The sequence below is a fragment of the Pseudomonas sivasensis genome, from assembly GCF_052938085.1.
On sequence record NZ_CP176442.1, the window covers coordinates 2,842,671 to 2,954,635 of the forward strand.

The 111,965-nt window shown below is 59.8% G+C and carries 109 protein-coding genes, 1 tRNA gene and 1 pseudogene (2 of these 111 cut by a window edge); 40 read left to right on the forward strand and 71 right to left on the reverse strand.

The genetic code is table 11. From position 1 onward, the window contains the following. From ACKZ62_RS13080 to ACKZ62_RS13165, 18 genes are all read right to left on the reverse strand, one after another. Positions 1-676, reverse strand: partial view of a PIG-L deacetylase family protein gene (locus tag ACKZ62_RS13080; RefSeq protein ID WP_032885266.1) — the 5' portion only. Its footprint begins 86 nt before the window's first position; 676 of the gene's 762 nt are visible here — the first part of the coding sequence; the start codon lies at positions 674-676; its stop codon lies beyond the left edge, outside the window. 177 nt (positions 677-853) lie between these two features. Next, positions 854-1,513: a glycosyltransferase family 2 protein gene (locus ACKZ62_RS13085; protein ID WP_095184653.1), complete on the reverse strand. Its 660-nt coding sequence runs from the start codon at positions 1,511-1,513 to the stop codon at positions 854-856. Further along, positions 1,510-2,109 carry an SAM-dependent methyltransferase gene (locus tag ACKZ62_RS13090; RefSeq protein WP_099602614.1) on the reverse strand — a complete coding sequence of 200 codons (600 nt, stop codon included), beginning with the start codon at positions 2,107-2,109 and terminating at the stop codon, positions 1,510-1,512. The genes ACKZ62_RS13085 and ACKZ62_RS13090 overlap by 4 nt, the downstream gene beginning before the upstream one ends. Continuing rightward, positions 2,106-2,864: a PIG-L deacetylase family protein gene (locus tag ACKZ62_RS13095; RefSeq protein ID WP_032885263.1), complete on the reverse strand. Its 759-nt coding sequence runs from the start codon at positions 2,862-2,864 to the stop codon at positions 2,106-2,108. Before ACKZ62_RS13095 ends, ACKZ62_RS13090 begins: the two co-directional genes overlap by 4 nt. Beyond that, on the reverse strand, positions 2,861-3,859 hold the full coding sequence (locus ACKZ62_RS13100; RefSeq protein WP_122765221.1) for an acyl-CoA dehydrogenase family protein: 999 nt from the start codon (positions 3,857-3,859) through the stop codon (positions 2,861-2,863). The genes ACKZ62_RS13095 and ACKZ62_RS13100 overlap by 4 nt, the downstream gene beginning before the upstream one ends. A gap of 1 nt (position 3,860) precedes the next feature. Further along, the gene (glgX, locus tag ACKZ62_RS13105; RefSeq protein ID WP_032885261.1) at positions 3,861-6,020 is read right to left on the reverse strand and encodes a glycogen debranching protein GlgX; all 2,160 of its coding nucleotides are present in this window, start codon (positions 6,018-6,020) and stop codon (positions 3,861-3,863) included. A 122-nt stretch (positions 6,021-6,142) separates the two neighbouring features. Continuing rightward, a complete protein-coding gene (locus tag ACKZ62_RS13110; RefSeq protein WP_095184657.1) occupies positions 6,143-6,412 on the reverse strand; it encodes a DUF2934 domain-containing protein in 270 nt (89 codons plus the stop codon). A gap of 24 nt (positions 6,413-6,436) precedes the next feature. After that, positions 6,437-9,187 carry a malto-oligosyltrehalose synthase gene (locus ACKZ62_RS13115; protein WP_447096795.1) on the reverse strand — a complete coding sequence of 917 codons (2,751 nt, stop codon included), beginning with the start codon at positions 9,185-9,187 and terminating at the stop codon, positions 6,437-6,439. After that, on the reverse strand, positions 9,184-11,268 hold the full coding sequence (gene malQ / locus ACKZ62_RS13120) for a 4-alpha-glucanotransferase (RefSeq protein ID WP_032885256.1): 2,085 nt from the start codon (positions 11,266-11,268) through the stop codon (positions 9,184-9,186). Before malQ ends, ACKZ62_RS13115 begins: the two co-directional genes overlap by 4 nt. Then, positions 11,265-13,010, reverse strand: a complete 1,746-nt coding sequence (gene treZ, locus ACKZ62_RS13125; protein ID WP_447096796.1) for a malto-oligosyltrehalose trehalohydrolase — start codon at positions 13,008-13,010, stop codon at positions 11,265-11,267. The genes malQ and treZ overlap by 4 nt, the downstream gene beginning before the upstream one ends. A gap of 19 nt (positions 13,011-13,029) precedes the next feature. Further along, positions 13,030-14,586 (reverse strand): glycogen synthase GlgA, encoded by a 1,557-nt coding sequence (glgA, locus tag ACKZ62_RS13130; RefSeq protein WP_081797612.1) that lies wholly within the window; start codon positions 14,584-14,586, stop codon positions 13,030-13,032. A 1,590-nt stretch (positions 14,587-16,176) separates the two neighbouring features. Further along, positions 16,177-17,130, reverse strand: coding sequence for a D-2-hydroxyacid dehydrogenase family protein (locus tag ACKZ62_RS13135; RefSeq protein WP_447096797.1), 954 nt, complete (start codon positions 17,128-17,130; stop codon positions 16,177-16,179). 26 nt (positions 17,131-17,156) lie between these two features. Continuing rightward, positions 17,157-18,158 carry an alpha/beta fold hydrolase gene (locus ACKZ62_RS13140; RefSeq protein WP_122765217.1) on the reverse strand — a complete coding sequence of 334 codons (1,002 nt, stop codon included), beginning with the start codon at positions 18,156-18,158 and terminating at the stop codon, positions 17,157-17,159. A gap of 44 nt (positions 18,159-18,202) precedes the next feature. Next, positions 18,203-18,646 carry a YqaA family protein gene (locus ACKZ62_RS13145; protein WP_260366777.1) on the reverse strand — a complete coding sequence of 148 codons (444 nt, stop codon included), beginning with the start codon at positions 18,644-18,646 and terminating at the stop codon, positions 18,203-18,205. Positions 18,647-18,649: 3 nt separating this feature from the next. Continuing rightward, complete coding sequence (locus ACKZ62_RS13150; RefSeq protein WP_032885249.1) at positions 18,650-19,096, reverse strand: DUF411 domain-containing protein; 447 nt, start codon at positions 19,094-19,096, stop codon at positions 18,650-18,652. A gap of 81 nt (positions 19,097-19,177) precedes the next feature. Next, positions 19,178-19,636: an SRPBCC family protein gene (locus ACKZ62_RS13155; protein WP_032885248.1), complete on the reverse strand. Its 459-nt coding sequence runs from the start codon at positions 19,634-19,636 to the stop codon at positions 19,178-19,180. A gap of 90 nt (positions 19,637-19,726) precedes the next feature. After that, positions 19,727-21,721: a methyl-accepting chemotaxis protein gene (locus tag ACKZ62_RS13160; RefSeq protein WP_032885247.1), complete on the reverse strand. Its 1,995-nt coding sequence runs from the start codon at positions 21,719-21,721 to the stop codon at positions 19,727-19,729. 274 nt (positions 21,722-21,995) lie between these two features. Next, complete coding sequence (locus ACKZ62_RS13165; protein WP_447096798.1) at positions 21,996-25,367, reverse strand: membrane-targeted effector domain-containing toxin; 3,372 nt, start codon at positions 25,365-25,367, stop codon at positions 21,996-21,998. A 527-nt stretch (positions 25,368-25,894) separates the two neighbouring features. Between ACKZ62_RS13165 and ACKZ62_RS13170 the strand changes: the two genes are divergently transcribed. Further along, complete coding sequence (locus ACKZ62_RS13170) at positions 25,895-26,083, forward strand: hypothetical protein (RefSeq protein ID WP_032885243.1); 189 nt, start codon at positions 25,895-25,897, stop codon at positions 26,081-26,083. 30 nt (positions 26,084-26,113) lie between these two features. On the opposite strand, the gene ACKZ62_RS13175 is transcribed toward ACKZ62_RS13170, so the two are convergent. Then, entirely contained in the window at positions 26,114-26,494 is a 381-nt protein-coding gene (locus ACKZ62_RS13175) for a hypothetical protein (RefSeq protein ID WP_032885241.1), read from the reverse strand. 237 nt (positions 26,495-26,731) lie between these two features. On the opposite strand from ACKZ62_RS13175, the gene pvdQ reads away from it, so the two are divergent. The 5 genes and pseudogenes from pvdQ to ACKZ62_RS13200 all read left to right on the forward strand — a co-directional run. Beyond that, the gene (gene pvdQ, locus ACKZ62_RS13180) at positions 26,732-29,020 is read left to right on the forward strand and encodes a bifunctional acylase PvdQ (RefSeq protein WP_447096799.1); all 2,289 of its coding nucleotides are present in this window, start codon (positions 26,732-26,734) and stop codon (positions 29,018-29,020) included. Between the two features lie 212 nt (positions 29,021-29,232). After that, positions 29,233-29,306 (forward strand) — tRNA-Cys (locus tag ACKZ62_RS13185). A gap of 259 nt (positions 29,307-29,565) precedes the next feature. Beyond that, positions 29,566-30,234, forward strand: coding sequence for a hypothetical protein (locus ACKZ62_RS13190; protein ID WP_447096800.1), 669 nt, complete (start codon positions 29,566-29,568; stop codon positions 30,232-30,234). Between the two features lie 274 nt (positions 30,235-30,508). Continuing rightward, a complete protein-coding gene (locus ACKZ62_RS13195; RefSeq protein WP_447096801.1) occupies positions 30,509-31,702 on the forward strand; it encodes a hypothetical protein in 1,194 nt (397 codons plus the stop codon). Positions 31,703-31,848: 146 nt separating this feature from the next. Continuing rightward, positions 31,849-32,511: pseudogene (locus tag ACKZ62_RS13200) on the forward strand (DinB/UmuC family translesion DNA polymerase); the annotation flags it as partial. 52 nt (positions 32,512-32,563) lie between these two features. Here the strand turns inward: ACKZ62_RS13200 and ACKZ62_RS13205 are convergent. From ACKZ62_RS13205 to ACKZ62_RS13215, 3 genes are all read right to left on the reverse strand, one after another. After that, entirely contained in the window at positions 32,564-33,139 is a 576-nt protein-coding gene (locus ACKZ62_RS13205) for a DUF4238 domain-containing protein (RefSeq protein ID WP_447096802.1), read from the reverse strand. Between the two features lie 14 nt (positions 33,140-33,153). Then, a complete protein-coding gene (locus ACKZ62_RS13210) occupies positions 33,154-33,678 on the reverse strand; it encodes a DUF4238 domain-containing protein (RefSeq protein WP_447096803.1) in 525 nt (174 codons plus the stop codon). A gap of 249 nt (positions 33,679-33,927) precedes the next feature. Next, a complete protein-coding gene (locus tag ACKZ62_RS13215; RefSeq protein ID WP_447096804.1) occupies positions 33,928-34,971 on the reverse strand; it encodes a hypothetical protein in 1,044 nt (347 codons plus the stop codon). 391 nt (positions 34,972-35,362) lie between these two features. On the opposite strand from ACKZ62_RS13215, the gene ACKZ62_RS13220 reads away from it, so the two are divergent. Then, the gene (locus ACKZ62_RS13220; RefSeq protein ID WP_447096805.1) at positions 35,363-35,569 is read left to right on the forward strand and encodes a hypothetical protein; all 207 of its coding nucleotides are present in this window, start codon (positions 35,363-35,365) and stop codon (positions 35,567-35,569) included. A gap of 1 nt (position 35,570) precedes the next feature. Here ACKZ62_RS13220 and ACKZ62_RS13225 read toward each other — a convergent pair whose 3' ends face one another. Next, a complete protein-coding gene (locus ACKZ62_RS13225) occupies positions 35,571-35,816 on the reverse strand; it encodes a hypothetical protein (protein WP_032885235.1) in 246 nt (81 codons plus the stop codon). Next, complete coding sequence (locus tag ACKZ62_RS13230) at positions 35,817-36,353, reverse strand: GNAT family N-acetyltransferase (protein ID WP_122680931.1); 537 nt, start codon at positions 36,351-36,353, stop codon at positions 35,817-35,819. 153 nt (positions 36,354-36,506) lie between these two features. Between ACKZ62_RS13230 and ACKZ62_RS13235 the strand changes: the two genes are divergently transcribed. The 4 genes from ACKZ62_RS13235 (at position 36,507) to treS (ending at position 41,077) form a co-directional block, all read left to right on the forward strand. After that, positions 36,507-36,674: a hypothetical protein gene (locus ACKZ62_RS13235; RefSeq protein ID WP_447096806.1), complete on the forward strand. Its 168-nt coding sequence runs from the start codon at positions 36,507-36,509 to the stop codon at positions 36,672-36,674. A gap of 257 nt (positions 36,675-36,931) precedes the next feature. After that, a complete protein-coding gene (locus ACKZ62_RS13240) occupies positions 36,932-37,540 on the forward strand; it encodes a LysE family translocator (protein ID WP_095184677.1) in 609 nt (202 codons plus the stop codon). A gap of 342 nt (positions 37,541-37,882) precedes the next feature. Continuing rightward, the gene (locus tag ACKZ62_RS13245) at positions 37,883-38,863 is read left to right on the forward strand and encodes a transcriptional regulator SouR (RefSeq protein ID WP_050442807.1); all 981 of its coding nucleotides are present in this window, start codon (positions 37,883-37,885) and stop codon (positions 38,861-38,863) included. A gap of 150 nt (positions 38,864-39,013) precedes the next feature. Beyond that, complete coding sequence (gene treS / locus ACKZ62_RS13250) at positions 39,014-41,077, forward strand: maltose alpha-D-glucosyltransferase (RefSeq protein WP_122680932.1); 2,064 nt, start codon at positions 39,014-39,016, stop codon at positions 41,075-41,077. A 167-nt stretch (positions 41,078-41,244) separates the two neighbouring features. On the opposite strand, the gene ACKZ62_RS13255 is transcribed toward treS, so the two are convergent. After that, a complete protein-coding gene (locus tag ACKZ62_RS13255) occupies positions 41,245-41,940 on the reverse strand; it encodes a response regulator (protein WP_447096807.1) in 696 nt (231 codons plus the stop codon). Positions 41,941-41,943: 3 nt separating this feature from the next. Next, positions 41,944-43,329 carry a sensor histidine kinase efflux regulator BaeS gene (gene baeS / locus ACKZ62_RS13260; RefSeq protein WP_447096808.1) on the reverse strand — a complete coding sequence of 462 codons (1,386 nt, stop codon included), beginning with the start codon at positions 43,327-43,329 and terminating at the stop codon, positions 41,944-41,946. Positions 43,330-43,476: 147 nt separating this feature from the next. Between baeS and ACKZ62_RS13265 the strand changes: the two genes are divergently transcribed. The 3 genes from ACKZ62_RS13265 to ACKZ62_RS13275 are packed head-to-tail and all read left to right on the forward strand — an operon-like array spanning position 43,477 to position 49,144. Beyond that, the gene (locus ACKZ62_RS13265; RefSeq protein ID WP_447096809.1) at positions 43,477-44,646 is read left to right on the forward strand and encodes an efflux RND transporter periplasmic adaptor subunit; all 1,170 of its coding nucleotides are present in this window, start codon (positions 43,477-43,479) and stop codon (positions 44,644-44,646) included. Positions 44,647-44,648: 2 nt separating this feature from the next. Then, positions 44,649-47,762, forward strand: a complete 3,114-nt coding sequence (locus ACKZ62_RS13270; RefSeq protein ID WP_447096810.1) for an efflux RND transporter permease subunit — start codon at positions 44,649-44,651, stop codon at positions 47,760-47,762. Then, a complete protein-coding gene (locus ACKZ62_RS13275; protein WP_447096811.1) occupies positions 47,759-49,144 on the forward strand; it encodes an efflux transporter outer membrane subunit in 1,386 nt (461 codons plus the stop codon). Before ACKZ62_RS13270 ends, ACKZ62_RS13275 begins: the two co-directional genes overlap by 4 nt. A gap of 7 nt (positions 49,145-49,151) precedes the next feature. Here ACKZ62_RS13275 and ACKZ62_RS13280 read toward each other — a convergent pair whose 3' ends face one another. The 9 genes from ACKZ62_RS13280 to ACKZ62_RS13320 form a co-directional block, all read right to left on the reverse strand. Beyond that, positions 49,152-50,345 (reverse strand): dipeptidase, encoded by a 1,194-nt coding sequence (locus tag ACKZ62_RS13280; protein ID WP_447096812.1) that lies wholly within the window; start codon positions 50,343-50,345, stop codon positions 49,152-49,154. A gap of 2 nt (positions 50,346-50,347) precedes the next feature. Continuing rightward, positions 50,348-52,636, reverse strand: a complete 2,289-nt coding sequence (locus ACKZ62_RS13285; protein ID WP_447096813.1) for a TonB-dependent receptor — start codon at positions 52,634-52,636, stop codon at positions 50,348-50,350. Positions 52,637-52,657: 21 nt separating this feature from the next. Next, a complete protein-coding gene (locus ACKZ62_RS13290) occupies positions 52,658-53,692 on the reverse strand; it encodes an ABC transporter substrate-binding protein (protein ID WP_122680939.1) in 1,035 nt (344 codons plus the stop codon). Continuing rightward, positions 53,689-54,903: a cystathionine beta-lyase gene (metC, locus tag ACKZ62_RS13295; protein ID WP_447096814.1), complete on the reverse strand. Its 1,215-nt coding sequence runs from the start codon at positions 54,901-54,903 to the stop codon at positions 53,689-53,691. The genes ACKZ62_RS13290 and metC overlap by 4 nt, the downstream gene beginning before the upstream one ends. Next, complete coding sequence (locus ACKZ62_RS13300; RefSeq protein ID WP_095184688.1) at positions 54,900-55,577, reverse strand: amino acid ABC transporter permease; 678 nt, start codon at positions 55,575-55,577, stop codon at positions 54,900-54,902. Before ACKZ62_RS13300 ends, metC begins: the two co-directional genes overlap by 4 nt. Further along, positions 55,567-56,304 carry an amino acid ABC transporter permease gene (locus tag ACKZ62_RS13305; protein ID WP_206193890.1) on the reverse strand — a complete coding sequence of 246 codons (738 nt, stop codon included), beginning with the start codon at positions 56,302-56,304 and terminating at the stop codon, positions 55,567-55,569. Before ACKZ62_RS13305 ends, ACKZ62_RS13300 begins: the two co-directional genes overlap by 11 nt. After that, the gene (locus tag ACKZ62_RS13310) at positions 56,297-57,088 is read right to left on the reverse strand and encodes a transporter substrate-binding domain-containing protein (protein ID WP_143521224.1); all 792 of its coding nucleotides are present in this window, start codon (positions 57,086-57,088) and stop codon (positions 56,297-56,299) included. Before ACKZ62_RS13310 ends, ACKZ62_RS13305 begins: the two co-directional genes overlap by 8 nt. 326 nt (positions 57,089-57,414) lie before the next feature. Continuing rightward, positions 57,415-58,074, reverse strand: a complete 660-nt coding sequence (locus ACKZ62_RS13315; RefSeq protein ID WP_095184690.1) for a class II aldolase/adducin family protein — start codon at positions 58,072-58,074, stop codon at positions 57,415-57,417. A 19-nt stretch (positions 58,075-58,093) separates the two neighbouring features. Continuing rightward, on the reverse strand, positions 58,094-60,787 hold the full coding sequence (locus ACKZ62_RS13320; RefSeq protein WP_447096815.1) for a TonB-dependent receptor domain-containing protein: 2,694 nt from the start codon (positions 60,785-60,787) through the stop codon (positions 58,094-58,096). A gap of 277 nt (positions 60,788-61,064) precedes the next feature. Between ACKZ62_RS13320 and ACKZ62_RS13325 the strand changes: the two genes are divergently transcribed. From ACKZ62_RS13325 to ACKZ62_RS13350, 6 genes are all read left to right on the forward strand, one after another. Beyond that, on the forward strand, positions 61,065-62,102 hold the full coding sequence (locus ACKZ62_RS13325; protein WP_163033206.1) for a ScbA/BarX family gamma-butyrolactone biosynthesis protein: 1,038 nt from the start codon (positions 61,065-61,067) through the stop codon (positions 62,100-62,102). Then, a complete protein-coding gene (locus tag ACKZ62_RS13330) occupies positions 62,099-62,776 on the forward strand; it encodes an HAD family hydrolase (RefSeq protein ID WP_447096816.1) in 678 nt (225 codons plus the stop codon). The genes ACKZ62_RS13325 and ACKZ62_RS13330 overlap by 4 nt, the downstream gene beginning before the upstream one ends. Then, the gene (locus ACKZ62_RS13335) at positions 62,776-63,993 is read left to right on the forward strand and encodes a cytochrome P450 (RefSeq protein ID WP_095184694.1); all 1,218 of its coding nucleotides are present in this window, start codon (positions 62,776-62,778) and stop codon (positions 63,991-63,993) included. Before ACKZ62_RS13330 ends, ACKZ62_RS13335 begins: the two co-directional genes overlap by 1 nt. Positions 63,994-64,007: 14 nt before the next feature. Continuing rightward, positions 64,008-65,555: an MFS transporter gene (locus tag ACKZ62_RS13340; protein ID WP_447096817.1), complete on the forward strand. Its 1,548-nt coding sequence runs from the start codon at positions 64,008-64,010 to the stop codon at positions 65,553-65,555. A 228-nt stretch (positions 65,556-65,783) separates the two neighbouring features. Further along, positions 65,784-66,293 (forward strand): sigma-70 family RNA polymerase sigma factor, encoded by a 510-nt coding sequence (locus ACKZ62_RS13345; protein WP_032885202.1) that lies wholly within the window; start codon positions 65,784-65,786, stop codon positions 66,291-66,293. After that, positions 66,290-67,225, forward strand: a complete 936-nt coding sequence (locus tag ACKZ62_RS13350) for a FecR family protein (protein ID WP_447096818.1) — start codon at positions 66,290-66,292, stop codon at positions 67,223-67,225. The genes ACKZ62_RS13345 and ACKZ62_RS13350 overlap by 4 nt, the downstream gene beginning before the upstream one ends. Before the next feature lie 111 nt (positions 67,226-67,336). On the opposite strand, the gene ACKZ62_RS13355 is transcribed toward ACKZ62_RS13350, so the two are convergent. From ACKZ62_RS13355 to ACKZ62_RS13440, 18 genes are all read right to left on the reverse strand, one after another. After that, on the reverse strand, positions 67,337-72,544 hold the full coding sequence (locus ACKZ62_RS13355; RefSeq protein ID WP_447096819.1) for a putative Ig domain-containing protein: 5,208 nt from the start codon (positions 72,542-72,544) through the stop codon (positions 67,337-67,339). A gap of 98 nt (positions 72,545-72,642) precedes the next feature. Continuing rightward, the gene (locus ACKZ62_RS13360) at positions 72,643-73,131 is read right to left on the reverse strand and encodes a GNAT family N-acetyltransferase (RefSeq protein WP_447096820.1); all 489 of its coding nucleotides are present in this window, start codon (positions 73,129-73,131) and stop codon (positions 72,643-72,645) included. After that, positions 73,128-73,679, reverse strand: a complete 552-nt coding sequence (locus ACKZ62_RS13365) for a phage tail protein (RefSeq protein WP_181639559.1) — start codon at positions 73,677-73,679, stop codon at positions 73,128-73,130. Before ACKZ62_RS13365 ends, ACKZ62_RS13360 begins: the two co-directional genes overlap by 4 nt. 25 nt (positions 73,680-73,704) lie before the next feature. Next, positions 73,705-74,274, reverse strand: coding sequence for a phage tail protein (locus tag ACKZ62_RS13370; RefSeq protein WP_442116230.1), 570 nt, complete (start codon positions 74,272-74,274; stop codon positions 73,705-73,707). 36 nt (positions 74,275-74,310) lie between these two features. Beyond that, on the reverse strand, positions 74,311-74,859 hold the full coding sequence (locus tag ACKZ62_RS13375; protein WP_122765195.1) for a phage tail protein: 549 nt from the start codon (positions 74,857-74,859) through the stop codon (positions 74,311-74,313). A gap of 215 nt (positions 74,860-75,074) precedes the next feature. Beyond that, positions 75,075-76,226 carry an iron-containing alcohol dehydrogenase gene (locus ACKZ62_RS13380; protein WP_032885740.1) on the reverse strand — a complete coding sequence of 384 codons (1,152 nt, stop codon included), beginning with the start codon at positions 76,224-76,226 and terminating at the stop codon, positions 75,075-75,077. Between the two features lie 13 nt (positions 76,227-76,239). Next, a complete protein-coding gene (locus tag ACKZ62_RS13385; protein ID WP_095184698.1) occupies positions 76,240-76,842 on the reverse strand; it encodes an ANTAR domain-containing response regulator in 603 nt (200 codons plus the stop codon). Positions 76,843-76,858: 16 nt separating this feature from the next. Further along, a complete protein-coding gene (locus ACKZ62_RS13390) occupies positions 76,859-77,983 on the reverse strand; it encodes a transporter substrate-binding domain-containing protein (RefSeq protein WP_099602536.1) in 1,125 nt (374 codons plus the stop codon). Next, on the reverse strand, positions 77,980-79,494 hold the full coding sequence (locus ACKZ62_RS13395) for an amidase (RefSeq protein WP_447096821.1): 1,515 nt from the start codon (positions 79,492-79,494) through the stop codon (positions 77,980-77,982). The genes ACKZ62_RS13390 and ACKZ62_RS13395 overlap by 4 nt, the downstream gene beginning before the upstream one ends. Before the next feature lie 10 nt (positions 79,495-79,504). Continuing rightward, positions 79,505-80,209, reverse strand: coding sequence for an ABC transporter ATP-binding protein (locus ACKZ62_RS13400; RefSeq protein WP_447096822.1), 705 nt, complete (start codon positions 80,207-80,209; stop codon positions 79,505-79,507). Then, positions 80,202-80,924, reverse strand: coding sequence for an ATP-binding cassette domain-containing protein (locus ACKZ62_RS13405; protein ID WP_447096823.1), 723 nt, complete (start codon positions 80,922-80,924; stop codon positions 80,202-80,204). The genes ACKZ62_RS13400 and ACKZ62_RS13405 overlap by 8 nt, the downstream gene beginning before the upstream one ends. Beyond that, the gene (locus ACKZ62_RS13410) at positions 80,921-81,946 is read right to left on the reverse strand and encodes an ABC transporter permease subunit (RefSeq protein WP_122680950.1); all 1,026 of its coding nucleotides are present in this window, start codon (positions 81,944-81,946) and stop codon (positions 80,921-80,923) included. Before ACKZ62_RS13410 ends, ACKZ62_RS13405 begins: the two co-directional genes overlap by 4 nt. Beyond that, positions 81,946-82,815, reverse strand: a complete 870-nt coding sequence (locus tag ACKZ62_RS13415) for an ABC transporter permease subunit (protein ID WP_032885732.1) — start codon at positions 82,813-82,815, stop codon at positions 81,946-81,948. The genes ACKZ62_RS13410 and ACKZ62_RS13415 overlap by 1 nt, the downstream gene beginning before the upstream one ends. Before the next feature lie 10 nt (positions 82,816-82,825). After that, a complete protein-coding gene (locus ACKZ62_RS13420; RefSeq protein ID WP_032885731.1) occupies positions 82,826-84,064 on the reverse strand; it encodes an urea ABC transporter substrate-binding protein in 1,239 nt (412 codons plus the stop codon). Positions 84,065-84,589: 525 nt separating this feature from the next. Next, positions 84,590-85,762, reverse strand: a complete 1,173-nt coding sequence (locus ACKZ62_RS13425; RefSeq protein ID WP_447096824.1) for an acyltransferase family protein — start codon at positions 85,760-85,762, stop codon at positions 84,590-84,592. Between the two features lie 1,402 nt (positions 85,763-87,164). Beyond that, on the reverse strand, positions 87,165-88,199 hold the full coding sequence (locus ACKZ62_RS13430) for a tyrosine-type recombinase/integrase (RefSeq protein ID WP_447096825.1): 1,035 nt from the start codon (positions 88,197-88,199) through the stop codon (positions 87,165-87,167). Next, positions 88,200-88,415, reverse strand: coding sequence for a DUF4224 domain-containing protein (locus tag ACKZ62_RS13435; protein WP_447096826.1), 216 nt, complete (start codon positions 88,413-88,415; stop codon positions 88,200-88,202). It abuts the gene before it with no gap. Between the two features lie 86 nt (positions 88,416-88,501). Further along, complete coding sequence (locus ACKZ62_RS13440; protein WP_447096827.1) at positions 88,502-89,041, reverse strand: hypothetical protein; 540 nt, start codon at positions 89,039-89,041, stop codon at positions 88,502-88,504. 123 nt (positions 89,042-89,164) lie between these two features. Between ACKZ62_RS13440 and ACKZ62_RS13445 the strand changes: the two genes are divergently transcribed. Continuing rightward, positions 89,165-89,413: a hypothetical protein gene (locus ACKZ62_RS13445; RefSeq protein ID WP_278918260.1), complete on the forward strand. Its 249-nt coding sequence runs from the start codon at positions 89,165-89,167 to the stop codon at positions 89,411-89,413. A 35-nt stretch (positions 89,414-89,448) separates the two neighbouring features. On the opposite strand, the gene ACKZ62_RS13450 is transcribed toward ACKZ62_RS13445, so the two are convergent. From ACKZ62_RS13450 to ACKZ62_RS13465, 4 genes are all read right to left on the reverse strand, one after another. Beyond that, positions 89,449-89,760 (reverse strand): hypothetical protein, encoded by a 312-nt coding sequence (locus ACKZ62_RS13450; RefSeq protein WP_447096828.1) that lies wholly within the window; start codon positions 89,758-89,760, stop codon positions 89,449-89,451. Positions 89,761-89,809: 49 nt separating this feature from the next. Further along, positions 89,810-90,139, reverse strand: coding sequence for a hypothetical protein (locus tag ACKZ62_RS13455; RefSeq protein WP_447096829.1), 330 nt, complete (start codon positions 90,137-90,139; stop codon positions 89,810-89,812). A gap of 80 nt (positions 90,140-90,219) precedes the next feature. Beyond that, positions 90,220-90,555 (reverse strand): hypothetical protein, encoded by a 336-nt coding sequence (locus ACKZ62_RS13460; RefSeq protein WP_447096830.1) that lies wholly within the window; start codon positions 90,553-90,555, stop codon positions 90,220-90,222. Between the two features lie 10 nt (positions 90,556-90,565). Then, a complete protein-coding gene (locus tag ACKZ62_RS13465; RefSeq protein WP_447096831.1) occupies positions 90,566-91,141 on the reverse strand; it encodes a hypothetical protein in 576 nt (191 codons plus the stop codon). Positions 91,142-91,211: 70 nt separating this feature from the next. Here ACKZ62_RS13465 and ACKZ62_RS13470 point away from each other — a divergent pair, with 70 nt between their 5' ends. Next, a complete protein-coding gene (locus tag ACKZ62_RS13470) occupies positions 91,212-91,448 on the forward strand; it encodes a hypothetical protein (RefSeq protein WP_447096832.1) in 237 nt (78 codons plus the stop codon). Between the two features lie 10 nt (positions 91,449-91,458). Here ACKZ62_RS13470 and ACKZ62_RS13475 read toward each other — a convergent pair whose 3' ends face one another. Continuing rightward, positions 91,459-92,742, reverse strand: a complete 1,284-nt coding sequence (locus tag ACKZ62_RS13475; protein WP_447096833.1) for a DNA-methyltransferase — start codon at positions 92,740-92,742, stop codon at positions 91,459-91,461. Between the two features lie 78 nt (positions 92,743-92,820). Here ACKZ62_RS13475 and ACKZ62_RS13480 point away from each other — a divergent pair, with 78 nt between their 5' ends. Both ACKZ62_RS13480 and ACKZ62_RS13485 read left to right on the forward strand, forming a co-directional pair. Next, complete coding sequence (locus tag ACKZ62_RS13480; RefSeq protein WP_034097459.1) at positions 92,821-93,006, forward strand: hypothetical protein; 186 nt, start codon at positions 92,821-92,823, stop codon at positions 93,004-93,006. Between the two features lie 410 nt (positions 93,007-93,416). Then, a complete protein-coding gene (locus ACKZ62_RS13485; RefSeq protein ID WP_068936809.1) occupies positions 93,417-93,674 on the forward strand; it encodes a hypothetical protein in 258 nt (85 codons plus the stop codon). A 39-nt stretch (positions 93,675-93,713) separates the two neighbouring features. On the opposite strand, the gene yejK is transcribed toward ACKZ62_RS13485, so the two are convergent. Next, positions 93,714-94,721 (reverse strand): nucleoid-associated protein YejK, encoded by a 1,008-nt coding sequence (gene yejK, locus ACKZ62_RS13490; RefSeq protein WP_099602848.1) that lies wholly within the window; start codon positions 94,719-94,721, stop codon positions 93,714-93,716. Between the two features lie 118 nt (positions 94,722-94,839). On the opposite strand from yejK, the gene ACKZ62_RS13495 reads away from it, so the two are divergent. Continuing rightward, positions 94,840-95,274 (forward strand): hypothetical protein, encoded by a 435-nt coding sequence (locus ACKZ62_RS13495; RefSeq protein ID WP_099602849.1) that lies wholly within the window; start codon positions 94,840-94,842, stop codon positions 95,272-95,274. On the opposite strand, the gene ACKZ62_RS13500 is transcribed toward ACKZ62_RS13495, so the two are convergent. From ACKZ62_RS13500 to ACKZ62_RS13550, 11 genes are all read right to left on the reverse strand, one after another. Further along, a complete protein-coding gene (locus tag ACKZ62_RS13500; RefSeq protein ID WP_447096834.1) occupies positions 95,267-95,596 on the reverse strand; it encodes a hypothetical protein in 330 nt (109 codons plus the stop codon). The two genes, ACKZ62_RS13495 and ACKZ62_RS13500, sit on opposite strands and share 8 nt — an antisense overlap. Positions 95,597-95,665: 69 nt before the next feature. Then, a complete protein-coding gene (locus tag ACKZ62_RS13505; protein WP_447096835.1) occupies positions 95,666-96,256 on the reverse strand; it encodes a hypothetical protein in 591 nt (196 codons plus the stop codon). Then, the gene (locus ACKZ62_RS13510; protein ID WP_057712091.1) at positions 96,253-96,897 is read right to left on the reverse strand and encodes a lambda exonuclease family protein; all 645 of its coding nucleotides are present in this window, start codon (positions 96,895-96,897) and stop codon (positions 96,253-96,255) included. Before ACKZ62_RS13510 ends, ACKZ62_RS13505 begins: the two co-directional genes overlap by 4 nt. Further along, entirely contained in the window at positions 96,894-97,808 is a 915-nt protein-coding gene (locus ACKZ62_RS13515) for a hypothetical protein (protein ID WP_447096836.1), read from the reverse strand. Before ACKZ62_RS13515 ends, ACKZ62_RS13510 begins: the two co-directional genes overlap by 4 nt. A 7-nt stretch (positions 97,809-97,815) precedes the next feature. Continuing rightward, positions 97,816-99,015, reverse strand: a complete 1,200-nt coding sequence (locus tag ACKZ62_RS13520; RefSeq protein ID WP_447096837.1) for a coiled-coil domain-containing protein — start codon at positions 99,013-99,015, stop codon at positions 97,816-97,818. Between the two features lie 156 nt (positions 99,016-99,171). After that, positions 99,172-99,366, reverse strand: coding sequence for a hypothetical protein (locus ACKZ62_RS13525; protein ID WP_095184965.1), 195 nt, complete (start codon positions 99,364-99,366; stop codon positions 99,172-99,174). A gap of 569 nt (positions 99,367-99,935) precedes the next feature. Continuing rightward, complete coding sequence (locus ACKZ62_RS13530; RefSeq protein WP_447096838.1) at positions 99,936-100,373, reverse strand: hypothetical protein; 438 nt, start codon at positions 100,371-100,373, stop codon at positions 99,936-99,938. Between the two features lie 293 nt (positions 100,374-100,666). Further along, positions 100,667-101,110 (reverse strand): hypothetical protein, encoded by a 444-nt coding sequence (locus tag ACKZ62_RS13535; protein WP_447096839.1) that lies wholly within the window; start codon positions 101,108-101,110, stop codon positions 100,667-100,669. Between the two features lie 478 nt (positions 101,111-101,588). After that, a complete protein-coding gene (locus ACKZ62_RS13540; RefSeq protein WP_447096840.1) occupies positions 101,589-102,218 on the reverse strand; it encodes a hypothetical protein in 630 nt (209 codons plus the stop codon). A gap of 142 nt (positions 102,219-102,360) precedes the next feature. Further along, the gene (locus tag ACKZ62_RS13545) at positions 102,361-103,362 is read right to left on the reverse strand and encodes a hypothetical protein (protein WP_447096841.1); all 1,002 of its coding nucleotides are present in this window, start codon (positions 103,360-103,362) and stop codon (positions 102,361-102,363) included. Between the two features lie 59 nt (positions 103,363-103,421). Next, positions 103,422-104,357, reverse strand: coding sequence for an XRE family transcriptional regulator (locus tag ACKZ62_RS13550; protein ID WP_447096842.1), 936 nt, complete (start codon positions 104,355-104,357; stop codon positions 103,422-103,424). Here ACKZ62_RS13550 and ACKZ62_RS13555 point away from each other — a divergent pair. From ACKZ62_RS13555 to ACKZ62_RS13615, 13 genes are all read left to right on the forward strand, one after another. Further along, entirely contained in the window at positions 104,251-104,472 is a 222-nt protein-coding gene (locus ACKZ62_RS13555) for a transcriptional regulator (protein WP_021491160.1), read from the forward strand. The genes ACKZ62_RS13550 and ACKZ62_RS13555 overlap by 107 nt on opposite strands. Before the next feature lie 54 nt (positions 104,473-104,526). Beyond that, entirely contained in the window at positions 104,527-105,141 is a 615-nt protein-coding gene (locus ACKZ62_RS13560) for a DUF8585 domain-containing protein (protein WP_447096843.1), read from the forward strand. 176 nt (positions 105,142-105,317) lie between these two features. Then, the gene (locus tag ACKZ62_RS13565) at positions 105,318-106,295 is read left to right on the forward strand and encodes an SIR2 family protein (RefSeq protein ID WP_122753983.1); all 978 of its coding nucleotides are present in this window, start codon (positions 105,318-105,320) and stop codon (positions 106,293-106,295) included. Next, positions 106,282-107,079, forward strand: a complete 798-nt coding sequence (locus tag ACKZ62_RS13570; protein WP_122753982.1) for a hypothetical protein — start codon at positions 106,282-106,284, stop codon at positions 107,077-107,079. Before ACKZ62_RS13565 ends, ACKZ62_RS13570 begins: the two co-directional genes overlap by 14 nt. Beyond that, positions 107,076-107,591, forward strand: a complete 516-nt coding sequence (locus ACKZ62_RS13575; RefSeq protein WP_122681624.1) for a hypothetical protein — start codon at positions 107,076-107,078, stop codon at positions 107,589-107,591. Before ACKZ62_RS13570 ends, ACKZ62_RS13575 begins: the two co-directional genes overlap by 4 nt. After that, entirely contained in the window at positions 107,588-108,202 is a 615-nt protein-coding gene (locus ACKZ62_RS13580; RefSeq protein WP_447096844.1) for a recombination protein NinG, read from the forward strand. The genes ACKZ62_RS13575 and ACKZ62_RS13580 overlap by 4 nt, the downstream gene beginning before the upstream one ends. Beyond that, positions 108,199-108,876: a bacteriophage antitermination protein Q gene (locus tag ACKZ62_RS13585; protein ID WP_447096845.1), complete on the forward strand. Its 678-nt coding sequence runs from the start codon at positions 108,199-108,201 to the stop codon at positions 108,874-108,876. Before ACKZ62_RS13580 ends, ACKZ62_RS13585 begins: the two co-directional genes overlap by 4 nt. Positions 108,877-109,031: 155 nt before the next feature. Continuing rightward, positions 109,032-109,301, forward strand: coding sequence for a hypothetical protein (locus ACKZ62_RS13590; RefSeq protein WP_447096846.1), 270 nt, complete (start codon positions 109,032-109,034; stop codon positions 109,299-109,301). A gap of 163 nt (positions 109,302-109,464) precedes the next feature. After that, positions 109,465-109,803, forward strand: a complete 339-nt coding sequence (locus ACKZ62_RS13595) for a hypothetical protein (RefSeq protein WP_003175039.1) — start codon at positions 109,465-109,467, stop codon at positions 109,801-109,803. Then, a complete protein-coding gene (locus tag ACKZ62_RS13600) occupies positions 109,800-110,144 on the forward strand; it encodes a hypothetical protein (protein WP_447096847.1) in 345 nt (114 codons plus the stop codon). Before ACKZ62_RS13595 ends, ACKZ62_RS13600 begins: the two co-directional genes overlap by 4 nt. A 163-nt stretch (positions 110,145-110,307) precedes the next feature. Next, positions 110,308-110,517, forward strand: a complete 210-nt coding sequence (locus tag ACKZ62_RS13605; protein ID WP_269133011.1) for a hypothetical protein — start codon at positions 110,308-110,310, stop codon at positions 110,515-110,517. Continuing rightward, positions 110,514-110,705: a hypothetical protein gene (locus ACKZ62_RS13610; protein ID WP_447096848.1), complete on the forward strand. Its 192-nt coding sequence runs from the start codon at positions 110,514-110,516 to the stop codon at positions 110,703-110,705. Before ACKZ62_RS13605 ends, ACKZ62_RS13610 begins: the two co-directional genes overlap by 4 nt. Continuing rightward, positions 110,702-110,956 carry a hypothetical protein gene (locus ACKZ62_RS13615; protein WP_447096849.1) on the forward strand — a complete coding sequence of 85 codons (255 nt, stop codon included), beginning with the start codon at positions 110,702-110,704 and terminating at the stop codon, positions 110,954-110,956. The genes ACKZ62_RS13610 and ACKZ62_RS13615 overlap by 4 nt, the downstream gene beginning before the upstream one ends. A 31-nt stretch (positions 110,957-110,987) precedes the next feature. Here the strand turns inward: ACKZ62_RS13615 and ACKZ62_RS13620 are convergent, their stop codons facing one another. Then, positions 110,988-111,197, reverse strand: a complete 210-nt coding sequence (locus ACKZ62_RS13620) for a hypothetical protein (protein WP_447096850.1) — start codon at positions 111,195-111,197, stop codon at positions 110,988-110,990. 84 nt (positions 111,198-111,281) lie between these two features. On the opposite strand from ACKZ62_RS13620, the gene ACKZ62_RS13625 reads away from it, so the two are divergent. Then, the gene (locus ACKZ62_RS13625) at positions 111,282-111,881 is read left to right on the forward strand and encodes a hypothetical protein (RefSeq protein WP_099601572.1); all 600 of its coding nucleotides are present in this window, start codon (positions 111,282-111,284) and stop codon (positions 111,879-111,881) included. 1 nt (position 111,882) lies between these two features. Next, positions 111,883-111,965: the 5' end (the start) of a terminase gene (locus tag ACKZ62_RS13630; protein WP_447096851.1), read on the forward strand. The gene runs 1,405 nt beyond the window's last position; 83 of the gene's 1,488 nt are visible here — the first part of the coding sequence; the start codon lies at positions 111,883-111,885; its stop codon lies off the right edge, out of view.

Consider the following 111,965-nt stretch of genomic DNA (forward strand, 5'->3'; position numbering starts at 1 on the left):
CCACCAGTTGACTCGCATAGGCATGGACCGCGTGGAGTTTGCGCGCGACGCTCCATGTGTCCAGGCGCACCTTGCGCGCCCGTTGCCAGGGGATGATTGCACCCTCGCGCGCGGGCCAGTGCCAGGCCCAGATCGGCAGTTCATACAGCTGCGCACCGACGAGATTGCACGCCTTCGCACTGGCGCGGCCGACCGCTTCGTGGTCGGGGTTGCCGTCGTTGCGCCACGTGGTGAACACCACATCGCCCGCTTGCAAGTAGCGCGCGATGAATTGGCTCAGTTGCGGCTCACGGGCCGACAGGGCGTTGTCGCAAAACCCACCGCGAATCCATTTCAGGCTATGCATGGGCATGCCCAGGCGACGCAGCGCTTCGGCGCTTTCCTGGGGCCGCACGACGCTTAAGCGGCTGGCCGGCCACCGGTGTGAGCCAGGATGGCTGGCGCTGCCGTCGGTGATGGAGATCAGTTGCAGGGGATATTCAAGGGTGCTGAGCAGTTGCAGCATGCCGCCGCACGCCAACACTTCGTCGCCCGGATGGGGCGCGATGACCACCACCCGTGCACCGGCCGGGACCAGCGATGTCGCAGAGATAGGGGCGATTTGCGCCAGCTGCGGCGCAGTGTTCCAGATTTGCGCGGGGCCGCGACGGCCTTCACTGAGGGAGGCAGACTTCATGAGCGTTACATCCTTGTGGATTGGTGCTGGGTCGTGCCCCGTTGACGGGACGACTCTATTTATTCACCACAGACTCCGCCGTGATGGGTGCGTGGCCATTCAACCCTGAATGACCAGCAAGGCGTCTTCAGCATAGACAAGGATTCGCCGCTTTTACATTCTGTAATATGGATTTTTTCACGACGCCGGCATCAGGCTCTTCAAATAATCGCCAAACCCGCCTTGGGCGCGGGATTCCAGGCGCGCACTGGTGATCACCTGCGGGGTATTGCTCCAAGCGATAGAGGCGCCACAGCGTTCCAGGTTGCGCACCAATTGCACGTCCTCATGGCAGGCCAAGGGTTCGAAGCCGCCTGCGCGAATGTAAGCACCCGCGCTCACCCCCAGGTTGGCGCCGTGGATGTGCCGATGCCCGTCCTGCGCCTGATAGCCCTGGAGGTAGCGGATCTGCGCGGCCGGGTCGAAGCCCTCGCTCCACGCGTCCACCGTCACCGTGCCGCATACCGCATCGGCATTCAGCGCCAACTGCGCTACCAGCCAGTCAGGAGCGACGCGGCTGTCGGCGTCGGTGCAGGAGATCCAGCGTGCGCCCTGATTGAGCAGATGCCGCGCACCCAGCCCGCGCACATGCCCAACATTGCGCGCCTGTACTTCGAAGTGCTGCACCGGGTAGCTCTGGACGATGGCTGCGCTGTCATCGCTGCAACTGTCGAGCACCAGCAGGATCTGCACCGCTTCGCCCTGCAGGCCAGGGTGGCGGGCCGCGATCAACGCGGCGTCCAGGCAGTCGGGTAACAGCGCTTGTTCGTTATGCACCGGGATCAGAACGCCGATCATCGCAGGCCCTCATGGCGAGCGACCGAGGTGCCATCGCGGCACCACAGGTCGAGGAGAAAATCCTGTTCGTGGTAGCTGGCGATGCGCGGCATTGCCAGTCGTTCATGGAGCAGGGCATGCACCTGCTCAGCTGTCTGCGGACAGCCTTCAATCGGTACGCGCCAGTGACACGCCAGCAGTTGGCCGTCGTCGGTCAGGCTGGCGAGGGCGCGGTCGATCACGCGGCCTAAATCGTCTGCGTCGAGGTAGTAACACAGCTCGCTGAGCACGATCAGCTCGAAGCGCTCGGTCGGCCATTGTTCCGGCAGGCGGCTCTGTTGCACCTCGGCATGGGGGAACCCCAACAAACGGCTGCGCGCCAGGCTGACGGCGGCGGCGGCGGTGTCACAGCACAGCAGGCGATCACAGCGAGGCGCCAGTTCGAAACTCAGCTCGCCATTGGCACAGCCCGGCTCAAAAATGGCGGCATAGCGTGGACGTGTCAGCACTGCAAGGGTCAATGCTCGTTTGCGCCGCTCATACCAGCGTTGACGAAACGCCCAAGGGTCATCATTTTCGGCGAACAGTTGGTCGAAATACGGCGTAGCCACACTCATACGAATACCACTTCAAACGGTTGCAGCAAGCGCTCCACCACATAGGGCGCGAGCACCGGGGGCAGGCCGATCTGCGGGTCACCTTCCAATTGGCTGGCGAACGCGTGAATAGCGTGGCGCTTACGGGCCACCGACTCGCAGCTCAGAGGGATTTTGCGCGCACGGTGCCACGGCACTTGGCTGTCTTCGGCGGTTGCCCAGTGCCACGTCCACACCGGCAGCTCGTACAGCGTAGCGCCCACCGCTTGGGCGGCCTTGGCACTGGCGCGGCCTACGGCTTCGTGGTCGCAGTGGCCGTCTTCTCGCCACGTGGTAAACAGCACATCCGTGGGCTTGAGGTAGCGTTGGATAAAGGCGCTCAATTCGTCCTCTCGCGCCGCTACCTTGCTGTCGGTAAACCCGGCGCGCAGCCATTTCAAACTGTGCAATGGCAAACCCAGCCGATGCAGGGCTTGCGCTGATTCCTGGGGCCGCACCACGCTCAGGCGCTCTACCGGCCAGCGCCGAGAGCCGGGGTGACTGGCGCTGCCGTCGGTCACCGAAATCAGCTGTATGGGCCGACCGAGCGCCGCCAGACCTTGCAACAGACCACCGCAGCCCAGCACTTCATCATCCGGATGGGGCGCGATAATCACGGCGCGATGCCCTTCAGGTACTAACTGTTCGACGCTGATCTGCGGCAACTCGGCCATCCGCGGCGAGGCCTGCCAGTGATGCAGCGGGGTGCCTTGGCCGACAATCGGGTTGGGTTTCATAACTGCCACCTCCCTGTGGGTTCGCCTGCGATCAGCTCACCCAGGCCGGCCAAGTCACGTTCTGCGTGACTCTGGCGCAGGTAGACCGGCAAATCTGCCATCAACTGCGCAAAGTGCGGGTCCTTGCAATAGGGGCCTGCACCGACGGCACGTCCCACGTGGTGCATCACTTGCTCGACCGTGTCTTCAATGCAGGCCCGCGTCTGCTGGGCCAGCACTCGGGCATCAGCCTTAGGTTCAAGGTCGATGTGCTCGGCGCTGGCGCGCAGCACGCAGGCGGCCCCGTTCAGCGCACTGTCCACTGAACCCAAGTGGGCGAGGGCATGGGGTTCCGGGCGTTTGGCGCATTGCTCACGCAAGACTTCCGCCAGGCGTTGCGCGGCGCCATACCAGCACGCCGCAATACCAATCCCGCCTTGCCAGAAGCCGGGGCGGGTGAGGTACTCACCGGGGTGGCCGACGGCAATGCCGCGCACCCCCTCGAAGACCACTTCAACGCTGCCCGTCGCCGCCATGCCGACCGCGTGCCAGCCGTCCTTCGTCACAGTTACGCCCGGCTGCTGCATCTCGACAGCGACCAGTTGCTGCCGCTCTTCTTCATCCCAGGCCGTCAGCAATCCATGGCTGACCACGGCCGCGCCGGAACACCAGGCTTTACGACCGTCCACCATCAGTCGATGGCCGTCGCGCCGCACGCGTACCTTGGCACTCGGCGGTTCAGCGGCCCACATGCCCCACGTGCTACCCAAGGGCGGCAGGGGGCTGTCCAGTTCTGCAATGATCGCCAACGCGTCGGTATGACCCTCAAACAACTTGCACAGGCGTAAGTCATGCCCGGCGACCTGGGCCAGGCGACTGAAGCGTGCCAAGGTCTGCCCGCTGCCGGGCAGCGGCAGTTGGTCAAGGCCTTCTTCCTGAAGCGCCTTCAGGGCATCCCCCAAGGCTTGCGTGTCCGCATAACCCCGGTAGCCCTGAAGGAATCCGTGTAAAGCCATCTCACACCTCGTCTTCGCGCTGCAGTTCAAACAACAACAGCGAGCGGCCGGTCACCGCGTATTCATGTTCAAAATCAAAGCGTTCCTGACCGCGTACTGCGGTGTCATTGGTATCGAGCATGCAGGTCCAGAACTCACCCTCGGGCACTGGCGGCAGGCGGAAATTGACCATGTCGTGGTGCGCGTTGACCACCAGCAACAAGGTCGCATCGGCACCGGCGCGACGAATCCCGGTTTCCTGGGCGCGGCCGTCCATCAACATGCCGAGGCAGCGACCGTGGCTGTCTTCCCACTGTTCGGTGGTCATTTCGTTGCCATCGGGTGCGAGCCAGGTTACGTCCTTCACGCCGATGTCTTCGTTATAGTCGCCGACCAGGAAGCGTCCACGTCGCAGGATCGGGTAGGCCAAGCGTAGCTTGATCAAGCGTTTGACGAACTTGAGCAGCGACTTGCCGTCATCGTCCAATTCCCAGTTGACCCAGCCGATCTCGCTGTCCTGGCAATAGGCATTGTTGTTGCCGTGCTGAGTGCGGGCGAATTCGTCACCGGCGACGATCATCGGCGTACCTTGGGCCAGCAGCAGAGTGGCGAAGAAGTTACGCATCTGGCGCAGGCGCAGCGCGTTGATTTCCGGGTCGTCGGTGGGGCCTTCAACGCCGTGGTTCCAGGACAGGTTGTTGTTGCTGCCGTCCTGATTGTTCTCGTCGTTGTCTTCGTTGTGCTTGTCGTTGTACGACACGAGATCATGCAGGGTGAAACCGTCGTGGGCGGTGATGAAATTCACCGAGCTGTACGGGCGGCGACCGCGATGATTGAACATCTCGCCCGAGGCGGTCATGCGCCCGGCGAAGTCCGCGAGCTGGCCGTCGTCGCCTTTCCAGAATGCGCGCACGGTATCGCGGAAACGGTCGTTCCATTCCACCCAGCCCGGTGGGAAATTGCCCACTTGATAGCCGCCCGGGCCGCAGTCCCAAGGCTCGGCGATCAGTTTGAGCTGACGCAGTACCGGGTCCTGGCGGCAGGCCACGAGGAAACTGTGGCGCTCGTCGAAACCATCGCGATAGCGGCCAAGGATCGTTGCCAGGTCGAAGCGGAAACCGTCGACATGCATCTCGTTGGCCCAGTACCGCAAGGAGTCAGTGACCATTTGCAGCACGCACGGGTGACTCAGGTCCAGGGTGTTACCGGTGCCGGAATCGTTGATGTAGAAGCGCTTGTCGTCAGGCATCAAGCGGTAGTACGAGGCATTGTCGATGCCGCGCATGGACAGAGTCGGACCGCGCTCGTTGCCTTCGGCGGTGTGGTTGTAGACCACGTCGAGGATCACTTCCAGCTTCTGCTCGTGCAGGTGCGCGACCATCTCCTTGAACTCGGCGATCTTGCCGCTGGCCAGGTAGCGGGGGTCGGGGGCGAAAAACGCGATGCTGTTGTAGCCCCAGTAGTTGGTCATGCCTTTTTCCAGCAGGTGCTGGTCGTTGACGAAGGCGTGCACCGGCAGCAGCTCCACCGACGAAATACCCAACTGGCGAATGTGCTTGAGCACATCGTCTTCCATCAACCCGGCGCACGTGCCGCGCACGGATTCACCCACCGAGGGGTGACGCATGCTGATGCCGCGCAGGTGGGTTTCATAAATGATCGTACGGTCCCATGGCACCCGCACCGGCTGGTCGTTACCCCAGGTGTGTGCCGGATCGATGACCTTGCACTTAGGCACGAACGGCGCGCTGTCACGCTCGTCGAAACTGAGGTCGTCGTCGGGATGGCCGATGGTGTAGCCGAACAGTGCTTCGGACCATTTGAGCTCACCTACCAGCTGTTTGGCGTAGGGGTCGATCAGCAATTTGTGGTGGTTGAAACGATGACCATTGGCCGGATCGTAGGCGCCGTATACCCGATAACCGTAAATCAGTCCTGGATGGGCATCGGGCAAGTAACCGTGGAAGATTTCGTCGGTGTATTCCGGCAGCTCGATGCGCTCCAGCTCTACTTCGCCAGCGTCGTCGAACAGGCACAGTTCCACCTTGGTGGCGTTGGCCGAAAACAGCGCAAAGTTGACACCCAGGCCGTCCCAGGTGGCACCGAGCGGGAAGGGCAAACCTTCGCGAATCCGCGACGGTTCATGTTCCTGCGTCGCTTGGTTTTTGTCGGGTTTGCTCATTCAAGTTGCTCCTGCAAGGGTCTTTTTTCAGGCCGAACGCCGCCAGGCTGACGAACGTTCAGCTCACAATCAGTGTGATGAAGTAACCGCCTGCCGAACGCGTCGGCAGGCGGTTGATAGGATTAAGGCTTTGGCTTTTTCGGAGCCGAGGGCTTTTTCGCCGCAGGAGGTGTCGGCTTGCTGGCAACCGGAGCCGGCGGTTTGGCTTTGGCGGGCGGCTTGGGCGCGGCCTTCGGCTTGGCGCCAGCCTTGGGTTTACTCGGCGTCAGCGCTTCGGCTTCGGCCAGCTTGCGCGCCATCTCCCAGTGGCGCGCATCTTCACCATGGGGCTTACCTTCAGACTCCCAGATCTGATGCGCCAGTTCGCGTATGCGTTTGTCTTCAGTACTCATCACAATGCTCCTCACAGAAAATTTTCAGCTTTCTTGATCATCAGGATTGATAAAGACATTGACCGGGAAATCCCCCAGGGCAGTGCTGATCAACAGCTCCTTGTCTGGTGTGACTGCGCCTGTATGAAAAAGTCCCTTCCAGTTTTGAGTTGGTGCGGCGAACGGTAATTTCAGCCGCGTATCGCCCCAAACCTGCGCATTGATCTGGGGATACACACCGTTCTCCAGCAAGTGATGTGACCAGCGTGGAACCACTACCAGCAGGCGTTTGCCCTGGTGTTCGCGACAGAATGCGACCACCCGCTCGGCATGTTGGCCGACCACTTCCAGCGGTGTGTAAGTACCGTTGCGAAACAGCTCAGGCTGGGCCTTGCGCAAGGCCAGCACCTGGGCAATCACCGCCTGTTTGATGCGCCCGTCACGCCAGTTGAACAACAGTTCGCCGATGTCCGTTGGGGTCTCGAGTGCCCGTTGTCGTGCACTGAAATCCACCGGACGACGGTTGTCCGGATCCACCAGGCTGAAGTCCCAGAACTCAGCGCCCTGGTACAGGTCTTGTACACCCGGCACAGTGATGCGAAGCAAGGATTGCGCCAGCCCGTTGAGCGCCCCGGCCGGGGCAATCGCCTGGGCAGCCGCCGCAATTGCGGTGCGCAACGTGCGACCTTCTTCACTGAGCAATAGACGCGACAGAAACGCTTCCACGCCTTGTTCGTAGGCGTCGTTGGGCGCACTCCAACTGCTGTTCAATTTGGCTTCGCGCAGGGCCTTTTGTTGCCACTGCCAGAGGCGTTGTTGATAGCCGTCGAAGTCATCACCCTGGTCCAGCGGCCAACTGCCCAGCAGCACTTGGTAGAGGATCAGCTCATCACCGGCCGACGGAGTGTCGGCATCGCTGCGTAACGGTGCTGCCAGGGTGCGCCACTGCTCAACCTGTTCCACGTACCAGTCGGCGCACTCGCTGAGCACTGCCAGTCGAGCGCGGGTGTCTTCGCCGCGTTTGTGGTCGTGGGTGGCGGTGGCCAGCAGGTTATCCGGGAAGGCTTCCAAGCGCTGTTGGTTGATCGAATGGAATTCGGTCAACGGTGCGCTGAACTGCTCAGTACTGAAGCCCACATCATTACGCGACAGCAGCACCGCTGAGCGATAGAACGCGGTGTCTTCCACGGCTTTGGCGGCCGCGGGCGAGGTCAGTTGCTGGAAGCGTACGCAGGCATGCTTGAGGATCTTGCGCTCACGGCCCACCGGACGTTGGCGCCAAGGCTGGCCGCCGAGGGATTTTTCGAGGTGATCCAGCACCGGCCAGTCGCCCTCGCTCAAGGTGGTGCGGGCACCGTCCATGGCCTGCTGGAACACCGCGTCGTCGGCGGCGCTGCGGCCCAAGGCGCTGATGTAAGTGCGGTACACCGGGAAGTGCACGATCAGCTCCTGCAGGGCGCGGCGAATCGCGCCCAAGGTCAGGTCGCGGGTCATCACATCGTCGCGGGCCACTTGCAGGAGCGCTTGGGCGACGCTTTCAAAGTCCCCGCCCAAGGAGCCGTTGAGGATCTGCTGGCGGGCCAGACGGGCTTCTTCGATAAACGCTGAGGGCCGTTCGGTATGGCGTGTCCACAGCTCGGCCAGCGGTGCAAAGCCGTCCGGCTGGTGTTGCAGCAAGGACAGTTGGTCCATGAATTCATAACCGGTGGTGCCGTCCACACACCAATCCTCACGCAGGGTTTCGCCTTCACCGAGGATCTTCTCGACAAAGATCGGCAAGTGCCGCCCAGGTGCCAGGGCGTCCACTCGGCGACGCAGCTTGCGGCAATAACCCCGCGGGTCGGCCAGGCCGTCGATATGGTCGATACGCAACCCATCCACCAAACCTTCGCTGATCAGTTCGAAAATCTTGCCGTGGGTGGCCTCGAACACCGCCGTGCGTTCTACGCGCAGGCCACCCAGCTCATTGACGTCGAAGAAGCGCCGCCAGTTGATATCGTCTGCCGCCGTGCGCCAACTCGCCAGGCGGTAGGCCTGTTGTTCGAGCAACTGATGCAGGCGGTTGAAACCCTCGGGTTGGCGCCCATCGAACTGGGTCAAGCGGTCTTCGATAGCCGCCAGGACTTCAGTCGCCCGCTCGGCCAGCGCCTGCTTGAGCCAGGCGGCTTCGGCGTAGGTGTCGTCCTGATAGGCGAGGGCGGCGAAACGGTCAGCCAGGGGTTTGAGCGTTTCATCGCTGCCCAGGATCAACGCGTAATCTCGTGGGCAGATCGGGAAGCGATGCTCGTAATGCTCGACATAAAATGCGCCGTGGACCGCATCGAAATGCAATGTCAGGGTGCCGGTCTGTAACGCTTCGCCGTAGTCGCTGCCCAGAAACGGCATCAACAGTTGACCCTTGAGCAGCGGGTCGGGCGAGTGCCACTGGATGTCGAAGAACTCGCTGTACGGGCTCAGGCGCCCCCACTCCAGCAGGTCCAGCCACCACGGGTTATCGGCACCGCCAACGGCCATATGGTTGGAGACGATATCGAGGATCAGCCCCATGTCGTGTTCACGCAGGGCGGCGACCAGGCGGCGCAAGGCGGGTTCACCGCCCAGTTCCGGATTGACGCGGGTCGGGTCGACCACGTCGTAGCCGTGCATGGACCCGGCGCGGGCGCTGAGCAGGGGCGAAGCGTAAAGATGGCTGATGCCTAACTCGGCAAAATACGGCACCAGCGGCACCGCATCGTCCAACGTAAAGCCTTTATGAAATTGAAGGCGCTGGGTGGCGCGCAGGGGCAGTGTCTTCATCGGTCACGCTCATAGGCCTGGTTGCGCGCGACGGCCAATAGTTCAAGGCGGCGCGCGGCTCCGGCATTGTCCAGCAAACTTGAAGCCTCACCCGCCAGGCGTCGGCGCCAATTGGGATGGGTATCGGTGGTGCCGGGCAGGTTGGCTTGTTCTTCGACGCCCAGGGCGTCTTCCAGTGGCAACAGCACCAACGGCGCACGGGTATGGCCGAGGTAGCGCACGCTGGCGTCGATCATGTGGTCGGTTTCGTTACGGATCTCGTCAACGAAGTTCTGCGGGTCCTGGCTCAAGGCCTGGCGCAGGGCCTGGCGTTCGCGCAGGCGGTGTTCGCTCCATTGCTCCACGGTGGGCGCATCGATCAGGCCGAGTTGGATGTTCCAATCGATGTCGCGGCTGTGCCACCAACCATTGAGCGTGGGCAAATCGTGGGTGCTGGTAGTGGCCAGGGCGTTGTTCGGCCAGTCGAGAATCGGCGTGAACTGACCATCGTGGCCTTGCTCGAAGAGCAGCACACGCATCCCCAGAATAGAGCGGCTACTGAGTTTTTCGCGCAGGCCGTCGGGCACAGTGCCGAGGTCTTCACCGAGGACGATGGCTTGATGGCGGTGAGATTCCAGCGCCAACAGACGCAACAGGTCGTCCACCGGGTAATACAGGTAAGCGCCTTCGCGAGGGGATGCGTCCATGGGGATGACCCACAGACGTTGCAGGCCCATCACATGGTCGATGCGTAAACCACCGGCATGGGCAAAGTTGGCGCGCAGCATCTCGATAAATGCGCGGAACCCATTGCGCTGGAGGCCTTCCGGCGAGAACGCGGAAATGCCCCAGCCCTGGCCCGCACGGTTGAGGATGTCCGGCGGCGCGCCCACGGTCAGGTTGGCCAGCAGTTCATCCTGGCGGCTCCAGGCCTGGCTGCCACCGCCGTCAGCTCCCACCGCCAGGTCGGCGATCAAGCCAACGCCCATGCCACTGCCCTTGGCGGCTTGTTGCGCGCGCTCAAGGCAGCGGGCGATCAGCCATTGGGTGAAGGCGAAGTAGCCGATCTCTTCTCGGTTGTCCTCGGCAAACTTCGCCAGCGCCGGGCTCTGCGGGGTACGCCACTCCTGCGGCCAGTGGCGCCAGTCGAGCGCTTCGCCGGCAGCCGCGCGCACAGCTTGCACCGCTTCAAAGCGACAGTGATTTTCCAGGGCTTCACCGCCGGCCTGGCGGAAACTCAGGAAATCGGCATGTTGCGGATGCTGGCCGTGGCGGAAGTCTTCGTACAGCGCGCGCAACAGGCGTTGCTTGGCTTTGGCGGCGGCGGGCCAGTCGATCAGGGTGTGTTGCTCCAGTGCGTGCAGCTCATCCTCCAGACCAAGGGCGTCGATGGCGTTGCGCACTTCACGTTCGCCAAGGATGCAGCCGGGCGAGGCATACAAGCTGTTGAGGAACAAACGGCTGGACGGCGAATAGGGGCTGTAGCGCCCTGTGTCGGCGCTGAACATCGCGTGCATCGGGCTGATTGCCAGGGCATCGGCGCCGCGCTCGGCGGCAGAACGGGCGAGGTGTTCCAGGGCCAGGGTGTCGCCGAAGCCACCATCGCCCAGACGGCGCAGCGAGTACAGCTGCGCACTCAGGCCCCAGGCGCGGGCAGGCTGGCTGTCGACCGAGTCGGCGACGCTGTAGCAGTGAGTGGGGGCGACGGCCAGCGTGAAGGTCTGGTCGTTGATGTGCACCTGGTGGTAGCCCAGGGCGATGATGCCCGGCAGCACGGCGGCGCCGTCCAGGCGCAGGTCCAGGGTTTCGCCGTCTTCCAGGCTGACACGGCACAGGGTGTCGGGTTCGAAGTAGTGCGCCAAGTCAAGGCCGTCGCCGCTGTCGACCGTCATCAAGGGCGGCAGGTGTTTGTCTTGTTGCGCCCGCTCCAGTTCCAGCAGGCTGGTATTGATCTCTGCGTCGCTGTCGGCCGGATGACCGAGGCCTTTGAGGACAGCGCGCAGGGCATCGGGTGTCACGCGTTGCGGGCGGCCGTTGGCGTCGATCCAATCGACGGCCAGGCCTGCGCGGCTGGCGAGGATTTCCAGGTTCGCTTCACTCAAGGGTGTTCTCCAACAGGGGAAAGGCTGACGCGCGCGCTGTACGGCGGCAGTTGCGCGCCTTGCTCAGCAGGCGTGGCAAAAAGTAGGTGCTCCGGCGCCGGATGATTCACGGGCGTGGCACTTAGGTTCAGGTCGATCTGCAACAGACTGCCATTGCCCAACCGCCAGCGGGCTGTCACAGCGCCGTCCGCCAGCACTTGGGCGCCCAGCGCCACACTGCCGGGCAAGTGCGGCACGAGGTGGCGATGGCGCAGGCTCAGCAGTTGGCGGTAGAACTGCGCCTGTTCGCTGTCGGTAAATGTCGGGTTTGATTGCTGGAAGGTAGGCAGGGCGTTGGGGTCAGGGATGCGTTCGCGTCGCTCGGGATCCTGGAATGCGGCGAAGTCGGCAAACTCGTTGCGCCGGCCTTCACGTACCGCTTCGGCCAGTTCGCCGTGGTGGTCGGTGAAAAATAGGAAGGGCTCTTTGGCGTTGACTTCATCGCCCATGAACATCAGCGGGATCATCGGCGACAGCAGCAGCAACGTGGTCGCGGCCTTGAGTGCCTGAGGCGAGCACAGTTGATGCAGGCGCTCGCCCAAGGCGCGGTTGCCGATCTGGTCGTGGTTCTGCAAAAACAGCACAAAGGCACTGGGTGGAAGGTGCGCGCTGGGTTCGCCACGGGTGTGGCCATGGCGTGTGGTCTCGCCTTGGTAGATGAACCCTTCGCCCAGGCAGCGCGCCAGCTTGGCTGTGGTGCCTGCGGCGAAGTCGCTGTAATAGGCGTCGGTTTCACCGGTGAGCAGCACGTGCAGCGCGTTATGGCCGTCGTCATTCCACTGTGCATCGAAATCATGCTCCAGCAGGCTGGCCTGGTTGAATTCGTTCTCCAGCACCAGCCAAACGTGGCGACCGGTGTCGACCTGCTGGCGCACACGCTGCGCCAGTTGTTGCAGGAAACCGGGATTGTCGATGGCGTGCACGGCATCCAGGCGCAGGCCGTCGAAGCGGTACTCCATCAGCCACATCAGTGCGTTGTCGAGGAAAAAGTGGCGCACCTCGCGGCGCTCGAAATCGATCCCCGCGCCCCAGGGGGTGTGCACGTCTTCGCGAAAGAAGCCTTGGGCGTATTGACCCAAGTAGTTGCCGTCAGGACCGAAGTGGTTGTAGACCACGTCGAGGATCACGGCCAGGCCGTGCTCGTGAGCGCTGTCGATCAAGTGCTTGAGCTGCTCAGGTGTGCCGTACGAAGAATGGGGCGCGTAGGGTAGAACCCCGTCGTAGCCCCAGTTGCGTTCGCCGGGGAACTGCGCCAAGGGCATCAACTCAATGGCCGTGACGCCCAGCTCGGCCAGGCGTGGCAGGTGTTTCTCCACGCCGGCGTAGCCTCCCATTGCGCCGACATGCAGCTCGTAGATCACCGCCTCATGCCACGGGCGACCTTGCCACTGGCTGTGCCGCCATTTATAGGCGAGGGGGTCAACCACCCGGCTCCAACCGTGCACATCGCACGCTTGGGCCCGGGATGCGGGGTCGGGCACGTCTTTTTCCCCGTCGATGTTGTAGCGGTAGCGCGTGCCCGCCGGGCACTTTATTTCTACTTCAAACCAGCCCTCTGCCTGCGGCAGCATGGCAACTGATTTGCCGTCTTCCAATTCAACGCTGACATAAAACGCGTCTGGCGCCCACAAGGCAAAACGCGTGTGTTGCGCGTCCAGCATGATTGCGCCGTGGGGCCAGGTTTCTAGAGTCCGTAACGGCATCTATAGAGGCCTCCCTTGATTACTTGACTGATTTCCCCAGGGCCTTGGCCACAAGTTGTTCGTAGAGTTCGGCGTAGGGTTCGACTGCCTGGCACCAATTGAACGGTTGGGTCATGGCACGGCAACGCATGGCGTTGAGCAGGCCTGGGAAAGCGAAGACCTTGAACGCGCGGCTCAGGGCTTCTTCATAACTTTCCACCGTGGATTCATTGAACAGGAACCCGGTGACGCCATTTTCGATAGTGTCTGCCAGCCCGCCGGTATTGCGTGCCACCGGCAGTGAGCCGAAGCGCTGGGCGTACATCTGGCTCAGGCCGCAGGGCTCGTAGCGCGATGGCATCAGCAGGAAGTCGCTGCCGGCAAACATACGGCGCGCGTCGGTTTCGTTGAAGCCGATGCGCACGCCGACTTGGCCCGGGAAGCGCAGGGCCAGTTCACGCATGGCCTGTTCTTCTTCCGGTTCGCCGCGCCCGATGATTGCGATCTGGCCGCCGTTCTCAACGATGAAGCCAGCCACCGCTTCGGTCAGGTCCAGGCCTTTTTGGTAGACAAGACGCGAGACCACGGCGAACAGCGGGCCGGTGGAATCGTGCAGACCGAACAATTCGCGCACGTGGGCGGCATTGATTGCCTTGCCTTCCCAGTCGCCGATATTGAAGTTGTGCGTCAGGTGCTCGTCGGTGGAGGTTTCCCAGCTTTCATCAATACCGTTGGGGATACCACTGAGCAGGCCTTGCTGGGTCTTGGCGGCGAGAAAACCGTCGAGGCCGCAGCCAAATTCCGGGGTGGTGATTTCCTGGGCGTAGGTGGCGCTCACCGTGGTGATATGGCTGGAATAAGCCATGCCGGCCTTGAGGAACGACATCTTGCCGTAGAACTCCATGCCTTCCTGCTGCAGGGCGTGGGGCGGGATACCCAGCTCTGGCGTCGAGGCCAGGCTGACCACACCTTGATAGGCCAAGTTATGAATGGTGAACAGGGTCGGCGTACGTGATCCACGCCAGTGCATATACGCCGGGGCCAGGCCAGCAGGCCAGTCGTGGGCGTGCACCAAGTCCGGGCACCAGTGAATCTGCGCGAGGTTGGCGGCGATGTCGGCGGCGGCCAGGCCCAGGCGGGCGAAGCGGATATGGTTGTCCGGCCAGTCGCGGCCGTTGTTGGCACCGTAAGGCGTGCCTTCACGCTCGTAGAGCTCGGGGCAGATCAACACATAAATGACAAGGCCGTCCTTGAGGTCCATACGCCCGATCTTGCATGGCGGCAGCGCGGCGTGGCCGCCCAGTTCACCGATGATGTGGATCGGGTTGTCGCTTTCCATGACCTGCGGGTAGCCGGGGATCAACACGCGCACATCATGCAGGTGAGCCATGGCACGGGGCAGGGCCGCGGAGACGTCGCCCAGGCCACCGGTTTTCACCAGGTCAGCAAACTCGGACGTTACAAACAGCACTTTCTTTCGATTCGGGTTGTGACTCACGATCGGCCGCACAGAGCTTGGCAGGTCGGCCAACGACGTAGGCCCCCCTGCAGGCTGACTGAAACGCTCTCCCTGAGTATCTACTGCGGCACTGATCATAATGCACTCCCATTTTGTTGGTCGGCTAATGGCCCGCTGCCACTAGCTCCGATTGGCCGCATCCTGCGGCCAGGCGCACAAGCACTGTACAAACTGGCAAGGCGTATGCCAGTTGCACGGATTGCGAAAAAAGATTGGATGGACGGGCATGTGCTGTGAAGCGTGTGTGCTCGCCTTACCTTAAAACTGGACCAATGGCAGAGTCGGAAAGTTTAGATTTTTTGCGGGGTTTTTGTTTTGGAACGGACCCATCGGTCATCAGTCTAGGACAGATCCTCATAGCCTGTAGGGTTTCTGGGAAGATTTTGTAGGACAAAAAACTTTTAACCTGAGAGTCAGTGGTTATTAGCCAATTGTTTGTGGGGCAGTGGTGTATTTCGAGGTAATGCAGTTTGACCTGGGTTTTGTAGTGAGCAGGCTTGCCCTGCGCTGGGCTGCGAAGCAGCCCCATTAGGGGCACCGCTTATGTACCTGGTGCAGCAAGGTGAACCATTTGGGAGCGCTTCGCACTCCGGCGCAGGGCAAGCCTGCTCACCACAGAGGTTGTGGCGCCCGTGGGCAGGAGGTTGTGAGCTTATTTCTGAGCAAACCTCTCACCACACAATTGTTTGCGACTGTGGAGTAAGGGCTGAGCTGCATTTTGTAGTGAGCAGGCTTGCCCTGCGCTGGGCTGCGAAGCGGCCCCATTAGGAGCACCGCCTATGTACCTGATGCAGCAAGGTGAACCATTTGGGAGCGCATCGCACTCCGTCGCAGGGCAAGCCTGCTCACCACAGAGGTTGTGGCGCCTGTGGGCAGGAGGTTGTGAGCTTATTTCTGAGCAAACCTCTCACCACAGCGTTGTTTGCGACTGTGGAGTGGGGCTGAGCCGTATTTTGTAGTGAGCAGGCTTGCCCTGCGCTGGGCTGCGAAGCGGCCCCACTGGGAGCACCGCCTATGTACCTGATGCAGCAAGGCTAGCCATTTGGGAGCGCTTCGCACTCCGGCGCAGGGCAAGCCTGCTCACCACAGGGGTTGTGGCGCCCGTGGGCAGGAGGTTGTGAGCTTATTTCTGAGCAAACCTCTCACCACAGCGTTGTTTGCGACTGTGGAGTGGGGCTGAGCCGTATTTTGTAGTGAGCAGGCTTGCCCTGCGCTGGGCTGCGAAGCAGCCCCATCAGGAGCACCGCCTATGTACCTGATACAGCAAGGCGAGCCATTGGGGAGCGCTTCGCACTCCGGCGCAGGGCAAGCCTGCTCACCACAGAGGTCGTGGTGCCCGTGGGCAGGAGGTTGTGAGCTTATTTCTGAGCAAACCTCTCACCTCAGGATTGTTTGCGACTGTGGAGTAGTGGCTGAGCCGCATTTTGTAGTGAGCAGGCTTGCCCTGCGCTGGGCTGCGAAGCAGCCCCATTGGGAGCACCGCCCATGTACCTGATGCAGCAAGGCTAGCCACTGGGGAGCGCTTCGCACTCCGTCGCAGGGCAAGCCTGCTCACCACAGGGGTTGTGGCGGCCGTGGACAGGAGGATGTGAGCTTATTTTCTGAGCAAACCTCTCACCACAGGGGCGGCGTGCGCCTCTGCGGTGAGAGGCGCCCCGTATTGGTGCGTCAGCCAATCGGCCGGATGGGCGCGTTGTTCGCCCAGGCTTGGATATCCTCGATCATCTGCTGGTAGAACTGCCGATAATTCTGCTCGCTCACATAGCCTACATGGGGCGTGGCCAGCACATTAGGCAAGTGCCGGAACGGATGATCCAGCGGCAACGGCTCCTCGGCATACACATCCAGTGCAGCCCCCGCCAGGCGACCACGGCTCAATGCCTCAACCAATGCCTGCTCATCCACAATCGGCCCACGCGCGGTATTCACCAGACGCGCCGTCGGTTTCATCCAGCCCAACGCTTCTGCATCTACCAGGCCGCGGGTGCGGTCGCTGAGTACCAGGTGGATGGTCAGGATATCGGCCTGTTTGAACAGGTCTTCCTTGCTGACCCAGCTTACACCGGCTTGCGTCGCACGCTCCGGCGTGAGGTTTTCACTCCAGGCAATCACGCGCATGCCGAAGACTTGGGCAAATTGCGCGACCTTCTGGCCGATGCTGCCCAGACCAAGGATGCCTAGCGTCTTCCCGTACAGGTCGCCGCCAAGGCCAACCTGCCAGTGCCCGGCGCGCACGGAGTTGGCCTCGGCCAGCAGGTTGCGGGTGGAGGCCATGATCAACGCCCACGTCAATTCCGGCGCCGCCTGTTTATAGCTGTCGGTGCCGCAGACGTGAATGCCCAGGGCCTTGGCGGCGGGGATATCGATGGCCGCGTTGCGCATGCCGCCGGTCACCAGCAACTTGAGGTTGGGCAGCCCCTGCAACAGCGCGGCGTCGAATGGGGTGCGTTCACGCATCACGCAAATCACTTCGAACGCTTGCAGACGTTCGATCATTACGGCGGTATCGGCTGGGTAATCGTGCAGGAAGTGCACCTGGCCGACCGACTCCAGCACCGACCAATCCACCACGTCACGGGCCACATTCTGCCAATCATCAATGACTGCGATCTGTACCGACATTCACGAGTGCCTCGAAAAAGGTTGGATTAAAGCGCGTTCAAACCCTGCAACAGCGCCTGGTGAAACTTCGCCGGTTCTTCCATCTGCGGCGCGTGGCCCAGGCCGGGAAACTCCACCAGCGTTGCGTGGGGGATCAGCTTGGCCACGGTTTTGCCCAACACCGCGTAGTTGCCGAGCTTAGCTTTGACCTCGGGCGGCGCGACGTCCTTGCCGATGGCGGTGTTGTCGGAGGTGCCGATCAGCAAGAGGGTAGGCATCTGCAGGTTCTTGAATTCGTAGTACACCGGCTGGGTGAGGATCATGTCGTAAATCAACGCCGAGTTCCATGCGACCCGCGTATGCCCCGGGCCGTTGCTCAGGCCGGCATACATATCCACCCACCGCTCGTATTCCGGCTTCCAGCGGCCGACGTAGTACGTGTTGAGCTGGTATTGGCGAATCCCATCGGCGCTGACTTTCAGTTCACGGGCATACCACTGGTCGACGCTGAGCGCAGGCACGCCCAGGGCTTTCCAGTCTTCCAGGCCGATGGGGTTGACCAGCGCCAACTGCTCAGTCTGCTCGGGGTACATCAGCGCGTAACGCGTGGCGAGCATGCCGCCGGTGGAGTGGCCGAGCAGGGTGACCTTTTGAATGCCGAGCTTTTCCAGCAGTTGGTGGGTGTTGAGGGCCAACTGCTGGAAGCTGTACTGGTAGTGCTCGGGTTTGCTGGAGCTGCAAAAACCGACCTGGTCCGGTGCGATCACTCGGTAACCGGCATCACTCAGGGCCATGATCGAGCTTTCCCACGTTGCACCACAGAAATTTTTGCCGTGCATCAGCACGACGGCGCGACCATTGGCGGTGCCTTTGGCCGGCACGTCCATGTAGCCCATTTGCAGGGATTCGCCTTGGGATTGGAATTGGAAATGTTCAAGGGGGTAGGGGTACTGGAAACCTTGCAGCTCGGGACCGTAGGTGGCCGCGAGCGCAGGCGCTGTGCTGGCCGTCAGCAGGCCGGCGATGCAAAAAGCGCGGAATAGAGGCATGGGCGGGGCTCCAGGAAGGGTGTCCGGATGCTCTTTGCGAGGGATTAAGTGGGGATTAACACCCATTGCAAGGTCACGGCGGCCAGCACGGCATAGCGCAGGCCTTTAGCCAGGGTCACCAGCAGCAGAAACCGCCACAAGGGCTCACGCATTACCCCGGCCACCAACGTCAGCGGGTCGCCAATGATCGGCACCCAACTGAGCAGCAGCGTCCAGTGTCCCCAGCGCTGGTAATGGGTGCGCGCTTTTTCCAGTTGTCTGTCGCTGACCGGAAACCAGCGTCGACCCTTGAAGTGCTCCACCCAGCGGCCCAGCCACCAGTTGACCAGCGACCCGAGAACATTGCCCAGGGTCGCGATACCCAGCAGCCACCACAGGCCGTAATGCCCGCTGAGCAACAGGCCTACCAGCACCGCTTCCGATTGCAATGGGAGTAAGGTCGCCGCACCAAAGGCGGCGACGAACAGCCCGAGGTAACCCATCAGCATCGATCAGTGCGCCGGGTACTCAGCCACCACGACATCGTTGCCGTCTCGGGTCAGCCCGATGACTTGATAGGCCTCGCTGCGCCCGTCCATTTCCATGCCGGGCGAACCCATCGGCATGCCCGGTGCGGCAATACCCAGCAGGTCGTCGCGCTTGCGCAAAGCCAGCACTTGATCGGCGGGCACGTGGCCCTCGACGAATTTGCCGTCGATCACGGCGGTGTGACAGGAGCCCAGGCGCGGGGCCACGCCCAGGCGTTGCTTGACGGCACTCATGTCGGCTTCGACATGGTCGTTAACCTTGAAGCCGTTGCTTTCCAGGTGGCTGATCCATTTTTTGCAGCAGCCGCAGTTGGCGTCACGGTGCACGTCGATGGGGATGAGGTCAGCGGCCTGGGCCAGGGTGGTGGTGAAGAGGGCTGAAAGCAGGGCCAATCGTAATGGGGTTTTCATCAGGTTTTCGTCCAAGACCAGGCAGTAAGCCCGGCATTCTCCGCGCTTTTTTGAAGGGGGCGCCGTTGTAGTGTTTCAAAGTTATACAAGGTTGGCGTTTTCAAGGCGGTGCCTGAGCTGGTCCAGCGCAATCGCTGATAGTTCGATCATGCGTTCGTGCAGGCTGGCCAACTGCAATTCGGTTTCATAGGTCAGCACACGCTTGAACAGCGTGCCGTCGTGAAAGGGCAGGAGGAAATAGTGGATGGAACCATCGACGGCGAGGGACGTGAACACCGTCTTGAACTCGTCGGGACGACGGGCGATCTGCACGCGGTAGCTCATGGGCACGCGTACACCCAGCAGGTCGATCATTTCGGTAAAGCGTGCACCGGCGGGGAGCGATCCGGTGGTGCCGGTGTCGGCCCCGAGGGATGTGGGGTGCCATTCATGCCAGCGATCCGGTTGGGTCACGTAGTCGTAAACAGCGTCAATGGGGGCTTGGATAAAGCGTTCCTGACTGATCCGCTCCAAGCGGAACGACTGCTCGACAGCGCGCATGGCACACCTCCTGTGTGGCGGGGCTTAACACTTGGAACTGTCAGAATAGTCCGACTCCCGCGCTTTGCACGGGAGCCTTTAGAGAATTGATCAGCGCACTTTAAAGCGGCCCATCAAGGCGATCACCCGGCCATTGGCATCCAGCAGGCTCTGGGTATTGGTTTCGGTGGCATGGCCGCTTTGTACCAACTCTTCGACCATGTGTCGGATTTGCACCATGCTGCGGTTGATCTCCTCGGTCACCGCGCTTTGCTGCTCGGCGGCTGTGGCGATCTGCGTGCTGAGGTTGTTGATATGGCTCACGGAACCCGCCATTTCATCCAACCCGGTGTTGACCCGCGCCGTGGCATCCGCTGCCGATTGGCAGCTGGCCTGGGTATTTTCCATGGCCGCGACCGAGGAACTCACCCCGGCAGTCAGGCGTGCCAGCATCTCGTTGATCTGCGAGGTGCTTGCCTGAGTGCGCGCAGCCAAGGCGCGCACTTCGTCGGCGACCACTGCAAAGCCTCGACCTTGCTCACCGGCCCGGGCCGCTTCAATGGCGGCGTTGAGGGCCAACAGGTTGGTCTGGCCAGCAATGGCGCCGATCACCCCGAGGGTCTCGGTGATGCGTGCGGCGTCCTGGCGCATGTTTTCCACGGTGTGGGTGGCGGCGGCAACTTCGCCGATCAAGGCGCTGACACTGGTGGATGCTTCCCCAACGACCACGCGGGAGCGATCGGCGTGCTCATTGGCGCGCTGAGTGAACGAGGCGGTTTCGGCCGCGTTTTGCGCGACGTTGTCGGCGGTGGAGCTCATCTCGGTGATAGCGGTGACGGTCTGGTCGGTTTCCGAGGCGTGACGCACCAGGATCTGGTTGGTGTGGGCCGAGGTCCGTTGCAATTGCTCAAGGCCTGACGACATCGCGCCGGTGGCCTGGGTGACTTCGCCGATCATGTTTTGTAGGTAGACGATGAAGTGGTTCACCGAGTGACCGATGGCGCCGAGTTCGTCTTCGGCGCGGATGGTGATACGTCGCGTGAGGTCGGCATCGCCAGCGGACAGCGCGTCGATATTGGTTTTGAGGATCTTCATGCGCTGCACCAGTTGGCGGATCGCATACGCCGCCAGCAGCACCAGCAGCAACACCATTGGGATCTGCAACAGCGCCAGACTGCCGAGCACGTCATCGCGTTGGGCAGTGATCAGTGAAGTGGGCAGGGCGGTGGCAAGGAACCAAGGCGTGCCTTCGATGGGGCGCAGATAGAAGGTGCTGGCCACGCCGCCATTGTCGAACTCGCTGCGTTGCAGTGCCTGGTCGCGATGGGCCAGGGCTTTGCTGACCTGGGTGGCAAATGCCGAGGTGGAGGTCAGTTCGCTGATGTTCTTCAACACCACGGGGCTGCTCAGGCGCGAGCTGTTGCTGATGATCTTGCCATCGCCCTCGACGATCAGCATTTGCCCGCCGATGTCTTTTTCCTTGCTGGCCACCAGGTCATTGAAGAAACCCAGGGTCACGTCGATGGTGGCCACGCCATAGGCGGCGCCGTCACGCTGGATCGCCATGGCGCAGTTGGTGCGCGGCTCCTGGCTGGCGTCGTCTTTGTAGGCAGCCGCCCAGGCGCATTGCCCGCGCGGCGAAGCGAGGCCGCCTTTGTACCAGCTCTGGTCGTAATAGTTGGGCGCGGGGTCGCTGTTCCAGAACGTGTTCACCGCCAGCTTGCCCGACGCATCGCGGTGCCAGAACGTGCTGTGCTTGTTGCGGCCCGGCGTGCGCTGGTTGGGCAGCGGCCAGATACCACCACCAAATACCTTCAGTTCACCATATTGGTCGACCAGGCCTGGCAGGACCTTGTCGATGGCATCGCTGTCGAGCAGTGGAATAGTTTGGGTGATGGTGCGTTGCTGGGCCTGAACCTTGTTCAGTTCGCCCTGAATTTGTTCTGCCACCTCACTGATGCGGTTGAGCACCACCTGTTCTTCGGTCTGTCGCAGCTTGGGTGCGACCAACTGGCCGATACCCACGACGGTCAACACGAATAGCACCAGGACGAACAGCACCAGAAACAGGGTATAGCGGGCTTGGATAGAGCGCATTGGGGGCATGGGGTCGTCCTTACGAAGCGTTTATTATCGACGCGGCTTTTTTAGAGCTTCGTTGGGCTATCGGCTTGGCAACGCTTAGCTTTAGGTACGCTCGTGCAAATAAAGTGAAGGGCTAAACGGTTGGGATTGGCAATTCAACTGGGAGCCCATGGACAGTTGTCTCGGTAAACCGTCCCGATGATGGGTTGAGCGGCGCGCCCCACCCGGCACGGGGTTGCAGCGCTAGGGACGGGCCATGCGCTGTGACCGCTAGTGTGCCGGGTGGGATTTGGGTTTACGGCTTGATGTAAATCTGGAGATCGCCGGGGATACCGCCGCTGCCGACCGGTTTGGTGGGATCCTGTGGATGGCCCAGGACTCTGGTTCCGAAATGGTTCGTGGCGCTGGGCCTGTCAAACACACCAATGCCGATGCTGCCGGTCAACTCGGCGAGGCCGGGCACACCTTCGGAGGTGTTCATATGTGAATGCCCAACCAATGCAGCCCACTTATCAGCACCTGAGGTGGCCTGGATGGTTTCAGCGGCGTAATAGTTGAACTCTTCAAGCCGCGTGATCGACGCGGAGCCAGTAGTGGTCGGCTTCTTTAAGCCGCGTAGGTCTTTGTGGCGGGTGAGGTAGTAGTGATCAAGAGGCAAGACCTCTATGCCGTTATCCTCCAGCTTTTTGCGTAACTCTTGGAATGTCGGGCCGCTTCGAAGCTGCTTGCTTTGACCAAGGATGCCAATTCCGTCGTCGACAAGCCCTTGGGGCATATCTATCAACCCTTCGAAGTAAACTCTTTTAACGCCCTCGTTCTTTAGTGTGGCGACGTTATCGAACAGCGCCCGGAAGCTTGCCATCTGCTTGTGGGATTCTCCAAATACCACGCCTTGCGAGGCTTTCAACGCTGTTTCGATCAGGTCAGGGACAGGGACGTTGCCGGCGATGTGCGGGATGGTCGGGCGCGTCGGGAGGCCCGCCTGCTGGATGGCGTCAAAATAGTCCTTCATTTCATCTTTGAACTTTTGAATGGTCGCCATCTTGGTGTCGGGTTTGAAATGATCCGGTTCCAGTTTCCCGCGCATACTTTCTGCGTAGTCGCCGACGGGCAACGGCTTTCTGACTCGCACTGGGCGCGCGATGGAGGCCATAGGGTTGTATCGATGACGGTGCTGTGCAGGGGACGGGGAGTGGGTATGGGGGGAGCCGGGTGCCAAGGTGTCGAGCGGGTTGAAGTCTGCCAAAGGCGTGCCGTAGGGCTTCATCGCCGCGGGGTCGTAGGCATACCGTTGGCCGTTGGACAGGATGGTGTCGGCCCGGAAGGTCTGGTCGGCGATCTTGAAGGTGCCGTGAGTAATGGGCCCATGCTCGTTGGCGATGACCCTTGCCATATTAAAGGCCCCACTGGTTTTCTTGATGGTGTCGATGCCTTTGCCGATCAGCTTGGCGCCTCCCTGCACCAGATCACCCAGCCCGCTCGCTGGGTTGAGCTCACCGATGAGCGTAGTTCCCAGAATTTTTGCCACCCGAACCGCCTTGGTTGTCGCGCTGAAGCCCTTGACCGCGACGTTCCCAATTTTCGCTGCTGCGCCTGCGCCGGCAGTGACGAATCCGAAAATATCCATCCCCAGATCGACAACACCGTCCAGGACGTTGCCGTTCTTGAAGTTGACGATGGCCGATCTCAAGGGAATCAGGTCGAGAAAGAAATCCGCCAGTTTCTCCTCGACGTCCATCTGTTGATCGTAGGTGGTGGTTCCCCTGGCCTGCTTGACCACGTCCTTGTTATCAATATCCAGGTGTTCGATAAACGCATCGGCAATGGATTGCGTTCGGTTGCTTGAAAAGCTGTCGGGAACTGGCAGTGGATTCCCCGCAGTGTTGTTTGGCTGCCAAACGGTGTCATCGGCGTTGGTTGGGAGGAACTGCTCTATTGGATAGACGAGGTTTGACTCGCGATCACGTTCTTTGGTCAATACGGTGCCTGGGACCGTGGTGATGGAACCCTGCTTAAGGTCGATCGCGTAAACCGTTTCGCCGCTGCCCCCGGTGGCTTTAACCAGCAGTTGTTCGTTTTTCTCTACAAGCGTTCTGCCAGTGAACCCCATACCCAACTGGTACGTATTGTTTTGATAGAACTCCAGCTTCCCGTATTCCAGGTTTTGCCTGTCTGCCAGTGGTAGCTGAGCGATCAAGTGTTTGACCGTCGTACCAATGCCTTGTTTGCGTGAGTTGATCGCTTGGGAAAGTTGAGAGTTAAAGACGGCGTTTACATCGAATGCCAGGGACTTACCTTCCAGTGCGTCAAGGATGCGCGGGTCTTTGGTTTCCCACGAAAACTGATCCAGCCCGCTCATGGCGATATCCAAGAGCGAATGGTGGCCTGCTGGCGCTCGATTGGGGTCGTAGAGCGGTTGCGCGTAGGGTTGGCTGGTGTCCTTGACCGTTAGCAGCTTCTCTTCAAACGGGACATCCTCGCCAAAACGTTCTTTTAGTTTGGCCAACGCGATGTCTTTACGGCTGGGCATGTCGGTTTGGATCTGGCCGGTGGCTTCTAGCCGTAAATTCGCTTGTTGATTGAAAGCGGTTTTGACCTTGTCGATGTCGGCATCGTTGTACCGATCGGCTTCGGCCTGGCTGATAACGCCGTTTACGACGCCCCAGACCCGCAGGGCCGCACTCTGCGCTTTTTGGGTGATGGACAGGTCTTGCAGGCTGGCGCCTTCAGCGGCCGACATGACCTGGGCAAAGGTCATGTTCGGCACCTTTCCCGGTGTTTGCGCTTCTATCGTCGCGGCGGCGATCGACAGGTTGAGCCACGCGGTGCTGCCATACGTCACGCTGGCCGGCAGGTCCTTGATAAGTAATTCGGGGGCTTTCCTTGCCAGAAGCACGTACGCGCCAACGCTGGCCATTGCGGCGGATGTTTTGCGTTTTTTTATCAGGTGTTGGCTCAGGCTGGTCACCACGGCCGAGGCGGGTTTGCCCCAGTGTGCGTCCTGTGCGAGGTTGAAACTGGCGATTGCGCTGGGGTGGGCGTGGTCAATCGATTCTGGATCCAGCGCCAGGTTGATAGCGGTCAGCGTGTATTCGTTGACGCTGGTGTCAGTTGCAACGCCGTTCAATTTGGTCTGAATGGCTTGCCCCAGCGCCTGTGCCCGTGGAGTGGTCAGGATAGCGACCAAGGCTTTCGCCGGATCGGTGGCGGCTTCGCCGGAAGGTGGCTGGTTGCTGTTCAGGTATTCCAAAACGCCAAGGCTTACGCCTATCTGCGCTGGGTTCGGATGCTGCGCCACGTAGTGCCTCAGCGTACCAAGTAGCGCCTCTTCGTTGCGCATGCTCATTGGTATCGGCCAGGACAGCCCACCGCCTAAATTGCCCAGTGGATGCTCTAACGCCCGGTTGAACACGGCGTCTGCCAAGGCAATCAGGCCGAAATGGTTATTGGGGAGCATCAGGTTGTTGGACGTGATGTAGGCGTCGAGCGTGACGGCCGCGTCTGCTTCTATCGGGTAGGACGAACCCGGTTGAATATCCATCGGCGTCGCCTTCAACGCGGCGAGGATCGCTTGCGGTGTGGCATTCACACCTAAGCGTGTTGCCGTTTCGCTGAGTTTTTGTCCTAGGCTCCTGAGGTTCTGGTTGTCCGCCATCATCTGTTTCAAGCCAGTGCTGGCACGTGAGAGGCGGGGGGAGGACGCAGCGGTTTGGAGGTTTGCTGAAGGATTGCTGGCGTGTAAACCAGGCGATTGATTATTGATAGGCGGGGGCGGTAGGTGAGGCTGAGATGGGGTTTGAGTGGGTGTGTGAACATTCAACATGGGTGGGCACCTTTTCAGACAAGCTGTAATAAGCGTCTTTCATGAGGAGGTTCCCTTTTCCTCAGACGTCCCCGATTGGGTGTAGAAAACACCCTGCGAGGTTCCTTGCGGAAATACCGAGGTCTGTAAAATTAAGTGTTGGCAACGGCGTGAAAAGTCTTTTATGAAACCGGTAAATCAGCCCTGTGTCTCGATGTGATGGCTCAGATTGCCGTAAGGCGTTTGCAGGTCAATCCGGCGCAGGGCGAGCCAAAGCTTTTCATCGCCTGTAATATGAGCGCCTGTCGGCCCGGCCTATGCCTGCCCCAGGGCCGGTGTTGGCAGGGAAGGCTTCAAACAATGGATACACTCTTCAAGTTCAGGAACTTGTCATGACCCAAAAGCAACGTTTGAAATATTCACTTCTGATTGCCCTGGCTGTATTGGGGACGATGTTTGGCCTGTCCTACTTGCAGAACACCGGGGTCATCAGTGAGAAAACGTTCCAGACCATCGCCATTGCCGTCGCGGTGATCGTGGTGGTGATCAACGGCGTCATGCGTCGCAAGGTCAAGCTCTGAGCGTGAAGGCATGGGCATGAAGCTCTGACCTCAGGCGCGTCCTTCGAGCACCTTGGCAGCCTCTTCGTGGAGGCTGTAACTCTTATCGGCATTGAGGGTGATCACGCCCTCGCTGCACAGGCGCTTGAGCACTTCGCGCACGCTGAGAAACGACAGCGGGATGCCAAGGTTCAGCAAGTGGCTGTGCACGCCGCGCACCCCGAGGGTGCGCTGGCTGTCGGCAGCCGTGAGCAGGGCGTCGATGACCTTCAGCCGAATCAGGCTGGTGCGCAAACCGAAACACTTAAGTAAGTGGCGAATACGCTGGTTGCCATGCTGTTCGGGCGCTTTGCCGAACACTTGCGTGCCGCCGCCAAAGTTGGCGTCGGCAACCGATGAATGTCCGTCCGTGGGCACTTGCGGGTTGTACATGCAAAAAACTCCTTATCAGAGCCTGATCAGGAAAATGATGGCGCTCTTACTAATAAGACGAACGAGCGAGCGAAATCATGAAGTGTTGGATGTAGAAATTTCGTCAGTGTCGGTTTTGTCACAACCAACGTCCTTCAGATAAAGCGGCCGCGTCGCTAAATTTCTCCCGGTTTTGTGCGTTCTTACGGTGGGGTAACTGCCCCCGGTGAGGGTGTTCAATTTGACTGTGGAGTCTGCGTGATTATTTCCAACGGGTTGTCCAGGATGGGTGTGGCAGGGCTATTGCTGGGGTTGAGCCTGGCCGCATCGGCGCGCGAGCAGGTGGCGCAGGCATCGGCAGATATCCGCCGTACCAGTTATGGGGTGCCGCATATTCGTGCCAACGATGAGCGTGGCCTCGGGTTCGGCATTGGTTATGCCTATGCCCAGGACAACCTGTGCCTGCTGGCCAATGAGGTGGTCACGGTAAATGGCGAGCGGGCAAAGTTTTTCGGCCCCGATCAGTCAACCCTGGAAGAGCGCAACAATCTGGCCAGTGATGTGTTTTTTTCCTGGCTGAATACGCCAGAGACGGTGGCGGCCTTTTGGACAGACCAGAGCCCCGAGATAAAAGACCGTATCGAAGGTTACGTCGCTGGCTACAACCGTTACTTGAAAGAGCAGGGCGCTCCCGCGCAGTGCCAGGCGGCATGGGTACGCCCGTTGGTCGCTGAAGACGTGGTGAAATTGACCCGCAGGCTGCTGGTGGAAGGCGGTGTCGGCCAATTCGCCGAAGCGCTGGTTGGCGCGGCGCCGCCTCAAGCCACTGCCAGCGTGCAGCCCAACGCCAGGGCGTTTGAGTTGGCTGCGGCCAACCAGCAGCGTTTCACCCTTGATCGTGGCAGCAACGCGGTGGCTGTGGGCCGTGAGCGCTCGTTCAATGGGCGTGGGATGTTGCTGGCCAACCCGCACTTTCCGTGGGTGGGTGGCATGCGCTTCTATGAGATGCACCTGACCATTCCAGGCCAATTGGATGTGATGGGCGCCGCGTTGCCGGGCTTGCCAGTGGTCAACATTGGCTTTAACCAGCATGTGGCATGGACCCATACGGTCGACACGTCCAAGCATTTCACCTTGTACCGCCTCACCCTGGATCCGAAGGACTCGACGCGCTACATGCTCGATGGCAAGTCCGTCCCCCTGGAAAAAACCTCGGTAACGGTGCAGGTCAAGCAAGCGGACGGCAGTGTTAAACCCGTGGTTCATCCGGTCTATAGCTCTCAGTTCGGCCCCGTCGTGCAATGGCCTGGCAAACTGGACTGGGACAGCCATTACGCGTTCAGCCTGCGCGACGCCAACCTTGGCAACGATCGCGTCCTGCAACAGTGGTACGCGATGAACCGCGCCGGCAGCCTCAACGAGCTGCAAACTTCGGTGCACACCCTGCAAGGCATCCCATGGGTCAACACCCTGGCCGCCGACGATCAGGGTCAGAGCCTGTACATGAATCTCTCGGTGGTGCCCAACGTCAGCGCGGCCAAGCTTGCCCAGTGCAGCGATCCACGTGCCGGCCTGCAAATGATCATGCTCGACGGCGCCCACAGCGCCTGCGCCTGGGACGTCGACCCACGCTCAGCCCAGCCCGGCATCTTTCCGGCTGACCAACTGCCGCAACTGGAGCGCACTGACTATGTGCAGCACTCCAACGATTCGGCCTGGATGGTCAACCCCAAGGCGCCGCTGGCAGGTTTCTCACCGGTGATCAGCCAGGACAACATCGGCCTGGGCCCGCGAGCGCGGTTTGCTTTGCAGCGCCTGCAATCCCTGGATAAGCAACCGATCAGCGTTGCCGACCTGCAAAACATGGTAATGGACAACGAGGTGTACCTGGCCGGCCAGGTCATGCCGGATTTGCTGGCGTTCTGCGCCAAACACCTCGGCACCGATGCGGCGGCACTGAAGCCGCTGTGCACCAGCCTCAAAGACTGGGACCGGCACGCCAACCTCGACAGCGGCCTGGGTCTGGTGCATTTCATCAACCTGGTGGAACAGCTGGAGCAAATCCCTGATGCCTGGCGAGTTGCCTTCGACCGGGCCCAACCCCTGACCACACCGCGCGGCCTGGCCATCGACCGTGCACCGGTCGCCAAGGCCCTGCGCGAAGCCATGTTGGCCTCTGCCGCAGACGTCGCCAAGCTCGGCCTCAAGCCCGGCATTAAATGGGGCGATGTCCAAGTCTCCGGCCAAACCCCGATCCACGGCGGCCCGCAGGAACTGGGGATCTACAACGCCATGCAAACCGTGCCCCGTGCCGATGGCAAGCGCGAAGTAGTCAGCGGCAGCAGCTACCTGCAAATCGTCACCTTCGACGACCAAGGCCCACACGCCCAGGGCGTACTGGCGTTCTCCCTGTCCAGCAACCCCGCATCGAAATACGCCAAGGACCAGACCCAAGCGTTCTCCGAGAAAAAACTGCGCTCACTGCCGTTCACCGACGCCCAGATCAAGGCCGACCCGCAATACCAGTCGCAGCGCATCAAGGAGTAGGGCAGGCACGCAACCCCTTGATGCCAATGCGAAATATTTTTGAAATCAAGGGGTTGCAGGCATTGGCAAATGAGTACATAATGGCGCCCATCGAACGCAACGAAGCATTAAAAACTTCAATGTATTCAATGAGTTAGAGTAGAGGCATGGCTTTGTAGCCCACTCAAGTTTTTATGCGGTGAATGTCAGCAACCAGGGCATTGATCGTTTGAGGCCGAGTAGCAAAATGGTTATGCAGTGGATTGCAAATCCACCTACGCCGGTTCGATTCCGACCTCGGCCTCCACTCTTGAAAACCCCGTAGATCAATGATCTACGGGGTTTTTTATTGCCCTCAGGAAAGTGAAGTGTTCCGCAATTTTCAGTAGGTGTTCCGCAACTGCGAACGATGGGGCACCTGTGATCAGAGTAATGTCAGGCCGCAATCGGCCATTGTGCCCTCGGTACCAGCTCAATTTACCGAAATCGCTCGTCCAGATGGTGAACACCTACTCAATCGATTCTGTCATGGCATACTGCCCTGATCCCACAGACTCGGCTAGAACATGGACATTGATGGTTTCGCGCAGTGCCTCACATATATCCAAGCTACGACAGTGAAAACTTCGGCGGATAAGTTTTTACCTCTGGCGGGTGCGATTGTCGGCGCTGGTCTGGCTTTTGGTCTGAATTACTTCTCGACAGCACGTAAAGAGGCAAAGACGAAGGTTGCGAAGAAGAATTGTTGCGAAGAGGATATTAACGAGCTCATGCACATATGTAAGCATGCGCTGGGAAGCCTCCTTGAAATATGCGAAACAATAGCCACGAAAAATCGTCCAACTGGACACAACCTGCTCTCGGCAGTGAGTTTGCCGCTATTGGATAAATATTATCCTGAAATAGCCCACACATTCAGCGTCGATCAGCGGTACTGGATCAAACTTATTTTTAGACATGTAGACGACATAAACAAGGATCTCGAACTGCTGATAAAAAAGGAAGCAGAAACTTCATTATTTAGGATTTCCTTATTGGTGATCAACTTGGAGATCTGCCTGCTTGAAGTTTACAAGCGCTGCTACTGCATAATGAATGATAATAAATTCGAATTTTCAGAGCATGACGAGGCTCTTGCCGAGCTAGGCATGGCTCAAGAACGAATAGCGTGGTTAAGCATGTTGAAGTCAAACGCGGAGAAAGCAAACTCGGTTTTAAGCCTGCCTAATACATAGCATGTGGAGCAACTGAGCTTAATAAGTTTGTATGGCGATTATGCGAGCTTTTTATTTTCGATTAAATTCTGGCCTTGGAAACACACCTGGAGGACACAAATTGGTTCTGCTTCTCGGCCTCGATCAACACCCCATTCCAGCGGTCTTTCGACCCGAAGCGGGTCATCACGACAGGCTACTATCGGCCAACAGCGGACTCTGGCAAACGGCATTTATCAGCCAAAAACAGATAACATGCTTCGGCTTAATGTTGTCAAAGGAATGAGGGTGTTTCATGTTAGATAGTATCTTATTCAAAAACTCCGGCAGACATGACCAAATTATCGATATCGGGGCGCTTGCTGAAAGCTTAATTTTCTACGGGAAAGTTAGGATCTTAGGTGACGCCGGAGTCGTGCAGTATCTTGTAAGAAAAATCCCCCCATTAATTCTTGTAGAGCTAATAGAGTCTGGGCGCATTGAATTCCATTACATTCATGAATCTCTAGGGGTGAGAACTAAAAAAACCTACCTAGGCGAGGTTCATGATCTAATTAAGTTTACTTTAGCTGGCATCTCGTACGAAGACAAAGCAATACAAGTTTTTAGACAAGCCGCGCGCTCCCCACAAGCGCGGCTTGCGGGATATAAATTCGGTAGAATAATTAAAAAGTTTGAGCATGATAGCTTTAGGCAGGAGTCTGTGATTCAGGCCCTTGCAGAAAGTAGCAGCGCGGAGTCTGCCGTCGAGACTATGATTCGTAACCTTGCTCCGGAATACCAGCAGGCCCAGGATTTTCGGTTTAAAATCAACTTACAGCACTCAAATGCTTTCACTGTCGACACAAACATTGATTTTGGAAAAGTTAATCTTTCGTATAATTTGAGAACGCCGTCGAGTCATTCAACTTTAACTTCGGCACTCATTGTCGGCCGGCTTCAAGACGCCTATTCATCAGCGTTTTATGGCGCCGCTTTCAACTCAGAAGTGTCCACTGGTACTCTAGAGGCAGTCCTTGGTCTTCAAGCACTAGAAGGTGTTTTAAGTCGAAGTGCTGCTGGAGAGCAAAATGTAGGTCAGTTTGTAGAGCTGACGCTTGAAAATACATATGCCATTCGAGAGGCAGTTAACAGTGGCAGAGTTACGTTCCATGAAGTATTAAGTTTGCTGGAAGCCGCAGATAAATTTAGGCAGTGGGTGGCAGGTGTTCCGGACGACAAGGATTTGAAGAGAGCATATTACCAAGAGGTTGTTAAGGATTCGAAGTTTGAAAAGCTGCCAGTTAAAACTTCCAGATGGGTTTGTTTCACTGCTGCTGGGCTGGGTATTGATTTGCTCGGTGCCGGAGGGTTCGGGACTGCTGCAGGTGTGGCGCTAGGAGCTGCTGACACGTTCCTACTTGATAGATGGGTTGCGGGGTGGAAGCCAAATCACTTTGTCGAAGGCGATTTCAAGAAGCTATTTGCAGATAAGCATTTTCCAAAATAGAACCCGTATGAGCATCTTGAGCAATCGGCATTTAGTTGCTGGGGACGCGCTTGGTCTGACCTGGGAGTACGGATCTGCTCATTGTCGATCAAGGGGACAAGTGTCCGCATTTAGCCTGAATCGGCCTATAGCGAATGTCAGCTTTTGTGGACCTTGCGAATGCCGATCCGTGGACGCTCCGTTAGAAGTTCAGCATCGTGATCGAGAAGACGGCCAGGGAGTTGGGCGGCACGCCTTGTCTGGATCTGGATGAACAGGATCCGCCAAAGCAGGAGATCTGCTGCAGTCGCATGTTTGGCAGGCGGTTAACGGAGCTGCCGCCCATCAAGGAGGCGGTGGCCACCTACATGATGCGAGCCTCCGAGAAGCTCAGGGCTCAGCACTCGCTCTGCAAGAAAGTGCGCGTGTCCATCCGCACTGGCATGTTCAATCCAGAAGAGGCGAAGTACGCCAACGGGGTCGTGGTTGATATGCCGTATCCCACTGACGACGTGCGACTGCTCACTCAAGCGGCCGTACGTGCGCTTGAGCGCATATTTCAACAAGGCTTCAAGTACAGCAAGGCCGAAGTAATGCTGCTCAACCTGTGCCAGCAAGGCGAGTATACCGATGATCTGTTCGCAACCTCACAGCCAGAGGAAGCCACCAGGGTGATGACGGTCTTGGATCAGATCAATGGGAGGTGGGGGACAGGGACGCTGCGGTCAGCCAGCGTACCTACCAATCCTGAGTGGGGGATGAGGCGTGAGTTGATGAGTAAGAGCTACACAACAAAACTTGAAGATCTGTGGAAGATTTCATGCGTGTGATCGGACTTCGTTGGGCCAATAATTTTTTACCAGCGAGCTGCATATGTCCTTATCACTGAGATGCCATATATTCAAAAAAGTTTTGCTTGTTACCAGCTTCAACGCTTTCCTGCCATTGCCTATCCCACGTTACTAATACTGGGTCGCGAAGCAAGCCAGGGTGACGAAGGTGGCCGCTATTACATAAAAATCTCAGTTCGTCGGAAGCTGAAAGCTTCTTTAGAAAAGAAAGCCTAAGTCCAGTTTTTGGCCGAATTCCTTCGTGTATGAGCATGTCGGAATGTTCGTGCTCCGTTCTATTTCCAGGTAACGTATGGAGCTTGCCGGTATTTGTAATGCGAAATTTTATTCCGCGCTTTATTTCTTTTAAATTTATTCGATCGCTGTTGAGGAAGTAAATATTTTCTTCGGTGTTTGCTAGCATCAGAATATTAATCTGATCCATGTCATTTTGTTCTGTAATCTGAACTGTTTGATCTCGTCGCCCACCCACTTTATAGACGCTGGCATCATAGAATATAATAGAGATTTTTGGAGAGATCGGGAAGAAAATTTGTAATCCTTTAGAGGCCGTCCCTATTCCCTGATAAGACTGGCATGCTTCCAAAGCCTGATTATAGAAAACCACAGGATTATCAGATGTTACAAATTCAGCACCTTTTTTGCGAGCAGCAATTTAAATGACAAATCCATGGCAAAGTGTAGAGATTGATTTGCTGCTTTTAATGCATGTATTGCCGGATCATTAACTTGAATTGAGATCTTGTCAAAAATATCTTTAGGGACGTCAGGGTTGTATAAAAGAACTTTTTTAGTCATCGCCACAAGCATCTCATTGATCGCCCTGGCAGCATAAAGAGTTCGATTACGCTGAAAGATTAAAAATGTTAGAAATTTTCCGTAATCAGAACTTTCCGCCTGAGGTGGTTTTAGCTCTCTTCGAACATGACGAAATAATTCAGCTGCTTGTCCTTCAATTAACCCAAGTGCTTTTTCCAGTCCGTCGTCTACGCCATAAAGATAATCACGATAGCAATGGGATTTAAGCTTTCCGTCACGAATGACAATATCTCTGCTCAAATTAAAAATATTTATTGTCTTTTCGTTAGCTGAAAAGTTTTTAAGGTATGCCCTTGGAACGTAATGGTGTTTTTTATTGGAAGGCATAGATAAACACGGCTCCTTGATTATTGACACGTTTGAGGCGGTTTCGCACCAAGTGCTGAGTGGCTGTCGGCTCTGTTTAGAGAGTTTCTGAAGGTGTATAAATTAAGGTTCTAAGGGCAGCCATACTCATCCATCAACCCCTATCCCAACCAACTCACCCACATTCGTCGCTTATGCTGAAACTTCGAATAGTCTAGGCGTGCTATTTAAAGCTGTGATTATGTAAATAGCACACCCCTTGAGCCCAAATTAGCCAGAGACCCAGTTTATCATTCTGGACTCGACTGTATCCCAAGATTGTTCAGAGTTGTATGCGAATCCTTCTTCAATTACCTGTCTGTGCGGATTTATATTTGAAAAGTTTCCATTTATGTCGATGTGCGGTATTTCGTATTTGTGAATCATTTCAATGAGGTCATTATTTCCCGAAAAGTGAAATATTGTTAAAAGATAGCTCTTTATGCAGCGATACGTCGCGATAGCTTGTATCGTAGTAGTGCCTAAGCTCTTTTGGCATATCTCCTCATTAATATCTTTGTCGATAGCTATAAGCGTCTTGCTAATCTTCGGTAATTCGTTGAGTATTTCTTTTATACCCAGTTTTCGAGCGATCCAATAGGCCTCCTCTGAGGCTTTGAAGTAGTGATCGAACGTATTGGCTGGCTCAGAATCCAGAATGACGGCGTTCAGTGACTTTCTAATTGAGTTTAAATATGCGATGAACAAAAAAGACAGATCCAGGTCTAATTCTGGAGTTCCATCTTCAGCATTGCCCTTAAACATTAGTCCGTGCAGTCTTGGATTGATCAAGTATTGAACCTCTAGTGACTCTAGAAAAACAACTGTACCAATTTTGTCGAAGTATGCGAAAAACTCTTTTCTATGCGAGTAAAATGCATCAAGATTATTTTTGTGTTTGGCTATCTGGATTTGTTCCGCAGTCTGTTCAGTGGAATGGAACCTAGCAATCACAACTCCCAAAGGTATTGCTAAAGTTAAAAGTGCAAGGGGGAGCGAGCTGATGCTTATGAAGGTTTTAAATCCCTCGGCTGTAATCGATATTTGGTAACCCTGCCAGCTAACAATTCCAAAAGCAAAAAAGTATAAAGTTGGAGTAAGTATGCTGAGCCAAAAAAGCCCTTGGTTTGCTAATCCTACGCTTGGTCGTAATATGAATGCTTTAAAAGGTGATTTACGGTAAGCCTTTTGGCTTCCAAATACGATTGCCATAATTATTATACTTGCCGCTAGAGGGCCAATTACCAAAAGCAATAGTTGAAAAATGTTGTCCATTTTTTCCTTATCCTAAAAACTAAATCTGCCATTTTCAAAAAAACCGTTAGGTACGCACCCAAAGGCTTGATAGGACGTGCCTGAGGGCTATCGGACTGTAGGTGATGAAGCATAGAAAATCCATTCCGCAACCGAATTAGAACCTACCGATTTCAGAGGACTGCAGAGAGGTGGAAATTTGGGCGGTGCGGAATTAATGTTAATCTAACCCATTGAAAATATTCAGTATATTGGTGGATTGCAAATCCACCTACGCCGGTTCGATTCCGACCTCGGCCTCCACTCTTGAAAACCCCGTAGATTAACGTCTACGGGGTTTTTTATTGTCTGGTGAAAAGTTGGAGTCGTTCACTCGGTTAAAATCATTCTTTGCCCAGTCAGGAGTCTTCTTATGAAATGGATCAGATACTTCAACAGCGCCGCTGAGCGATACGGCAGCAGATTTTCAAACCTGCAAATCCGCCTCTTGGCTGCATTCCTGCTGGTCGTTCACTGTTTGATGCTTTGGGCTATTCCCAGCTACACCTCGACGTTTCTCGGCGCGTTTGCAGCCACGCTTGGCGCGCTGACGGTGTTCCGGCGAGACCCGCCGCGTTGATTCACGACCGGTTGATGCGCAGCCCCTTAACCTCATCCGCATACGCCGCTAGTTTTGCCTGTTGATTTGCCAGCAGCGCGCACATTCTCATCAATGCTGCCGCCTCATCCGGCGTTCTGCCTTTGGACGCCAGGGTGGTCAACTCCATGACTGACCATCCAATAACAGCCGCGGCATCTTCAAGGTCGTAGAACAATTCCTGCTGGGCGGTTCTGGGCCCGTCGAGGCCCTGTATCAAGTCTTCCATTTATTTCTCCGTTTGGTGCCGATTCAGCTCAAGGCCCATGACTACCATCCCGACTTCCGCCAAATCCGTATCGAATGGGATTTCACCGATCTGCCGGAACCCAAACGCTTCGTAAAACCGTCGGGCGTTTGAATTGCTCTTGAGCACATCCAGCCACAGTAAGTGCTCTCCACGCTGCACTGCCTGATCGCAGATAAACTGCAAAAGTTGCTTGCCGTAGCCAAGTCCGGCAGCGGTTTTGAGGAAATAGATTTTTTGCAGTTCTGCGCCAAGCTCACCAGTGATTGGCGTTGGTGTCGACCAGTTGACCTTGGAAAACCCAATGGGTGTGCCCCGTTCATCTGAGGCGATAAGCCATGACTGACGCTTGGGCAGGTCGAGTGATCGGCTCAACGCGTCGCGTGAGAAATCCTGATCCAGGAAATCCCGCATGCCATCAGGGGACCACAGGGTCGAGAAATGCTGTTGATAGGTCTCGCAGCCCAATGCTCGTAGGCTATCGAGATCGGCTTCAGTCGCTGCACGAATATTGATCATCTAAATCGCCCCGGTTAACTCAAACCCACTGCTCATACGTGTATCCACTACAACACAAACCCTACCAAGACGTTACACGAAAGCCGTGACGGACTTCATTTACAGCGGTCTTACTTTACGTACATCAAACCTTGTAAAGCAGAGAGCGTTGTCATGAAGTTGAATTACCTTACCAAGGCGGCTGTTGTTGTCGCGCTGTTGTCCTCCTTGTCGGGCTGCTGGATGTTTATGCCACCGGGCGGTGGTGGCGGCGGCGGCCATGGCGGTGGTGGTCATGGTCAAGGCGGCGGCCCTGGCGGCGGCGGTGGTGGTCAGCGTTAACCGTTAGTCAACGAGAGCAGGTCATGAACAATGACCTGCCTTTTTTTTGCCTGGGATAAATCGCGGACAAAGAAAAGCCCGCAATGGGGAGTGCGGGCTAAAAGGGATGTTCATTAGGAGCTGGGTCTACCCTATTCGGTCGTCTGTGAAAGGTTTGTGAAAAGTGTACGCCTCAATCCGCGCATGGCTGTATGGGGCAGTGGAGGCCATAACCCACTACTGTCGCCTGCATACAACCCCTGTTTGGATGCTGTCTCATGTTCATGTCCACCAGCTTGCTCTCAGCCTTTGTGCTGTTCGCTTTCGTGTCCTCGATCACCCCTGGGCCCAATAACACCATGTTGCTCGCCTCGGGGGTTAACTTCGGGTTTCGCCGCTCGATGCCCCATGCGCTGGGGATCAGTATCGGCTTCATGCTGCTGGTGATTTCGGTCGGCCTGGGATTGGGCGAAGTGTTCAAGGTGTTTCCTTGGGCCTACACCGTATTGCGCTATGTCGGCGCCGCGTACCTGTTGTACCTGGCGTGGAAGATTGCGACGGCAGGCGGCATGTCCGACAGCAGTGACGAACACGGCAAGCCCATGACATTCCTCGGCGCCGCTGCGTTTCAGTGGGTGAACCCCAAGGCGTGGATCATGGCGCTGGGAGCCATCACCACGTACACGCCGGCCGAGGGTTATGTCACCAACGTGCTGGTGATTGCGTTGGTGTTTGCGGTAGTGAACCTGCCCAGCGTGTGCGTGTGGGTGGGCTGTGGTAGCGGCCTGCGCAATGTGTTGCGTGAGCCGCGTTGGCTGAGGCTGTTCAACTGGTCCATGGCCGCGTTGCTGGTGCTGTCGCTGTACCCGATGTTGTTTGCCAGTTAAGCGCTAGACCGGTGAGATCGTCGCCAGCAAGCCGATGCCGATGGTCAGCACTAAAAAACCGAACAGGAAAATCGCCATCTTGGTCATAAGGCCTCCGAAGGGAAGGGAATAAGGATTGGGGGTATTGTCCGCCTTGAGCGCATTTCAATACAGGCGCAGATAACAAAGAAAAAACCGTATCAGATGGGCCTTGTACTGTTCTGCCACGGGCTTCCGGGGCCTGTGCTTTTTACAAGATCAGCGCCTGAGACAGCCAACGCATTTCCCCCTAAGATGGCGCCCACGGCATCAACAATAACAGTGGGCCAACCCTCGATGGAAAGACGTCAATTCAGCGGCGGCATGAAAGGCAAGAACCTGCGCTACCTCAATGAAACCCCACAACCGGCATCGGTCACCCGTGTCGGCTTCCTGTTGCTCGAACACTTCTCCCTGCCGGCATTCACTCAGACCCTCGACACCTTCGTCACCGCTAACCTGCTGCGTCCCGATCTGTTCGCTTCGCGCACGTTTGGTTGGGGCGACGGCGAAGTGATCAGCGACCTGGGCCTGGTCATCCGCCCCGATGCGTGCCTTGATGCTGCTGCGCTGCATGACTTGGAGTTGCTGGTGATCTGCGGCGGTTTTCGCACTGAACTCAAGGCCGGCGAGGATTTCATCCAACTGCTGCGCAGCGCTGGCGAGCGCGGCGTGCACCTCGCGGGGTTGTGGAACGGCGCTTGGTTTCTTGGTCGCGCAGGGCTGTTGCAGGGCTACCGTTGCGCCATCCACCCCGAACACCGCCCGGCGCTGGCGGAAGTGTCCAAAGCCACCGACGTCACCAGTGAACCCTACGTGATCGACCGCGACCGCCTGACCGCCTCCAGCCCTTCAGGCGCTTTCCATATGGCCCTGGACTGGATCAAGAGCCTGCATGGCAAAGCACTGGTCGAAGGTATCGAGGACATCCTGGCGTTTGAGGAGTCCCGCTACCGGCGTATCAAACCCACTGAAAACGTCAGCGTCAGCGCGCCGTTGCGTGAAGTGGTAAAGCTGATGGACGCCAACCTTGAAGAGCCTTTGGAACTGGACCAGCTCGCCGTCTACGCGGGTCGTTCCCGCCGCCAGCTTGAGCGGTTGTTCAAGGAACAGCTGGGCACCACGCCGCAGCGCTACTACATGGAATTGCGAGTGACGGAAGCGCGTCGGTTGTTGCAGCACACCGAGTTGTCACAGGTGGAAGTGCTGGTGGCGTGCGGATTTGTGTCGCCGAGCCATTTCAGCAAGTGCTACAGCTCGTATTTCGGCTATCGCCCCTCGAAGGAGAAGCGGTTGGTCAAATAGCCGACGCCGATCCGTTGTGGGAGCGGCCGCTCTGTTCAGAATCGATCCTGTCGATCCACGGCGTAATGACGGCCATTGCAATGCAACGAATGGACTCCGTACCCCTCATATGTCTACGAGTAACGTTTCACGACGACAGGTACCGAGCTTATGACCGCTGCTGAAAACAACCATGTGAACTGGCTGGTAGAACAATCGATGCTGCATGCGGCCCGCCAGCGCGCCAAGCTCTATTCGGGGCAGGGCCGGTTGTGGCAGCAGCCCTTTGCACAGACACGGCCGCGGGACGCCACGGCGCTCTCGTCAGTGTGGTTCACCGCCTATCCGGCCTCGATCGTGACCCGCGAGGGCGGTACGGTGCTGGAGGCGCTGGGGGATGAAACCCTATGGCATACCCTGTCGAAGATCGGCATCCAAGGCATTCATAACGGCCCGCTGAAAAAGTCCGGTGGCCTGAGCGGCACACGGCACACGCCGACCATCGACGGCAACTTCGACCGCATCAGCTTCGAGATCGACCCGCAGCTGGGCACTGAGGCGCAGTTGCAGGCGTTGACGCGCATGGCGGCGGCGCACAACGCGGTGATCATTGACGATGTGATCCCGTCCCACACCGGCAAGGGCGCGGATTTCCGCCTGGCCGAAATGGCGTACGAGGATTACCCCGGCCTCTACCACATGGTGGAAATTCGTGAGGAAGACTGGCCGTTGCTGCCCGACGTGGCCGAGGGCCGCGATGCGCAGAACCTTAGCCCGCTGCAAGTGGACGCCCTGCGCGACAAGCACTACATCGTCGGCCAGTTGCAGCGGGTGATCTTCTTTGAGCCTGGCGTGAAGGAAACCGACTGGAGCACCACGCCCGTGGTCATCGGCGTGGATGGCAAGCCGCGTCGCTGGGTGTACCTGCATTACTTCAAGGAAGGTCAGCCGTCACTCAACTGGCTGGACCCGACCTTCGCCGCGCAGCAGATGATCATCGGCGACGCCCTGCACGCCATCGACGTGATGGGTGCCAAGATCCTGCGCCTGGACGCCAACGGCTTCCTTGGTGTGGAACGAAAGCTCGATGGCACGGCCTGGTCGGAGAGCCATCCCCTGTCGATCACCGGCAACCAACTGCTCGGCGGGGCGATTCGCAAGGCGGGAGGGTTCAGTTTTCAGGAGCTGAACCTCACTGTCGACGATATCGCCTCCATGTCCCACGGCGGCGCCGACCTGTCCTATGACTTCATCACCCGTCCCGCGTACCAGCATGCACTGCTGATGGGCGATGCCGAGTTCCTGCGCCTGATGCTGCGTGAAATGCACCGTCAGGGCATCGACCCTGGCTCGCTGATCCATGCCTTGCAGAATCACGACGAATTGACCCTTGAACTGGTGCATTTCTGGACCCTGCACGCCAACGACAGCTTCCTCTACCAGGGCCAGACCTTCCCCGGCAATATCCTGCGCGAGCACATTCGCGAACAGATGTACGAACGCCTGACGGGCGAGCATGCGCCGTACAACCTTAAGTTCGTCACCAATGGCGTGTCCTGCACCACGGCGAGCATCATCACGGCGGCGCTGGGCATTCGTGACCTGGACGCGATTACGCCTGCGGATATCGAACAGATCCGCCAGATCCATTTACTGCTGGTGATGTACAACGCCATGCAGCCAGGGGTGTTTGCCTTGTCCGGCTGGGATTTGGTCGGGGCGCTGCCGTTGGCGGCCGACGACGTTGAGCACTTGATGCAGGACGGCGACACCCGCTGGATTCATCGCGGTGCCTACGACCTGGTAGACCTGAACCCGGACGCCGAACTGTCTGCCGGCCAGATGCCGCGCTCGAAAAGCCTGTACGGCAGCCTGAACAGCCAGTTGCTGGACCCCGAATCATTTGCCTCGCAGCTGCAAAAAATCTTAGCCGTACGCCGCGCCTACGACATCGCCGCCAGCCGTCAGATCCTGGTGCCAGACGTGGAAAACCCGGCGCTGCTGATCATGGTTCACGACTTGCCGGCCGGGAAGGGCACGCAAATCACCGCGCTGAACTTCGGCGCTACGCCGATCACCGAAACCCTCAACCTGCCGGGTATCGCGGCGGGGATGGTGGTGGACATCATCAACGAACGGGTTGAAGGGGATCTGACGGCGGAGGGTGAATTCACCATTACCCTGGATGCGTACGAGGGCCTGGCGTTGCGGGTTATCGGCAGCACGCCGATGTAACCCCAATCCTCCAAGCACCGAAGCACCAAATGTGGGAGGGGCGGTGCGACGATTCGACTTGCCCCCGATAGCAGTGGGTCAGTTAATAAATCAGTGACTGACACACCGCTATCCGGGGCAAGTCGAATCGTCGCACCGTCCCTCCCACATTTGAACCCGCAGTGTTTTCAGGCATGTGGCCGCTTTTCAGCCAACTGAAACCGATACCCCACCCCATACAACGACTCAATCGGCGTTTCCCCAGGGCACACCTGTTCCAGCTTTCGCCGCAGGTTGCGGATATGGCTGTCCACCGTGCGGTCGGTCACCACGCGGTGGTCGGAATAGATGTGATCCAACAATTGGTCGCGGGAAAATACGCGGCCGGCGGCGCGGGCGAAGGTGTTGAGCAGGCGCAATTCAAGGGGCGTGAGGTCCAGCGTGATGCCGTCCAGCGAGGCCTGGTAGCGAGCCTCGTCGATCATCAGGCGTGGCGCGCTGGTGTCCAGCAACTGCGGGCTGCGGCGCAGGATGGCCTTGACCCGGGCCACCACTTCACGGGGGCTGAAGGGCTTGCAGATGTAATCGTCGGCGCCCAGTTCCAGGCCGAGCAGGCGGTCCACTTCTTCGACGCGGGCGGTGATCATGATGATCGGCACCGCGCTGAAACCACGCAGGTCCTGGCACAGCTGCATGCCGTCACGGCCGGGCAGCATCAGGTCGAGCAGGACCAATCTGGGTTCGTGGGCGCGCACGGCGGGCACCACGTGCAGGCCATTGTCCAGGCACAGGGTGGTGTAGCCGGCTGCCTCGAGGTAGTCCCGCATCAGGGCGGCGAGCTTGGGTTCGTCTTCGACGATCAGGATCGGCTGTTCATCGTTCATGGTTCACAGGCTCCGGGGCAGGCGCAGGATCAGCCACAGGCCGCCATAGGGCGAGTGGTCGGCAACCAGGCTGCCATCGTGGGCGTTGGCGATGCTGCGGCAGATTGCCAGGCCCAGGCCAGCGCCGCCATGCTCGCGATTGCGCGATGACTCGCCGCGATAGAACCGCTCGAACAAGCGCGGCAACTGGGTTGCGGATACGCCCGGCCCGGAGTCGAGAAAGTCGATACGCACCGTGTCGCGGTCGACACCGACACTGATGCGCAACGTGCCGTTGACGTCGGTGTAGCGCACGGCATTTTCCAGCAGGTTGGAAAACAATTGCTGCAAGCGACTGGCATCCGCCAGCAACTCCACGGGCTGGCGCGGCAACTCCAGGTCGATCTGCAACTGGCGGGCGGTGAAGCGGTCCCGGTACATCGCCAGGCTGTTTTCGAGCAGGTCGTTAAGCAGGCATGGGGCCTTGCGGTAGGTCAGGGCACCTACGTCCGCCAGTGACAGTTCATAGAGGTCATCCACCAGCTTGCTGAGCATGCTGACTTCGCCTTGCAGCGACTTCATTGAGCTTTGGTCAAGGCTGCGCACACCGTCCTCGATCGCCTCCAGTTCGCCACGCAGTACCGACAGCGGGGTGCGCAGTTCATGGGAGACATCGGCCATAAATTCTCGGCGCATTTTCTCGTTGCGCTCCAGGGTGTAGGCCAATTGGTTGAAGTCGCGGGACAGTTGGCCGACTTCGTCGTCGGAAGCCACGGCCACGCGACTGCTGTAGTCGCCGCTGGCCAGACGGTGGGTGGCGGCGGCCACGCGCTTGACCGGCTCCAGCAGTGTGCGGGCGATCCACCAGGCTATCAGCATCGCCAGCAGCAACGAGAACACGCCCATCACCAGGCTGGTGCGCAGTTGGTACTGCTGGAAGCGTTCGCCGCCGGCTTCGGTCACGCTCTGGAATGGCGTGACGGCCAGCCAGCCGACGGTTTCACTGTTCACCACCACGGGCTGTACCAGCGCATCTTCGCCAATGGCTGGGTAACCGGTGACGCGTTTCTTGTCTTTATCGAGGAGGGCGATGCGAAACAGTGCACCGGTCAAGTCCGAGGCCAGCGGGGGGCGCAAATCATCCGTCGCACGCGCGGCATCCGGGTCGGGCCGCATGACGTCAAACCAGCGATCCGGCCGATTGCGCAGAAAGTCCCAATTGCCCTCACGTTGGTAAGCCGTGGCCAGGCGCGGCACCACCTGGGCCATGCGCTCCATTGCCTGCTCATTGATAAAGCCCAGGAACCCCCGACCAAAACTCCAACTGGTGGCCAGGCCCATGCTCAGGATGACCAGCAACACACCGGCCAGCACCGCGACAAACAACTTGGTGGAGATACTCAACTTCATGAATGGGGGCCGTAACAAAAGGGACGCGTCCATTTAGGCCCCCACGGACGAAAGATTCAACCCAGGTCGGCAATCTTCAATTTTCCTGCACATTTGCCTTGCAGCATGAGGGTAAGGCTTGCACTACCCCGTCTTGCAGAGGCAACTATGTCGACCAAATTCTTCGCCAAATACCTGGTAACCGCCGCGGTTCTCCTGTCCCTCATCATTCTGGTGCTGCTCGGCGGCTGCTCGGCTGGCGACCCCGCGCCCGAAGTCGCTGCCCCCAAAGTCTCGGTGATCACCGTGGAACCCAAGAGCCAGGTGCGGACCACTGAACTGGCCGGGCGTACCCAGGCCTTTATGGTCGCCGAGATTCGCCCGCAGGTCGGCGGGATCGTGCAACAGCGCCTGTTTGTCGAAGGCGCCGAGGTGAACGCCGGGCAGGCGCTGTACCAACTGGATGCGGCACCGTACAAGGCGGCGCTGGCTGAGGCCCAGGCGAGCCTGGCCAAGGCGCGCGCCACGTTGAAGTCGGCACAGACCACCGCCGCGCGTAACGCCCAGTTGGTGAAGATCGACGCCATCAGCCAGCAAACCAACGAGGACTCACAGGCCACCCTGCTGACCGCCGCCGCTGACGTGCAGGTGGCCCAGGCCGACCTCGACACCGCCCGCATCAACCTGGCCTATACCCGCATCACGTCGCCGGTCGCGGGGCGCATCGAAACGTCTACCGTGACACCCGGTGCGCTGGTGGTGGCCAACCAGGACACCGCACTCACGACCGTGCAGCAACTCGACCCGATCTATGTGGATGTGACCCAGTCCACCACAGAATTGCTGGCCCTCAAGCGCGACCTGGCTAGTGGCGTGTTGCAGGCCAACGCTGACGGCGAGGCCCGCATCAGCCTCAAGCTGGATGACGGCAGCGCCTACAACCACGACGGCCGTCTCAAGTTCAGCGGGGTCAGCGTCAACCAGGGCACCGGCACCGTGACCTTGCGCGCGGTATTCGACAACCCGGAGCATTTGCTGATGCCCGGCATGTACGTGCGCGGCGTGTTGGAGCAGGCCCGCGATGACCAGGCGATCCTGATCCCGCAAAAAGCCGTGAGCCGCAGCGCCAGCGGCGTGACCTCGGTGTTGCTGGTGGTTGACGGCAAGGTCGAGCAACGCGTGCTCACCGTTGACCGCGCCGTGGGCAACCAGTGGTGGGTGACCGCCGGTTTGAAGGCCGGTGACCAGGTGATCGTCGAGGGTGGGCAAAAAGTCCGCATCGGCGCCGTGGTCCAAACCCAGGCAGCAGATGCCGGCGCCCTGGCGCAGGAGGGTTGAACATGGCGCGTTTCTTTATTGATCGACCGATTTTCGCCTGGGTCATCGCCATCGTCATCATGCTCGGCGGTGCGTTATCCATCAGCCAGTTGCCGCTGGAGCAGTACCCGGACATCGCGCCGCCCACCGTGCGTATTTCCGCCACCTACACCGGCGCGTCGGCCAAGACCGTCGAAGACTCGGTGACCCAGGTCATCGAGCAGCAAATGAAAGGCCTGGACAACCTGACCTACATGTCCGCCTCCAGCAGTTCGGCGGGCAGCGCCAGTATCAGCCTGACCTTTGGCGCCGGCACCGACCCGGATGTGGCGCAGATGCAGGTGCAGAACAAGCTGCAACAGGCCGAGTCGCGCTTGCCGCAGTCGGTGCAGAGCGAAGGCTTGACCGTGACCAAGGGCGGTTCGGACTTTTTGATGATTGCCGCCCTGGCCTCGGATAATCCCAGCGTCACCGGGACCCAGATTGGTGACTACATCTCCAGCACCTTGCTCGATTCCATCAGCCGTATCGACGGCGTGGGCGACGTACAGACCCTCGGTTCTGGCTACGCCATGCGCATCTGGCTAAACCCGGCGCTACTGGAAAAATACGCGCTGATGCCGTCGGATGTGAGCTCTGCGCTGGAGGCGCAAAACACCGAAGTGTCAGCCGGCCAACTCGGCGCACTGCCGGCGGTGAAGGGGCAGCAACTCAATGCCACCATCAGCGCGCGCAGCAAACTGCAAACGGCCGAAGCGTTCCGCAACGTGGTGATCAAGTCCAGCAGCGACGGCGCGGTAGTACTGCTCGGCGACGTGGCGACAGTGGAGTTGGGCAGCGAAAGCTATGACATCAACTCGGCCCTCAACGGCAAGCCGGCCGCCGCCATGGGCGTGCAACTGGCGGCGGGCGCCAATGCGCTGGACGTGGGCGAGGCAGTCAAGGCCAAGCTCAAGGAGCTGGCGCCGTTTTACCCCACTGAAATGCAATTGAAGAACGTGATCGCCTACGACACCACGCCCTTTGTGAGCCTGTCCATCGAGGAAGTGGTCAAGTCCCTGGGCGAGGCCATCGTGCTGGTGGTGCTGATCATGTTCCTGTTCCTGCAAAACCTGCGCGCTACGCTGATCCCGGCGATCACGGTGCCGGTGGTTCTGTTGGGCACGTTTGGCGTGTTGGCGTTGTTCGGGTACTCGATCAATACCCTGACCATGTTTGCCATGGTCCTGGCCATTGGGTTGCTGGTCGACGATGCGATTGTGGTGGTGGAAAACGTCGAACGGGTGATGGCCGAGCAGGGCTTGTCGGCCCTGGCGGCCACGCGGCAATCGATGGATGAAATTACCAGCGCACTGGTCGGCATCGCCCTGGTGTTGAGTGCGGTGTTTATTCCCATGGCGTTTTTTGGGGGTTCCACCGGGATTATCTATCGGCAGTTTTCGGTGACCATCGTCTCGGCCATGGTGCTTTCGGTGGTGGTCGCAATGACCCTCACGCCAGCACTGTGCGCCACGCTGCTCAAGCCAGGGCACGCCGTTCAACGGGGCTTTTTCGGCTGGTTCAATCGTTCCTTTGATCGTTGCTCCCGCGCGTATGAAGCGTTGGTTGGCGGTGTCCTGAAACGCTCACGCCGCAGCCTGGTGGTGTACGCGCTGATCGCCGCAGCCATGGCAGCGGGTTACGCCAGCTTGCCCACCTCGTTCCTGCCGGATGAGGACCAGGGCATTCTCATGGCGCAAATCCAGCTGCCGGTGGGGGCCACCGACAGCCGTACCCAGGCGGTGTTGCACCAGTTCGAGCAGTACATGCTCAAGCAGCCGGAAGTCGAGGCGATGATCAGCATCAGCGGGCTGGGCATGGGCGGCAACAGCCAGAACACCGCGCGCGCGTTTATTCGCTTGAAGGACTGGAGTGAGCGCTCAGACGATGCCGCTACGATTGCCCAACGCGCCACGTTGGCACTGGCAAGCATTGGCGATGCCGATGTGTTCGTGATGCAACCGCCCGCCGTGCGCGGCCTGGGCCAGAGTTCAGGGTTTGATTTGCAGCTCAAGGACCTCGCCGGTCTTGGCCACGATGCGTTGGTGGCGGCGCGCGAGCAGTTTATTGCGCTGGCCAGGCAAGACCCGCGCCTGCTGGGCGTACGCAGCAATGGCCTGGACGACGCACCGCAACTCAAAATCAGCATCGATGACCGCAAGGCGGGGGCCTTGAGCCTGAGCACCAGCGACATCAACAGCACCCTGTCCACGGCGTTGGGCGGCACGTATGTGAACGACTTCCTCAACCAGGGCCGCGTGAAGAAGGTCTACGTGCAGGGCGACGCCAGCACCCGCATGCAAGCGGCCGATCTGGATCACTGGTTCGTGCGCAACAGCAACGGTGAAATGGTGCCGTTTTCGTCATTTGCCAGCAGTGCCTGGAGCTATGGCTCGCCTTTGCTGGAGCGCTACAACGGCACATCTTCCCTGGAGGTGGTCGGCGACCCGGCGCCCGGCGTGAGCTCCGGCGCTGCGATGGACGCGGTGGAAGCGATTGCTCGGCAACTGCCCGATGGCATCGGCTACGAGTGGACCGGCCAGTCCTACCAACTGCGTCTTTCCGGCTCCCAGGCGCCGTTGCTGTATGCGGTGTCCATCCTGTTTGTGTTCCTGTGCCTGGCCGCGCTGTACGAGAGCTGGTCGGTGCCGTTCTCGGTGATTCTGGTGGTGCCGCTGGGCATCGTCGGCGCGGTGTTGGCCACGCGATTGACCGGGTTGAGCAATGACGTGTACTTCCAGGTTGGCCTGCTGACCACCGTTGGGCTGGCGGCTAAAAACGCGATCCTGATCGTCGAATTTGCCAAGCACCTGCAAGAGCAGGGCAACAGCCTGCGCGAGGCGACGCTGATTGCCGTGCGCCAGCGCTTGCGGCCGATCCTGATGACCTCGCTGGCCTTCATGTTCGGCGTGCTGCCCCTGGCCGTGAGCAGTGGCGCAGGTTCCGCCGGGCGTCGCGCCATCGGTACCGGTGTGCTGGGCGGCATGTTCAGCGCCACGGTGCTGGGGATCTTCTTTGTACCGCTGTTTTTTGTGTTGATCCGCCGCCGCTTTGGCCGTGTCAGCACGACGCCCACTGTCGAAAAAGGTGACGCATGATCCGCTTTCTCTGGCCGTTAGTGGCCGCCTTGGTCCTGAGCGGCTGCATCAACCTGGCGCCGCAGTATCAACAGCCTGAAGCCCCGGTGCCTGGCGAATGGCAAGCGGGCGTGCAGGGTGAGGTGCCGGCCGACATCCAGTGGCAGCAGTTCTTTACCGACCGCCGCCTGGCACACCTGCAAACCCTGGCGCTGGCCAATAACCGCGACCTGCGCCTGGCCAGCCTGAATATCGAGAAGGCCCAGGCGCAATACCGCATCCAGCGCGCCGCGGCGTTCCCGACCATCGACGCCAGCGTCAGCGGTACTCACAGCCGCACGCCGGGTTCGCTGTCCAGCAGCGGCACGGCCGTCACCAGCCACGACTACAGTGCCCAACTGGGGCTGAGCAGCTATGAAGTCGACGTGTTCGGCCGCGTGCAGAACCTGCAGGACGAAGCGCTGGAAGACTACCTGGCGCTGACCGAAACCCGGCGCAGCACGCAAATCAGCCTGGTGGCCGAAGTGGCCACCGCCTGGCTGACCCTGGCCGCCGACAATGAGCACCTGCACCTGGCCGAGGAGATCCTGGCCAGTCAGCAATCCACCTACGAACTGACCCAGCGCAGCCACGCCCTGGGTGGTTCCACGGCGTTGGCTGTGGCCCAGGCGCAAACCACCGTCGAGTCAGCGCGGGTCGATGTGGCCGAGTATCAGAGCCAGATTCTCCAGGATCGCAACGCCTTGCGCCTGCTGGTTGGCAGCGACATTCCCGACGCCCTGCTGCCCGACACCCATCTGCAATCGGCGGCGGCGTTGGTGCAGGTGCCGGCCGAACTGCCGTCGAGCCTGTTGCAGCGACGCCCCGATGTCCTCGCTGCGGAGCACAGCCTCAAGTCCGCGAACATCGACATTGGCGCGGCCCGCGCGGCGTTTTTCCCCAGCATCAGCCTCACCGCGAATGCGGGCTCCGCCAGTTCGTCACTGTCCAGCCTGTTCAAGGCCGGCAGCGGCGCCTGGACCTTCGCCCCGAGCATCAGCCTGCCGATCTTCGATGCCGGCAGCAACCGCGCGACCCTGGATGCGGCCAAGGTCGAGAAAGAGATCCAGGTGCAGACCTACCAGCAAACCCTGCAAACCGCATTCAAGGAAGTCGCCGATGCCCTGGCCGTGCGCAGCACCCTGGACCAACGCCTCACCGCCCAGCAAGCGCTGACCGATGCCAGCCAGAAGAGCTACGACCTGTCCGACGCGCTCTACCGCGCCGGCTCGCAAAGCTACCTCGAAGCCCTGGACTCCCAGCGATCGCTGTACAGCGCCCAGCAGGACCTGATCACCCTGCGCCTGGCGGAGCAGAGTAATCGGGTGAGTTTATATAAGGTGATGGGGGGAGGGTGGCAGTAGGTTAAGGCTACAGGGCGGCGGATTGCGCCGCCTGCAACACCCGCAACAAATTCCCACTCCAGATATTCGCGATCTGCGCCTCGCTATACCCGGCATCCAACAACCGCTGGGTAATCACCGGCAACTGGCTGACATCTTCCAGCCCGGTCACGCCACCGCCGCCATCCCAGTCGGCGCCTATGCCGACGTGATCGGGGCCGGCCACTTCGAGCAAATGCAGCAGGTGCTTCATGAACACATCGAGGCTCGCCTTGGGTTGGGCGAAGCGTTGGTTGAGGGTGTCGCGTTCTTGGTAGAGCGTCTTGATCTGTTCTGGACTCAGGGCGGCAAGGTTGTGAAAGCGTGCACCGAGGGCGGCCATGGCTTTGTTGCGTTCCGGGTTGGGCGTGAGGGGGATCAGGTAGTCGCTGTAGGCGTTGACCTGGATGACACCGCCCTTGGCCGCCAGTTGGCGCACGCGGTTGTCGTCGAGGTTGCGCGGGTGCGGGTTGACCGCGCGGCTGCTGGAGTGGGAGGCGATCAGTGGGGCGCTGGACAACGCCAGCATTTGGTCGAACACCGCGTCGCTGGCGTGGGACACGTCCAGCAGGATGCCCAGGCGGTTGGCTCGCTGCACCAGGTCGCGGCCCTTGGGGCTCAGGCCTTTCCATTCCGGCAGGGCGGTGGCCGAGTCGGCCAGGTCGTTGTTCATGAAATGCACCAGGCCGAGCATGCGCAGGCCTTGGCGGTAGTAGGTGTTGAGCAAATCGGGATCGGAGCTCAGCGGGTCGGCGTTTTCCATGCTGATAAACACCACGCGCTTGCCTTGGGCGGCGATGCGCCGGGCGTCGTCGGCGGTGAGGGCCAGGGCAAAGCTGTCGGGGTTGCGGTCGATGACGTCGCGGATGCGCGTGAGGGTGGCCAGGCCATATGCGCTGGCGTAGGCACGGCCTTCCTCGGTGCGTGGGCCCTGAGGGGTGTAGACCGCAAAAAAACCACCATCCAGGCCGCCTTCGCGCATGCGCGGCAGGTCGACCTGGCTGCCGTCCTGTTCGTAGTCGTGGCGCTCCAGGATGTTCCAACCGGGGCGGGTCAGGGTCAGCGGTGTGTCGAGGTGGCTGTCCAGCACCAGCAGGCGCTGGTGCAGGGCGAGGGTCGTGGGACTCACTTGCGCGTGGGCCAGAAACGGCAACAAGGCGAGGATCAGCAGGCGCTTGGACATGTTCAAAACTCCATGCTCAAGGTGCTTTGGAACGTGCGCGGCGAACCCGGTCGGAACACGGCGGGGCCGCTCGTGCTGGTGAGGATGTAGCCCAGGTAGTCCTTGTCGAACAGGTTGTCGACGTTAAAGCGCAACTTGACGTTTTTCAGCGGGCCGTAATGCACGCGCTCGCCGCCCAGGTCCAGGTAGGCGTTGTACAGGGTGTAGCCGGGCACCGATTCACTGTTGGTGAAGTTGCTGTAGCGCTCGCCGATGTAGCGCGCCGAAAAGTTAAGCAACGCCCACGGTGCCAGCTCGTAAGTAACCCCGGCCTGTGCCAGCCAGCGGGGGCTGTCGGGCACGTCATTGTCACGGATCGACAGGCCGGCGGCATCGTTCTGGAAGGTGGATTTGTTGTAGGTCAGGTTGCCGTTGAGCACTACCTTGTCGGCCAGGATCGGTGGTTTCCATTGACCGCTCAGCTCCGTGCCGTAGGCCTGCACCTTGCCGACGTTCTGGTAGTAGGTTTCCACCTGGCTGCTGCCGGGCACTGCTGAGGCGAAGGCTTGCAGGCGGTTGTCGAAGTCGGTGCGGTACAGCGCCCAGGCGGCGTTAAAGGTCGGGCGGTTGATGCGATAGCCCACCTCGTAGTTCTTCGCCCGTTCGGCATCCGGCGGCGGTGCGCTGGGGCTGGCAGCGCGGAAAATGTCGTCGGCGCCACGGGGCAGGGCCATGTTTTCCGAGTAAGAGGCGAACACTTGGGTGTCGTCGGTGAGGTTGTAGACCAGCCCGGCCTGGGGCAGGAAGGCGTCGTTCCATTGGGTACTGAGGCGCGGCTGGCGGTTGTTGATGTAGTCACCGGCGTTGCGATAGCCCTCGATGCGGTACTTGAGGTTCAGGCTCTTGAAGCCGAATTGCAGGCGCAGGCGATCATCGAGCAGGGTCCAGGTGTCCTTGAGGTGGTACTGCAACGAATTGCGCGTGGAGCTGAAATCCCCTTGCAGGTGCACCGGTTCATTGAACAGCGGCTCGCCAGCCGGGCTGCCATCGGTGAGGTTGTAGCGGCCTTGCTGGCGGTTGAACACATCGGTCTCGGCCCACAGCCCGGTGTCGATCTGGTGTTGACCCACTTCCCATTGCAGCCCGGTACGCCCTCCGAACCGGTGCCCGCTCAGGGACGACAGCCCGTATTGCACGCCTTTGGGGGCGAACAGACCGTCCACATTGCTTTCGGCATTGTGCAGCGCCAGGGAGGTGGCGTAGGCCTCGGGCGACACGCCAAAGCCCTTCTTGGCTTCGTAGTACAGGGTGGTGTAGTTGAGCAGGTCCGGGCGGATCTCGAACTGGCCGCCGAGGCTGTACAAGGTGTCGCGCCGCTGGTTCACCGCCTGTTTGTAGAACTGGTTGTAGCCGGTGTTGCTGTAGCGCACACCCGGCACGCTCTCGGGGAGATCGGGAAGGCTGTCCAGGTAGGCGAAGTAACGGCCCGAACGCCCGAAGAGGTCGTTGGCGCTGCCGTCGTACTGGGCGATGCTGACGTAGGGCGAGTCATAGTCGTAGAACGAGTTGTGCTCCGCGCGCAGCCACACTTCATCGCGATCACCGAAGCGATAACGCACTTTGGCCTCCAAGTGTTCGCGATCGATGGTACCGGGGCCGCGCCACAGGTCGCCGTCGATTTTTGAACGGCTGAAATACGCTGACAGGCCTTGGTATTCGCCGCTTTGCAACTTGACGAAACTGCGCCGCAGACTGTCGCTGCCCAAGGTATAGGACAGGCTCACGCCAGGCTTCACCGTGGGGTTGCTGGTCTGGTAATCCACATACGGACCCAGTGACGCATAGCCCGATTGCGACACATCCCCGGCCCCGGTAGAGGCCGTGACCCGTTCGGTGTTTTCGTTGTCGACGTAGCGATAGATCGGGCTGCCGCCAAACTGGTCGGTACGGCCCAACGGCACGCCGTCGATGGAAAAACCGATCTGCTGCAAATTGAACGCCCGCACGAACACCGAGTTGCCGAACTCATACAAGCCCAGCGCATCGTTGACCTGCACGTTGAAGCCCGGTAGCGCTTCGAGCATTTTCAGCCCCGAGGTGCCCGCCGGCGCCGACAGCAGCGCCTGGTGCGAGATGCTCAGGGTGTTGCTGATCTTGTCTTCGCCGATGGCGGCGCTGGCTTCGGTGACGCGTGCGCCGACCACCTCGACCTTGCTCAGTTGCGGTTCGGTGGAGCTGGCGGTTTGCGCGGCCCACGTGGAGTCGGCCAGCAGCAGGCTGGCGAGCAGGGTTTTACGGTACTGAGCAATCATTGTTCGTCCTTGGTTGGAATGTTAGAGCCCGGCGTGGGCCTGGGCGAGGAAGTCGGGCCGGGCCCACTCATGCACGCTGAAGTCGTTCTGCAAGAAACCGCGCTGCACCAGGAAATCCTTTTTCAGCTCCAGCGCGGCGAGGTTCTGCGGGCCCAGTTGCGGTACAAAATCCAGCTCGGCGATGGCCTGGCGGATAAACCCGGCATCCGGCAGGAACGTCACGCGGGTGAACAACTCAGCGGCGGCCTCGCGGTGCTGGTTGATCCAGCGCCCCGCGCGGATCGCCGCACGCAGGAACGCCACGACTACCTGGGGGTGTTGCTCGGCAAAGGCACGGTTGACGGTGGTGGCGTAGGGGCCGTTGTGGTTTTTCAGTGTCCAGTCGGGGTAGCGCTCCAGGTCTTCGATCACCGTGAATTCACCGCTGGCGAGCAACGCCGGCACGTGCCCGGCGGCGATATGCACCGCCTCCACACGGCCTTCAGCCAATGCACGGACTTCCTGGCCCGGCTTGCCGTGCAGGCCGTGCAATTGCGCCCAGAACGCCGATGGCCGCGCGGCCGGCTGCAAAGTGTGGGGATCGCCTTCATCCTCCAGCTCGATCAGCCGCACCTGGGACGGCTCCAGTCCGGCCAGTTGCAGCGCATTGAACAGGCCATGCTCGGCCAGCGCCTTGAGCACATCCACCCGCGCCTTGTTACGGCTGACCGGGACGCCGATGCGTTTGCCGAATAGGTCCGCGACCTGGCGGATACGCCCGTCGGCGCGTACCAGAATCTGCCCGGCGCGTTGGCTCGCCGTGGTGGCCACCAGCAGCGTGTCGGCCTGATCCGCACGCGCCCACAGGGCGGGCACGGCGCCGCCGTCACGAATTAACCGCGACTCGCCATGGGTGAAGTGCGGCAGCCAGCCCTGGTTATCGGGCAGCGAGCGCAGGTAGATCGCTTCGGCACCGACGCGCTGGTATTCCTCATCCAGCCAGCCGAGTTCCACGGCGATGTTGGACGCGACCAGCAGCGGGCAAATGCTGTAGTGGGTGGGCAGTGTTTGGCTCATGGCAGACTCCTTGGGGCAGATGGGGTGACAGTCAGGCGTTCAAGGCCTTGTTGCAGGTCGGCGATCAGGTCTTCGACGGCTTCAAGGCCCACGTGCAGGCGCAGCAACACGCCGGGTTCAATCTGGGCCGAAGGGTGGCGTTGCTGCTGGCGGATCAGGCTTTCGAAACCGCCCCAACTGGCGCCCATGGCGAACAGCCGAAGGCTTTCCAGAAAGCTTTTGGTTTGCGGTTCTGAGATGGGTTTGAGCACCACGCCGAACAGGCCGGTGGAGCCGAGAAAGTCGCGTTTGAACACGTCGTGTCCCGTCGCGCCCGGTAAGGCCGGATGCAGCACTTGGGCGACTTGCGGACGCTGTAGCAACCACTGCGCAACGGTCAGTGCCGAGCGCTCGTGCTGGCGCAGGCGCACACCGAGGGTGCGCAGGCCCCGCAGGCCCAGGTAGGCGTCGTCGGCACTGGCGATATAGCCCAGCTGACGCACGGTTTCACGCACGCCGGGGTAAAGCGCTTGCGTGGTGACGATCACGCCGAGCATCGCGTCGCTGTGGCCCACCAGGTACTTGGTGGCGGCATGGATCGAGATATCCACGCCGTGTTCAAACGCCTTGAAAAACAGCGGCGTGGCCCAGGTGTTATCGAGCATCAGCAGCGCGCCATGGGCGTGGGCCGCGTGGGCGAGGGCGGGAATATCCTGCACTTCGAACGTGCTTGAACCGGGCGCTTCGGCATACACCAGGCGGGTATTCGGGCGCAGCAAGCCGGCGATATCCGCGCCGAGCATCGGCGCGAAATAGCTGGCCTGGATGCCATAGCGCGGCAGGATTTGGTCGAACACCTGGCGCGCATGCCAGTAGCAGTTGTCGGTGACTAAAATATGGTCGCCGGCCCGCGCCACGGCCAACACCGCACCGACAATCGCCGCCAGGCCGCTGGGCATGATCAGCCCCCGAAAACCGCCCTCCAATTCGGCCACGGCGTCTTCGAACGCGGCGGTGGTGGGGTTGCCGTTGCGTCCGTAGATATGCCCGCGGTAGTGCGGGTCATCGGTCTGCTGGAGGTGGTTTGTCAGGGTGCTGGTGTCGGGCCAGATAAAGGTCGAGCTGCGATACACCGGGGTGTTGACGGTACCGGCATGGTTGGCCGGATCACGGCCGAGGTGGGTCAACAGGGTGTCGTCGCGCATGGTCGTGGTACTCGTCGAAAGGCTCATCGGCGTTCCAGCCGTTTGGCCCAGCGTGAAAGGGGATAGATGTAGAGAAAGAACGCGATAAACACCACGCCATAGGCGGGCAGCAGCAGGTCGCTGCGCAATTGGCTGGAGAGGTGCGATTGCAGGGTGGTCATCAGCTCTTCCACCCCCAGCAGATTGGCCAGGGAAGTGGACATGGTCACCGCGCAATACAGGTTCATCCACGGCGCTACCAGGCTTGGCAGGGTCTGCGGAATGATCACGTAGCGCAGGGCCTGGCCGTGGCGCAGCCCCAAGGCCTGGGCGGCCTCCCACTGGCCCGACGGCACCGCGTACACGCCGCCGCGCACAATCTCCGAGACGTAGCCGATGGCGGGCAACGCCAGGCCCAGCGCGACTTTCAGCCAGTCCGGCAACTGCCACCAGCGCCCGGCCCACTGCACTTCGTAAGGCAGCAAGTAGGCCACGTAAAACATCACCACCAGCCAGGGCAGGTTGCGCAGCAAACGGCTCAGATGTCCGGCACCACGGCGCAGAGCCGGGCGAGCACTGACTTGCAGGCTGCCAAGCAGGACGCCGAGGACCGTCGCCACCAACATGGCGGTGACGCCCATCAGGATATTCAGGCCAAAGCCTTGCAACAGCGCCGGGGCCCACTGCCACAGCAGCATCAGTGGCGAAGGTTCAGGCAGCATTCGGCAACTCCTGGCCCGGCAGGCGCAGGTGATACTCCAGTCGGCGCAACAGCCAACTGCTGAGGCCGATCAACAACAGCCAGACCAGCAACAGCACTTGCATCATCTCGGCGACGTTGAAGTTATCCGACCAGATTCGGTTGCTCGCATAGAGCAACTCCGGCACCGCGATCGCATAGGCGATGGAGGTGGACTTGATGGTCTGCACCACCGTATTGCCCATCGCGGGCAGGCTATTGCGCAGCGCCAGCGGCAGCACGATATGGCGCAGCACGGTGCGCTCCTGCATACCCAGAGCGGCGGCCGCCTGGAGCGTGGCGCGTGGCACCCCATCAATCCCGGCACGCAGGTTCACTGCCTGGAACGCGCCGCTGTGCAGGGCGATCACAATGATCGCCCACTGCGTGCCGTTGAGCAGGCGCACCCCGTCCACCAGCGGCAGTAACGCACCCACGCCGAAGTAGAAAAAGAACAACTGCACCAACAGCGGCGTGTTGCGAAACAACGCCACGTACGCGTCGCTGATCCCGCGCCACAGACCTTGGCGCGAACCCAGGCCGGCGGCGCCGACGACACCGATCAACAGCGACAGCGCGATACTTGCCAGTGACAAGAGCAAGGTCAGGCCCAGGCCCAGCAGAAAACGCTGACGGTCCATCGGGTCCCAGACGATGCTCAGCGACAGGCCATGCTGTTCCAGCCACAGGCGCAGGTTGACCTCACTCATGGCGTGCCTGCGCATGCTGCTGCGCGACCCAGGCATTCGGCGCCAGACCGTAACGCTGCTCCAAGGCGATGATCAGACCCTTGGCATGCCAGCCTTCGACAATGTTCGACACCGCCGCCAACAACTCCGGCTGGCCCTTGCGCAGGGCAATTCCCCACGGCGCCGGTGCCTGCCCCGGCAGCTTGACCTCGTAGTCGGCCCACTCAGGTTGACGGGCGAGGGCGCTGTACAACGCATCATCCCCCATCGCCCCCAGGCAACGACTGTCAGCCACCGCCTTGCGCACCTCGGCGGTGCCGTTAAACGACGCGAACTGCACGCCGTAGCGGCTTTCGAATGGCCGCACCCACACACTTGTGGCCGGCGCGCAGAGCGTCTTGCCGCGCAGACTTTCCCAATCGGGCACCGCCGTACTTTTCGGCGCAAACACCGTGGCCGCCGAGCTATAAAACCCCGGACTGGCAAAATCCACTTCCCGACGCCGGGCTGGCGTGTCCAACAAGGACGTCACCAACACCTCGCAACGTCCCTGATCGAGAAACAACAAACGATTGAGCGGATTGACCTGCACCAACGACAACTTCAACGGTTGACCGACCCGAGCAGACAACTGCTGCTGCAGATCAACAATCAAATCCATGATCAACCCACTGGGCTTGCCCTGGGCATCCAGCATCTTGAACGGAGGAAACTCATCACTGGTGCAGACATTGAGCGTGCCACGAGATTGAGCCCGTTCGAGCAAAACCTCGGCGTGAGCCGAAAGCACACTGAAAGCAAGCACCGCCGCAACCAACCCACCCGGCCGGAAGCCCGCAAAGCGATGCTTTTGATCCGGCTTTTGACCTGGCTTTTGATCTACAGCGCCCCGTCGACCACGCTGGCCGGAGTGAGGGCATGCCGAGCCTAGGCGAGGCACCGAGTGGTGGGGCAAGAGCCTTTTGCTTACGTTTGGGCTCTTCCAAAAGTGAGCCGCTGTAAGAGCGGAACCCAAAGCCGCCGTTACCGCAGCAACGGATATGCACACCGATAACCCACGACCGAAAGCCAGTCGAATCGTCGCACCACCCCTCCCAAACCCAGACCGTGCCGTGTCAGTCGCAACACCGCTCATGTCGCACTCCACCCCAACCGCGACCGCTGCGCCGCGCCACTGGGAAACGGCTGCGGAGTACCGAGCTGCTGCGCCAAAAACGTCAAATACGCCGCCTCCTCCAAATTGATCAACAACCGCGTAACCGCCAACACCCCCCGCTCGGACCAGGCAAACGGACCATGATTAGCCAGCAACGCCGCCGGCGCCCGCGGATGCTCGCGCAACGCCGCCACCACCGGCTCCGGCGCATACCGCGGCCCCCACGCCGTCAGTGGCACCTCCTGATCCTCATCCAGAATCCCCAACAACTGAGAGGCATGGGCCCGCAACGGCCGGCCCGCAATCGCAAACGCCGTCAGATAAGGCGAGTGCGTATGAATCACCGCATTCACCTGGCCCCGCTCGCGATAAATCGCCACATGCAGTGCCGCCACCTCTTTGAGGTTGTCAGTCAGGCTGCCCTGGCTGCGCTGCAACTCGAAATCCACAATCGCCGCCACACCGCTGTCAGCCCCGCTCAACGAGGCAATCACCAGCCGCTCTTCGCCGGGAACACGCAGGCTGATATTTCCCGCCTCATTGCCCGACAGCACCTGATGCTTGATCAGCAACTGCTTGGCCAGTGCAAAGTCATGCTCGAACTCTTGGGTAAAACGCACAGGATCAAAGCTCATGGGAACTCCTTAATGAGGGTCAGAAGCGGTAGTCGGCTTTCACGTAGTAGAAGGCGCCTTCGGCACCGGCCGGGGAGATGCTCTGGTAGGCCACGCGCCCACCGACAAAGCGGTTGGCCACGTCGATCTTGTCGGGGTAGCTGTCAAAAATGTTGTTGCCGCCCAGGGTCAGAGTGAGGGCCTGGCTGATGTCGTAGGACACGCTGGCATTGCTCACCCACTGCGCGGAAAACGTCTGGTCGCGGGCTTCGCCGAGGTTGGAATCGAGGGTGTAGGTGCCATAGCGGATCGTGTTGAAACTCGCCTGCCACGCGCCTTTACGCCAGTCGGCCCCCAGGATCAGCTTGGTATTGGGCGAGGCACTTTCCACGTAGCTGAGGGCTTCGCGGTTGATCAACGTGATGCCGGTGCCGGCGAGGGGGCCGGGGGTGTCCTTGATATCGGTGACCTGGGTCTTGCTGTAGTTGAACGCGCCGTTGAGGGTCAGTTGGCTGGCGTCGTCCAGGTCCAGACGATAGTGGGCGGCCACATCGATGCCGCTGGTCTTGGTGTCCAGGGCGTTGGTGAAAAAGCTCACGCCGGAGTAATTGCCATAGCCTTGGCTGGCGAGGATCTGGCTGACCTGGGTGCCACTGAGCGTTTCCGACAGGGCGATACGGTCCTGAATGCGTATGTGATACGCGTCGACGCTGACGCTCGCGCGCTCCAGCGGCTGCCACACCACACCAAGGGACAGGCTGGTGGATTTTTCCGGCTTCAGGTCACTGGCGCCCAACGCCCGGGCTACCGGCGTGTTCACGCTGACGGTGCCGACCTGATAGGCCGTGGGGTCGCCGGCCTTGAATTCGGTCTGGGTCGCCGAGGTGCCGATCTGGCCCAACGTCGGCGCGCGGTAACCGCTGCTTACCGTCGAGCGCAGGCCCCACTGCGGGGTGAGGTCGTAGCGTACGGAAAACTTGCCGGTGGTCGTGGTGCCAAAATCATCGTAGTGCTCGCTGCGCCCGGCCAGGCCCAGTTGCAGTTTGTCGGTGAGCTGTTGCTCCAGGCCCAGGTAGCCGCCGAACACATGGCGTGCATAGCGGCCTTCGTCACTGTCCTGGGTGCCGGGAAAACCCTGGGCGCCGCCTGCACGGGTGGGCAGAGCAGTTCCGTGTGTCCAGGAAGCAAGGTCGCCGGCGATCACTTCATAGGCTTCGTTACGCCACGCCAGGCCACTAGAAAACACCAGCGGGCCCGCGCCCCAGCCCACCTTGAATTCCTTCACATGGTCCAGGCCGACGTTGGTTTGCTCGTTGATCAGCGCGCCGGCGTTGAAGCTGGTGGGGCTGGCAGGTCCGAGGCTGGCGTTGAGCGAATCACTGAGGTGGTAGTCGATGCGATTGCGGCCGTAGTTGGCGCTGAGATCGAAGCTGCCCAGGCTGTCATCGCGCAATTTCACCCCGCCAGTGACCGACGCATCCCGCGAACGTACATCGAGCAGGGGCAGGAATCCGTTGGGGTACACGGCCACCAGGTTGTTGGCGTCGATAGGCCGGCGAAAGGTGGCCTGGGATTCACCGGTGCGGTCCTGGTAAGTGGCGAAACCATAGAGGTCGACCGCATCGTTGAGCGACAGGCCGGTGTTGAGCGCCAGGTTCCAATCCTCAATCCCCGGAGAACCGTAGCGCCAATGACGGTCGGCATCCGCTTCGCGGGCATCTGCAGTGGGGTAGAACTGCCGGCCATCGGTGCCGCCGGTGGAAGTGCGCTCGCTGCGCAGGCCCTCGCCGCTGAGGGTGAGGAAGCCGTCGCCGGGCAAGGTGAAACCGGTCCAGCCACCGACCGAGCGGCGAAAGCCATCGCCCTTGGTGTATTGGCCAAAGGTGCTTTGCACCGCGCCGCCGTGATCCTGCTCCTTGAGCACGATATTGATCACCCCGGCTATTGCGTCGGAGCCGTATTGGGCCGAGGCGCCATCGCGCAGCACTTCGATATGGTCGACGGCGCTGACTGGAATCGTCGACAAGTCCACCGCCTGGGAACCCCGGCCCAAGGTGGCCTTGGTGTTGACGAATGCCGAGGCGTGTCGACGCTTGCCATTGACCAGCACCAGCACTTGATCCGACGCCAAGCCGCGCAGCGACACCGGCCGCTGCGACGACACGCCATCGGTGCCGTTGACTTGCGGGTAGTTCACTGACGGCACCAGGGTTTCCAGGGCCTTAGCCAGGTTATCGGTGCCGCTGCGCTCCAGTTGTTCGTTGCTGATCACATCCACCGGTGCCGCACTTTGCAGGGCGGTGACATCGCTACGGCGGGTGCCGATCACTTCAACCGACTTAAGGCGTGGCGCGGCCGGTTCGCTGCTGATCGCGGCTGCAGGTGTACTGGTGTCCGTCAGGCGATGGATCAACACGGCGCCGCTGGCGGTCTGGCTGAAGCCCAGTTGTGAACCACTCAAGGCGATCCCCAGCGCCTGCTCCTGGCTCAAGCGGCCCTGGATCGAACGACTTGCGCGGCCTTCAACCAGCGGGGGATCAAAAGCGATGGAATGGCCGCTTTGCTGGGAAATGCTCAGCAGCACTTCATCCAGGGGCCCGGCGGGAATATTGAACTCAATGACCTTGTGTACGGCGGCCGCATCGTTTTGCGCCAGCACCAGGCTTGGCAGCGCCAGGCCGCCCAGGGCCAATGCGCACGCCAGGGGCGCCAGGGTGAATCCTGTTTTCAACATGCCAATCTGCTCCGGGTCGTGATGTTCTTTACGACCTTGAGCAACTTCATGGGCTTTTTTTCACTACTAAGTTAGAACACTTAGTTCGGTCTCTAGATCATTTAGTTGCGCTTATAAGCTTCGATCAAACTGATCTAAGTGTGCAGTGAAAATATAAGGGAGTATCTGCACAAGGGTACTGACAGCCAGATCGGGTTGTCCGCGCAAAGCTCACAAGTCATGGACTTGTACAGCGGTCTGCACGCTTACGGAAAAGCTCATCAGGAGACAGATGCCCATGTCTGAATTGTCCGTTCTAAATCCAGCCAGCCCAGCGCCGGCGATTCATTGCGAAAACACTGTGCCGCGTAGCATGGTGCACCGTGCTGCTGTCAGCGAAGTCTTCCTGACGGGCGCGGAGTTGGTAAAAGAGGGGCACTTCCGCTGCAGCGCCCAACTACCGCGTACCCACAGTTACTTCAGTGAACATACGCATCGCTCGGCCCACTACGACATGTTGTTATTGCTGGAAGTGTTCCGCCAGGCGTCGATCTATATCTCTCATGCGTTCTTGGATGTGAGTGCTCAGGACAAGTTTATTTACCTGGACAGTGTCACTCGCGTCACCGAGCGCAGTTTGCTGGTGGTGGGGGATCGCCCGGCGTCGGCACAGATCGATGTGTTTGTGGTGGACGAATACCTGCGCCATGGCGAGCGCAGTGGCGTGACCCTGAACATGTCCCTGAGCATCAATGGCGAAGTCGCCGCACGGCACGAACGCATGAGCATCCGTTGGATGAGTGGCGCTGCGTGGAACAAGATGCGCGCCCGTGGCCTGGCGGCGATTCCCGTCGACGCGGACCCGTTGGCGCAACTGCCGCCACCGTTGAGCCCGTCGGCGGTAGGGCGCCATTGGCTGAACAACGTGGTGCTGGGCAAGGACGTGGAGCAGGGCGCCGACCGCCTGGTGGCGCCGCTGATTGTGGACCTTAACAACCCGGCGATCTTCGACCATCCCCTCGACCATATCCCCGGCATGCTGCTGCTCGAAGGTTTCCGGCAAGCGGCCTTGGTGGTGGCGGATCGGCAATTGCAGGCCGCCCCTGATCAGTGGCTGTTGTCCAGTTGCCATGTGGTGTTCACCCGCTTCGGCGAGTTCGGTTTGCCGACACGGGTGCGTGCCGATCTCAATGCCCTGGCAATCGATGAACACGGGCGCATCACTCTGGCCCTGGACGTGGAGCAGGGCGGCGTGGTGATTGCCACAGCCGAGCTTGAGTTGTTGCCCGTGGCGGCCAGCCAGCCGTTGGCCTTGGTTGCGGGGGGTGTGCGATGAGCGATTTGAAGTTTATTTGGTTCGATTTCGGGGGCGTGCTGTCGCCGCCGATCCCCGCGTTGTTCGAGCAGTATCAGGTCAAGACCGGCTTGGCCCCGCGCGTGCTGCAACAGGCCATGAGTGATGTGGCCGAGGAACTGGGCGTGCCGATGCTGGCGCCGGTGGAGAGCGCTTTGCTCACCGAAAAGGAGTGGGGCCAACGCCTGGAATTGGCATTGCGGCGTCGCGACCCGCAGGTTGATTTGTCCCGTGCGCGCCTGCAAACCTTTGGCGAGCATTGGTTCGCCGGAGTGCCGGCCAATGCGCCGTTGGTGGCCGCGGTGCGTGCGCTCAAGCGTGCTGGATTGCGTGTGGGCATCCTCACCAACAACGTGGTGGAGTGGGAGCAGCACTGGCGGGCGATGGTGGGTTTGGACGAGGTGGTCGACCTGATCGTTGATTCCAGCCGGGAAGGCACCCGCAAGCCGGAAGCGGCGTTCTTCGAGGTCGCCACCGCACGCTCAGGCGTCAGCGCGGCTGACAGTTTGTTGATCGATGACGTGGCCGAAAACATCGACGCCGCCGCCGCGCTGGGCTGGCAAGTGCTGCACTTTATCGACAACCACCAGGCCCTTACCCAGTTGCAGCGCCTGACTGGTGTGAACCTGGTGCAACCTGTCGGGGAGCCTGCCTGATGAATATCGCCGTCGTCACCACCCCGCCAGTCACCGTGGCGCGCATCCCCAACCTGGATGCGCCGCCAGCCTATCAACCCGCCAGCCCCGCCAATGGCTTGCCCAGGATCCTCTTGCCCAGCGGCCACTTGGCGTATCACCTGACCCGCTATGAACACGTGCAGGCGTTGCTGCTGGACAACCGCGCCATTCGCGCTCCGTGCAACGAAGAAGACGGTGCGAGTTTTCTGCCCACCATCACGCCGCCAGAGTTACTGCTTAACAACGACATTCCCGATCACGGCCGCTTGCGTAAAGTGGTCGCGCGGGATTTCAGCCCCAGTGGGGTGGCGTTACTGGCGGAAAAAGTGCAGCAGGCGACCCATGAGCGCCTGGATGTATTACAGCGCCAGGCCCCCGGTGCAGACCTGTTTGCCCAGGTGCTTGATCACATTCCTGCGACGGTGGACTGCCAACTCCTCGGCATTCCCCTGAGTGACCGTGAATACTATCGGCCGCTCAGCCATACGGTGCAGGTCGCGTCGGACGCAGATGTGCCGGAGCTGCTGAACCAATTCTGGGGCGTCTACAACTACCTCACCGACCTGGTGACGGGCGCGCGCCCTACCTATCCCGATGGGCTGATCCAGCGTTTCGTCGCCACCCGCAACGACAGTGAACCGCCACTCAACGACAAGGAGTTGGTGGGCATCCTGCTCGGCGTGCTGATCGGCGGCGACCAGAACATTCTTACCGTGCTCACCAAGGCGGTGTACACCCTGTTGGCCGCGCCCGAGCTGTGGCAGCAGTTGGTGGACGACCCTGCGCTGATCCCGAATGCTGTCGAAGAGCTGCTGCGCGTGATCCCCCTGGGCACCATCTCGACCTTCCCGCGCCTGGCCAGTGTCGACCTTGACGGGCCGTGGGGGTTGATCCCCGAGGGCAGCATCATCTACGCCGATGCATTTGCAGCCAACCGTGACCCAGCGGTGTTTCCTGAACCTTTGGCGATTCGCTTGGACCGTAACGACGCGCGGCATTTGCAGTTCGGCTACGGCATGCACAACTGCATGGGCGCGGCCCTCGCGCGCCTGGAAATCACCACGGTGTTGCAGATTCTGGTGCAGCGCTTTCCCAACTTGCGCCTGGCGGTGCCGGCGGACCAGGTGCCCTGGGTCGACGGCATCATCCTGCGCCGACCGGTGCGTTTGCCGGTGCACGGTTTCACTTCAACCTGACCCTGGAAGGACCCATGAAAAACTCGTTTGCCGACACGGCTCTACTCTCGATCATCCTGCTGGCGATCTTCGTTGTGCCCAGCTCCATCTCCGGCACGGCCCTCGCACTGCCGGCCATCGGCGCCGATATCCAGGCGCCGTTGACCAGCCTGCAATGGGTGGTCAACGCCTTCAACCTGGCGTTTGCCTGCTTCACCCTGGCCTGGGGCGCGCTGGCTGATCGGCTCGGGCGCAAGCGCTGTTTTGTCGCCGGTGCGTCGCTGTATGTGGTGGCCTCGGTGCTGTCTGCGTTGGCCGACAGCGCGTGGTTGCTGGACGCGGCACGGGGGCTGGCGGGGATTGGTGCGGCGGCGATTTTCTCGTGCGGCATTGCCATCCTCTCCACCCACTTCAGTGGGCCGGCGCGGTTACGCGCATTTGCCTTGTTCGGCACTGTTGCGGGGCTGGGTGTGAGCCTGGGGCCGACCTTGTCCGGCTTACTGCTGGACAGCGTCGGCTGGCGCGCGATTTTCTGGGCGCACGCAGTCACCTTGGTCATTGTGCTGTTGGGCACCCCGTTGATCACGCGGGACGGCGAACTGGCAGAACGCACTGCACGCTTTGATGTGCCGGGCGCGACGTTATTTGTGCTGGCCTTGTTGGCGCTGATGGTTGCCATCGTGCAGGGCTCGCAGTGGGGCTGGAGCAGCCCGGGCGTGCTGGGCCTGGTCGCGGTCGCGGCGGTGTTGCTGGCGGTATTTACCTGGCAGGAACGCCGCCATCGCCAGCCGATGCTGGACCTGTCGCTGCTGGCAAGCGGGCCTTTTGTCGGCCTGGCGTTGGTCACCGTGGCGGCATCGTTTGGCTTTGTGACGCTGCTGACGTACTTGCCGAGCTACTTGTTCGGCGTACTGCAATTGAGCGCGACCCACGCAGGCCTGGCGATGTTGCTGCTGACGGTGCCAATGCTGTTCTGTCCGATCCTGGCCGGCAAGTGGGCGGCGCGTGGGGTGTCGGCGATCGGCATTCTCAAGGTCAGCCTAATTGCGTTGCTGGTGGGCGTCGTGTCGTTGGCGCTGGTCAGCCAGGTTGGCGTGGCGTTGTGGCAACTGGCAGTGCCGTTGCTGCTGGTGGGCATTGGCATGGGATTGTCGGCCGGGTTGGTGGATGGCCTGGCGCTCAAGACCGTGCCCGAGCAGAAAGCCGGGATGGCTGCCGGTTTGCTTAACACCTTCCGCCTGGGCAGCGAGGCGATTGCTGTGGCGTTGTATGGTTCGTTGCTGGCCACCTTGCTGGACAGCCAATTGCGCACAACCTTGAGCCGCCTGGCGCCCGATCCCTCGACCCTGCAACGCTGGATCGATGACGTGGCCGCCGGCAATCTCACCGGGTCGTTGCAAGCCCTGAGTACGGAACAGGCCGGCACGGTGCACAGCCTGTTTATCGGCGGCTATGACAGTGCGTTCCACGGCGTGCTCTGGGTGTTGGCCGCGATCCTGCTGGTGCTGACCGCAGTGGTCGCCTGGCTGGTGCGCCCGCTGCGTGAACAGGAGCGTACGGAGGCGCAATTAGCCGCTAACTGAGTGACTCACCACACCGCCTGCGGCGCTCGCAGGCGGTGCTTTTGCGTGCCTGCAGGGATGCCAAGGGTTATGCAGAAAATGCAGCTTATTGGATGTTTTTATTCTTTTATCCGGTGATGCCCGCTGGGGCAAACTGGACTCACCTGCCTGGATGCAGGTCTACCTCAAACCGACAGGCCCACCACCACTTGTCCGCTGGCGTGTGCAGTCCATGAAGACTATGGACCTATGGACCCGAATGCCTTGCTCAAGAGCCGCCTCATCGGCCAGATTTTCCAACAGCACTACAGCTGGTTGTGCGCACGCTTGTCGTACCGCACCGGTTGCAGCCACAGCGCCGAGGACATCGCCGCCGAGACCTTCCTCAAGGTGTGGATGCTGCCCGATCCCACGGCCATTCGCGAACCGCGCGCGCTGCTCACCACCATCGCCCAGCGCCTGATGTATGAGGGCTGGCGCCGTCGCGATCTGGAAAAAGCCTACCTGCAAATCCTCGCCGAAGTGCCTGAACACGTGCACCCGTCGCCCCAGGAACAGTTGATCCTGATCGAAAGCCTGCTGGCCATTGACCGGCTGCTGGATGGTCTTTCAGGGCAAGCCAAGGCGGTCTTCGTGCACAGCCAGTTGGACGGCATGACCTACGCGCAGATCAGTGAACGGCTCGGCCTGTCGCTGGGGCGCATCCACCAATTGATGACCCAGGCCCTGCGCGCCTGTTACCTAGGGTTGAACGAGTGAGCAAACGAGCGTTGAACGACCCGGTGGCCGAGGAGGCCATTGGTTGGCTGGTGCAGATCCAGTCCGGAGATTTCAGTGTCGAACAGCAAGCGGCGCTGGAGGTGTGGCGTGGCACTTCGGCCCATCATCGTCAGGTCTACGCGCAACTGATCGCAGGGCTGGATCAACTCAAGGCTTCGCCGTGGCGCGGACGCTCCAGCTCGCAACTGTTGCGCAGCCTGGAACAGCCCAACAGTCGCCGCGCGTTCCTGCGCACCAGCTTGTGTGCGCTGGGGCTGGCGGCGGGTGTGGGTTGGGTCACGCGCTTTGAACCGGGCGGGCAGTCATACGCCACCGGCACGGGCGAGCGACGTACCTGGCAGTTGCCCGACGGTTCGACGCTCAAACTCAATGCCCGCAGCCAGGTGATCGCGACGCTCGCCAACGGGCAGCCCAGCCTGGTGCTGCGTGCAGGCGAGATATTAGTGAATGCCTCGCGCCCGTTGCAGGTCAGTAGCCGTGCCGGACGTATCACTGGCGCCAGCGGTCGCTTGATGCTGAGCGAGCAGGGTGCGGCCTTGCGTCTGGTCACCCTCGATAGCGATGTGGTGTTGCATCTCGAAGGCGGTACGCAGCAGCGCGTGGCGATGCATCAGAGCACGGTGTTTGATCATCAGCGGATTCTCACTCAGGTGCCGATGGCGACCAGTGAGACCGCTTGGTTGGAGGGTTGGTTGGTGGTGCGTAATCAGACATTGGCGAGCGTGGTGGATGCGATTCGGCCCTACCGCAATGGCATCGTACGGCTGGACTCGGCAGTGGCGGGGTTGCGGGTGACAGGGCGGTTTCCGTTGGATGATGCGCAGCAGACGTTGGAGGCGCTGGAACAGAGTTTGCCGATCAGGGTCAGGCAGTGGGGGGGAATGGTTGTGTTGATTGGGGGGAGGGTGTAGGCGGGTTGGGTACATATCCGTTGCTGCGGTAACGGCGGCCTAGGGCTCCGCCCTTACAGTGGGTCAGTCACTGTTGCATTGACTGACCCACTGCTATCACCAGTAAGCGCGTCAGAACTTGCCATCCACGCCGATGCGGAAGGTGTCGTTTCGTTCGTCGCTACCCAGAGCGGTCTTGTAGGAGACGCCCATTTGCCAGGATCGGCCCAGGTTGAAGTCCAGCCCGAGGTCCAGATTGGCGAAGTTGCTGTCCAGTGGGTCGGGTTTGAGGCGATAGAGCACGCCGTCGGAGCCTTGGTCGGTGTAGCGCATTTTGTAGTCACTGCTGCCACTGAAATTGTGGCCCCAGGCCAAGCCGATCTTGGGGGTCATGACACCGAGTCGGGTCGCTACGTCGTAGCCTGTGCGCAGGCCGATGAACGAGGTGAAGTTCTGTTGGCGTTGCTCGTCGTAAGACAATCCATAGATCCCGCCACCGCTTTCGCGGAAGGCGTCCATGCGCGTGGTGCTGGCGTTCAGGCGCCCGTAAGGCGTGAGCGACAGCGGGCCCTGGCGGTATTCGTAGCTGGTGGTCAGCGAGGCGAATAGCTGGTCGGCATCACGGGAGCCCTTGGCGTATTGCGCATCGCTGCCGGTGATGTAGCGCCGTGAATCGAAGCTGATGCGGTTGTAGCCGAGCAAGCCATCGACGAATACCTTGGGCGCCAGGTTGAGGCTCAGGTAGGTGGCAATGCCGAGTGCGTCGGCGTCGCTGCGGGTCTTGTTGTTGCCGATGTCGCTGCGGTCGTTGCCATAGCCGAAGCCAATGCCGGCAATCGCGTTGGGCGACAGTCGATAGTCGACACCGGCGCTCAGGCCGAAGGTGGTGAAGCTGTTGTCTTTCGCGCCGCGGGCATGGGTCGAGCCGTTATTGATAAAACCGTCGCTCCAGTAGGCAATGGCGTCTTCTTTACAACCATCTTCGACTTGGGCAGCGGTCTGTCTTTTCTCTTCGTCGGTGCTGTTGGCCGAGCCGCCCATCTGTTTCTGTACGGCACTGGCGATGGCCTGCATGGGCACGTTTTCACCGTCTTTGCGCACGCTGGCATTAAACGAATTGCGGTTGCAGGACACCTGGTGCAACTGCTCCAGGCGGCGGTTGAAGTTGTCCATCTGGGTGCTGGCAAAGCGTTCTGCCGCGCGGGTCTGTGCGTTGAGCAGGCCGATGACTTCGGCATCCTTGGTCGGGTCAGGACGGGGCGCGATGATAAAGCTCACCGAGCTGTTGGCCAGGGAACCGCTGCCGTTTTGCAGGCTGAAGCGCACGACGGCCGTACCGGCAAACGCCGCCGATGGCACGAAACGCATGGAGAACCGGCTGACCATAAATGCCCGGCCAGCGGAAGCCGGGGTGACTGTGCCCAGGTTGGCCTGGGTGAACGGGCCACCGGTGGCGCCTTGGGTCAGGTCCACTTCGGCGCTTTCCCCGACGCTCAGGATTTGGCTGGAGGCCGGCACGGTGATCGGTACGGCGGCAATGTTGATCGAGTAAGCCTGTGTTCCGCTGGCGCCGTTGGCGTCGGTGACGGTGAGTGTGAAGTTGGCGGTCTGGTTGGTAGTGGGCGTACCGCTGATCGCCCCGGTGGCGGCGTTCAGGCTCATGCCGGTCGGCAGGCTGCCGCTGGTAACGCTGTAGGTGTAAGGCGCGGTCCCGCCCGATGCGCTGACCGCGGCGCTGTAGGGGCTGCCCGTTGTGCCGGCCCCCAGGGACGCCGGGCTCACCAGCAGGGTGGGCGCGCTGATGGTCAGGGTCACAGTGGCGGGGCTGGACGTGCCGCTGGCGTTACTGGCGGTGTAGGTGAAACTGTCCGCGCCGGAGTAACCCGCGCTCGGCGTGTACGTGATGCTGAGACCACTGGCAACGGCGCTGCCATGTGCGGCGGCGCTCGCGATGGCCACGTTGGTGGCGCTGCCGCCACTGAGGTTCAGGGTGATCGAATTGGCGCTGCTGTTGGCCGCGACGGTGGCGCTGACGGCTGACGCCACAGGCAGTGCCACGCTGACGGTGCCGGAGAAGGTGATTGACCCGGCTGCGCCATTGCTGTCGGTGACAGTGACCGTCGAGCTGTAAGCGCCTGGCGCCGACGGGGTGCCGCTGATGATCCCGGTCGATGGGTTCAAGGTCAGGCCGCTGGGCAGGTTGCTCGCGCTGAAGGCGTACGGCGCACTACCACCGCTGGCACTCAAGGTCGTGCTGTACGCACTGCCGACAGTGAAAGCGCCCAGCGTCGCTGGCGTGATTACCAGCGTAGGCGCTGTCACGGTGATGGTCACGGTAGCGGGGCTCGATGTGCCGCTGGCATTGCTGGCGGTGTAGGTGAAACTGTCCGCGCCGGAGTAACCCGCAGTCGGCGTGTAGGTGATGCTGGTGCCACTGGCAGTGGCGGTGCCATGGGAGGCAGCACTGGCGACGGCCACGCTGGTAGCGGCACCGCCGCTGAGGTTGAGAGTGATCGGGTTGGCGCTGCTGTTGGCCGCGACGGTGGCGCTGACGGCTGACGCCACAGGCAGTGCCACGCTGACGGTGCCGGAGAAGGTGATTGACCCGGTTGCGCCGTTGCTGTCGGTGACAGTGACCGTCGAGCTGTAAGCGCCTGGCGCCGACGGGGTGCCGCTGATGATCCCGGTCGATGGGTTCAAGGTCAGGCCGCTGGGCAGGTTGCTCGCGCTGAAGGCGTACGGCGCACTACCACCGCTGGCACTCAAGGTCGTGCTGTACGCACTGCCGACAGTGAAAGCGCCCAGTGTCGCTGGCGTGATTATCAGCGTAGGCGCTGTCACGGTGATGGTCACGGTAGCGGGGCTCGATGTGCCGCTGGCATTGCTGGCGGTGTAAGTGAAACTGTCCGCGCCGGAGTAACCCGCAGTCGGCGTATAGGTGATGCTGGTGCCACTGGCAGTGGCGGTGCCATGGGCGGCAGCACTGGCGACGGCCACGCTGGTAGCGGCACCGCCGCTGAGGTTAAGAGTGATCGGGTTGGCGCTGCTATTGGCCGCGACGGTGGCGCTGACGGCTGAAGCCACAGGCAGTGCCGCGCTGACGGTGCCGGAGTAAGTGATCGACCCGGTTGCGCCGTTGCTGTCGGTGACGGTCGCCGTGAAGCTATAGGCTCCAGCGGCGATGGGGGTTCCGCTGATCTGACCGGTTGATGTGTTCAAGCTCAGACCGCTGGGCAGGCTGTTGACGTTGAAGGTGTACGGGGCGTCGCCGCCGCTTGCGCTCAAGGTCGCGTTGAAGGCGCTGCCGACGGTAAAAGTGCCCAGTGTCGCCGGCGTGATCACCAGCGTTGGCGCTGTGACCGTAATCGTTACGGTGGCGGGGCTCGAAGTGCCGGCGGCATTGGTTGCGGTGTAGGTGAAACTGTCCGTGCCGGAGTAACCCGCAGTTGGGGTGTAGGTGATGGTGGTGCCACTGGCAGTGGCGGTGCCATGGGCGGCAGCACTCGCGACGGCCACGCTGGTAGCGGCACCGCCGCTGAGGCTGAGGGTGATCGGGTTGGCGCTGCTATTGGCCGCGACGGTGGCGCTGACGGCTGAAGCCACAGGCAGTGCCGCGCTGACGGTGCCGGAGTAAGTGATCGACCCGGTTGCGCCGTTGCTGTCGGTGACGGTCGCCGTGAAGCTATACGCTCCAGCCACAGTGGGGGTTCCGCTGATCTGGCCGGTTGATGTGTTCAAGCTCAGACCGCTGGGCAGGCTGTTGACGTTGAAGGTGTACGGCGCGTCGCCGCCGCTTGCGCTCAGGGTCGCGTTGAAGACGCTGCCGACGGTAAAAGTGCCCAGTGTCGCCGGCGTGATCACCAGCGTTGGCGCTGTGACCGTAATCGTTACGGTGGCGGGGCTCGAAGTGCCGGCGGCATTGGTGGCGGTGTAGGTGAAACTGTCCGCGCCGGAGTAACCCGCAGTCGGCGTGTAGGTGATGGTGGTGCCACTGGCAGTGGCGGTGCCATGGGCGGCAGCACTGGCGACGGCCACGCTGGTAGCGGCACCGCCGCTGAGGTTGAGAGTGATCGGGTTGGCGCTGCTATTGGCCGCGACGGTTGCGCTGACGGCTCCCGCGACGGGCAGGGCCTGGTTGATGGTGACGGAGTAGGAACGTGAGGCCGTCGCGGGGCCGTTTCCGCTGCTGGAGTCGGAAGCGGTCACTGTAAAGTTATAGGTGCCTGCGCTGCTGGGCGTACCGGTCAAACTGCCAGAAGAAACAGCCAGGCTGAGGCCGGTTGGGAGGGTGCCACTGGTGATCGCGTAGGTATATGGGGCTGTGCCGCCCGTTGTGTTGAGCGACTGGCTATAGGCCGTATTGACCGTGCCATTTGGCAGTGACGTCGGGCTGATGACAAGCGTTGGCGCACTGACGGTGAGGGTGACGGTGGCCGGGCTTGAGGTCCCGCTGGCATTGGTCGCGGTATAGGTAAAGCTGTCCGAACCGAAGAACCCCGCAGTCGGGGTGTACGTGATACTGGTGCCGCTGGCGGTGGCGGTGCCATGTGCGGCGCCGCTGGCAACCGCCACACTGGTGGCCGCCCCCCCGCTGAGGTTGAGGGTGATCGGGTTGGCGCTGCTACCACTGGCAACCGTCGCACTCACCGGGCCGACGGTAGGCGCCGGTACGGTATAGGTGAAGCCGTTGGTGAGGGTCGCGGTTCCGTTTGAGGTCGTGACGACCACGTTTACCGGGCCTGCGGCATGCGCGGGGGTGACGGAGGTAATGCTGGTGCCGCTATTAACGACGCTACTGGCCGTCGAGCCGCCAATGGTGACGCCGGTGACGTTGACGAAGTTGGTGCCTGTCAAGGTAACCGAGGTGCCACCCGCCGTGCTGCCGGTATTAGGGCTCACTGACGTCAAGGTCGGGGCCGAGCCGCTGGTGACGACCAGGGTATAGGTGGCGACTCCGGTCTGGGATTGGTTGTCGTTGAGTGAAACCTTGAAGGTGTAGGTCCCGGCTGCGGTCGGTGCGCCGTGCAGTAGTGTCGTGGTGCTTCCGAATGACGGGTCCAGGGTCAATCCCGCTGGCAGGCACGGGGAGCCGTCGTACGCTGGGTCAGTGATGTCACACTCAAACCACTGATCGATGGGGAAGTTGTCGATGGCCCCCGACAGGGTAATGCTCATCGACTGATTCACCGCGACCGAAGGCAACGTGCTGCCCGACGCAGGGCTGGTGATGACCGGTGCGGCCAAAACCTGGCTGGCCAGGGGCAGCGCTATTAGCAGCAATGCGGCTGAGGCCAGCCTGCGGGTCAGTCTGGCGGCACGGGTCGAAAGTCTTGTGATCATGTTTAGGCATCCTGCCGTATGCGCCGCTAGGGGCGGTGTCCAACGAAAATGTCGATGAGTGGCTGATAGCGTGGTTTAAACAGTCTTTGCTGCCTTTTCTAATCTGAATCCAGGCGCGGGGGCCTGTGCATTTGAAGGTAAAGGCCGGTTTCTTCGCCGGGCTGGAAACCGAGGCGTTGGTACAGGCGACGTGCCGGGCTGCCTTGCTCGACGCTCAGGCGGCATGGCTGCCGACGCGCATCGGCCTCAGACAGAACGGCCTGCAACAGGCCCGTGCCTATGCCCTGGCCATGCCAGGCCGGCAACAGCGCAATGTCGACAATTCGCACGTCTTCATCGCTGTGCAACACGCACAGGCGTCCGATGGGCGCTGCTGCCTGCTCAATGATCAGGAACTGTGCCGATGGGTAATGCTTTTCATAGTGCTGGCGTTGCAACTCGGCCTGGGAATGCAGAAACGCGCGGCGCTGGACGTCACTCCAGCCCGGTACGGCACTGACCTCGGCCCAGCGGCGGGCAACGAAGAGCTCCCGCAGAAAGTCCAGGTCATGGGCCGTTTGTGGACGCAACTGCGCGCTGATCGTCATGGCCTGATGGGGTACTCGCCATTGATGCAGATGCAATAGGCCAACGTCAGAAACGGTTGCAGTGTGCTGCGCGGCACGCTGCTGCCGGGAGCAAGCTGTCCGGCCTGGCTCACAGTGGTGGGCGCCAGGGTCGGGCCTCCGGCAACGGGTTGGGTGGCGTTGTACAGGAGGACGTTACGGGGTTGGGACAGATAGCTTGTGGAAGTGGGTGTGTCCACCGCCGCTGCGGTATCGCCACCGACTTTCACCTGTACCGCATGGGTATGGCCGGCCATGTTGGCGGGTAGCAGGGTGACCTGGTCCTCGCCCACGGCAGTGCCGGTCGGTCGAGGGGTGAGCCCCGGGCCATTGCCCGCGCCCATGGCTGCGCGCCCGTTAAGGTTGGGCAGCTTGAAATTTTGCCCAGGCGTGCCGCCATAGAGATTGCCGATGATGGAGTACAGCGCGGGCGCCTGTTGAACCGTTAACGTCGACCCATCGCAATAGGCCCAGTCTTGCGGAGCGAAAGTAAAGGGAAACAGCCTGATTTCACCGGTAAAAGCGTCCATGAGCGGTCATCCTGAAATAAAAGACTTACGGGCGTGATGGGTAGATCCCTGCCAGGCAGATGATGTAGTTGACGGCCAGGGACCCCATGAGGTTGGTGTGGGGCGTACCCACTGCCGGGCCTAGCGCCGTGTCGAGAAAATTCGGGTTCAGGTTGACCGTCGCCGAGGTGCCGGTTGCAGTGCTATAGAGGCCTTTGATGGCGCCAAGCGGGCTGAATTGGCCGAAGGTCTGGCTAGCCGACGCAGGAGGCGAGGGTACGGGCGTCGTTGAGGTCGCCATCGTGCTGCTGACCACAAAGGCATGGCTGTGCGCCGGAGTGTTCGCCGACACCAGGGCGACCGTTTCCACGCCGGTGGTTTGCGCCAATAGCCGAGGGCTCAACCCGGTGCCGGTGCCTTGCCCGATGGGCAAACGGCCCCGATAGTCCGGCAGGCCGAAGGTGGTCACTCCGTCACCGCCATACCGCGTGCCCAATAGGGTAAACAGTGCTTGATTGGCGTTGACGGATAGCAGCGAGCCATTGCACAGCGCCCAGTCTTGAGGCGCATAGTCGCCGGCAAACATGCGGATTTCTCCGATATAGGCTTCAGACATTTCAGTTTCCTTACACGAGAGTCTGTCAATGGGTCGCTACGGGCGCGGCGGATAAATCCCGGAGATGGCGATGCAGAAACAGCCAACAATCGACGGCTGCATATTGGCCACTGGCGTACCGGGGGCAGCCACCACGGTGGCGCTGTTCAGGGAGACGGGCGTCGACCCTGCGGCTGTCACGTAGACCGGCCGGGACTGTAGCTGAGCAGCATTGGCACTGACGGCCGGAATGCCGCCCGCAGGCCCGGTGTTGGCGCCGATGGCATCGGAGACATGGGTACCGTGTGTATGGGTGACAAGCGCAGTGGCGCCGAGGGTGACCGTTTCACTGCCTCCCACGCTGCCTAAAGCATGAACGCCAAGGGCCGGGGAGACGGAAGCTACCGCGTTCTGACCCAACGCTGTACGACCGCGCAGGTCGGGCAGGCCAAAGGTTGTCCTGCCATCGCCGCCGTAGAGATTGCCCAGTAACGAGGCCAACGCTACGTAGTTATTGAAGGGAAGAATTTGACCTTCGCAGGCCAACCAGCCGGAAGGTGCCCAGCCCCATGGGAACAGCCGAATTTCGCCGACAAAGGGATCCATCATTTTCCTCCTTGGAAAAATCACAAGCGTCATGCTTGCGCATCTGCATCACTGGGGTGATGGCATATTGCTTACAATATCCACAAGTTGATTTCATACGCAAACACTATTTTCCGGCGCCAGGGAACCGAAGTGTCAAAGCGTTGTCGCGCGCCGCAATGCCCCTACTGGCCGGTGCGCAATAGGGGCCGAATTCGCTTTGCCGCGCCAGATTTTCAATAGGCTGCGGTATAAATCGCCAACGCGTCCTCCTCAAGCACGGGCCGTGGATTGTTCACCAGCAGTCGCTGTTGTTGCATCGCACTGCGGGCCAGCTCCGGCAGGCTTTCCAGGGTGACTCCGGCGTCTCTCAAGCGCAAAGGCAGCCCGACCGCTTCATGAATCCTGCGCAGTTCTTCAATCAGTTGTGCGGCGCCATCTCCTGGCAGCAGACGCTCACCCAGTACGCACGGCGCCAGTTCGGCGTAGAGCGCATGGGCGTGGGACAGATTGAAGGTCAGCACCGGGTTGAGAACCAGTGCGTTGGACAGCCCGTGGGGCAGGTGGAATGTGATGCCCAGCGGGTAAGCCAATGCATGCACCGCCGCGACCGGCGCGTTGGCGAAAGCCTGGCCGGCCAGGCAAGCGCCCAGCAGCATGGCCTGGCGCGCTTCAAGGTCCTGCGGCGCGCGCACGGCTTGCTCAAGGTTGGCGCTGAGCAGGCGCAGGGCTTCGCGGGCCAGCAGGTCCGAGATCGGGTTTTTACGCAATTTGCTGGTGTAGGCCTCGATGGCGTGCACCATCGCGTCGATGCCGGTGGCAGCGGTGACCGGGCCGGGCAGGCCGACGGTCAGTTGTGCGTCAAGGATCGCCAGGTCCGGCAGCAGTTGCTGGGACACCACGCCGGATTTACCAGTGGCGGTAGTGACGATGGAAATCGGCGTGACTTCAGAACCGGTCCCGGCCGTGGTCGGCACTTGGATCAACGGCAGACGCGCGCCGTTGGCCTGATTGACGCCGTAGATGTCGCTCAAGCCCTGGCGTTGCTCGGGGTGTGCCAGGTAGGCGACCAGCTTGGCGGTGTCCATGGAGCTGCCGCCGCCGAAGCCGACGATCAGGTCGGCACCGATTGCACGTGCTTGTTCAGTGGCCGCCAGCACCAGCTCTTCGGCCGGGTCGGCGAGGACGTCGCTGTACACCTGCAGGTTGATCCCCGCAGCGGTGAAACCGGGCAAGACCGGATCCAGCAGGTTGTGGCGCAGGATGCCTGCGTCGGTGACCAGTAATACGTTGCGTGCACCACGGGCGGCGCACTGTTCGGCCAATTGGGCGGCGGCGCCGCTGGCGCAGATCAGGTGCGCGGTGGTGCTGAAATTGAATGCTTGCATGAATAACCTCTGCTTATTCTGATTGAGGGGGCAGGCCGGCATCGATGATCGTCTGGGCCACCGCTTCCATGCTGGTGCGGCTGGCCATGGCATCGCGTTGCAGGCGCCGGTGAGCGTCGTTTTCGCCGATGCGATGGCGGGCCATGAGCAGGGCCTTGGCCATGGAGATCTTCGACACCGCCGGTTGACGGGTCTGTAATTTGCGCAGTTGCGCCAGCATGTCGATGCGCGCACGCCAGGCAGCGCGGGCCATCAGTAATTGGGTTAACAAGCCGAAGGGTCGCAGTGGGCGCTCGATCACGGCTGCCGGCTGGGTTTCCAGCACCAGTTGCAACATCGACGGGTTTTCATAGCCCACCACGGCAATGATCGGCGGCGCCTGTTCGCTCAAGCCTTCCACCAGCGCCTGGGTATTCAGGCGCTGGCTGAGTTCCACGGCGAGCAGGACCACATCGGTGTGCTCCGGCAAATGCGCAGGCACCGGCCAGCATTGCTCAACGATGCAACCGATGCGCTGCAACTGGTCCAGCACCACGCGGGCCTCGGCATCTACCGGGTGAATCACCAGCACGCGCAGGCCCTTGAGTTCGCGCAACAGCGAAGGTGCCTGGGTCATCTCGCACTCCCACTGTTCATGGCTGCACATCCAGCTGGTAATCGACCATGTAAGGGCTGGGTTTCACCGGCTGCTCGCTCTGCACCACCAGCTCGAAACGGCGTTGGTGGTCGAGACGCGCAATGCGAGGCCACAGCCAAGTGTGCTGGGTGTCCGGGTCGATCTGCACGCGGCCCTGGGGCGCGTCGAACTGCGCACCGGCCAAGGCCTTGCGCAGCGCTTCGATGGACGAACCCTCAGCACGCCGCGCTGCCTCGGCGAACAGATGCACCTGGAAGTAGGCCGCCTCACCGCCCGCCGTCAGCGGCGCCGTGTCACCGAAGCGCGCTCGGTAACGTGCGACGAACGCCTGGCTGGCAGGCGTCGCCAGGCTGGAGAACCACGGCGCCGCCGACACATGCCCTTCGGCCTCTTCATCGCTCATGTGCAACACGTCGACCTCGTTGGTCGCGAGGCTGACGATGGGCATGCGCGCCGGGTCGAAACCGGCCTGTCGGTACGCGCGGTGCAGGGCCGGAATATCGCTGCCGACGATGGTCGAGTAGATCGCATCCGGTGCCGTGGCCCGCGCCCGTTGCATCACCCGTTCGAAGTCCTCGGCGGTGGCGTGGAACGGCAAGTAGATCTCGTCCACCACTTCGCCACCGGCCTGTTCGAACAGTTCGCGCATGATGCGGTTGGACTCGAACGGGTACACGTAGGAGCCACCAACAAACAGCACGCGGTTGCCGAAATGCGCCAGTACGTACTGCGCCAGTTGGACTGAGTTCTGGTTCGGTGCGGAACCGGTGTAGTAACACCAGGGCGAGTATTCAAACCCTTCGTAGAGGGTCGGGTAGAACAGCAGTCGGCGGCGGCTCTCGACCACCGGCAATACCACTTTGCGGGTGCTCGACATGTGGGTGCCGAACAACACCTGCACCTGGTGTTCGTCACACAGGCGCAGGGCGCTGTCGCGGTAGTCCGACGGTTCCGCGCCGGGATGGCCGTCCACTGGCACCAGTGGCCGTCCGTGGATGCCGCCGGCGTCGTTGACCTCGGCGATCGCCAGGTGGGTGGCATTGGCCTGGGTGGTTTCCGAGGCAGCGGTAAGGCTGCTCTCGGAAAACAGCAGGCCGACTTTGTAGTCAGAGGCGCTCATGAAATCAGGCTTTCCCAGTCGATATGTTGTTCAAAGGCGTGCGCGACCTGGTACAGCGTGGCTTCGTCGTAGTCCCGCGCCACCAGCATCATGCCCACTGGCAGGCCACTGGCAAGCCCACACGGGAGTGACAGGGCAGGGTGGCCGGTAACGTCGAAGGGCGCGGTGTTCGCGTTCATTTCCAGGGCCCGTTGCACCCACTCGCTGGGTGAGGCGTCTGCTGCCGGCAATATTGGCGCCTTGAGCGGTACGGTGGGCATCAGCAGCACATCGAAGTCCTGCAATTGCTGGTCGTAGGCCGCACGTAATTGCCGTGCAGCATTCTGAGCCTTGGCGTAGTACTGGCCGCCAAAACGCTTGTACGCGTATTCACCGGCCAGCAGGCAGGTTTTCAGGTCGTGCGGGAATTGCCCAGCCTGGGTCTGCCAGTCTTGCTGTGCGTTCATAAGGCTCTCTACGTACAGGCCTTTCCAGTTCGAGCCGTAATTGTAGCCGCGCAGCAATTGGGTGGTGCCTTCCACCGCGATGGGTGTCCAGATGGCGTGGCCCAGGGCGTGCAGCGGTATCGAGATGTCCTCCACCCGTGCCCCGAGGTCTACGAACAACGCAGCGGCACGGCGCACCGCCGCGTCCACATCGGCCTCGGAGTTGGCATGCCCGAAGCCCTCGCGCACCACACCAATCCGCAGGCCCTTGCAGCCTTTGCCGAGGGCCTGGGTATAAGCTTCGGTCGGCACCACGCGGTCCTGCCTGGGGTCGAGGCCATCGGCGCCGGCCAGCACTTCCAGAAGCAGGGCGTTGTCGGCGAGGTTGGCACTCATGATGCCGGCGTGGTCCAAGGTCATCTCGATGGGCATGATCCCGGTGTAGGGGATCAACCCATGGGTCGGCTTCATGCCGTAGATACCGGAGTAGGCCGCTGGAATGCGGACCGAACCGCCCTGGTCAGTGCCGATGCCCAGGTCCACTTCGCCGGCCGCGATCAGCGCCGCGCAGCCCGACGACGAACCGCCGGTGGAATGCCCCGGATTACGCGGGTTGTGCACTGCGCCGGTGGCGTTGGTATGGCTGCTGCCCGACACACAGAAGAACTCGCAATGGGCCTTGCCCAGAATCTGTCCGGCAGCGTCCAACACACGTGTCGCGACGGTGGCGTCAATGTCCGGCACGTAGCCCTGGAGGGTCGATGCACCGTTCATCATCGGCACGCCGGCCAGGCAGATATTGTCCTTGAGTGCCACGCGCTTGCCGGCCAACTTGCCCGTTGGCGCCCCCTGAATCTCGGTGCGTACGTACCAGGCGTTGTAAGGGTTGTGCTGCGGCACCTGGCCGGGGGCGCGAGGGTAACGGGGGGGCAATGGCGGGTTGGCGATGCCATCCAGGCGGTCGTAGTCCTGCCACACGGCTTCGAGAATGTTCGCGTATTCGTGCAGCAGCGGCTCGGCCATTTGCAGGCCAAGGCTGTGGCCGACTTCGGTGAGGTCGGCCAGGGTAGGGCGTTGAATAGACATGGCAGGTTCCTTATGCATGAAAGCCCATGAAGCGCTCAGCGATGGCTTCGGCGCTGGTGTGAGCCGGGTCGACCTCGTCCACCAGTTGGCCGTTCTCGATGATCAGAATGCGGTCGGACAGGGCACTGAGAAATTCGATGTCCTGTTCCACCAGGATCACCGCCAGGTTCTGTTCCACACGCAGGCGCTGCAGGGTTTCAATGATTTCGTCGCAGATCGATGGCTGGATGCCCTCGGTGGGCTCGTCCAGCAGGATGATTTTCGGGTTGCCGCACAGGCAGCGTGCGAGGGCCAGCAGTTGTTGCTCTCCGCCGGACAGCGCCCCACCGGGCTGGTCGAGCAAGCGGTGCAGGCGCGGGAAGTACGCGAGGATGCGCTCGATGGTGGCGTCGGCTGCGGCGAAGTCCTTCACGCAGCCCATGCGCAGGTTTTCCCGCACGCTCAGGTAAGGGAATATCTGCCGGCCCTGGGGCACATAGCCGATGCCGGCGCGGGCGCGTTGGTGGGCGGCGGCTTTGCTTAAGTCTTCGTCGGCAAAATGCAGGCTGCCGGCCATGGCGGGGATTTCGCCCATTAAGGCGCGCAACAGGGTGGTCTTGCCCATGCCATTGCGACCCAGTACACCGACGCAGGTGTTGGCGGCACAGCTCAAGCGGATGTCACGCAACACGGGAATACGCCCATAACCGGCGGATAGACCGATGACTTCAAACATGTTTGATCTCCTGCTTGCCCAAGTACGCTTCGCGCACGGCCGGGTCCTGGGTCACTTCGGCAAAGCTGCCTTGGGCGAGGATTGCGCCTTGGTTGAACACGGTGACGATGCCTGCGATCAGGCGGATGAACTCCATGTCGTGCTCGACCACCACCACGGTGCTGTGGGCGTTGATTTCTTTGATCAGCGCGGCGGTCTTGCGCACTTCCTGGTAGGTCATGCCGGCGGCGGGTTCGTCCAGTAATACCAACTCCGGGCGCGAGGCGAGGATCATGCCCAACTCCACCCATTGGCGTTGGCCGTGGGCCAGGTCGCCCACCAGGCGTGCGCGCAAGTCGACCAGGCCGATGCGTTCCAGGGTCTGCTCGGCAGTGGCGCGGGCTTCGTTTGGCGCTTGTCGGCGACTGGCGGCCAAGCGCAGGTTTTCCAACACATCCAGGCCGTCGAAGACGCTGGGGGCCTGGGTTTTGATGCCGATGCCGAGCCGGGCGACATGGTGCGGCGCCAGCCCTGAAATGCGCTGGCCCTTGAAGTGGCATACGCCGCGCGTGGGTTTGAGTTGGCCGCTGAGCATCTTGAAGAAGGTGCTTTTGCCGGCGCCATTGGGGCCGATCAGGCAACGCAGCTCGCCGCTGTCGAGGGTGAAATCCACGGCTTTGACCGCGTGAACGCCGCCGAAGCTGACGCCCAGGCCTTGGGTTTGCAACAGGCTCATAGTGCGCGCTCCTGTGCAGGTGTCGGTTGCGGGCGACGTTGGAAAACACGCGCTGCCCAACCGGTCAAGGTCGGCAGCAAGCCACGGGGCAGCAACATGACGAACACCAGCAGAATCAGGCCGAGCACAAAGCCGCTGTCCACATGCTGCTGTTCACCGAGGCGCGCCATCAGCGCCTGTATGCCGATGCACGCCACGATCGGCCCGAACAAGGTGCCACGGCCACCGACGATGACCCAGATGATGATCTGCGCCGATTGCGCCAATCCGAACACACCTGGGCTGACAAACGCGCCCCAGTTGGCGAACAGGCAACCCGCGAGCCCGGCGATGCCGCCACCCAGGCTGAACACGATCAACTTGTGCAGGCGCGTGTCATAGCCCAGCAAACCGGCGCGCTGTTCGTTCTCACGAATGGCCACCACCACTTTGCCGAAGCGGCTGGCGAGCAGGCCGCGCAGCCCCAGGTAACAGAGGATCAGCGCGGCGCCGATTACCTGGAACAGGGTTTCCGGTTCGAGCACACGTTCAGGGTTGAACGGCATGTTGAGGGTGGGAATCGCTGGAATGCCGTTGAAACCGCCGAGCAGTGCGCTGCCGATGTGGTATTCGGAGCCCGAGGTGGAGTTCATAACGTTGAACAGAATCAGCGTGACCGCCAGCGTAATCACCCCCAGGTACACGTCGCTGATGCCGCCGTAGAACATGAAGTAACCCATGGCGGCGGCGACCAGGGCGGGCACTGCGATGGCCAGCAGCACCGGCCAGGTGCTGTCGCCGATGTTCAGCACACCGATGGCATAGGCATAGGCGCCCAGGCCAAAAAACGCCGCCTGGCCAAAACACAGGATGCCGCCGAAGCCCCAGATAAACGCCAGGCTCAGGGCCAGCAGCGCCATCACCAAGTAGATGGTCAAGGACAGCAGGGTAAACAGATCCAGCCACTGTGGCAGGACCGCCACCAGCAGCGCAGCCACGACGCAGCCGAGCACCGGTAATAGGGTGCGGGTATCAACAGGCATCAGAACGCCCTCCGAAAGAATCGACCGGTAATGCCCTGGGGCAGTACGCGAATCAGCACAATGGCCGCCAGCAGCAACGCCACTTCACCAAACACCGGAGTGCTGAAGAACGTCACCACCTGGCTGATCACGCCGAAGCCACCGGCGGCGGTGAGGGTGCCGGTGATCACTGCACTGCCGCCGCCGATCACGGTGATGAAAGCCTTGGCGATGTAGCTGGCGCCGAGGGTTGGAATCACCCCGGTAAGCGGCGCCAGCACGGCACCGCCCAAGCCCGCGAGCGCCGCGCCCAGGCCAAAGGTCAGGCTGTAGATCCGTCCGGGATTGGCCCCGAGTGCAGCGGCCATCTTGGCGTTTTGCATGGTGGCGCGGGCGCACAGGCCGAAGTGGGTAAACCGCAGCAGCGCCCACATGCCCAGCAGCACGGCGACCGCCACGGCGATCACAAACAGGCCGTAGCCGCTGGTTTGATAAGCGCCCACGGTGATGCCCGGCAAGGGCGAGCTGATGCCCACCGTCGTGTTGCCGAACAGCATGGTGGCAGCGCCGGTCAGTGCCAGGCTCAGGCCCCAAGTGGCGAGCATGGTGTCGATCATGCGGCCATACAGGTGTCGCACCAGCAGGCGTTCCACCAGCATGCCGAACAGGCCCACGCTCAAGGGCGCCAGCACCAGGATCGAAATCCAGATCGGTACGTGCAGGTTGTGGGTGGCGAGCACGGCGACGTAACCGCCGAGCATCATGAATTCACCGTGGGCGAGGTTGATGATTTTCATCATTCCGAACACCACCGCCAGGCCAATGCTCAGCAGCACCAGCGTGGCGATGGCGCCCACGATTTGCAGGGAAAAAATGGCAGCCCAATCCATGTCGGCCTCCTTACAGCGCGATGCTGTATTGTTTGGCGTCGCGCGGGTTCTTCACAAGGTCGCACACGGCGGCGGTGTCGGACGGCGCTTGCTGGGCAAAGCTTTCGACCACCTCCAGGCGGCGGTCGCGGACTTCGGCGATGTGCACGTCGAGCACACAGTGGTGGGTCGCCGGGTCGATGCTGACCTTGCCGCTGGGCAGGTCCAGGCTGATGCCTTTTTCCAGGGCCTGGGTCACGGCCATGCGCTCCACCGTACCCGCCTGGCGCACGCCTTCGGCCCACAGCATCATGCCCTGGTAAGCGCCCATGGCCAGTTCGGTGATGTACGGATAGTCCGCGCCGAAGCGCTTATGGAAGCGCTCGACGAACGCCTGGTTCTGCGACGTGGCCAGTTCCTGCACATAGTTCTGGCAGATCAGGATGCCGTTGCATTCTTCCGGCGACAGCACGATGTGCTCGTTACCGCCGGCGAAGGTGGTGGAGGCAATCGGCAGCTTGCCGGTCATGCCTGCGGCTTTCCACTGGCGATAGAACGACATGTGCGCGCCGCCCACCAGCGCCGACCAGACAAAGTCCGGCTTGGCTTCCTGAATCTTCGAGATCGTCGCGCCGAAATTGGTCACGTCCAGTGGGAAGAACTCGATGCCGACGCTCTGGCCGCCCGCTTGCTCGACGTACTTCTTGACCCAGGCGGTGACGATCTGCCCGTAGTTGTAGTCCGCCGCGACGATGTAGACCTTCTTGCCCCACTTCTTGGTGACATGGGACACCAGCTTCTCCACGGTCTGGCCGGGTGTGACACCGGTGCCGAAGAAGTTGCGGTCACACACGCCGCCTTCGTATTGGTTGTTGTAGAAATACAGGGTCTTGTAGCGGTCCAGCACCGGACGCACCACTTCCCGCGACGCCGACGTGATACCGGCGTGCACCACCGCCGCACGATCCTTGAGCGCGGCCTGTTGGGCGTATTGCGCGTAAAGCTGCATGTTCGACTGGGTGTCGTACTTGATCAGGTTGAGCGGGCGGCCGAGCAAGCCGCCGGCGCTGTTGAGTTCTTCGACAGCGAAGGTCAGCGCATCGACGATGGGTTTGCCGTAGATGTCGAGGCCGCCGGAGTTGTCGTACAGCGAGGCGATATTGATCGCGTCGTCGGCAGCAAACGCCGAGAAACTCTTGAGGCTCAACGTGGACACAGCAGCCGCGGAAATCGCAGATGCACGCAGGAAAGCACGACGATTCATAGCCATTCGGAAGACTCCTGAAACCCGGACTCCCTATCCACTGCAGCCCGAAGCACGCCAGGAAAAGCGCCGGGCATGACGGTTTGCAATGAAGGAAAGAAGGTCTGGGAAGAAATGCAGGCGGGGAAGGAGGGCCTGATTTCACATACCGACGGCGCTGTCGGCTGGATATGTGATTCGCTTCACTTGGAGACACCAGCCGCATCGTTGAGGCTGGGTCGCCCACCCTGAGAGGATGGGGGAAACGAGTGCCGCATGGCGCGGCGATAGCTTAAAAGCAAGCTTCAGGCCATAAACGCTATGTTTATGATTTTAAAGGAAACCAGTGTGTATGACGACGCTGGTCACGCTCCGAAAAATGTCACCTGGGTAGAAACGACGCACCGTGTGCGTGCGTTTGGAACAGGTGCGCGGTTGCTTTATGCCGTGTTAACGGCGCCTCAAGAGCCACGCCCACGCTTGCATGATGCAAATACGGTCAGTGTTCAATCTGTCGTCGCGTGAGCACGGGAGAACGGCGAGGCGATATTCTCAGGCTACGGCTTCAGTTTTAACGGGTGAACGCTTCATGCGTTTTGCATAAAAAACTTTGATCGTTTTTGAAAGGGTTTTTTCAATCAGGAAGTATGAAGCGATGGATAGCGAAATTAAAAAGATGACAAAGACTGAAAAGTTAATCGTACTGGATTCAAAAAGAAACTGAGTCGGCAGCATTTGGAAAGCAAGGTGAGCCGGCGCTTGCAATATGTAAAGCGAATAGCTGGATTCTCCGAGTATGACAAGCACGGGTATGAAGGGGGCTTTTTTTAGTAAGTTGTTTGCTATGGCACAAAAGTAAATCGCTGGGGCAAACAGGATAGCTGTGAAACTACTTCCGTACGCTAAGTGCGCGCCGATGGCATCATCTATTCTTGGGCCGTAATCAATTATCTTGCCGATAATGGCGAACAACACGATGCTGAGAACGAGCGCAGTCTTCTCCCCGACGACGTTGCGCAATACGCCTGCTTTGAACATGAGCCCGGCAGTGAACCCAAGGACAAAGCTGCACAGGTGTGAAGGTGGAAAATAATTGATCAGCGAGTGCAGGCGCGGACTGGTATTGCCATAGGGGTCTGTACGGCTGTAGTAGCTGAGCACGACTTGGCTGAAAACCCAAAGGAGTAGCGAGGACGCCAGCCACACCTTGAGGCGTACGTCTTTTTTTGTATTGCTGACAAAAATCAGCAATGGGCAAATCAAATAGAAAAACATCTCAACTGAAACAGACCAGCCAGGGTAATTTAAAGTCGTTGCGTATTTTGGGAACCACGCTTGAATAAGGGCGGCGGATATAAAAAATTTGCCGTTTAGTGAGCTGCTTGTTATTGCCATGTAAGCCAGTAGCGCTATTAGATAAATGGGCAATATCCTGGCGGCTCTGTTTACATAGAATTGTGAGGTCGGAATGTTCTTTTTTGTATTCGATAGGGCGAGCACAAAGCCTGACAGTACGAAAAAGAAAGTGACCATGATCGGCCCGCAATTCAGTATCGTTGGCAAGCTTGCGTAAATTTGCGTTTCTTTTCCGTAATGGAAAAGAACCACTACGATGGCTGCAACAAAGCGCAGAAATGTTAAAGACTCTAGCCGCTCTACGGGCAATTTTGCATTTCCCAAGGACTCATCAATTGTGTTGCAGGCATGCATTTTTTGTTCGGGCACGATTCCTTTGCCTCTTGAGATGTCGCGTGAATAGTTGGCTTTTATCTAGCTGGCACGAGAAAACCGGTACCACGCCGACTATTAGCCGGTGATGGCTGCTGGGTTCTCCCTGATAGGTGGGCGCGCAGACGGGTGACCAAAGCCACATTTCGACAATTCGCTTTGTAGGAAGGTTCGTTGCGGGCAGTCAGATTGTTGTGCGCGTACAGCAGTCGCGGTTTGGAGGCCGAGCTTGAGCCCGAAGAGGATCTGGCGCCTTTCTGACGGGCAAAAAAAAGCCCGCTTGTGGGCGGGCCTAAAGGGAATTCTTCAAAGGAGTAGGGTGATTTAGCACCCTGTCCTGTAAATGCCAGGTGAAAAGGATGTCGCAAAAGCAGAAAGCCACGCACGTAGCGGGCTCTATGTAACACCTGAGGAAGTTGTAATCGTCAGGATTCCCGACTCAATAGATGGCGCTCCGAAGGGCAGATACAAGACGCTCAGCGCGAAGATCGTCCAGCAAACGCCAACGATCAGTGCGAACGGACCCACTACTTTCAGTCGAATCTTCCCGTGACTGAGCCAAAACTTCGCCATTAATGGCTTATGGCCGCCATTGGTCGGCAATAACGAGATCACGCCGAACGCGCCCGGCAACCTAATACATACTGACTCATCTCACCATTAGGGGCCCTCGATGAGAGAGGCACAGCGAAGACTAGCCATGACAGCCTGGCGCGACCTGTTTACACAGGCCGTAAGTCAAACGGACGCAGAGGTTAAGTATTTTGGATTGCTGCGGCGGGCTGACGCCATGGAGCTTGCCGAACTCATCACCAGCGATGAGTGGAGAAAGCTGGTGCAGCAGGCGGGAGCAATGCTTTCCAGCACCGCAGAGTGTATGGGCGGACCTGGCTAGGGCAGAGACTTGGTTGCTTCGGTTTCTTCGTCTATCGCCATGCTGGTGGTGGCTGGATCCCCTCGCAGGTACGGAGTCGCCACAGAAGCTTTAAGGGTTAAGTAGCACGGCACATATTTTTTACTGAGTTTCCCTATCTGAGCCCAGCGCGATTGCTGGGCTTTTTTGCTATGCAGTCATGAGAACAGCGAAGTAGTCGGTGAAGTATGCCGATTTGATTTGCGTCGGCGGAACGCCAGGGAAGGGAGTTGCGGAGCAGTGTCAACAATTGCGGAGCGCAAAAGATAAGGGCCTGCATGACGTTAATCATGCAAGCCCTTGATATCTATGGTGCCCGAACCCGGAATCGAACCGGGACGCCCTTACGAGCGGGGGATTTTAAGTCCACATACAAAGGTATATAAAACAGTAGGTTAGGTTGATTATTGGTCCGCAATTGTTTGCAGTGGCCTCGCTTGAAGCCCTTTGTTTTCAAGGGCTCTTATTTTATTGCGGAACGAGTATTCACTTCGTGGGCAGCACTTTCAGGCCTTTACGGCGTCGGATATATTGCTCAGTCATACCGACAGTTGTGTGCCCCAACTGATCTCTCGCATCGCGAATACTGCCTGTCGATTCCTCCTTGTCTGTAGCCGCTTTTGCGCGAAGGTCTCGCATCTGAAACGCAGACTTTTCGATCCCGGCCTTCATCCTGGCCGCGTCAAATCTCCCTCTGAGCATGCTCACTGTCATCGCCTGGCCGTTGTCCATTACGACGAGTCTGGTTGATCGAATCTTGTGCCCCTTCTTCCTTTCCAGAATGCGATCAATAACCACCTTCAGCTCCCCTACAACCTCAATACGGCGTTTAGCGCTGGTCTTCCCTTGCTTAATCAGTAATTGGTTATCCAGCAAGTCACGTTCGTCCATCTTCAGCGTGTCACCTATGCGCTGAGCTGTGAGATAGAACAGGTCTAACGCGTCCTTGAGTGGCTGATCAGCGTGCAGATACACCGCCGCAAACATTTCGTCTTCGACGTAAGTGTCCCGGCCAGTTTCCTTGTTCCCTTTGATACCGGCGCACGGGTTGGCGAGCGATGTATAACCGCTCTGACGGGCGAAATTCCAAATGGCGCTGAGCAGCGCCTTCTCTCGGTTGGCGCGAACCTTTGCCGTCTTCGACCGATAACGCAGGTACTGGACAACGTGCTTCGGTTCGATCGCCTCAAGCGGACCGGGCGGGTCATTGAAAAAGATCAGGAGCTGCTTCAGCTCCCTAATATTGTCCTTCTGAGTGGTTGAGGACTTCGTAGGCACAACCTCTTCCATGTACTTGTTTGCGACGTACTCAAATGTCAGTACGGCGCCGACGAGTGCGCTAGCCGCTCGGCTCTTTTCAAGTCGGGCGTATTCAACGATAGCTGCGCCGTAGTCAGAGCCCAGCGCGATCTCTTTTCTCGGTTTGTCGCCTGCGTCGTAGTAGTAATAAACCCTTCCCCCGGGGCGCAGTCGCTTTCTCAGCCGGGGGATGCTGCCGGGGTTAGTGGGGCGTCGTGCCATTTACTGAGTTCCCATCCTTGGTTGCCATTCGGCCTTTTCGGGCTTTCGGTCTTTTGGGCCAGCCAGCAACGATGCAGATATCACGCATGGCCAGCCATTGCGCTTGATAGTGTGGCGGATGCCATTTCGGGAGAGGACCATTATCTGGCCAGCCTTTGTTCTTGCGCCGGTAAGTTCGCAAACATCTTCGTGCGACAGGAACTGAATTCCATCCATACCTACCTCCCGCCGCCCGCTGTGGGCCGCGCTGTCTTGATGATGTTCATGGGGTGTCCTTGCCGCGCTGGGCGGCAGAAGGTGGGTTAGGCGGTGGCTTTCTTGATTGCGGCCCTCGCGTCGAACATGGCGTAGTACAGGCGGTGGAAGATCGCGCAGCTCGGGTCTTCGTGATCGTCGCCGCCGTGTTCGAAGATTCCGTCGATGGTGCCGCTGTAGTTGCTGGCGATCTGCTCGCATTCGCCTGCCACCTGGGTTAGCGCTGTCAGTGCCTTCAGCAGTTGCTCGCTGCTGGCGCGCTCCTCCCGGCCGATATCCCAGAACCGCTGCCCCCAGTGATCCACCGGTGGCGGGTTGGTGTTTTGAGCGCCAAAGGCGAGGGCTCCGACGATTGAGTCGCACAGGTCGCGCTTGTAGGCGTTGTCGCCGTCGATGCTCAGGCCGCGCCGGCGCAGGGCGCTGACCACCTCGTTTCTATCCAAACCCTGGTCTTCCAGGATGATGTCTCGCTCCGGCTCGCCCGGGGTGACAATGATCAACGCCAGCTTGGCGCCTGGCAGGCAGTACTCGCTGAGTTTGACCAGGGCATCGTTGGCTGCTTCGTGGAATCGCTGAACTGCTGACATAGGAATACCTCGCCCGCCGCTCACCGGCAGGCATGTAGGGGAATGGATTAATGGCTTTTTGCCGATATTTAAAGTGCGCAGGATTTTGTGTACAAAAGGGTTCAACCAAGTTCGTGATGAGGCATGGACGTGTCACACAACTTCGATGCACCAATAGCGCACGCTTATCGCGGCCACGTAATGTTCCTCAAGTTCGACTGGCGCCGCCCGAACGACCAGAGCCCTGTTGCCGCAAAGGTCATTGAACCAGCTCCCATCAGTGGCTTGGGCGAGGTTGCAGCAGAGCTGAAAGGCCCCTGGCCTGACTATCCGGCAGCGCTTGATGACGCCATGGCGGCCGCTGAACGATGGATCGACAGTCAGTTGCCCTGACGCCGCTCACCGGCAGGCATGTAGGGGGATTGGGGTTAAGGGTTCTTGCGTTCTGGCGGGGAGGGCGGGAATCCAAAGTAGTGCCGACGCTTTCCGGTGTAGCCGCATTCGCTGCAACCCGTGGACGGGCCACAGCTGCAACCACCCTCGCAACCGCAGCCACACCCGGAGCAATCTAAAGTGCACCAGCTTTCCTGCTCGACCTCACCTTCCTGGTTTATCGAGTAGTTGACTCGGCGGTCGAGGCGAAAGCCGGTGATCTTTTCTGCATCCTCATAGGTCGCCGGTACCGAACGGAAGCCATACTGGGCGGCAGGATCATGCACGAAACGGCGAACAACTCTCATGGCCTTGGCCCTTTGTAGATGAACACGTAGGCGAACCAGAGGGTGGCTATCATGGCGTCACCTCGCGGCGTGCCCACCAGCAGACCGGACCGTCGTCGGTGTCGTGAATGGCCAGGCAGAACCAGCCTTCGCCATCAGGCCGATCTGGCTCCCAATAGCTGCAGTCCGGATCGCCTGCTTCGAAATAGCGCTCAGAGACCGCTTCGTCGCTGTGGTATTCGAGGCTCACCATCTTCACCTGCAAGCCCTGTGCAGCGATCCAGGCCTTGCACTTATCACCGTCGCCCTCGTCGAAGTCGGGCATATCGGGGTGAGCGAACATGCCGTACTCATCGCGCACGACCGGGGCTAGCTGGATCAACTTGATTTCTTCAGGCATGACTTCGTCCTTGCCGCTATAGCGGCTGACTTTGAAGGGGGAGGGGTTACAGGTTTTGCGGGTGGAGTACGGATGTACTCCTATCGGGATTTGGCGCTCTGCCGCGACAGTTCAAGGGCGTCTTCGCCTTGCTGAGTCATTTCCCACAGTGCAGGGCTGCGCTGCACGCGATTCAGCAGGCCGAGCTGGGTCAGCAAGTCAAACCAGTGCCGGCCGATGTCCGCGCCTTGGCCGTCGTCCGCGCACTCCTGGAAGCGTTCCAGTTTGCGGACAACCTTTTCGGCGAATGGATGCATCACTGTTGCCACTGCCAATTTTTGCTGCAGGGCGTCACGCTCTTTGATTGCTTGGGCATGCTTGCCGCGCCAGTGCAGTACCGCGTCCAGCTCTTCAACGGTTTGAATTGGTTTGCTCATGCTCAGAACCTCAATTGTTGGTGCCGGTGTAGGTGCGCCATGGCACCTTCACGCCGTTGACCAGAAAGCCCCAGTCACCACGCCACTTGCTGGTGATGAAGATGGTGTAGACGCCGCCTGGTGATACCTGGTCGATGCGGTGGTATTCGCCGTGGTTTAGCCGGGCGGTATCGCCCGGGTTTCGAGTACTCGTCGACACCTTGAAGAGGTCGTCCAGCGCTTCCAGCCACTGAAGAGGGCCCGGCTTCAGCATGTCGTCGGTTCCCGCAGGCTCTAATCGTTCCTCGATGTACCAGCCGCGCAGGATGATCGTGCGGGCGTTCCACGGGTGGTCATGCAGATCCCGGTCTTCATCGGGCCGCATGATGTGGTGGATGCGGAACGACCACGGGCACCACCAAAGCGCTGGCTTGTGCGTGTCGCGGGAGTAGGGGTTGAACAGCCACCAGCGGCCCATGTACATCTCGGCGCCGTCGGCGGACATGATGTGCAGGTACGGGGTGCGCTGGGCGCGGGCGATTAGCCAGGCGGAAACCGCTGGGCGCGCGAGCAGCTTGGCGACCAGGCGCCAGAACAAGTTGATCACGGGGAGTCCTTGCCGGGCCATGCCCGGGGTGTGGTGCTACGATGGCCCCTTCCTCTAAATGGGCTAGGCCATGACAAAGCACGATATTTACGATGACATCGAAGGCTTTCAGGTTTGGAACTACATGGAGTGCGACAAGGACGATGAGGGCCGGGAGACCTGGCGTATCAACGTCGAGGTGAAGCGCGGTGGTGAGGTGGTGCTGCCGGTTGTTGCGGGTGACCGAACCTATGTTGACCGGGGCCTGGCGCAGGTGGCTGGGCGTGAGGTTGGGGCCATCCTGATTGCCGAGCATACGGTGGTATAGCTGAGTTGGATCAGGCGGTGCCGAACAGCTCAAGCTGATCACGTTCGACTGCCGCGCCTGCTGCCCGGGCGACTTCGTGCTCAATGCGCGCCCGGGCGATCGCCACATACTGCTCATCAATTTCGCAGCCGATGAACTGGAAGCCTTCGCGCATCGCGGCCTTGCCGGTGCTGCCTGACCCCATGAATGGGTCGAGCGCCACGCCGCCAGGCGGTGTGACCAGGCGGAGCAGGTATGCCATCAGGTCGGTAGGCTTGACGGTTGGGTGATTGTTGCCCTTCGTTTCGGTCGTCTCGACCTTGCGCAAGGTAGTGCCCATTTTGAATTGGGGGCCCGGGTTGATCAGGCCTTCATGCCGATCGGTGCGGCTAGTCTTGGCACAGTAGAAGAAGCGGGCGGCACTGCCGCTGTCGCCGTAAAAAGCGCCTTCCACTCGATCGTGCTGTCCAGTAATTCGGCCGACACTTGCAGCGCTCGCCTCTGTACCTCGAACACGCGCCGATGCGCCAGCCTCTGCGGGAAACATCGCTACTACCTCATCGCTACCATCGTGAATCAGGTTCGCGGGCCAGCGGCCAGCCTTCAGCATGCCGGTATACTCAGCCTCCTGCTTCCAGGCGCCGGTGTCGTTTACTACGTGGCCAGGAGCCATTCGCTTTTGGGAGTACTTGGCGGCCTTTGCATCCGCACCGTGGATACGGCAATCGTCGACATTGATCGCGCCGGTGCCCCACTGATCCATGTTTTCCAGCACGGTTCCGGTGATTGGCTTTCTTGCCATACAGATGGGCTCATGCGCAGGCTTTAGCGCGGTTCCCTTTCCTTCGTGCTTGCCTTTGAGGTTGTGCGACTTCGGGAAGCCCGACCCAAACACCCACATGATCTGGTCGCGGATCTCAAACCCGGCCATTTCAATGCCAACTGCCATGTGGTGGTAGGTGCGCGCAGCGGCGAACGACAGCAGGTGCCCGCCAGGCTTGAGCACGCGCAGGCACTCAGTAGCCCATTCCAGCGTGAATGCCTGGAAGGCACGCATGCCCGCCGGCGTCAGGTCGTACTTTCCGGCCTCGGCCGCGATCGAGCGGTGACCGCCGTTCGGCCCGCAAGCTCCGGCGTGCGATGGCATACTGGCCCGGTAAGCGGCGCGGGCTTCGATATCCTGGCCATCCCAGCTTTTGCCCATGAATCTGATGCCGTAGGGCGGGTCTGTCACGACGCTGTCGACGCTGTTGTCTGGCAGCGTCCGCATCATCTCAATGCAGTCGCCGACCAGGATCTGGTGAGAAGGTGGCATAGGGGATCCTCGACGGCTGGCGTGATTTGTAAATTGGGTTGATGATTTGCACTCAGCAAAGACCTAACGGTGACTGCGATGAGCACGAAAACCGATGTGGAAGCGATACGCCTGATAGGCGATGAAGTTGTGCGGCTGCTGAGCCTTCCTGATGAAGCGCTCGAAGCTGATGTGCGCCCAGGCCTTAAGCTGATCGCTGACCTGGCGAAGTGGCGTGACCTCGCCGGCCTGCCTGCTACTGAGCCGGCTGGCGTGATTCGTTAATGAGTGGGCTCATATGATTTCCCGCAGAACCAAAATCAGAAAATGAAGTCTTCATATTGGTTTGCAGCCATTAATTAAAACGGACAAAAAATCATGAGCCTAATTGACTGCCCTGAATGCTCTGCAAAAATCTCTGATAAAGCCTACTCCTGCCCCCACTGCGGAAATCCTTTTCGCGAGCCGCCATCTGGCCGCTATTTCAGCGAAAAAAACATTGGGCAGATTGCCGGGGTTACCGGCGTCTGGCTAACAGCTCCTTGGCTCGCACGGATGGTGTTTGGAGTCGTCGCTGTGATTGCGATAGCGGCAGTTTTCATAGTTCGCTCAAGCTAGAATCTAAAAATATCTGCGTCCGAGATTGATATGGGGTATTACGGGTGACCGGCATGGAGCCGGATTAAGGAGTTGTAATGCTTGCGCGCTTCATTACGGGGCTTTTGATTGGGTTCGTTGCCGGAATTATCGAGGCATTTGGGCCGTCGATGTCGAAGAAGTGGCAGAACATATCTGAACTTTTAATCGTTCTAGTGGGGCTCGCATTTATTGCTTCATCCTTCGCCTTCGGCATGATCTTCGGATTCATGGCTATCGCTGAAATCACTGCAGGCTTCTACGCATACGGAAAAGTTTTCCGGACGAAAAAAACTAGCCGGAGCCTTTCTCAGTAAGCGCCGCCCTTCGTCGGGAGTGCGGCGCTGCGGTTGGTGTCAGGCGGCTGCGCGCTTGAGCTGCTCAGTCAGTTGAGTGGGCAGTCCGCGCAGCGTCAGCGTGCCGCCGGCTTCGTCGAACTTTATCTTGTCGCCGAGTAGGTGCGCCTCGAAGCTGATCGACATACCCTCGGCGCGGCCTGTGAAGCGCCGGAATTTGTTGAGTGTCTTCTTGTCCGGCGGCAGCGCCTCGGAAATTCCGTAGTCCTTCGCCTTGATGAAGTCGTAGAAGCTCTTCGGCCGGTCTTCGTCGATCAGTCCCGACAGCTCGTCGAGGGTGATCGGCTCGCCCAGCTTGGCCTGGGCCATTGAGTAGCTAACCAGGGTGTTCATCTTCTCCCGCGCTGATTCCTCGCCCAGATCCTCGCTTTCAACGAAGTCGCTGAACGCCTTCAGCAGCGTGCGCGTTTCGCTCGGGGCGTCGATCCCCTCCTGGCAGCCGATGAAGTCGCGGAAGTAGTCGTTGAGCCGCCGACCCTGCTTGCCCTTTAGGTACGAGATGTACTGTTTCGACTGGCGGTTGGTCTGCCATTCGCTGATGTTGATGCGCGCAGCCAGACGGATGTGATCCAGGTCCAGGCGCTTCACTGTCATCAGAGCCAGTTCTTCGGTCATGGCCACCGCTTCGGTTTCCTGCACCAAGGCGATCACCAGGTAATCGGTCATGCCTTGCTGATAGTGGCAGAAGAGGGCGTGCCCACCGGTGGTAAGGTTCGACTCTTCCATCAGCTTGGTCAGGTGCTCGACAGCGGTGGTGCTGAACGCCATGAAGTCAGTGACACCGGCGAGATACTTGCCAAGCCAACCGCTGAATGGGAATGCACCTGACTCTTGATGGAAGAACCCCCAGCCCTTACCGACAGTGGCGTTGTAGCTTTCGTTGAGCTGGCTCATCAGGTCGTCGCGGGCCTGGCTTTCAACCTGCTCGGATGAGCCCAGAAACAGAACGGCCGGGCTGCCGTCGGGCTTCTTGTCGATCTTGTGGATGACGCTATGGCGTACAGGCATTTCGTTTGCTCCGGATAAGCGCCGCCCTCCGGTTACCGGATGCAGCGAGTAGGGTGGAATTTTGGAAAATGATAAGGTATCAATCCGCACCTTGGATTTGAGCCTAGGAGGGACACTGATGCGACACGATATTTTTTGGCGTTTTATAGCGATGATTATGTTCAGCTTCACGCTGACCGGATGTATTCATTACGAGCACAAAAGTGCAGAAGGAAAATCAAGCGCCCAAATCGCTACGATCCAACAGTTCGACAAATCATTAACAATATTTAAGATCGACGACGATCAAACCCTTTATTGGTTGAGCCGCCAGAGCGAGTACCGACTGGGTGCAGGCAGGCATAAGATTCAAGTTCGTAAGTTTATTACCGCGCAACAGCAAACTGCTCCGATTGAAATGACTGTTGATCTGGTGGGCGGCCGTACCTATGGACTTTACGGAATATCATCGTTGACATGGTGGAGGTATGAAATTCGTGACGTTGAGACTGGGCAGCCAGCTGATGTCGCAGGCCCTGTTGTCAATGCAACACCTCCTGCATCGGTTAAATAGTTGGCCCGATAATCTCGTCGCCGGGGTCTTTCTGGATGGCGAGCAGGCTTTTATTTCGGAATTCCCGCGCCACACTTTCCGTAGGTTCGAAAACGTGGCGCGGCGGATTCAGCAGCGGCTGGCACTTTGCGGCGCCCATCGCATGCAGGTGATGAATCATCAGCGTCATCGCCTCGCCCTGCTCAGTAATGCCTGACCACTCCATCAGGTCGGCCAGCGCCTGACGGGTGCCGGGCCGAACCCTGAGCCTCAGTTCCTCTTCGGCAAGTGCCATGCGTTTCCTGGCGGTTTTCGCTGATCGCTCCTGCACAGTCTTGGCCATGGCCTACCTCTTCTATTCCGCTGGCCGGCAGTGCGAGCCAGGTTTGACGTTTGCGTTGCTGGGTGCGGGCTATGCGGTGCATGAAGTTCCGCCCTGGCGTGCTTTGGGATAGTCGATGCCGTGGGCGGCGATAATCCGCTCAAAGGCCTTGCTGCCGATTGCCAGCTTCCCGCAGCACTGGCGCCTGCTGATGCCCAGCTCCATGAATGCCCTTATCCGCTCGGCGAACTTCACATCCCGCTCCGTATCAATCACGTTGTGCACCAGGTTGCGTGCACCGCCTCGGGTTGGTGCCTTGAACGTGATGTCGTACCGCGCAGCGTGGTTGTAGATGAGCCGCCGACTTACACCCAACGCTGCAGCGACTTCGGTCTGGGTGTGCGTGACGCCGAGTTGGCGTATTTGCTCTACCAGCTTGAGGCGGGCCTGGGTACGGATGTCTTCCTTGTCGAGGGGTAACGCATCTGCTCCAGCCTTCCGCCGAACAAACGGCTTAGGCGCCGGCGGCTGCTGGGGTACATACTCGACGGGCTTCGGTGGCGGGGGAGGCTCGACCTCTTCGATCTCGCCGCCAGATGCCACAAACTCAGCCATCTGCGCGGCCAGTTCATCGTGCGCCGGGCGCAGCCGTTCCACTTCGTTACGGAGGATGCTGATCATGCTGCCTTACTCCGAAGTTTCTCCTCATACCCGTCCACCAGCAGCTTGAACTCCCAAAGCTCCTCTTCAAGCTTGTCGATGTAGTTGTCGTCGCGCTTGAATTCCTGCCACCACAACTGGCGTCCCACCGATTCAAGTGCTGGACAGTACATCCCGATGTGCCACCACTTGCGACCGGTGATCCACATGCACCCCTGTACCTGGTCCATGATCTCGCTGGCGTCATTGTCGATGTGGAACGACCGAAGTTTTTCAGGGGCGAGGAAGCACTTGTACTCCGAGCCGCCATCTTCGCCGATGAAGCCATCCGCACTGGCGCCAAATGCGCCGTCGTCGGTTTTGACCAGTCCGACCTGGGTGACAATCAAACCAGTTTGAGCTTCATGCTCCATGCGAGCCTGGGGCTCCAGCTCATGCCCACGGCGCATTTGCCAGGTCTCAAACCCACCATCCAACGGCTTGCCGCTGATTCGCTCTACAGCCAACCGGAAGGCGTAATCCTGAGCCTTGGCGGTTGGTTCGCCCTTATTCGGGCCAGACTTTAGCTTGGCACGTGCATCGCCAAACATGCTGGCGGTGATAACGCCTGCTCGCTCCTGATGCCACTCTTCGGAGCCTTGCGCGCAATTCACGATGATCATTCTGGGATCTCCTCAAATTCAACTTCTTCGTCGGCTGGTGGTTCGGGCTGCTGTTCTGCGACAGCCTCGCTTTCCGGCTTGGCTTCTTCGGCGCCCTTCAGCTTCACTCCGCATGCCACCACCGCCGCCTTGAAGAGGTCGTAGGCTGTTGTGTCCTTGGCGTCATTTATGACCGCTACGCCAGCCTTCCAAACATCTGTAAGTGCGTCGGGCGCGGTTGCTGCTTCAGCCTGAGCAATCCAGTGAGCGGACAGCGCAGGGTCATGAGGGACCGGAGCGGCCTTTTGGCTTTGCGCCTGCGCTTGCTCCTGTGGCCGCAGCTCCTCGGGAAGGTCTTCGATGTCCTGCGTGAAGATGTCCGATGCTGCGGTGACGTTGAGCGTCATGGCGATCATGGCTCGCTTGCAGGCCATCTTTAAGATGGTGTTGGCCAGGTCTGCCGGTTCGGTACGGATCTGATCTGCGGTGTTGCCGTTCTTGTAATACTTCTTCCGGCGCAGGTTCTCTGGGGTGGCGTCCAATTCCGCTTTGCAGATGACGCCGCGCCACTTGTACTTCTCTTCGCTGGACGAGCATTCGCCGACGCCTTCGCCGAGAGCAACACCGGTCATCTGGTGACGACCAACACAAGTGACCCGGTAGCGTGCTACGCCTGGTCCGGATAGATCTTCAATTCGGTATTCCTGCGCAACCCGGAAGGTCACACAGAGCACCTCTGCACCCGGCTTGTACAGAGTTGGTTTCTGGGTTCCAGGGATGGTGCCGTAGTGCGTTTCACGCTTCATGATGCCCTGCATCACTTCCTGCACCAGGTTAACGCGCTGGCGAATCTCTACGGCCGAGAAGCGGTGAACCTCGGCGGCAGTAAGGCCGGCGCTTTCGCGTACCGGCATTTGAATGATCTCGTTCATGACGACCTCAGTAAGTGATGGCGATGGCTGGAATTTTGCGCTGAGCAATCAAGGTGACTGCCTGTTTCGCGCATTCCACGGGCATACCGCCGGCGATAAATGCGTCCAGCGCGGCGCGGTTGATCTTTGCTTTGTGCGCCTTGTCCGCTTCCCGTGCGGCGGCTTGGCGGTTGATCTCGTCGGCAGCGGCATTTGCCCGGGCGATCTCTGCCAGCCTGGCCCTCTCTGCGGCTTCAGCTTGGCGACGTTCCGAGTCAATACGTTCTTGTTCGGCAAGCCGGACAGCGGCGGCTCGGTTTGCCTCTGCTTGCTCCAGCGCCTGCTGGTGCCTGCGTTCGTCGTCGATCTTTTGTTGAGCTGCCCTCTGTTCGGCCTCAATCTTTTCCCGGGCAGCCTGGGCGGCGGCGCGCTCCGATTGCTCAGCAGCCAGCTTCAACTCCAGCTCGCGGCGATCAGCGGCGGCTTTTGCTTCGGCTTCACGCTTGGCTGAGGCATCACGTTCTGCCTGTGCACGCTGCTCGGCTTCGCGGCGGGCGCGCTCCTCAGCTTCCCGGGTGATTTGGGCGTCACGCTCGCGCTGGGCCTGCGCTTCCGTTTCGGCGCGCAGCCTGACCAGTTCCGCCTGTTCGGTTTCGTATTTCTGGCGGGCGGCGAGGGTGGCGCGCAGCTTGTCCAGAACCTGATCCTTGGTGCGGGCAGCTTCAGCCTCGAACTCTTCCCAGTGCTCGCCCATCTTAACCGCCTCAACCGAGGCGATAGACTCAAGCAGTACCGCGGCGGTGACATCCGACAGATCCAGGGCAAAATCCGCAATTGCCTGTACGGCATCGACGTGCCGATCCTTGCGAGCCTGCTCGGCGGCTTCCCAGTCAGTCAGCGGCTTGCGAACTTCCTCTTGCCACGCGCTCAGCAGCTCACGAACGCGCTTGCGTTCTGCGTCGATCTTCTTCGGTACATCCTTCAGCTCTGCAACAAGCTCTTTGCCCAGGCTGTCGAGTTTCGTTTTTGATCCCGCCAGGCTGTAAGCAATCGAGCGATACGCGTCTTGGCCCTTTTTGGTTTTAACGTCAGGTGCCGAGGCGTTGAACTTGTCGATTTCTTCCCGGACGCTTTGTAGGTACGGGTCGAGGCCGTTGGGGGCGCTGAATACTGCCAGGGCTACTTCTTTAGCTGGCAGGATCGCCAGTTGTTGTTGTTCTGCGGACATGGGGAATCCTTGCCGCGATGCTCGCAGCGATTGAAGGTGTTGGTTACTGGGTGATTCGATCAGCGAGGGCGCTGAGCAACATCAGGAAGGTGAAGAGGGCAAGGACAGGGAAAGCGCCACGCCAGATGAGTAGGCGCCTAGTGCGCTGGTGGGGAGTCAAGGCCGAACCCTCACCGCGATTCGGCCACCCTTCATTGTCGGCGCCAGCCGCTGCGGAAGATTCCTTACCAGGTCTTCACGCTTGCGGCCGATCAGTTCATTGAAAGGAATGCCAAAGCCCAGGATGGCGATTCGACTCTCGATTTCGTTGAGTTGCTCTTCGATTAGCGATTGGACTGGTGCAGTAGTCATGACCTTCTCCTTGCGTGTGTATCGCTGGCGCTGTAGTGCTCGTGAACGGTTTTTTCGACGAGTGACGTGTCTAGATCAATGGTTCTGTGAGGATTGGGGGTTGCCACCTCGATCCTCGGCGTCTACCCTGAAAATGTATGAATTGTTACGAATAATTTCGGTAGTGACCGTTTTCGGGTCACGCTACTTCAGGACGAGGAACGAAAAATGTTTTCACACGAAGGTCCCGCATTAGAGCTGTTGCTGTTCGTTATTGGCTTATCTGGCCTGCTTTTGGTCGTGTGGTTTATTCACCACCAATACGAACGTTTAACTGGGAAAAACGTAAGAAAACAACAAAGTCGTAACGAAGGGCGCTCGACGTAATCTGACGGCCTATCTAACCAGCCGAGCCAGCCTCTTCCGACTGGCTCTCAGTAGCCACGCACTGTAATGATGAAACTCTTCAGCATTGATGGTGCCTTCGGTGAAGTGGCGAACGATCAATCCCTCTACCTGCGACTCGGCGAGGGGCGTTGTGTCCGAAGGGTCAAGGGCAAGCAACGCAGCAGTTATATCTACATGCGCGCTCATAGGTCCGCATCCACGTCGTCTTCTGCCTCTTCCCTCTCTGCTGCAACGGCGTCGGAGGCGTAGGGCCTCAGCAAGTCCATAGCGATCCGTTCCGCGGCTTCGATGGGGCGCTGTTCGCCCATCATTTCCGCGGCGTGGCCGCGTGAATCCGCTTGGCTGCCAAGTATTGAGGACAGGAACAGCCGAGCAAGTGAGTCGCGCTCGTCCAGGCCGTCGATCTGGCGCTGATTTAGGACGCCCTGCAGGTAGGTGCAGAACCGATCAAACGTCACCACCTGCGGCTGGCCGTACCGGCGCTTCCACTTGATGTCCATGCCGCACACCAACTGCTCGGCCGAGTGTTCCAGCCACTCCTGTTCCGCGCTCACCTCGCTTACCTCTGGAGGCAACTGAGCGTCGTAACGCTCCTGGCATATCTTCAATGCTGCGTTCATGGTCGCCTCCAAGGTGGCGGGTTGTTCACCTGTATTCGTCAGCACTCATGCCTCCCGCTGGTTGCCGATGGGCGCGGGGGAGGAGTGCTGACGCAATAGAGGTGGGGAAGGGTAGGTGCCGGTCTTTCCCGGCTGTCCGTCGTACTCTTCCGACTGTCAGCGATCTTGATTTGGCTCATTGGCTAAGCCTTCGCTCATACGGAACGAAACGGACACTGCTTTGGAGTGCCCACAAAGACCGTGTTGTCCGACGGCCGTGGCGGAGGCGGCTTAATCCCCGCTCAGGATTCTTTTCATCCCTCGCGAACCCTGACCATTGGGTTTGGCTCGTTCAGGAATGGCGAAAGCCGCAGCTGCAACATCTTCACGTGATCGGCCTGCTGGTCGATCAAGCTGCGAATGTCTTTGGCTTCGTAAAACTGCATCAACTGCTGAACCTCGGCATCAGGCATCGGCACCGTTTGCGGCTTCACATCTGCCACTCGCACCGTATAAACCTTGTCCTCGCTGATCCCGCACACAATCACACGGACCACAGCCTCCATCTCGCCCTTGTGAATTACCGCGGTAGGAGGCGACTGGATCGGCACATCCACCCAGGTATTCGACCGATACGTGCTGACCACCTTGTGGGTGTAAATCTCATTCGGCACGCCGTGGCGCTTCATTTCGATCAGTGCGTAATCTCCGAAGCTTGGAAACGAGGCCTTGGCCAAGTCGTAGTTGAACTCGCTCATTTGTGGCTCCCGGTTGTTTTCCCAATGCACCCGACCAATCAGCGGCTGGGTGCATCAGTGAAAAATTCCGTTCTCCACCACGCACATCGCCCGATTCATATCTCTGGCCGGCGTCACACATTTCGTGAGCGGTGTTCTTCGCCGACCGGCTTGCGTGGTTTCGCGTACTCACGTCTGGTGAGCACGGCCAGTTCCAGAGCTGGCGTGGAGATCGAATTTATTGCTCGCGCTGTGCCCATTGCTGGGGATCGATCTGCGAGGTTCCCGTGCTGTTAAAGAGCGGCGGGCGGAGGCCCTTCGCAGTGGCTGTGTGTCGCTGCGATGGATTAAATCTACAACCATAAGTTACAGCTTGCAAGCTTTTTGGTTGTAGATTTTTCGATTTAAAGTTGTCGGTTGGTTCTGCCATGGTTGTAGGTCCGAATCGCAGGCATGAAAAAGCCCGCACTGGGCGGGCTTTGAGTAGTAGGGGGAATTGCTATTTTTCTGGGTACATCTGCTGCAGTCTTGATCTGGCGTCTTGGCTCAAGCCTGGTACGCCAAGCGTTTTGACTGCTCTGTCGTCTGCTGCCAGAAATGCCTTAACGCGGCTTGCATTGGGTTTGAGGCTGGATATTTCCTGCTCAAGGCTTTTGATTTGCTCGTCATAGGCTTCATCCATCTGCGATGTGAGCAACGCTATCTCGTAGCTATTTTTGCTCTTGGAAATAGCTGCCGAGGCCTTTTCTGCTCTATCCTTAGCCGACTGTCGTTCCAGTCGCGCCTTGGCATCCATAGAGAGCATCGATATCAGGCTTTTGGCTGATGAACATATTTCTTTGGCCGCATCCCGCGCGCTATGACTGCGGCGCCAATCGCGAGAGTCAATCGCTAAGGTGCAGTTCGAAAGCTCCTCCGTAGCTTTGCGCGTGGATGCAAAAAAGTCTGCGACAGTGACATTATCCCCGTCGGAAAGCATCGCCATTTGCTGCATAACCAATGCTGAGCTTTGTCTGGCGTAAGCGGCCCCAGCGTCAATTTCTTGCTGCGTTTGATAATGCATCCAGCCATAAGCACCCAGTGCGACCACGATAGCTGCAGCGATAAATCCTTGAATCATATTTTTCATGGTTCCATCCTAAATCTATCTCTAATCCTATCCTGCAGGTCGTCGGCCATTATCGGCGCCCAATGGAGTGCTACGTAATAAGGCAGGGAAGGGTATATACAAGAAGCCCGGCGCTGGGCCGGGCTTGAGTTGAAGTGCACTCTCAGTCTGGAGGGTCTTTTCGTACCACGTCGAGGACCACGGCCTGCTTGATATCGCCATCCATTTCCTTCGCATTTATGCTCAGATAAACGGTGGTTCTCTCCCATTCGGCGTATTGCAGGATTTCTTTTTTGTCGCCTGTCAGGGACGTATCCTCGACAACGGCTTCGAACTCATCAAGAGACTTATGCCGGCGCACCTTAACCTTGAATGCGTCAGGATTTGATGAGTCAACACGCGTGATTCGATAATATCCATCCAGGCGCTTCTCTACAGCCTTTCTGCGGGCGTTCGTGACCAATTCCTGCGCAGCATCTTGCGGGATCACAACTTCGCTTATAGTTGCCTCCTCTGCCGTAGAGAATCCTCTGAGCATTTCGGTTCGGGTGTCGTAGGCCTCTCGATTCACGGTTTGCAGCTTCGGTTGCGCCACCAAAAGCTTGGTCAGCACTTCCAGTCGAGCGGTTTCCTGTTTTGACATTGCCTCTACAGAAGAGAGGACGTCTCTTTGCTCTTCCGTTTTTGCTTCAGAGGCTCGGATGTCTTTTCGATAGTTCAGATAGGCCGTGTACGAGGTCTTGCCCGCCCAGAGCACGCCCAGGCCAAGGATCGTCGCAACGATCAGTTCGGGTGGCATTGTTTCTCCTGCCTTCTCGGCGAATTTTAGCAATACGTCCTGAAGGTCAATTTCGAAGATCGCAGATCCTTCTTCGACCTTTACCTCAATTTCCAGTTCATCACGCTCTTCCTTTGAGAGGCGTCGCGTGTCTTCCGTATCGTACTGGGCAATTGCATAGGATTTATAGACTAAATTCTGCAGCTCAATGAAGGATTTCATCACGCTGGGCGTAAGGCTCGAGTGAAATTTTTCACCCACCAGCCTGACTTTGAGCTTTGGCCAACCTTCCAGAACAATGCCTTCGGGGAATGCACCTCCCGCTAGGAAGCGTTCAATCGCCTCAAACGCATCGCCTTCGTTCTTGATTTTTATTGGTTGGTTCACGGCGCTTCCCTATGCCACATGATGAGATTTTAGGAGGTGAGATGTACTCCGCCTCGGTTTTAACGTGCGTACATGCCCCACCAGAACACATGCCCCAGGATGCCGATCTGCTCATCCTGCATCTGCTGGAAGCTGTAGTCCTCATCCGGATGGTCGTCGCGGTTGAAGCTTCGCAACCTGATCCCTGACGGAAGCCTGAAAACCTGCTTAACGCGCATCTGGCCATTATGGTTTATGGCGTAGAGGTCGCCATCAATGATGTCGCCCAGGCTTGTTTTGCCCAAGTCGATTCCCACAGTCGCACCGTCACGCAAAACCGGGGTCATGCTATTGCCCCGGACGGTCACGCACTTGGCGTTGCTGAACTGAACACCGTTTTCGCGGAGGTTCTTCTTGCGAAAGCGAAGGCTTTCCCCTTCGTCCTCCTGGATCACGAACCGGCCCGATCCTGCAGCCAGTTCGACTTCGCGCAGAAACGGAACCTCAACCTCGTCGTCATCGAGAGGGGTCTTTTCGTCCCAGCCATCAATGGCTTTCATGGAACTGGCATTCGAGTCAGGCGCGGCTCGGCCCGCTTCACCAGGACCGCCATCTATTAAGTAGCCCATCGAAGTGCCGAGGGCCTCAGCCAAGTCGCCCAGCTTGCTATTCCGTGGCGTAGAGACGCCAGCCTCCCACTTCTGGACAGCCTGAGGGCTCAGCCCCAAACGACGGGCCAACTCCGACTGGCTAAGGCCTGCCGACTCTCTTTTTTGCGCGATGCGCTCACCGATATTTTTCATCGCCGAATCATACAAACAACGGTTGTAGATGTAATTGCGAATTTGAGTTGTAGATAAATGCGTCCATGGGTTAACCTTAGGTTGTAGCTGTAACTTTGAGGTGCGTATGACGCAGACAGCAATCCAGAAGGCCGCGAAAGCTGCCGGCGGCCAATCCGCCTTAGCTCGGTCACTGAAGGTCACGCCACAAGCAGTGCAGAAGATGTGCGCCACCGGGCGCGTTCCTGCTGAGCGAGTGCTGGAGATCGAGAAATTAACCGGGGTTCATCGCTCTGAGCTGCGGCCAGACCTTTACCCACCAAGGGTGAAAAGACCGCAGGCAGCCTAAGCGACATCCCTGTCCGCCGCTCCATTGAAGCCAGATTAGAAGAGAGCAGTCCCCATGCAAACGTCCAGTTCCAGACACACCGTACAAACCCGTGATCAGGTTCTGGTCGCCCATGCTCAAAACCAGATCGCCCGCACCAGCCTGAGCCAGGACGACTTCGCCCAGGCGCTGAGCCGCGAACTGCATCTGTCCTGCCCAGAGAAGGCCATCGCCAAAGAGGTGCCGGACTTTGCCGCGCTGACCTTGCAGAACGACGTGTCCGACTTTGTGAAGGCGACCGGCCGCTGGCTCAAGCGTGTTCAGCGCTGGCTGTCCGGCGATCAGGAAATGCCTTCCTGGCTGGAGGAGTCGTGGGTCAACGCCCTTGAACCTGAATTCCGTGACCACTGCCTGAATGAACTTGCCAGCCGCCACGGTTTGACCGGGGCCCGCCAGATGACCAGCGACCAGTGCGCGAACAAAAGCTTCGGCGCGCTGATCCGCGCCCTGGGCGATGTGATCGACACCGGCAGCGAAGTGTTTGACGACCAAGTGATGTGCGAGCAGGACCTGCCGCATTTGCCAGCGTTCGCCAAGCAGTGCCGCCAGGTTGAAGCGAAGGCGGGGGAGCTGCGCCGGAAAGCTGAGGCACTGATCAACCGCAAGCCTGCACTGAAATCCATCGCCTGAATTACAGCCACAAAAAAGCCGACGGTCGAGGTCGGCTAATTCGATAACACGTTGTGAGGCCGATTATATGGAAACCCAGCCACATATCAATAGCTCTACCAATCTCGCGCCACGTTTTGCGCAATCTGAAAACGTGGCGCGCATTTGCTCGTATATCTTTTTCCCGGCGGTCTGACATGCAATACACCGTCACGATTAACCAGGTGAAGGCGCTGGAGTGGGGGCTGAATTCTCAACAGGCCCTGCTGTTCGCCTTCGTCTACGGCTGCCCGAGCTGGACCAAGCCAATCAAGACCGATGACGGGATCTTCTTCGCGCTCAGCAAGGCCAAAATCATTGAGGAACTGCCGCTTCTCACTGATAAGCCGGACACCGCTTACCGCATGCTGAAGGCCCTGGAAGAGGCCGGTTTGATTGAGCTTTCCTGCACTTCGAACATCACGCTTTTTCGTCTCACCGAGAAGGCCGTCGAGTGGAACCAAAAGCTTGATGGGTCGGAAAAATATCCGACCCCGCCAAAAAACAAAGGTCGGAAAAATATCCGATCTACCTCGGATAAATCTCCGAGCAAGGTCGGAAAAAAATCCGAGCAAGGGTCGGATAAATCTCCGACAAATCAGGATACCAATCATCAGGGTACCAGTCAGGACACCAGTCAGGACTTGCAGGACGCTACCGGCAAGCCGGCTCAGTCCCGCGGCTTGGTGCTGGTGGTTGATCGTACCGACGCTCCACGGGTTGAGATTCCCGCCGATATGCCGGGGCCCAAGGACCAGACCTGCAAAACCTTCAAGGTGTGGGCGAACTACGCCATGGCATACCGCAAACGCTACAGCGCCTGGCCGGTGTGGAACGCCAAGGTCGGTGGCCAGCTAGGCCAACTCGTCGACCGCCTCGGCGCCGATGTTGCCCACCACGTCGCGGCCCACTTCCTGAAAACCAGCGATGCCGCCGTCCTGCGCAAGTGCCATAGCCTGAACGAGCTGCTGGCCAACGCCGAGAGCTACCACACCCAGTGGGTTACCGGGCAGCGTGTCAACGGCACAACCGCCCGCCAGATGGAAAGGACCGAGGCAAACCTCTCCGCAGCCGAGCAGGCAGCCCAGATTGTTCTGGCCAAACGCCAAGCAGGTGACCGCAATGAATACCTCTGAAATGAACGACCAACAGGTCGCCGGTCTTGCCGCCGCCATATGCGCGACGGCCGAGGCCATGGGCCAGGAAATGAACCCTGGTACCGCCGCTATGATGGCCGAAGACCTTTGTGCTTACCCGGTGCCAGTCGTCAAAGCCGCGCTGAAGGCTTGCCGTTTCGAAGTGAAGGGCAAGCTGGCGATGGCTGACATCCTGCAGCGTGTCCAGACCTCCGACGGCCGCCCTGGGAAGGATGAGGCCTGGGCCATCGCCATGACCACCAACGATGAATTTGAAACCGTGGTGCTGACCGACGAGATCCAGCTGGCCCTGGCCGCTGCGAAACCCATCTTGGATGGCGGCGACAAAATCGGCGCGCGCATGGCGTTCATCGACGCCTACCAGCGGTTTGTGAGCCAAGCCCGCGAGGACGCGAAGCCGGTCAACTGGCATGTGTCCGTAGGCTTCGACGCCAACCGCCGTATCCAGGCTGTGACCAAGGCGATGGAGCTGAAACGCATTCCTCGTGAGCACGGCCAGAAGTACCTGGCAGACCTTAGCGCCGAGCCCATTACCGAGGGCGGACGTGCTATCGCCGGCCTGCTCACTGGCAACGTTACCCGGCCAGAGCCGGCCATTCGCCAGAAGCTGGAGCTGGTGAAGAGCTCGATGATGGAAATGCGGAAGGCCAGTGCTGAGCGGAAAACTGAAATGCGGATTGATGCGGCAAATGAGTTGGCGGATCGCCGGGCGCTACTGATCAAGCAGGCCCAGGAACTGGAAGCGAAGAGGGCAGCACAATGACCAAGTCAGCGAAGCCGCGCCCAATGCCCGTTTACCTGGTTCTGCGCCGCCTGGTAGATCCCGCCACCGGCAAGGAGGTCGCCGCGTTCGTGCCGTCCTCCGATGCTGACCGTTCGATCCTTCGCGAGCGAGATTTCCGGATCAATACGAAGATCCGCGCCGACCTCAAGCAGCCGCGCAACCCGCGGTTCAACGGCTTGGTTCACGGCCTGGGCCGGGTGCTGAGTCAGAACATTGACCGGTTCTCCGGCAAGCAGTCCCACGACGCAATCAAGGCCCTGCAGCTGGAGTCGGGCGTGTACTGCGACGAGGAGCTGTTCGACATTCCAGGTCTGGGCCAGCTCACCCGCAAGACACCCCGAAGCCTTTCCTACGACTCGATGGGGGAGGAGACATTCCAAGACTTCTGGCGTCAGTGCTGCGCGTACTTGGTGCTGCGCGACTGGCCAACCCTCACGGAAGAGCGACTGACCGAGATGGCCGAGTTCGAAGCATTCAAGGAGGCAGCATGAAGCGCACCCCACTACAGCGAAAAACCCCACTTCAATCCGGTCTACCGCGGCGCAAGCGCTGCCCAGAGTGCCGAGTAATGTTCACGCGCTCCAGAGAATCGCAGGCTGTGTGCGGCGAGATCGAGTGCGCGATCGCACACGGGCAGTCGGAGAAGGGCCGGGCGATAGCCGGCAAGGCCCTCGCCGAAGTAGGGCGCCGCGACATCAAGGTTCGCAAGGAGAAGCTGAAGAGCAGGGCGGATCACCTCAAGGACACGCAGCAGGCTTTCAACGCCTGGGTCCGCGCCCGTGACGCAGCGCTTCCATGCGTCAGCTGCGGCCGCCACCACCAGGGTAAGTACGACGCAGGCCACTACCGCACCGTGGGGAGCAATCCGGCCTTGCGCTTCGAGCCGATGAACTGCCACCGCCAGTGTTCGCCGTGCAACACCCGGCTCTCCGGAAACATCGTGAACTACCGCATCGAGTTGGTGAAGCGTATCGGCGCCGCGGCTCTCGAGTGGCTGGAAGGCCCTCATGAGGCCAAGAAGTACGCCGTGGATGAGTTGAAGGCGATGACCGCCGACTACCGGGCAAAGACCAAAGAACTGAAAAAGGGGCTCGCAGCATGAAGCTGATCAACGCAAGGCAGGTATGGACCGAGGCACAGCACGAATCGAACGCGTCGATCAGCGCTGTGGCCATCGATAAGGCCCAGTCAGCACCGATCAAGAAGGGGCAGCGAATGCGCCGCGCCGAGGCTGTGTTCGCTGCGCTGGGGGACGACAAGGAAGAGCGCATTCAGGTTGTGCGCCAGAAGATCAGCATCAGCGAGACCCGCAGTACGCCCGCCGGCCGCTCTACCGCCCGGGCAGCTCACTTGGCCACGATCGGCAAGGTGCTGCGGGCCATCGACACGCTTCCTTTCCAGGTGCAGCAGTTCGGGCACTACCTGTACCACCCGGCGATGAACATGAAGCACCTGTTGAACGCGGTGCTGCTGATCACCGCCAAAGCGGCGCTGCCCGACCTGACATCGGCCAAGCGCGTGAAGGCGCAGTACCTGGTTACCCTTGCGCTGCAATCTTACAAGGGGGAGGTCGCCGGATCGGCAGAGTGGGGGCCTGCCCGTGTTGCCGCTGAGATGCTGACATTCTTCGGCGTCACCATCGACCCGAAGAACTGGACGCGTGATTGGCTCGACCTGTGGGAGTCCCTGAAAGAAGTGATAAAAGAAGTGGATATTCAGGCTCAACAACCACTATGGCAGTTGATCCACGCGGAAAAAGATCAAGAAGCGGCATAATAATATTGACATGACGGGGTTTTGCGCGTACTTTTCCCATAGTGCACAAGTAACGCGAAACGCACACGAAACCCTGAACCCGGCCGAGCGCCGGGTTTTTGCATTCTGGTTTCAACTGAAGCATTCTTTGAGCTCAATGGAACGAGACGTATCAGATGAATCAGGAAATTGCACTCGAAGTAATAACGTTGCTTGACGTTGTAAAGAAGCGGCTGGACAGCGAGAGTCCAGAGGGGATTCAAGTAGGCCTGCCTCTGTTTTCGAATAACTTATCGCCGAAGGATTTAGAGCAAATACGAGCCGATTTACAGGCGAAGCTGAAGGCGGAGGCGGCGGTAGACGGTTTCGAACCTTTGGTTGCACTCGGCCGTCCTCAAGACGAGAACGAGGCGGGTAGCTTGATCGTGACTTTTCAAAAGCTCTGACCTGAAACTCCCCTGGCTGGGGATACAATCCGGCCATTTCGCTATTTTGAGCCTCGGCATTCGCCGGGGCTTTTTCATTTTCGGCCCCGCCACACCCTTCGCTCTAAGCAGGGAGTGCCGCCGGGGCTGACCTATTTCAAACATGCCCCACGGAGTCGAGCGCATGGAGTATCTACAGCGCCTGCTCGACAAGATCGACAGGTTCGAATTGTTGATTGCGGGCCTCATTGGGGCCGTTGTTGCCAGCTGGTGGCACAAGGATGACTTGTCCGACTGGCGCGCCTGGATGGTGTTCTTGGTCACCGGCGTTGCCTGCTCTCTGTACCTGACGAGCATGGTGAGCGCCTACCTGAATGTCACTGAGCCGAAGATCGTCGCCGGGATTGGTTTTCTCCTGGGCACGTTCGGAGGTTCGCTCCTAGCAGCGATCAACCGAGCCATCAAAGCCGCTGACCTCTGGGCGCTTATTCGCCAGCGGTTCGGGGGAGGCAATCCACCATGAATCTTGAACTGATCAACTCCATCGCCTGCGGCCTTATCGCGCTGTGGGCCACCTGGTGCGTTCTGAGCGGTAAGGTGAGGGACGGCATTCTTGGGAAGCTGATCTACACCACGATCGCCATCACCGGCTTCGTCGTGTCGGTGCGCAGCCAGAACATCTTCTTCGGCCCGACCACTGCTGGCCTGACACTGCATGTCGCCCTGGCCCTTGCCGGTGCCCGGCACATCTTCATGGTCACGTACTGGCAGCCGGTCAAAGCCTGGCTTTGCCGAGCGCTCAACTGCGAACACTGCATGAGCTGCCCGAAGGCGCCCGAAGGTATAGAGCGCCGGAAGCAGTAATCCGCGCCACGTTTTCGTAACTCGCAAAATTGTGGCGCGGAATGCGCCGAGGGCATCGCCATGGCTTCGAATACCAATTCCTCCAAGACTGTCACCCTGTTGGGCGGGATCGCGCTTGTGATCATCCTCCTGGCAGTGGCGGCCTTCAGCTTCGTGTGACGCCATGAAAGTAATCGTAACCAAGCTCTTGGGGTCGGCTGAGGTCGAGTTCCTGCGTGAAGGTGTGGTCGTTCACCGTGAACGCTTTACCGGCAAGACAGATTCCGAATACCGCCGCACGATCGCCACAAAGGAGCCGTTCGACAGCCACCGCTGCAGGTTTGTGACGGCAACGCCTGCTGATCGCGCATTCCAGTACGAGGTTGCACCGTGAGCAAAGTGACTCGCCTGCGGCACGTACTGCCGATGAGCCCGGACATCAACGCTGCGGTAGGCGCTCTCGACAAGGCCATTGCTGATGCCGTGGACGCCGCCAAGGCTGCCGGGTTGCCCCAGGGCCTGGTCGTTGGATTGCTCCACGGCCACGCCCATGCACAAACCCATCAGATGGTGACCGAATGACCGTCAAGGTTCTTGAGTTCAAGCGGGAAGACTGGCGCGATGCTGCCAAGACCCTGCGCAAGATCGCCGACGACCTGGACGCGGGTGAGCATCCTGAATGCACCGTAGGCGCCTTGACGCTGATCGGCGCGAAGGGGGAGGTCACGGTGTTCGGCCTCGGCCCTAAGTGCGACGACTTGCAATGCTTGGGCGCCATGCGCTTGGGTGAGCAGAAGCTGATTGATGTGCTGCTGGACGGCGGGGCGGGGTAGGTGTGCCGCAGGTGAGTGCGGCACGGGTGCATCACTCTCCCGTGGCAAGAGCAGCTTGGATCTTGTCGGCGTACTGCGACAGTTTGCTCAGCTCAGTCTCAAGACTAGTCCCCGTGGGTAAGGTGCCGATACGGCTTTGAATCAATTCCAAGGCTGCACCAACGGCAAGAGCACGTTGCGCTGCGGGGATCAATTGACGGTAGGAGTTTTCACCAACTTTCGAGATCGCTTCGATAGACATCTTCTTTCCTTAAACGGTTGATTGGGTGCTACCCCATTACTAATGGAGTCACGTGTTCGACCATTCAAGTGCCAGAGCCAAAATATGACAACCAAGCAACCCGACTGGGAGGCAATCGAACGCGCCTACCGGGCAGGTTCGCTTTCCATCAGGACTATCGCAGAGCGCCAAGGCGTGAGCGACACCGCGATACGGAAGAAAGCCAAGGTTCAAGGATGGGCGAGAGACCTTTCCGACCAGGTGCGCAAAGAGGTTCGCAGCAAGCTGGTTCGCGGAGAGGTTCGCAACGACCAAGGCGCGAACTGCGAACTTGATGCCGAGATCATCGAAGAGGCCGCAGAAGAAGGGGCGCGGGTGGTTCGCAGTCACCGTCGGGACATTCGCAAGGCCACGAACCTTGCGAACCTGCTGATGGATGACTTGCTCAATACCATCCAGCGCCGCGAAGAGATCGAAAACGCGATCATCGACGAGACTGACGAGGACAATAACGGCATGCGCCGGGCCTCGATGCTCGCTGCTGTCGCGCTACCCAGCAATTCCAAAACCCTGTTCCAGCTTTCCTCTGCAATGAAGAACCTGCAAGTTCTGGAGCGTCAGGCATTCAGCCTGGACGAGAAGGAGAAGACGGACGACGCCGACGAGATCTCGAAGATGATGGATGAATTAACACAGGACGCCTGACATGAAGCCCGAGCACATGAAGCTGCTTCGGGATCGGTTCTGGCGACTGAATAACCTCTACTTCATCACCGACAAGCAGGGTAA

Excerpts from the sequence above, each read along its gene's own strand:
- ACKZ62_RS13085 (WP_095184653.1), bottom strand. The coding sequence starts at position 1,513 with ATGATCGGCGTTCTGATCCCGGTGCATAACGAACAAGCGCTGTTACCC.
- ACKZ62_RS13090 (WP_099602614.1), bottom strand. The coding sequence starts at position 2,109 with ATGAGTGTGGCTACGCCGTATTTCGACCAACTGTTCGCCGAAAATGAT.
- ACKZ62_RS13095 (WP_032885263.1), bottom strand. The coding sequence starts at position 2,864 with ATGAAACCCAACCCGATTGTCGGCCAAGGCACCCCGCTGCATCACTGG.
- ACKZ62_RS13100 (WP_122765221.1), bottom strand. The coding sequence starts at position 3,859 with ATGGCTTTACACGGATTCCTTCAGGGCTACCGGGGTTATGCGGACACG.
- glgX (WP_032885261.1), bottom strand. The coding sequence starts at position 6,020 with ATGAGCAAACCCGACAAAAACCAAGCGACGCAGGAACATGAACCGTCG.
- ACKZ62_RS13110 (WP_095184657.1), bottom strand. The coding sequence starts at position 6,412 with ATGAGTACTGAAGACAAACGCATACGCGAACTGGCGCATCAGATCTGG.
- ACKZ62_RS13115 (WP_447096795.1), bottom strand. The coding sequence starts at position 9,187 with ATGAAGACACTGCCCCTGCGCGCCACCCAGCGCCTTCAATTTCATAAA.
- treZ (WP_447096796.1), bottom strand. The coding sequence starts at position 13,010 with ATGCCGTTACGGACTCTAGAAACCTGGCCCCACGGCGCAATCATGCTG.
- glgA (WP_081797612.1), bottom strand. The coding sequence starts at position 14,586 with ATGATCAGTGCCGCAGTAGATACTCAGGGAGAGCGTTTCAGTCAGCCT.
- ACKZ62_RS13135 (WP_447096797.1), bottom strand. The coding sequence starts at position 17,130 with ATGTCGGTACAGATCGCAGTCATTGATGATTGGCAGAATGTGGCCCGT.
- ACKZ62_RS13140 (WP_122765217.1), bottom strand. The coding sequence starts at position 18,158 with ATGCCTCTATTCCGCGCTTTTTGCATCGCCGGCCTGCTGACGGCCAGC.
- ACKZ62_RS13145 (WP_260366777.1), bottom strand. The coding sequence starts at position 18,646 with ATGCTGATGGGTTACCTCGGGCTGTTCGTCGCCGCCTTTGGTGCGGCG.
- ACKZ62_RS13150 (WP_032885249.1), bottom strand. The coding sequence starts at position 19,096 with ATGAAAACCCCATTACGATTGGCCCTGCTTTCAGCCCTCTTCACCACC.
- ACKZ62_RS13155 (WP_032885248.1), bottom strand. The coding sequence starts at position 19,636 with ATGCGCGCTGTCGAGCAGTCGTTCCGCTTGGAGCGGATCAGTCAGGAA.
- ACKZ62_RS13160 (WP_032885247.1), bottom strand. The coding sequence starts at position 21,721 with ATGCCCCCAATGCGCTCTATCCAAGCCCGCTATACCCTGTTTCTGGTG.
- ACKZ62_RS13170 (WP_032885243.1), top strand. The coding sequence starts at position 25,895 with ATGACCCAAAAGCAACGTTTGAAATATTCACTTCTGATTGCCCTGGCT.
- ACKZ62_RS13175 (WP_032885241.1), bottom strand. The coding sequence starts at position 26,494 with ATGTACAACCCGCAAGTGCCCACGGACGGACATTCATCGGTTGCCGAC.
- ACKZ62_RS13190 (WP_447096800.1), top strand. The coding sequence starts at position 29,566 with ATGGACATTGATGGTTTCGCGCAGTGCCTCACATATATCCAAGCTACG.
- ACKZ62_RS13195 (WP_447096801.1), top strand. The coding sequence starts at position 30,509 with ATGTTAGATAGTATCTTATTCAAAAACTCCGGCAGACATGACCAAATT.
- ACKZ62_RS13210 (WP_447096803.1), bottom strand. The coding sequence starts at position 33,678 with ATGCCTTCCAATAAAAAACACCATTACGTTCCAAGGGCATACCTTAAA.
- ACKZ62_RS13215 (WP_447096804.1), bottom strand. The coding sequence starts at position 34,971 with ATGGACAACATTTTTCAACTATTGCTTTTGGTAATTGGCCCTCTAGCG.
- ACKZ62_RS13220 (WP_447096805.1), top strand. The coding sequence starts at position 35,363 with ATGAAATGGATCAGATACTTCAACAGCGCCGCTGAGCGATACGGCAGC.
- ACKZ62_RS13225 (WP_032885235.1), bottom strand. The coding sequence starts at position 35,816 with ATGGAAGACTTGATACAGGGCCTCGACGGGCCCAGAACCGCCCAGCAG.
- ACKZ62_RS13230 (WP_122680931.1), bottom strand. The coding sequence starts at position 36,353 with ATGATCAATATTCGTGCAGCGACTGAAGCCGATCTCGATAGCCTACGA.
- ACKZ62_RS13235 (WP_447096806.1), top strand. The coding sequence starts at position 36,507 with ATGAAGTTGAATTACCTTACCAAGGCGGCTGTTGTTGTCGCGCTGTTG.
- ACKZ62_RS13240 (WP_095184677.1), top strand. The coding sequence starts at position 36,932 with ATGTTCATGTCCACCAGCTTGCTCTCAGCCTTTGTGCTGTTCGCTTTC.
- ACKZ62_RS13245 (WP_050442807.1), top strand. The coding sequence starts at position 37,883 with ATGAAAGGCAAGAACCTGCGCTACCTCAATGAAACCCCACAACCGGCA.
- treS (WP_122680932.1), top strand. The coding sequence starts at position 39,014 with ATGACCGCTGCTGAAAACAACCATGTGAACTGGCTGGTAGAACAATCG.
- ACKZ62_RS13255 (WP_447096807.1), bottom strand. The coding sequence starts at position 41,940 with ATGAACGATGAACAGCCGATCCTGATCGTCGAAGACGAACCCAAGCTC.
- baeS (WP_447096808.1), bottom strand. The coding sequence starts at position 43,329 with ATGAAGTTGAGTATCTCCACCAAGTTGTTTGTCGCGGTGCTGGCCGGT.
- ACKZ62_RS13265 (WP_447096809.1), top strand. The coding sequence starts at position 43,477 with ATGTCGACCAAATTCTTCGCCAAATACCTGGTAACCGCCGCGGTTCTC.
- ACKZ62_RS13270 (WP_447096810.1), top strand. The coding sequence starts at position 44,649 with ATGGCGCGTTTCTTTATTGATCGACCGATTTTCGCCTGGGTCATCGCC.
- ACKZ62_RS13275 (WP_447096811.1), top strand. The coding sequence starts at position 47,759 with ATGATCCGCTTTCTCTGGCCGTTAGTGGCCGCCTTGGTCCTGAGCGGC.
- ACKZ62_RS13280 (WP_447096812.1), bottom strand. The coding sequence starts at position 50,345 with ATGTCCAAGCGCCTGCTGATCCTCGCCTTGTTGCCGTTTCTGGCCCAC.
- ACKZ62_RS13285 (WP_447096813.1), bottom strand. The coding sequence starts at position 52,636 with ATGATTGCTCAGTACCGTAAAACCCTGCTCGCCAGCCTGCTGCTGGCC.
- ACKZ62_RS13290 (WP_122680939.1), bottom strand. The coding sequence starts at position 53,692 with ATGAGCCAAACACTGCCCACCCACTACAGCATTTGCCCGCTGCTGGTC.
- metC (WP_447096814.1), bottom strand. The coding sequence starts at position 54,903 with ATGAGCCTTTCGACGAGTACCACGACCATGCGCGACGACACCCTGTTG.
- ACKZ62_RS13300 (WP_095184688.1), bottom strand. The coding sequence starts at position 55,577 with ATGCTGCCTGAACCTTCGCCACTGATGCTGCTGTGGCAGTGGGCCCCG.
- ACKZ62_RS13305 (WP_206193890.1), bottom strand. The coding sequence starts at position 56,304 with ATGAGTGAGGTCAACCTGCGCCTGTGGCTGGAACAGCATGGCCTGTCG.
- ACKZ62_RS13315 (WP_095184690.1), bottom strand. The coding sequence starts at position 58,074 with ATGAGCTTTGATCCTGTGCGTTTTACCCAAGAGTTCGAGCATGACTTT.
- ACKZ62_RS13320 (WP_447096815.1), bottom strand. The coding sequence starts at position 60,787 with ATGTTGAAAACAGGATTCACCCTGGCGCCCCTGGCGTGCGCATTGGCC.
- ACKZ62_RS13325 (WP_163033206.1), top strand. The coding sequence starts at position 61,065 with ATGTCTGAATTGTCCGTTCTAAATCCAGCCAGCCCAGCGCCGGCGATT.
- ACKZ62_RS13330 (WP_447096816.1), top strand. The coding sequence starts at position 62,099 with ATGAGCGATTTGAAGTTTATTTGGTTCGATTTCGGGGGCGTGCTGTCG.
- ACKZ62_RS13335 (WP_095184694.1), top strand. The coding sequence starts at position 62,776 with ATGAATATCGCCGTCGTCACCACCCCGCCAGTCACCGTGGCGCGCATC.
- ACKZ62_RS13340 (WP_447096817.1), top strand. The coding sequence starts at position 64,008 with ATGAAAAACTCGTTTGCCGACACGGCTCTACTCTCGATCATCCTGCTG.
- ACKZ62_RS13345 (WP_032885202.1), top strand. The coding sequence starts at position 65,784 with ATGGACCCGAATGCCTTGCTCAAGAGCCGCCTCATCGGCCAGATTTTC.
- ACKZ62_RS13355 (WP_447096819.1), bottom strand. The coding sequence starts at position 72,544 with ATGATCACAAGACTTTCGACCCGTGCCGCCAGACTGACCCGCAGGCTG.
- ACKZ62_RS13360 (WP_447096820.1), bottom strand. The coding sequence starts at position 73,131 with ATGACGATCAGCGCGCAGTTGCGTCCACAAACGGCCCATGACCTGGAC.
- ACKZ62_RS13365 (WP_181639559.1), bottom strand. The coding sequence starts at position 73,679 with ATGGACGCTTTTACCGGTGAAATCAGGCTGTTTCCCTTTACTTTCGCT.
- ACKZ62_RS13370 (WP_442116230.1), bottom strand. The coding sequence starts at position 74,274 with ATGTCTGAAGCCTATATCGGAGAAATCCGCATGTTTGCCGGCGACTAT.
- ACKZ62_RS13375 (WP_122765195.1), bottom strand. The coding sequence starts at position 74,859 with ATGGATCCCTTTGTCGGCGAAATTCGGCTGTTCCCATGGGGCTGGGCA.
- ACKZ62_RS13380 (WP_032885740.1), bottom strand. The coding sequence starts at position 76,226 with ATGCAAGCATTCAATTTCAGCACCACCGCGCACCTGATCTGCGCCAGC.
- ACKZ62_RS13385 (WP_095184698.1), bottom strand. The coding sequence starts at position 76,842 with ATGACCCAGGCACCTTCGCTGTTGCGCGAACTCAAGGGCCTGCGCGTG.
- ACKZ62_RS13390 (WP_099602536.1), bottom strand. The coding sequence starts at position 77,983 with ATGAGCGCCTCTGACTACAAAGTCGGCCTGCTGTTTTCCGAGAGCAGC.
- ACKZ62_RS13395 (WP_447096821.1), bottom strand. The coding sequence starts at position 79,494 with ATGTCTATTCAACGCCCTACCCTGGCCGACCTCACCGAAGTCGGCCAC.
- ACKZ62_RS13400 (WP_447096822.1), bottom strand. The coding sequence starts at position 80,209 with ATGTTTGAAGTCATCGGTCTATCCGCCGGTTATGGGCGTATTCCCGTG.
- ACKZ62_RS13405 (WP_447096823.1), bottom strand. The coding sequence starts at position 80,924 with ATGAGCCTGTTGCAAACCCAAGGCCTGGGCGTCAGCTTCGGCGGCGTT.
- ACKZ62_RS13410 (WP_122680950.1), bottom strand. The coding sequence starts at position 81,946 with ATGCCTGTTGATACCCGCACCCTATTACCGGTGCTCGGCTGCGTCGTG.
- ACKZ62_RS13415 (WP_032885732.1), bottom strand. The coding sequence starts at position 82,815 with ATGGATTGGGCTGCCATTTTTTCCCTGCAAATCGTGGGCGCCATCGCC.
- ACKZ62_RS13420 (WP_032885731.1), bottom strand. The coding sequence starts at position 84,064 with ATGGCTATGAATCGTCGTGCTTTCCTGCGTGCATCTGCGATTTCCGCG.
- ACKZ62_RS13430 (WP_447096825.1), bottom strand. The coding sequence starts at position 88,199 with ATGGCACGACGCCCCACTAACCCCGGCAGCATCCCCCGGCTGAGAAAG.
- ACKZ62_RS13435 (WP_447096826.1), bottom strand. The coding sequence starts at position 88,415 with ATGGATGGAATTCAGTTCCTGTCGCACGAAGATGTTTGCGAACTTACC.
- ACKZ62_RS13440 (WP_447096827.1), bottom strand. The coding sequence starts at position 89,041 with ATGTCAGCAGTTCAGCGATTCCACGAAGCAGCCAACGATGCCCTGGTC.
- ACKZ62_RS13445 (WP_278918260.1), top strand. The coding sequence starts at position 89,165 with ATGGACGTGTCACACAACTTCGATGCACCAATAGCGCACGCTTATCGC.
- ACKZ62_RS13450 (WP_447096828.1), bottom strand. The coding sequence starts at position 89,760 with ATGAGAGTTGTTCGCCGTTTCGTGCATGATCCTGCCGCCCAGTATGGC.
- ACKZ62_RS13455 (WP_447096829.1), bottom strand. The coding sequence starts at position 90,139 with ATGCCTGAAGAAATCAAGTTGATCCAGCTAGCCCCGGTCGTGCGCGAT.
- ACKZ62_RS13460 (WP_447096830.1), bottom strand. The coding sequence starts at position 90,555 with ATGAGCAAACCAATTCAAACCGTTGAAGAGCTGGACGCGGTACTGCAC.
- ACKZ62_RS13470 (WP_447096832.1), top strand. The coding sequence starts at position 91,212 with ATGACAAAGCACGATATTTACGATGACATCGAAGGCTTTCAGGTTTGG.
- ACKZ62_RS13475 (WP_447096833.1), bottom strand. The coding sequence starts at position 92,742 with ATGCCACCTTCTCACCAGATCCTGGTCGGCGACTGCATTGAGATGATG.
- ACKZ62_RS13480 (WP_034097459.1), top strand. The coding sequence starts at position 92,821 with ATGAGCACGAAAACCGATGTGGAAGCGATACGCCTGATAGGCGATGAA.
- ACKZ62_RS13485 (WP_068936809.1), top strand. The coding sequence starts at position 93,417 with ATGCTTGCGCGCTTCATTACGGGGCTTTTGATTGGGTTCGTTGCCGGA.
- yejK (WP_099602848.1), bottom strand. The coding sequence starts at position 94,721 with ATGCCTGTACGCCATAGCGTCATCCACAAGATCGACAAGAAGCCCGAC.
- ACKZ62_RS13495 (WP_099602849.1), top strand. The coding sequence starts at position 94,840 with ATGCGACACGATATTTTTTGGCGTTTTATAGCGATGATTATGTTCAGC.
- ACKZ62_RS13500 (WP_447096834.1), bottom strand. The coding sequence starts at position 95,596 with ATGGCCAAGACTGTGCAGGAGCGATCAGCGAAAACCGCCAGGAAACGC.
- ACKZ62_RS13505 (WP_447096835.1), bottom strand. The coding sequence starts at position 96,256 with ATGATCAGCATCCTCCGTAACGAAGTGGAACGGCTGCGCCCGGCGCAC.
- ACKZ62_RS13510 (WP_057712091.1), bottom strand. The coding sequence starts at position 96,897 with ATGATCATCGTGAATTGCGCGCAAGGCTCCGAAGAGTGGCATCAGGAG.
- ACKZ62_RS13515 (WP_447096836.1), bottom strand. The coding sequence starts at position 97,808 with ATGAACGAGATCATTCAAATGCCGGTACGCGAAAGCGCCGGCCTTACT.
- ACKZ62_RS13520 (WP_447096837.1), bottom strand. The coding sequence starts at position 99,015 with ATGTCCGCAGAACAACAACAACTGGCGATCCTGCCAGCTAAAGAAGTA.
- ACKZ62_RS13525 (WP_095184965.1), bottom strand. The coding sequence starts at position 99,366 with ATGACTACTGCACCAGTCCAATCGCTAATCGAAGAGCAACTCAACGAA.
- ACKZ62_RS13530 (WP_447096838.1), bottom strand. The coding sequence starts at position 100,373 with ATGAACGCAGCATTGAAGATATGCCAGGAGCGTTACGACGCTCAGTTG.
- ACKZ62_RS13535 (WP_447096839.1), bottom strand. The coding sequence starts at position 101,110 with ATGAGCGAGTTCAACTACGACTTGGCCAAGGCCTCGTTTCCAAGCTTC.
- ACKZ62_RS13540 (WP_447096840.1), bottom strand. The coding sequence starts at position 102,218 with ATGAAAAATATGATTCAAGGATTTATCGCTGCAGCTATCGTGGTCGCA.
- ACKZ62_RS13555 (WP_021491160.1), top strand. The coding sequence starts at position 104,251 with ATGACGCAGACAGCAATCCAGAAGGCCGCGAAAGCTGCCGGCGGCCAA.
- ACKZ62_RS13560 (WP_447096843.1), top strand. The coding sequence starts at position 104,527 with ATGCAAACGTCCAGTTCCAGACACACCGTACAAACCCGTGATCAGGTT.
- ACKZ62_RS13565 (WP_122753983.1), top strand. The coding sequence starts at position 105,318 with ATGCAATACACCGTCACGATTAACCAGGTGAAGGCGCTGGAGTGGGGG.
- ACKZ62_RS13570 (WP_122753982.1), top strand. The coding sequence starts at position 106,282 with ATGAATACCTCTGAAATGAACGACCAACAGGTCGCCGGTCTTGCCGCC.
- ACKZ62_RS13575 (WP_122681624.1), top strand. The coding sequence starts at position 107,076 with ATGACCAAGTCAGCGAAGCCGCGCCCAATGCCCGTTTACCTGGTTCTG.
- ACKZ62_RS13580 (WP_447096844.1), top strand. The coding sequence starts at position 107,588 with ATGAAGCGCACCCCACTACAGCGAAAAACCCCACTTCAATCCGGTCTA.
- ACKZ62_RS13585 (WP_447096845.1), top strand. The coding sequence starts at position 108,199 with ATGAAGCTGATCAACGCAAGGCAGGTATGGACCGAGGCACAGCACGAA.
- ACKZ62_RS13590 (WP_447096846.1), top strand. The coding sequence starts at position 109,032 with ATGAATCAGGAAATTGCACTCGAAGTAATAACGTTGCTTGACGTTGTA.
- ACKZ62_RS13595 (WP_003175039.1), top strand. The coding sequence starts at position 109,465 with ATGGAGTATCTACAGCGCCTGCTCGACAAGATCGACAGGTTCGAATTG.
- ACKZ62_RS13600 (WP_447096847.1), top strand. The coding sequence starts at position 109,800 with ATGAATCTTGAACTGATCAACTCCATCGCCTGCGGCCTTATCGCGCTG.
- ACKZ62_RS13605 (WP_269133011.1), top strand. The coding sequence starts at position 110,308 with ATGAAAGTAATCGTAACCAAGCTCTTGGGGTCGGCTGAGGTCGAGTTC.
- ACKZ62_RS13615 (WP_447096849.1), top strand. The coding sequence starts at position 110,702 with ATGACCGTCAAGGTTCTTGAGTTCAAGCGGGAAGACTGGCGCGATGCT.
- ACKZ62_RS13620 (WP_447096850.1), bottom strand. The coding sequence starts at position 111,197 with ATGTCTATCGAAGCGATCTCGAAAGTTGGTGAAAACTCCTACCGTCAA.
- ACKZ62_RS13625 (WP_099601572.1), top strand. The coding sequence starts at position 111,282 with ATGACAACCAAGCAACCCGACTGGGAGGCAATCGAACGCGCCTACCGG.